Here is a 107,133-nt window from a genome sequence, read left to right on the forward strand (position 1 = left end):
TGCACAACCGAGCACCAGCACCAGCAACAACGCCAGAACAGATTGCAGAACCTTCATCGGACCCCCAGAAGACAGTTCACGTTAAGGGGAGTCATCAGACGACGTCCCCTCAGATGAGGGAGACATCGTTTTGGATCACCACTCCACAACCCCTCAAGTGGGTGATGTGTGGCCCTCAGGTTTTGCCGATGCTGATGGAACACGAGGCGAGGAGCACCGAGAACCATGACCAACACGACCGCCAAAGCTCAATTGCTCGATCTACTGATCGAACCGCTGAAGGGATGCAAAGGGCTTTATGCCCATCGGCAGAACCTGATGCAACGGGTGATGCGCATGCCCGATCTGGAGGTACGCGATCACCTCGATCGGCTCAGGGCCAGCCATTTCCCAGGCACCTGAACCATCAAGAACAAAGGGCTCAATTCTTAAGGAATGCTGAGAGACGCAAAGAAAGCCAAACCCGTATCGGTTGTCGCAGCCCAGTCCAAACCCGAATCCGTAGAACGGCTGCAGTTTCAAACGTGATCCCATGGCCGAGACCCTGCATCTGCCCTACTCCGTTCAAGGCAATGGAACCGTGGAATCGATCGGCAATCACCTGTATCGGGTCTGCGGACCAGCCGGATGCACCGTTGTGATGGGGCTCAGCAACGCCCTTTATCTGAGCCGCAATGTGCCTGAAGTGGAACACAACCACCGCTCATGTCAGTGAAAAAAAATTCGCCCCAGCCAATGGAGCGAATCATCAAGCCGGAGCAATCCCCATCACCCGGCCCATAGCACCAGATCTAGATGCGTTGGCTGGATGATACTCATCAGGCTCCAGATCTAGGCGGAGCACGATCACTTATGCAGGGCTCCTTGATCACACATCAACGCTGCATGTGGTGGCCATCGGGGTTATGTTGTGAGACCCCATCACCCGGCCCGCCCCCTCGGCGGTTTTTTTTGTGGCAACACCCCAGATGTAGCGCCGGGGCAAACACTGCAAAGGGAGTCCATAAAAAAGGAAGGGTTCCCTAGTCCCTCCCCTGTTCGACGCAGTTTCCCCCTGTTCTGAGCTGGGGGTTACCTTTTCATTCTGTATCCCAAGGAACCAAACGGCATCGGTGATTGCACCTAGCGAACGGTCAGATCAGCAATCAAGCAGGCCAGCATCGATCTTGGCGTCGGGATTGAGCTTGATCAGCATCCAAAGCAACATGGCCGAGCAATCGCGATCACTCACGCCGTAGTCATATTTCCAGTCAGCCACTATCCCCTTGAGCTCTACTTGAGCCTGGGTGATGAACTCATCGTTCCATTCCTGCACCAATCGATTCAGTCCTCTTCGAGATCCTCTTCTGTGACATAAAAGGGCTCATCAGAACCGGGCTGATCGTTCTCCAGCACGAGCACCTTGAGCGAATCATCGCTCTCAAACACGAAGAGGCCATCCTCATCGGGGTGCACCCCCTTCATTTCAGGATGCTGGTTGACGAGGCGCTTGAGACGGCGCTTCTCCTTCCAGAACTTGGTCCCCTTTTCAACCAGATAAACCGTCAGAGCCAAGTTCACCAGCACAAGGGCGAGGAACTCCAAGGCCTGCATAGATCAAAACCGGACTCCGATGACCCTAGCGAGAGAAGCAGGGAGCGCCATAGCAAGCGATACCAAGGCCCGCCAAGCTGGGACCAATCAATCGCGACGCATGGTCGACCACAACCAACAAAAGCTCACGGCTCGCGAGATGGTGCGAGCCCACGCCTACCCCGTGCTGGCGGCCGTCAGCAGTCTCAGCCTGCTCAGCATCGCGGTTCTGCTGATCCCGCAAGCGGTCAAATCCCATCGCTACAACCGCTGCATTGATGCACAGATCGCCATGCGGGCCAGCATCAATCCCAAGGGAGGAACAGCTCCCGGCAAGATGAACCATCTCAAAGCCGTTGAACACTGCGAAGGCTTCTGAACCGATGCGCGCCAGCAAACCGTTATCGGCTCTCAGCTTCGGCGTTTTGGCCCTGTTGGTGAACCAACCACCAGGAATGGCCCACAGCAAAGGGCTTTACGCCACCGAAGCCGAAGCCCGGCAGCGGGCAGCTGAAATCGGTTGCAGCAGCATTCACAAGAACAACGGACGCTGGATGCCTTGCACGGATGAACGGGAACTCCACCAACAGCTGCGCAAGCGATGAAAGCCTCCAGAACAACCAGCCGGAAAGCGCGGCGCGTCCATCGCTGGCTGGTGCCGATCGCCGCAGCACCACTGCTGATCACCGCAGGAACCGGCTCCCTCTACAGCCTGCTGCTGGAGCAGAACATTGATGCCTTCTGGCTGCTCAAGCTGCACACAGGACAGTTCGGCTGGGTCAACCTTCAGCCCGTGTACCCAATCCTGCTGGGAGCTCTCACCATTGTTGTGACCGCGTCTGGGCTGACGATGCTGCTCAGGCCAGCCCGCACGACAGGGGGTTAATCACCCCAATGGCCTCACTCCGCGCAAGTGCAGCCGCAGGAGCCACTGCCATGGCAGGGCTCGTGGTCGGGGTGACCGGTGGCACAGGCCTCTGAACAAAAACTCTGGCCATCGCGAACAACAGCCTGGGACGCCTGCACCTCACAGGTGCAACGCGGACAGGCACAGGGAGCAGCGGGAGTCATCACAGCCAATCAACTCGTTGTTGTATAGGCCGAAAAAGATAACCCCCATAACAAACACACCATTTCCGCACACAATTCACGCGAAAATATTGATAACGATTCTCATCCCAGACAAAACGGCGGACCAGGTACGTGAAAACCTAAGCAACCAAAAACCTGGAAAATTAAAGTGATAAAGCAAGAAATCAAATACCGACGAAAGTAAATCGATCAAAGCTACACGTTTCATCTACAAGATCAATTCACATCCCTCCAGACAAAGCATCAAGGCCCAAAGGGACCAAGCACACTCCCAAAACAGGTATCAAAAGATACGCGCCATCAGCTCATAGAAAAAACAACTGACCCAGCAGGTTGTCAAAGTAAGCGAGCCCTAACGGGCATTCCTGTGTGAGGAACCCCCATGAAGCTTTTCCAGCAACTGCTGGTGGCTCCTGCTGCCCTTGGCCTGATAGCCCCTTTGGCTGTGGTCAACAGCCCAGCCGCCCATGCCACCGAGCTGAACATCAACGGCGTTTCTGATTACGCGGCTACTGCCAGTGGCAACAGCCTTGATCAGGTCACCAGCGTCACCCAGTTCTCTGACGTCTACCCCACCGACTGGGCCTATCAGGCTCTGGCCAACCTGGTGGAGACCTACGGCTGCGTCGCCGGTTACCCCAACGGCACCTTCCGTGGCAACCGTGCCATGACCCGCTACGAAGCGGCCGCCCTGCTGAACGCTTGCCTCGACCGGATCACTGAAGTGACCGACGAGCTGCGTCGTCTGCTCAAGGAATTCGAAACCGAGCTGGCCATCCTCAAGGGTCGCGTTGACGGCCTCGAGGCCCGCGTTGGAGAACTGGAAGCAACCCAGTTCTCCACCACCACCAAGCTGAAAGGTAAGGCTGACTTCTTCACGGGCGCCGTGAAGTATGCGAATCGCGATGCGTGCAACAAGAAGGGAGGCGCCTGCGAAGACGATGGCTTTAATTTCTCCTATCGCACCACCCTGAACCTCAACACATCCTTTACCGGGAAGGATCGTCTGTACACCCGTCTAAGGTCGGGCAACATGAACAACGTCTGGACGCAAACAGACTCTTATCTGTCTGATGCCAAAAGTGGTGATAACACCTTGAAGGTGGACAAGCTCTGGTACAGCTTCCCCATCGGCAATGAGTTCAAGGTCACCGTTGGTGCACTGATCGAGAACTACTACATGATCGAGACGCCCACCCGCTACAAGCCGATCCTCAAGGCGTTCAAACTGGGCGGGTACGGTGCCGTTCTTGGTGCGAGCACCGGCCAGGGCTTTGGTGTGCAATGGCGTCAGGATGTTGATCCTGGCGATGCAGCCTTCAACATCGCAGTGAACTACGTCGCCGATGGTGGTGACGGTGCCCTGAGCGATTCAGAGAAAGGCATGTTCGGTGAAAACACCGATGCCTATCTGCTGAGCCAGCTTGGCTATGGCAACCGCAAGTGGTTCATCTCAGCGCTCTATGCGCTGAAGAACGCGCAACAAGATGATGGCGTTACGGAGGCCAAGGCGGCAATGGGGTATTCAACCCCAACTGCCAAGAATTTGGCTCACCCCTTTCATGCCGTCGGTCTGCGCGGTTACTGGTCACCAGACGACAGCGGCTTCATTCCCACCATCAGTGCGGGTCTGGACTTCGGCTGGGCAGATAGTGAGTATTACGGCAATGCCGAGGCAGTGAAAGGCTGGATGGTCGGCTTGAACTGGAAGGATGCGTTTGTCGAAGGCAACAAACTGGGGCTGGGCTTCGGGTCCTACTCCAGCTACGCCACCGAGATTCGTGATCAGCCCAATGGTGGCGACCAAAACTTCGCCATCGAGGCGTACTACGACTTCGCCGTAACCGACAATATCACCATTACACCTGCGGTGTTCTGGGTTGATGATGCCAACGGCAAAGATCAAGTTGATGGTGCCAACAAATTTGGCGGTCTGGTCAAGACCACGTTCAAATTCTGATCACCAACAACAATCAAACAAAATGGCGCCCTTTGGGGTGCTTTTTTTGCAAAAAAATAGAGGGGCCAGCGCCCCTCAATCGATCTGAATCACGGATTCACCAACAGTTCTCACCCTCACCAATGGGAACACAAACATCTTCTTGTTCAGCTTTTTTGAGAAGAGCCTCAGCCTCTTCATTCATCACACTGTCGTCATCGACAGCTTGATCCGTCGACCATTCCTTCAAGCCGCCGGCCTCCTGGGCCTGCACCACCGGTAAATCAGCTGAAGCCAGCAGCAGGGACGAAACGGCTAAAAACACAGTGACTGCAGAGGGTTTGGCCATGCTCCAACGCCAAAAAATCATTGTGATCAACGCTAGCGCCCAAGCCGCCACGAATGAGCCAGGTCAACGCATCATTTGAAACACCATCAATCTGAGAGCCGCCGGACAGCATTGGAATAGGCCTGAAAAACGAGATCAAGCTCATCCGAACGTCCATGCTTGGCCAGCAATCCGCGCGCTCCAGCATCCAGGTTGAACAACAAAAAACGATCCTCAGCGGATTTCACATAGCTTTCGATCCAGCCGACACAGGCGTAGCGCGTCCCCTGCGTTACTGGCGCAACGCAATGCAATAAGGAGCTGGGATACACAACAACCTCTCCAGCGCAACAACGAAATTCCTCACCATGCTGACCCGTCTGCAACTGCAAAACTCCGCCTTGATAGGAGGACGGCTCACTTAAAAACACGGTGAAGGACAAATCGCGCCGGCCATAACGAGAAAACGGATTATCCACATGCCATCCATATCCATCGCCAGGCGCACAGCGGGAAATCAAGACACTGTGCACCTTGCGGATCAAAGTGAAACTCTTGATCAAAGGATCTGCTTTCAATGCCTGCGACACCGAGTTCGCCACCTGAGTTGCTAAAGGAGATTCAGGATCAAGTTGATGATTCTTTTTAACAGAGGCCGCTTGCTCTCCCGCCGTGAGTCGTCCATCGAGCCAAGGCAGGTCGGCAGCACTCAGTTGCTGATGAATGGAATCAACATCAGCCGGCGAAAGCAGTGGACGCACAAGATGATCCATCCGCAATGAGTGCGAAACCTTTGCACCACCCTAGACAGTCGACCAAATGATACGAAAACATCGCACAAACTGGCTCAGTGAGATGACATCAAACACCTATGATGGTGAGATGAAGAGTAAAGCCATGTTGAAGGTTCTCGCTGGACTCTGCCTCGTTGCTCCACTGGTTGGATGCGCCGCTGTTGGTGCGCAAGAAGTGCGTGTTTATTCAGGTCGCCACTACAACACTGACCGACAGGTTTTCAAACGTTTCAGCGAGAAAACAGGGATCAAAGTTCGACTGATTGAAGCCACCGGCATCTCGCTGGTGGAACGGCTCAAACGGGAGGGAAGCAACTCCAAGGCAGACGTCATCCTCTTGGTGGATGCTGCGCGCATCAATGATGCAGCCAATGCAGGATTGCTGCAGCCGGTTCAGAGCAACACACTGAAAGCGAACATCCCGGCGCGCTATCGGGACCCATCCAACCGCTGGTTTGGCTTAACAAGACGCGTGCGCTCGATCATTGTCAACCCCAAGCTTGTTAATCCCTCCACGATCAACAACTACGACGATCTCGGCAAGCCGGAATTAAAAGGAAAGCTTTGCCTGCGCAAGCGAAAGAATGTCTACAACCAATCCCTTGTTGCTGACCAAATTGTTCTAAAGGGTCAAGCCGGAGCAACAGCCTGGGTCCGGTCAATGGTGGACAATGTCAAGCAGCCCTTCTTCTCCGGAGATACATCCCTCATTCGTGCCGTTGGCCAGGGCAAATGTGGGGTTGGCGTTGTGAATCACTACTACCTGGCACGCATGCAAGCCGGAGACAAAGGCAAGGGTGATCAGGAGCTTGCAAAGAATGTGAGATTAATCATGCCCAATCCAGCTCACGTGAACATCAGCGCAGCTGGCATTGCCACTTCAGCCCAAAACAAACGGGAAGCGGTGAAGTTGATTGAATTCCTCTCATCTCCGCAGGGAAGCCAGGCGCTTGCTGGGCCAACCCACGAATACCCACTGAAAAGTCAGGGCTCCTCAAATGTGCTGAAACAGTACGGACGGTTTACCGCCGACAACGTGCCCATCAGCGCGATCGGTGCCAACCAGAAAAAGGCGATTCAAGTGATGGCTCAGGCTGGCTGGCGCTGAGGCCAGCGAGCCATATCGTCAAAACTGAAGCGGTGAAGTTGCGATCAACTCTGGTGAGAGCTGCATCGTGACGTCACCGGACGCCATGGCCACCAGTTCCGCCTGACGCCATTTCGACATCAGGCGAGTGGTAGTCACCCGGGTTGCACCGATGAGTTCACCGAAGCGGTCGTGGGTGAGGCGAAACGGAAGTTGGAACGCATCGCGGCAACGAAACCCGAGTCGGTTCACCAGCAGCGCCATCAGGGCATGCAGCCGTTGCTCAGCCTGACCCAGATGACGAATGCGCAGGAGCTGGAGCGTCCATTCATTCACCGCATCAAGACCCAGCTCATCCGTTGAGACAGCGTCACGCCGAAATTTCAGGGCGGTGAGGGCCTCGATGCAAACGCCATCACTGCAGAGACGATCGGTGCGCAGGCGATCGCCCGACTGCAGAAACGCCAGGGTCATTCCCTCCGTTTCTTCACAGGGGCAGTACACGCGGCACACCCCTTCAATCACCTCAAGAACCGTGGCCTGATCACGCCCGGCTGGATCAATCAGCACCGTCTGCGAGCGGGGCATGCTCAACGGAGCAATCGGATTGTCCGGCAGGAAGCGGTAGGCGGACGCGGTCACGGATTATCGCGATTGAGAATTCCTCGCAACAGTACAGATCTCTTGTCGATATTGCAAGTCATTCTCAATAAGCCCACTGATTTGAGACCTTTTCTCAACTGCGGCCGACACCTGCTCGTTGGCATGCAACAGCAGGGCACGGAGCAACTGGGCATCCCCTTGAATCCGAAGCATTGGCGTGGTGACGGGCTGCCACCACGTTCAACGAGGCCTTCAACAGGGGGTTGATCCATTGCAACCGCGCGGGGTCGCTATTGATTCACGGCTCAGAACACAAATGTCGTTTTGATCAGCCCGCCCAGTTGCTGGAAGGTTGAACCATCCGGTGTGAGCTCACCCATGGGTCGCGACAGATAGAACAGCGCCGGGGTGACGCTGATGTTGTCGGTCACTTGGAACTGATACCACCACTCCCAGATGAACTGGCCATCAGCAGGGGTGTCGCCACCTCGCAGATCCGTCGCAAAAACAGGCTGGCCCACAGCCATTCCGGCATTATTCCCCGCCATCAACACATCGTTCCATTCCAGCCCAGCCCTCCAGGACTGACTGGTGCTCACCTGGCCCTTGCGCTGGGTGTCGGATTGATTGATGCCCCAACCGAGCGACAGCGAAGGAAGCCAGCCGCTCTCCAACGGCTGCCAGAAACCACCGAGGGCATAGGCGTGGGTCACGCCCTGATCACTGAAGCGATCCCTGACGAAGGGGGAGACATACACGATCAGGTCTTGACCGTTCTGAACCTTGGAATAGAGGGCAGCTACGCCCCAGTTGTCACCCTCCCAACCCAGCTGCAGGGTGCCGGTGCCCCCAGCCTCGTCGGTGGCGAAACCACCGGAACGTGTGTCGCTTGATGCACCATTGGCCGCCACATAGTTGGCCGACGCGCGGGCTCCGCTTTCCGCGGCCCAGCTGATGCCCACGCCCGCACCTTTGTTTTTGTTGTAGGCCCCCGGAGCTCCATTCACCGTGAGCACATCGAGAATCGGATCACTGGGATAGACGCTCGGCCAGATCGCGAGCATGTCTTCCTGGCCAACAATCGGGCCGGTGGTGATGGTGATCTCATCCCCCAAGGGGAAGGAATAGAAGAGTTTGTCGATCGCCACCAGATTGGGGCGATCACCCTCCTGAAACGCAGTTTCCAGGGTGGCGAGGCCCGACGGCCCTCCACTGCCGAAGACGTTGCCGTCTCCGTCGAAATTGCCGCCACGCAACACCGTGATCAATTGATCCTTGCCGGTGAAGGAGGTGGCCAACCCCAGCTGAAGGTCGTAATTGAATACGGTTCCGCCGAACTCGGCATTGCTCTCCGCACGCAGCCGGGACGCGGATCCCTTGAAGCGACTGGCTCCGAACACCCAGGTGGCCTGGCCCTTGAGTTTGGTGGTGGTGGAGAACTGGGTTGCTTCCAGTTCGCCCACGCGGGCCTCGAGGCCGTCAACGCGACCCTTGAGGATGGCCAGCTCGGTTTCGAATTCCTTGAGCAGACGACGCAGCTCGTCGGTCACTTCAGTGATCCGGTCGAGGCAAGCGTTCAGCAGGGCGGCCGCTTCATAGCGGGTCATGGCCCGGTTGCCACGGAAGCTGCCGTTGGGGTAACCGGCGACGCAGCCGTAGGTCTCCACCAGGTTGGCCAGAGCCTGATAGGCCCAGTCGGTGGGGACAACGTCGGCGAACTGGGTGACGCTGGTGACCTGATCAAGGCTGTTGCCACTGGCAGTAGCCGCGTAATCAGAAACGCCGTTGATGTTCAGCTCGGTGGCATGGGCGGCTGGGCTGTTGACCACAGCCAAAGGGGCTATCAGGCCAAGGGCAGCAGGAGCCACCAGCAGTTGCTGGAGAAACGTCATGACTGGGAAGAGATAAAAAACCCCAGAGGTGATCCCTGGGGTCAGACGCTGTGAAACGGCGTGCTCGTGATCAGTCGATCAGGGCAACCCAGGCAAAGGCCATGCCGATACCCATCCAGATGCCGGCGCCAAGCCGTTGCCCCTGGGAGCCGAGGCGCTCAACCAGAGACATGGACCAGTTGCTTACCACCAGCAGCAGCGCGCCTTGGCCAATCAGCAGGCCCAGGAAATAGGTGAACAGCGGGGTAGGTTCCGCACCAACGATGGTGCTGCCGAGCAGAAAACCGTGCAGGGCCACCAGCGGCAGCAACCAACGGGTGGAGGCCACCGTGAGGGCCATCAAACCCTCCACCACCAGGCTGAGGGAGACCATGGCCTCCGCCCAGGGAGCCACGGCATCCGGCAGGGGGATGAACTGCGACAGAACACTGCCGCCCAGGCCTGCAGCCAGCAGAGGAATCACCCAGGCGCGGGGACGTTGCAGGCCGATGAAGGCGATGGCCAGCAGAAACAGGAGATGGTCAGGACCCAGCAGCGGATGACCAACGCCACTGAGCAATCCCTGCAGGGGGGTGAGGGCAGCGCTGTCGCCCATGCCAAAGGGGTGGTGGGCGAACGCCGGACTGGCCAGGAGAAGAACCGCCAGAAGCGAAGGGCCGGCGATCTGCAGCGGCCTGCGCAGGGCCAGTGGCAAAGAATTCAAAAGTCGATCCTCGTCGGTTTGATCTGGCGGGCGTTCTGACTGACGTGGGCGGAGAGCCGACGTTTCACAGCTGCGGGACAGCGGCAGATTTTCACTGCTCTTTCCCCGTTTCCTTCAGCGGCTGTTCCCCGCTGAAACCAGCACCCCACCCTACCGGCGCCACCACAGAGCGTCAGTTCCACATCAAAAAGCCCCTGACCGGTGCACCAGCCAGGGGACGGTTGGAGAGCGTTGGGCTCAGATTTGCGATGTGGTCAAGTCAGTTGAATCAAGACCAGCCTTTGACCGATTGGGATTCGACGTAAGCAGCAACATCAGCAATATCTGCATCGCTCAGTTTTGGGCCGAAAGCAGGCATGCCGTTCTTGCCATTGGTCACCTGATACGCAATGGCTTCTTCATGGCCGTCGTTGTAGTTGGCGAGATACGCCTTGAGATCGTCCTGTTGGAGCGTGCGCTGACCGTTCACAACGTTGCCGCCTCCGATGTGGCAAGCCGCGCAAATCAACGAAAACACCTGCTCACCATGGGCCACATCTGCAGCAGAAACCATGGAAGGCGCAAACAACGCGATCAAAGCGGCAAGCGCGAGAGAAAGAAGGTAACGCGTGAAGAGGTGTTTTGACTCACGAAGCTTGGTCTTGAAGCCCCAGCAATCGATTCAAAGCACATGATTCTTAAGTTGTCTTTAGGAAAAGAAAAAGACAGGCTCTGCAGAATGGGCACAACGCATCACGGGGCATAACCAACAGTGAGATCACTCCTGATTGCCCTGATGGCAGTGGTTGTGGTGTTCCTTCATGGGACCCCAGCTTCAGCCTGTGTGGAAGGTTTGGCTTGGGGAATGCCGCTGGATCAGGTGCATGCCCATCTGGGGCCCGTTCAATCGACCGGAGATCGGGCTCAGGAGCGATTTGAAGCCCACGACGTGCTCTTGGACCGATTGCCGGTCTCCCGGGTCACCTTTGAATTGAGCCAGACCCAGGGCCTGCAATCGCTGGCCTATGAGTTCGCCATCGACGACATGACAGAGGTGCTGGCCGGATTGCGAGCCCGCCACGGCTCACCGCTCAGCACAAGCATTGAAGAGGCAGACAGCAGCGATCAGATCTGGGTCTGGAACACCGGGGAAGACCTGATCACGGCCGTGAAACGCAGGGCCAACGACGAGCAGAAATTCCTGCTCTCCTATCGCCCCAGTCGCCTGCATCCGCAGACGCTGTAGCAGGTTGGCTCACTCGGCCAGATCGGCTGCATGGAAGTTCCAGGAGTCGCCGTCCTCCAGCCAGAGCTCCCAGGTCAGACGGCGGCCGCTGCGTTTCAGTCGCAGCTGGCCACCAAAACCAGCAGGGGAGGGCTGGAAGAGCTCGGTGATGTCGTCAACAGAGGCTCCATCACGGGTGAACACCTGCTCCACCTGCTCACCCAGCCGGGCCGTCAGGTCGCTGCGCAGCTCATCAACCGTCATGCCGGCTGGCTCGAGAAATCGAGGACAAGATCGCCGACGTCATCCCGGCTGATCTGAAACCCGAAGCCTTCAACGGTGCCGGTCCACAGGCCCGCATCGAGATCCGCCTCGATCCCCTCCTGCTGCTCCACCTTGTGATCGAAGAGCAGGCCGAAGCAATGGGCGGCGACCTGCGCGGCCTGGGACGCATCCATTTCATCGAGTTCGTGAGCTTCCACCGGGCACCCATCGAGCAGTTCGGCATCGATGACGTTTCCGGACCCGACGTCCTCCACAAGAGCTTGCAAGCCAGCCAGATCGTTCATTGCCGTCGCCGTTGAAGCAACACACGCATCACCATCATCCCTGGGCCAGCGCGGTGGTGAGGGCCGTGTCCACGCTCAAGGTGCGCGATCCCAGATGCACAGGCTGCGCGATCACCGCCTGGGCCAACTCCAGTTCAAAAGGAACAAAACCGCCCTCCGGTCCCACCATCACCACAGCTTCCCCAGAAGGGGTGTCGCGCAAGGGAAGGGAGGCCCCCATCTGGGCCATCCAGCAGGGCCGTCCGGCACAAAGATCCTTGAGCTGGTCTTCGACAAAGGGTCGAAATCGCCTGTGCTGATGCACCCGGGGCGCCACCGTGTCGCTGGCGCGCTCCATCCCAGCAAGCAGCGCGTCGTGCACCTTCTCGGGTGCGAGCAAAGGCGACTGCCAATAGCTCTTTTCCACCCGGGCGCAGTTGATCAAGTGAAGGTTGGCCACGCCGTATTCGGCCACAGTGCGCAACAGACGGCGCAGCACCTTGGGCCTCGGCAAGGCCAGAACAATGTCGAACCGATGGCGGGGCGGCGGTGGCTGGTTGAGGTCAACCTCCAGCATCACGGCATCTGCATCCAGGGCACAGATGCGGCCCTGGCCCAGATCGCCATTCAGCGCACCAACCCGGATGCTGTCGCCCACCGCAGCCCGAAGCACCGAACGGATGTGATCCGCCCGGCGATCCACAAGACGAACCTTCCGTTCATCCAGCCAATCCGAACGGTTGAGAACAACGATGTTCATGGCTGGATCTCTGGGATCAACAGCACGTAGTCACCAACAGATCCGTCAGTTCAGCAGAACCATCCCCGCGGCCCAAAATTCTCAGCAGTGTTCGAACACCCCGGGGATCAACTCCCGTTGGCGGCGCGCCTGAAACTCAGCGTCGGCAGCACGCAGCGCCGCAGGATCATCTTGGAACCAGCAGCCATAGAGAAGATTCAGGATCCGATCAACATCGAGATCACGATCAGCCACGTCCTGCCAGAGGCGTTGGCTTAATTCGGCATCAGCCAGCTGAAATTGAGCCTGGGCCAGACGTCGGGCTGCGTCGAAATGGGCCTGTTGCAACTGCCGCGACGGGGAGTCGTACTGAAGCAACCGTCCCTGGATCGTTTGAAGCAAACCCATGCCATCAGCTTTGCTGCATTCAGATTGAATCCGCAGAAGCCGATCGACAATGGGTCGTCATGCTGGTTTTCAAAAAACGGGCTTAGGGTCGACAGTCTTTCCTCGCTTGTATGTCCCCCGTACGCCAGAGGCAACTTGCGGCAATCTTGCTGATCCTGGGTGCCATCGCTGCGATCCTTCTGCCCTTCATTTCAGCCACGCTGCTCACGCTCGCCCTCGGTGGAATCGCCTTTTCAGCAGGAGTGAGTCAACTGCTGAGATTGGGGCAAGACAATGCACCAGGAAAGCTTTTCCGTGTGCTCTCGGCACTGCTCTACATCGGAGGAGCAATCTTCATCCTGGTTGACCCAGTCGAAGGAGAGATCAGCCTGACCCTATTCGCCGGATTGGTGGTCTTGGTGGAAGGAATCATGGAGCTTGCAGCAGGAGCAACATCGCAGGGACCAATGGCTGGATTGGGGCTGCTCGATGGATTGCTTTCTGCAGGCATTGGCCTGCTTTTGTTACTCGAGTGGCCCAGTGACAGCGTTTGGGCATTGGGGACATTGTTCGGCATCACCCTGTTCTCATCAGCAATCAAGCTTCTGCAGAAGCCCAGCGAAGAACCGGCATGAATCGAGCATCACTGCTTCATCGGGAAAACGTCAATCTTGGCCCAGATTGATTCACACCAACAACTGATAGAGGGGCTTCAACACTGATCAAACCCCAACAGGATCCTGTCTTGCAAGGCAGCGTGATTGAGGCCTGGACGGTGCAATTGCAGGGCCGGAAGAATATCGAGCACAAGATTGTTGGCCCGGCGGGATTCAACGCAAACCCCAACGTGATCACCAACAGAACGGGCCAGACGGATCTGATCCATCACCAGCTGCAACTGGAACATCTGCTGGTCGAGGCTTCTGGCATGGGCAGCCCCGTTGAGGCTGCAGCCCAGCAGCACGCTCAACCACCAACCCTGTGATCGCATCGGCATCACACCACCAGAAGGCATCCCCTCCTCAACGTCCCATGCCGCCTCCCCCTGGGGTGAGTATGCGAATGGCCTCGCCCGCCTGGAGCTCCAGCTGCACGGCACCGGGCAGGGGATGGGCCACCCCCTCACGGTCCAGCCGCAGGTTCTCGCCACAGGCACCACTGGCCCCACCGTTGAGACCGAACGGGGCCACCTTCCGCGAGCCACTGATCAGCGACACACTCATCGGCTCGAGGAAGCGGATCGTGCGCTCCAAGCCGTCGCCCCCGGGCCACAAGCCCTGGCCGCCACTGCCGGAGCGCACCGCGAAGGATTCCAAGCGCACCGGATAACGGCTCTCCAGCACCTCGGGGTCCGTCAGCCGCGAGTTGGTCATGTGCGACTGCAGCCCCACCGATCCGGCAAAGCCCTCACCGGCGCCGCCACCACCGGCCACCGTTTCGTAGTACTGGCAGCGGCCATTGCCGAAGCTGACGTTGTTCATCGTTCCCTGGCCGGCCGCCTGGGCGCCGAAAGCCGCGAACAGCAGATTGCAGAGGGCCTGAGACACCTCCACGTTGCCGGCCACCACAGCGGCGGGGGTCCGCGGATTCAACAGACAGCCCTCCGGCACCACCAGATCGAGTGGCGCGAAACAGCCCTCGTTCAAGGGGATATCGCTGTCGAGGAGACAACGGATCACGTACAGCACAGCCGCCCGGGTCACCGCCAGGGGGGCGTTGAAATTGCCCGGCCGTTGGGGCGATGTTCCGCTGAAATCCAAACGCAACCGTTGGCGGTTGGGATCAAGGTTCACCTGCACCACCAGACAGGAACCGTCATCCAGGGCCAGCTGATGCCGGGCGTCCGTCAGGCGCAACAGCAGCCGCTGAACACTGCGGGCTGCGTCCTGCTGCAGCAGGGTCATCTGCCGTTGCACCAGGGTCTGCCCCTCCCGCTCCACGAGGGATTGCAGCGCCAAAATCCCCGCCTGATTGGCCGCCACCTGCGCCTGCAGATCGGCCAGCAGTTCCGGAGGGTTGCGGGGCGGTGTCGCCATGCCGCTCCACACCGCTTTCAGATCAGCGGCGAGAACCCTGCCCTGGCGCACGAACAGCTGGTTGCGCAGCAGCAGGCCCTCATCGGCAATGGTGCGACTGAAGGACGGCATCGATCCGGGAGCGATGCCACCCACATCGGCGTGATGGCCCCGGCTGGCCACAAAGAAGCTGGGCTGATCCCCGTTGCAGAAGACCGGCGAAATAGCGGTGATGTCGGGCAGGTGGGTGCCGCCATGGAAAGGGTCGTTGCTGAGCAGCGTGTCGCCGGGCTGCAGCGGTGCGACATCACCAATCGCCACCTGGGCCAGCAGGTCGCGGACGCTGTCGCCCATCGATCCGAGGTGCACCGGAATGTGGGGGGCATTGGCCACCAGGGCCCCCGTGGCATCGAACAACGCGCAGGAGAAATCCAGGCGCTCGCGGATGTTCACGGAGCGACTGCTCTGCCGCAGCTGTTCCCCCATCTGTTCAGCGATCGCCATGAAGCGGTGGCGAAACAGTTCCGCCTGCAACGGGTCGTGGGCACCGGCCTGGGCCAGCAGCGGTGATGCGTCTGCGGGATGCGAGCGCTCCAGCAACAACGTGCCCCCCTCCGCCACCCGGGCCTGCCAGCCCGGCTCCAGCACCGTGCAGCCCGTGGCTTCGGCGATCAGGGCCGGCCCTGCAAGCCGCTGATTCAGCCGCAGGGCACTGCGGTTGAGCAACGGCACCTGCGTCCAGCCGGTCGACTCCAGGTGCATCGACACCTGCGGCGATGGCTGCACCTCTGGCGTTGGTTCGGCCTTCTCAGCTGCGGCTGTTGCTGTAGCTGTGGCTGTGGCTGTGGCGTCGAACTGTTGGGGAGCTGTGACCTCAACATTGAGCTGTTCGACGATCAAGGCCTGATCGGCATCAATGCAGTAGCCGTAGCGTTGCTGATGGCTCGCCTGGAAGGACGAGATCACGGCATCAACGCCTTGCTCAGCGGACCAAGGGAGCACCAGGGTCTGCTCGGCAGAGGGATAACGCAGGGCGAGGCTGACCCAGACCTCCGGCTCCCCCGCCTCGGCATCAGCACCATCCCCCTGGCGATGCAAGGTCTCCTGCGCTTCTGCCATCAGCCGCCCCACCTGATCCGGCAGGGCCGCCAACAACTCGGGCGAGAGGGCAGTGCCGAGATGCACCTGCCGCCGGCAGCGCTGGCGGGCCTGACCCATGCCGAAGGCGGAGAGAACGCCGGCCATGGGATGCAACAGCACTGTGTTCAGCCCCAGTTCATCCGCCAGGCGACAGGCGTGCTGACCACCAGCCCCTCCATAGGCCACCAACATCCCGCCGCGAATGTCCTCACCGCGATGCAGCGACACCCGGCGGATCGCAGCAGCCATGGTTTCCACCGCCAGTTGCAACGCCCCGGATGCCACCCGCTCCGGGGTCTGCCCCAGCGCTGCCGCGAGCTCGGCGAAGCGATGCCGCACCACCTCCACATCCGGTGGCAGATCCCCGGACGGGCCGAACACCGCTGGGAAGCGGTCCACCTGCAGACGCCCCAGCAGCAGGTTGGCGTCGGTGATGGTGAGCGGTCCGCCGGCGCGATAACAAGCCGGGCCCGGTTGTGCTCCGGCGGAGTGGGGCCCCACCCGCAACCGCTCCCCCTGGAGCTCCAGCACCGATCCGCCACCGGCCGCAACGGTTTCAATCGGCAGACGTGGGGCCAGCAACTGCAGGCCGGCGATCTCGGTCTGCTCCTTCACTTGCCGCAGGGCCTGCGCATCGGCGCAAGCCACGCAGAACACATCCGTCGACGTGCCCCCCATGTCGAAGCCGAGCACCGTCACCCCGTCAAAGCCGGCCATCCGCGCCGCGGCGATCGCCCCAACCATCCCCGCCGCCGGCCCAGAAAGGATGGTGTCTTTGGCCTGCAGCCTGTCTGGAGCCTGCAACGCTCCACTGGAGGTCATCACCCGCAGGGGCGTGGCGGCACCGAGCGCCCCTTGCACCTGTTGCAGGTAGCCATCCAGCACCGGATGCACGGCCCCCTCCACCAAGGCCGTCTGCCCCCGCGGCACCAGGCGGGGCATCACACTCACCTGGTGGGAGCAGACCACGGTGCGAAAGCCAAGTTCCCGCAGCAATGCAGCACAGCGCTGCTCATGGGCTGGGTTGCGCTGGGCATGCAACAACGCCACCACGGCGACGTCCAGGCCGGAACGGCGCAGCTCCTCAAGCCGCCGCCGCAGCGGCTGATCCAGCACCAGGGGCTCCACCTCCTCACCCCGAGCATCGAGCCGACCGGTCAGCTCCAGCACCATTTGCGCCAGGAAGGGGCGCTGGGGCTGCTCAAGCGCGAACAGATCGTCGCGATGTTGATCGCCGATCCACAGCTGATCCCTCAGCCCGGCGTTGGTGAGCAACAACAAAGGAGCGCCAGCCCCCTCCAGCAGCGCATTGGTGGCCACGGTGGTGCCGAGACGCACGTCGTCGACGTCCCCCAGATCCACGGGCGGTGAAGCCGACGCCAACATCGCTTCCATGGCCGACACCGCAGGGTCTCCAACACCAGCCTGCTCCGAGAGCACCTTGCGCACGTGCAGCTGGCCTTCTGGATCGCGACCGATCAGATCGGTGAAGGTGCCACCGCGATCAATCCAGAAGCACCACCCCATCTCAGGCCCTGGCCTACGTCGTCCCAGCCTGCCGCGCAGGCCGATCAACAAACCATGTCGACGCCCCCCGATGGGCGAGCTGAACTGAGAACGTTGAGAAGCAACTGCCGCCCGAACGCTTGGACAAGCTCGCCACGGCCTGGGCGATCTTTCAGGGGTTACTGCTGGAAGCCGTTCCGTTTCTGCTGCTCGGCGTTGCCATCGCAGGGCTGGCCCGATGGGCCGTGCCACCGGGTGCCTGGATCGAACGGCTCCCCAAGAACCCCGTGCTGGCACCGATCATCGGGGCCCTGATGGGTTTTGCCCTTCCGGCCTGCGAATGCGGCAACGTCCCCGTCGCTCGCCGTCTGCTGGCCAGCGGTGCACCGATGGGCACGGCCTTCGGCTTTCTGTTTGCAGCTCCGGTGCTGAATCCCATCGTGCTGGCCAGCACCTGGGCCGCGTTTCCCGATCAGCCCTGGCTGCTGGTGGCCCGGCCATTGGGGGCCTTTCTGCTGTCGATCCTGCTGAGTTTGTTGCTGGTGCAACTGCCCGAGACGCAGCTTCTTGCAACGGCGCTGCTGGAGGAACGCCGCATGAGCCAGCCCCTCAGCAACCTGGGGCTGCTGCAGCGCAGCAGTGGTGTGATCGGCGGATCACCCAGCCCGCCCCGATCCATGAACGGCAGGCGCCTCAAGGCCTGGCAGGTGCTGGACCAGAGCTGCCGCGAATTTCTCGATCTGCTGGCTCTGCTGGTGCTGGGGTGCGTGATTGCGGCCCTGGTGCAGACCTGGCTGCCGCGCAGTTGGCTGTTGGCCGTGGGGGGCGCGCCGACGGCATCAATCCTGGCCTTGATGCTGCTGGCCGTGGTGGTGTCGGTCTGCTCCAGCGTGGATGCCTTTCTTGCCCTGGGGTTTGCCGCTCAGATCACTCCAGGAGCCCTGCTGGCCTTCCTCTTGCTGGGGCCCGTTGTGGACCTAAAACTCGCGGGCCTGTTCACCGTGCTGATGCGGCCAAGGGCAATCCTGATCACGGCGATCGGTGCCAGTCTTGGCGTGCTGCTGATCGGTCAGTGGATCAACCTGTGGCTGCTGTGAGGGGCCGGTTGTGCTGAAGCGCGGAACCCTGCTGCTGCTCTGGGGCCTGACGCTGTTGTGGAGCTTCCACAGCGGACGCCTCGATCTGCTGCTTCGCGGGGTCTTCCATGGCCTGGTGGGAGTCACCGGCCTGGTCTTGCTGATGCTGGGCGTGGCCGTTCTGCTGAAAAAAGAGAAGCAAAACGAACGCTGGCGCTGGCCCTGGCTGCTCAGCGGCGTGATGGCTGCGCTGGTGCTGGTTCTTCCGCCGAGTCCCTCCTTCAGCGATCTGGCCAGCAACCGCCCCCAGGGCCTGCCCGATCCACCGGAGTTGGCCTTTGTTCTGCCCCCCGAACAACGCAGCCTCACGGAATGGGTGCGCTTGCTGCGCAGCCAGCCCGATCCCGACCTTGTGGCCGGCAATCCTGTACGCATCAGCGGTTTTGTCTGGAGGCAACCCCAGGGCCCACCGCTGATCGCCCGGCTCACGGTGCGCTGTTGCCTGGCCGATGCCACACCCGCTGGCCTGGCCGTGGAGTGGCCGGAGTCGTTCATCCCTCAAACCAACCAGTGGTTGGCCATCGAGGGAACGATGAGCGTGCAGACGCGGAAGGAACGGCGCATCCCCGTCGTGATTCCCCAAAACATCACGCCGATTGCCAGGCCCGAACGGCCCCTGGAACCATGACGCGGCGGCCCTTGCTGCTGATGCTGATGGCCTGCGCCGCTGTTCTGGCGCAGCAACAGCTGCTATTGCGACAGCCTCCGCGGCTGCTGCGCCTGGTGCCCCAGCAGGTGCAAAGCGGCAGCGCAGCCCTGGATCTGCAGTTCAGTCGCCCGATGAATCGGCCCCGGGTCAGCGAGGCCACCCGAATCACTCCGGCCGTGCCCCAGCAATGGCTGGGGGAGACGACAGCACTGCGGATGGTGATCGATGCGGATGTCGTGCTCAAGGCTCCGCTCGAGCTATCGGTCGCAGGGGACGACCAACGCGGGCTGCGGCTGGAACAGCAGCAATGGTGGTGGGACCCGAGACCCTGGCTGATCGCAACACGTCCCGTGCAGGGGGGTGAGCAGGTTCAACTGCAGACGCGATCAGGAGCATGGATACCGATCAGTCGGGTCTGGCCCGCCATCCCGAGCGTCGTCCCCCTCGGAAATGGCCGGGGTATCGCCCTGGTGGGACGCGATCAGAGCGGCACCGAACAGGTGTGGTGGGATCAACTGACGCCCCGCAGCACCGCCAACCGCCGGGCGGCCTTGGGGCCACCAACGCTGAGCCGTACGGAACCCCTGCTGAAAGGGGAGGTGCTCTTCGCTCATCTCAGCAGCAATCTCAATGGGGATCTGCTGGTGCAGAGCGGTGGGTTCCAGCCGGGCAGTGACCAAGCCCTGTTGCTGCAGGCCGATGGCAAACGCAAGGATCTAGCCCTGAAACCCTCCGGGCCGATGCAGTTGCTTCCGGCTGGAGGGGGGGTGGTGATGCCCACCAGCAACGGCCTAAGCCTCCGCCCCCTGCAGGCAACCGAGCAAAAGCCGCAGATGCTTCCGGGCAGCCGGGAACTGGGGGCCTTCTGCGGTGCCTCAGGACGGGCCGTGCTGATCCGGCACTGGCCGGATTACAGGCGCTCGATCGAGCTGGTGGTTCCAGGGCAGGCACCGAAGCAACTGCACCTCGGTGATCAGGCGGTACTGGGGGTGGCCTGCGACAACCGCGGCAAACGAATCTGGGCTGTGCTGGGGCGCTGGGAGCAGCAACGGGGCAATCACGAACTGGTGCTGATCAGCGACGCGGGAGAGGTGACACAACGCAGGGTCCTGGAGCCATGGACGCTCAAGGCGGGCAGCCCCATCCAGTGGAACCCGGTGACCAACCAGCTTTTGATGACGCTGACGCGAGCGAAGCAAACCCATGCCCGTGCCGGCCTGATCGATGGCGACAGCTTGAAGATCATCAAGGTGATCAACACACCCATCAGCGAAGCCCAGTGGCTGAATGCGGGCTGAACGACAAAAGCTGAGCAACAAAAAAGGAGGGCAAAGCTGCCCTCCTGATCAAACAAAGTTCAATCGATTGTTGAGGCTTAGAAGGTGAACGTCACGCCAGTGCCGACATGGTGCTGCCAACCTTCACCCCAGCCCGATGCATCTTCCCAGCTGTAAACATGCTGCCAGTGCAGAAACAGCGTGGCATCACCAACCGGCACCGAAAGTTCGATTTCACCGGCGTAATCTGTACGCGAATCCAATCCTGCATAGCTGCCTGGAACATAAAAGCGAGGACCAGCCTCAATCATCAAGGAGATTTCATCACCACCGAATGTGAAACCCAGACCCACACGAGGATCGGTGTAGTTGCCCACATACATCCCATCGGATTCCCAACCCTGACGGTGATCCACGGACAGATAAACACCATTCACCAGATCCTCGATACCATCGCCAAGGGCGAAATTCACATCTCCATCACCCAAAGCCCAGATCGCCTTCGCTCCGAGCTCATTCTTCAAGCCCTGAATGTCCTCACCCTGGTCTTTGGTGACGTAATAGGGGTTCCAGGACAGCTCAAAACTTAAGCGGTCATTCGGTGCATAACGGGCCTGAAGGAAGCCCTTGATATCGGTGCGCTTGAAGTCTGTGTCGTGACTGTGGTCATGACCGTGATCATGTCCTTCGTGATCATCATGATCGTCTTCGTGATCATCATGATCGTCTTCGCGATCATCATGATCGTCTTCGTGATCATGATCGCCATGATCTTCTTCATGATCATGATCGTCATGTTCTTCTTCATGGTCATCGTCGTGATCATCAACGTGAACCTTGCCGTAAAAGTGTTCTGCTTCTCCCCAAACCAAAGCAGGCCCAATTGCAGCTTCGATCGCAAAAGAACCGCCATTTGCGAGGCCCCACTCAAAGACGCCACCAAACATGCCATCGATGGCGTAGTGCTTGGGATCACCCTCAAGGTTGGTGTCAAATCCACCATGGCCTTCGATGGTGATGATGGGCGTGAAATCGAATTCACCGGCCTCGAGAGACTCTCCACCACCATGGGAGCCATGGGCCTCGGCAGGCGAAATGGAGGCGAACGGGCTCAACAGAAGAGCCAGCAGGGCAAGGCGTGAACGGGACATGAGACGAGACGGAAGAAAAAAGAAGACGGAAGAGGAAAAGGGCGTTACGTCACCGGATCGATGACCACTGCGTGTTCAAGGCATTAGCCCCAGCGGTGTCGCAGGAGCCTCCCTGGCCCTTGACGATCGTGCAGACGTTGAGGGTCGCTGTTGAAACGGCATTACGACCGGCAGCAATGCCCTCTCCATAAAGCGGTGTGGACGCGATCGGCAATCCCGTGGACTTGCTGATGCGCCTCAGGGTTTTGTTCGGAGAAGCAGTGGGGGAAAAGATGGTTTTGGCACCGGATGCTTTCACCTCTTGGGTGATTGTTTTGAGGCTGGAGGGTCGCAAAACGCCACCGGTGGTGTGACTGTCCAACATCGCAATCTCGACAAGTCCGAAGCGATCTGCGAGATGGCTGTAGGTCCTGTGATCGGTCACCAGGACCCGCTGGGCCGGGGGCAAAGAACTGAACTGCTTGGCTTCCCAGCTCTGCAAAGCCTGTAAAACAGCAACGGCACGAGCCGTGCGTTGCTGCAATGCCGCACGATCACTTGCTGGCAGAACGGGAGCCAGAGAACTTGAGATCACCCGCACCATTGCTGCGGAATTGGCCGGGTCGTGCCAGACATGGGGGTCGCTGCCGCCATAGGACGGCAGAGCGACTTCACCGACGGCCACCACCGTTCCTGGTGACTTGAGCTTTTTGGCCGACGGGGTCAGCCCGAAACCGATGTGCAAAACCAGATCACTCTTGGCGATCTGGCTGCGATCACTGGGCTTCAAGCGATAGGAATGGGGATCACCACCAGGAGGGATCAGGCACGTGACCGACGCGGCACCGGCAGCCAGGGTCTTGGCGAGATCACAGAGCGTGCCGTCGACGGCCACCACCACAGGTTGAGCCGCATAGGCCGGAACTACGGCAGCTCCAATGGCCAAAGCAAGGCTGACCCCCGCCGATCGAGCCAAAACAGGACGCATGGACGTCTTGGTGAGAATGATTATCATTTTGCTGAGCACTTGATCCCTCGCCAACATGGGATGTGCAAAACATCAAGAGGCCCAAGTCCGGCCACCCAAGAGTTGATGAGCCATTCGTCGTGTGTGCTGAGCACAACAGAGCTGTGCTTCAGCTACGGAGGTCGCAACACCGTCGACCGCGTCAACCTGCAACTCCAAGCGGGAACACTGACGGCGCTGGTGGGGCCCAACGGAGCCGGCAAGTCAACGCTGTTGCATCTGATCGAAGGACGACTGAAACCCAGCCAAGGAACAATCAACACCAGCAAGCCAATCGGCCTAATGCCCCAGCGGGCAGCCATTGATTGGTCGTTTCCGATCACCGCCCGCGACATGGTGCAGCTGGGGACGCCCAAAAAGGGCAAAGCCACAGCAGCGCACCACTGCGAACAGCTGCTGGAACGCGTCGGCATGGGAGCCATGGGTTCACGACGCCTCAACCAGCTCTCGGGCGGCCAGCAACAACGCGTCCTGCTGGCAAGAGGATTGATGCAGCAGACCGACATCCTGCTGCTGGATGAACCCTGCAGCGCCATCGATCCACCGACGCGCGAGCACCTGCTCAAGGTGATGCGGGATCAGGCGGAAGCCGGCCAGACGCTGCTGGTGAGCAGCCACGATTGGGGCAGCGCCCTCGACAGCTACGACCAGGTGGTCGTGATGGACGGCCAAATCCTGGCCAACGGATCACCCAACACGGTTCGAGAAAAACTGAGCGACCTGACTTGCATGATGGGGAGCCACTGCTGTGGTTGAGCCCGACGTCTGGTGGCTTCTGCCTCTGACGATCTCGCTGTTGATCGGGGCCATTTGTCCGGCCTCTGGAGCATTGCTGATCACCCAACGCCGGGTGCTGCTGGCCAACCTGATGGCCCATTCCGTTCTTCCCGGTTTGGTGATCGCCCTGGCCATCGGCATCGACCCAAGCATCGGCGGCCTGATCAGTGGACTGCTGGGAGCATTGGTGGCTGAACGCTTGAACCGACGCTTCAAAGGCCGGGAAGAGGGCGCCATGAACACTGTGCTGGCAGGCTTCACCGCCCTGGGCGTGCTGTTGGTGCCTCTGCTAGAGGCACGGGTGGACCTGGAGACAATTCTGTTCGGCGATCTGCTGGCTGCCACCACAACAGATCTGCTGCGAACAACCATCTCAGCCAGTGCCCTGTTGGCGATGTTGGTGTGGGGCTACCGCGACCTGGTGTTTGTTGGCATTGACCCCGAGGGAGCAGCCATCGCCAAGCGACCGGTGCTCTTAATTCGGCTGATCTGCAGCCTGATCACGGCCCTGGTTGTGATCAGTGCCATCACAGCCGTGGGGGTGATTCTGGTGATCGGCCTGCTGTGCGCTCCGGTGCTGATGCACGTGGAGCGCAGCCGAAGCCTGAAGGAACTCATGCTGCGCAGCGCGAGCACGGGGCTGCTTCTGTGTGGCGGCGGGATGATGCTGGCGATTGCTGTTGACCTGCCCCCGGGTCCACTGATTGGAACACTGTGCTTGGCACTTCTGTTCACCTACAGGGTCAACACCGCAGAGCAAAAGTGATTGAGAGGCCTGTTTTATGGCTTTTGCTTTAAGAACATCCGATCAAGGCGGCGCCGCATTCTCCTCATCAATGTGCGTTCTTGCTCCTGGCGGAAGGTGCGCCGAAAGGCCAGGAACAACACAGTCAACGTTGAGGCCATCCCCACGCTGAACAGGGCAATCAAGCTTGCATCGTTCATGACGCATTCACTCCGCTACTGAACAACGGCGAACCAACCACCAGCCAGGGCTGCAATCAAACCACAGGCAAGGGCTTGAAGCACAAATTGGCCTGAATCTTTCTTCTCCCAACGATCAATGGCCTTCGATGCCGTCACAAACGGCTCTTTATTCCTGATCAGCTTTTCGAGATACCGCTCGATGAACTGATCATCGAGATCGAGCCGACGAAGCTTGGAACGGATCTGATTAAGTTCAAACTGATTCATCACTCAAAAATCTCACAACTTCTCAGCCACGAACAAACATTGAATTACCGTTCCGAATATATCAATGTTGAAAACACCAATCATACGTCAGCAGAGTTGATACAGAAACTGCAGATTCATTATATTAGCGAGAGCGAACTCTTGACGTGGGCCTTTCAGATAAGGAAGCTCACTGCTGTTAGCTCAGGTGATCCAAAACTCGATTGATCACGATCAAGTTCATCAAAATCTCTAAAAGCCTTTGGCACTGCCGCGTCGCTTCGGTTGCATCACTTCAATCGTCTTTGGCCTTGTCTTACTGGAATACCAAACACGTTGCGCTTCGTCGTAGCTCTCCACATCCTTGAACGATCCATCACACAACCAAACGCGGTAGTGATGACGGTCATAGGGGTCGGAACTGGTTTCGGTGAACTGTTTCATGCAACTCAATAACGATCGTGTCGAGCAAGGTCAGCTGATCAATCAGATCCAAGCCTGGTGAATGCTGCCCGACGAGGATCTCGATACCGCTCCGCCACATGCTTGCCCCATAACCCTTCCCAGTAGAAAAAGATCACACCATGACCGCGCTGGCGGGCCAGTCGGACTTTTTGCTCCAGAACGGCCATCGAGGTGGTGCGCTTGCCGAATCCCGCCAACACACCAATCTGCGAAGGGATGCCCCAGCTGCGGGCTTTGCGCAGCGCCGGCTGATCCAGGTCTTTGGCGAATCCACGAACCGAATAGGCATAGTTCTGCACCACCAACTCTTCAATTAGCCCGCCCATAGCCCAGAGCTCCCAGTCCTGCAGCCAGAGGTTGTAGGCCGAACGGAAGGGACCTGGAGACAGGCTGATTCGGGTGGAAAGGCGCTCCTGCTTGAGACGTTGCCGCAACTCACGCAAGAGAGAGGTGAGTTGATTGCGCCGCCATTTCATCCACTGCCGATTGCTGTGATCCCGAGGAGGTGCCAGTCCCGTCTCCTGCCGATACAACGCCACGGTGGTGGGATCATAACCGAACTGAACCGGCCAGGCGAAGTGATCATCCAGTTGCAGGCCATCCATCGGACAGCGCTTCAGGGTTTCCACCACCAAGCCGATGAAGCGGGCACGAACCTCCGGATGGGCAGGATTGAGCCAAGCCATCCGATGGTTGCCATGCATCGCCATCCAACGCTGGCCATTGGCTTTGGCCAACACCCAGCTGGGGTTGTTGCGCACAACGGATGAATCGGCCGGCTCCATCAGGCCGTACTCAAACCAGGGCATCACCTTGATGCCACGGCGCCGACCTTCCGCCGCCAGGGTGCAGATGGGATCAAGACTGACCCCAGCCTTTTGCAGCGGCGGCTCCACTGGAGCGAAGCGGCTGCGATGAAACGTGGTGCCACGGCTCCAGACATTCGGCACCACACGATTGAAGCCCGCATCCTGCAGCTGTTGCATTGCAGCGCTGATGCGCGTCCGGTCGTAATAAAGCTGGCTGGGGCTGTTGGTCAGCCACACCCCCATCGTGCTGCGGTTTCGGAGCAACCGGTCCAATCGGGACTCAGCCATCAGAGGTGCGGGAAGCCCCGCCATCAGGCTGGCCAGAGCAACACCAAACAGAGGCTTCCACCGCTGAGCCAACGCCGTTGAAGCACCGGGCCTCAAGGATGGCGCGGATCAACCGTGATCAAGCCGAACCAAGCCCGCTCGTTCAACAGTCCATTGGGCCGCGGCCAACGATCAGCGGAACATCGAGCTCACAGAGCTCTCTTCATGGATGCGCCAGATCGCTTCCCCAAGCATGTTGGCCACGGAGAGCACCTTCAGCTGAGGGAAGACCCGGTCCTGCGGGATCGGGATGCTGTTGGTCACCACCACCTGCTCAAACAGGCCCTCGACGGACAGGCGTTCGCTTGCGGGGGGAGAGAAGACGGCGTGGGTGGCGCAGGCCAGCACCCGCTTGGCCCCTTGCTCCCTCAACAAGCGAGCGCCGGCGCAGATCGTGCCGCCGGTGTCGATCATGTCGTCGATCAGGATCGCTGTCCGCCCCGCCACATCACCAATCACCGTGAGGCTTTCGGCCATGTTGTGGCCGGTGCGGCGCTTGTCGATGATCGCCAGCGGGGCATCGTTCATCTGCTTGGCGAAGGCCCGGGCCCGCGCAACACCGCCCACATCCGGAGACACCACGACGACATCCCCCAGATCCTGGGTGGAGAGGTAGTCCACCAGCACGGGAGAACCGTAGATGTGATCGCAGGGAATATCGAAATAACCCTGAATCTGGGCGGAGTGCAGGTCCATTGCCAGCACGCGGTCAACGCCCGACGTCACCAACAGGTTGGCCGTGAGCTTGGCGGTGATCGATTCACGACCAGCGGTCTTGCGGTCGGCACGGGCGTAGCCGTAGTAGGGCACCACAGCGGTGATCTGCCGTGCAGAAGCCCGTCTGCAGGCATCCACCATGATCAGCAGCTCCATCAGGTGATCGTTCACCGGTGCGCAGGTGGGCTGGATCAGGAACACGTCGCAGCCACGGATCGACTCCTGGATCTGCACGTAGAGCTCACCGTCAGCAAAACGCTTGCAGACGCGGGGACCATCAGGCACCCCGAGATACGCGGAAATCTCCTTGGCCAGAGCAGGGTTCGAAGTGCCGCTGAACAGGCGCAGACGGCGACTGTCCGGGGTCATCTGCTCCTGTTCGGCACGGGCTGCTGTCAGGAAACTTGTCACGGCGCCCGCGGAACGAATTCTGCTGTAATCCGATGGTAGAGGTGAGCAGTGCCCCCATGTCCACAGGTTTCCCACTGTTGGTGGGTGCGGGCCCCCTGCCTGAACTCAAAATGCGTCAGGCCTGTGAAGCCCTGGCAAGGGCTTGCCGATGCCCTCTCACCACGGTGGCCAGTGGTGCATCACCGGCTGAGGTTCTGCAGACCAACCCGGCGGCAAAAGGGCTGGTGCGGCTCAGCGGCGACGCAGCCCGGCCGACCCCGCAGGGTGATGCCAGCTGGCTGCAGGCCCTGGCCGACTGGCGTCAGCCGGTGCTGCTGCTGACCACTGCTGAACAGGACGGTTCAATCTCTGGCGCAGCCGCGGCCTACGCCGCCCTCTGCCGGGAACTGCAGGTGCCGCTGCTCGGCCTGGTGCAGCTCCAGGGCCCCTGGAATGGCCCAGCGCGACGCCGGGACGGCCTTAGCTGGCTGGGCTGGATTCCCGATGAACAGCATCCGGAACAGACCGAATGCGTTGACGCCCTCGCCCGGAGGCTGCAACTCCGCAGCCCGGCTTAACGCTGGGGCCAGAGTGGAAGGGTGGCGCCGGCGTCGATCTGGCGCAAGGTCTGTTCACCGGCCCGCTCGGCCAGGGGCAGGCGGCTGATCCGTGCGGGTTCAGGGCTGGCGACGATCGCCGCAGCCAGGCTCAGCTGCTCCGAACGACTGAGGTTGGTCTCCACCTCAGTGTTCAGTTGGTTCACCAAACCAGGGATCACTTCGATTCCACTGGGGGCCTTGACCTGTTCGATCAGACCCTCAACAAGGATGTTTTGGCGCTGGCGACGCTGGGAGACAGCCTTGGGATCGGGCAGATGGCGCACCAGCTGTTCCGCCTGGGCACCATTGAGGCGCTGTCGTCCGGCCTGGAGCATGACGGTGTAGTCCTGCGTCTTGTCCTGGCGTTTGTAGGAGTCGCTCAACACCACCTCCACCTCGCCCAGACCATCCACCAGGCGGCGCAGGGCCGCACGGGGCATCACCACATAGCGCTTGGGATCACCCTGCTGAAGACCAACAATGTCGCGGATGGCATCGCTGAGAAGACTGACGCCACCCCGTCGCCACAAGTGAGCCAAGCGTCCCGGATTCTCTTCACCAGGGAGCTGAACACCGAGCTCCGTGGGGATCTGGAGCACCTGAAGCGGCTCCTGGGCAGCAATGCGAAGCAGCAGCAGTGCATCGGCATTGGGGGGACCCTTGGGCGCGGCCTGATTGGAGGCGGCACCCAGCCGATCAGCATCAACACCGATCACCAACACAGTCACCGGAACCTCCGGGAAGGGGGCCAGAGTTTCAGGCTGATCCGCACTCAGCGGAGCGCCCGCGGCAACGCGATCGGGTTTTGGCCAGAGGGTCGCCATCAACCACCCGGTCACACCAATCCCCAGCACGGCAGCACCGACACACAGCGCACCGCGAACTCGGGGTGGCGACAACCAGTTCATTTCGCTGGACGAACCGCAATGGCGCTTAGTTTCGCCCAGATCTCCAGTTCCTAGCCTGGGCCCCGTGAAGCCGTCATCGATGTCCCTCCGCCACGACTACCGCAGCCGACCACCCGAACAGGTGCGCGTGGTGGTGTTCGGAGCCACGGGCTACATCGGCCGCTTTGTGGTGAAAGAACTGGTGGACCGGGGCTACCAGGTGATCGCCTTCGCCCGCGAGCGCAGCGGCATCGGTGGTCGTCAGAGCAGGGACGAGGTGATCGCCGAATTCCCGGGAGCTGAGGTGCGCTTCGGGGATGTCACCGATCCAGCCTCAATCGCCGCCGAGGCCTTCGATCAACCCACGGATGTGGTGGTGAGTTGCCTGGCGTCCCGCACCGGCGGCCGCAAGGATTCCTGGGCGATTGACCACGCAGCCACCCTCAACACCTACGAGCAGGGACGGGCGGCCGGGGTGGCCCACTACGTGCTGCTCTCGGCCATCTGTGTGCAGAAGCCGCTGCTGGAATTTCAGAAGGCGAAGCTGGCCTTCGAAGCCGTGTTGCAGGCGGATGAGGAGATGAGCCACTCCATCGTTCGCCCCACCGCCTTTTTCAAAAGTCTGGGCGGACAGGTGGAAAGCTGCCGCAAGGGCGGCCCCTACGTGATGTTCGGAGGCGGAACCCTGGCCAGCTGCAAGCCGATCAGCGAAGCCGATCTGGCCAGGTTCATGGCCGACTGCATCCATGACGCGTCCAAACGCAACCAGGTGCTGCCGATTGGGGGGCCGGGTCCGGCGCTGAGCGCCCGGGAGCAGGGAGAGATGCTCTTCCGCGCTCTCAACAAGCCCGAACGGATGCTGTCGGTGCCGATTGCCCTGATGGATGCACCGATCGCCGTGCTGGGCGCCCTGGCTCGCGTGTTCCCAGGCATCAACGACACGGCGGAATTTGGTCGGATCGGCCGCTACTACGCCAGCGAATCGATGCTCGTCTGGGATGAGCAGAAGCAGTGCTACGACGCGGATGCCACGCCGTCCTATGGAACCGACACGCTGGAGCAGTTCTTTGAGCGCGTGGCCCGGGAGGGCATGGCCGGGCAGGACCTGGGGGATGCGGCGCTGTTCTGAAGCCGCCATCCTTGGGTGACCAAGGCCCCCCCATGGATCACTCCACCGTTGACCCGGCCAAGGCCGGAAGGGGGCGCAGCACCGGGGTGCTGCTGCATCCCACCGCGCTGCCAGGCAGCCCCGTCTGCGGCAGCTTTGGTGAGCCCTGCCGCCGTTGGCTCCAGCTGCTGGCCGACCATGGCATCGGCGTCTGGCAGATGCTGCCCCTGTCCCCGCCGGATCCCACCGGCTCGCCCTACAGCTCTCCCTCCTGCAATGCCCTGAACCCCTGGTTCCTTGACGGCCAGGACCTGGCCAACGAGGGGTTCATCGGCGAAGAAGCACTCAAGGCCGCTCCAGGGGCTGATGCACCGCAGGAGGGTGCAGAGCGTGTGGAGTTCAGCCTGGCCCAGCAACGGGCCACTGCCCTGGGGGATGCCCTGCTTGCCGCCTGGCCTGAGCAGGATCCATCGCGACATGCCGCCTTCGAGCGCTGGGCGCAACGACAGCGCAGCTGGCTGCAGGACCATGCCCGTTTCCAGGTTCTGCACGATCAACACAACACCGCTTGGTGGGAGTGGCCGCTGCCGCTGGCCCGGCATGACAACAAAGCCCTCAAGGCCTGGGCGCAGCAACACGATGACGCGTTGCTGCGGGAACAGCTGATCCAATGGCAGCTCGACCGGCAGTGGCAGGCGATCCGCCGCCAGGCGACCAACCTGGGCATCCAGCTGTTTGGCGATCTGCCCTTCTATGTGAGCAGTGACAGCGCCGATGTCTGGAGCAACCGTTCGCTCTTCACCGTCAAGGAGAACGGCCAGCTCACCACCCAGAGCGGTGTTCCACCCGATTACTTCTCGGCAACCGGACAGCTGTGGGGCTCACCGGTGTACCGCTGGGGACAGCATCGAATCACGCGCTTCCGCTGGTGGCGGCAAAGAATTGCGCGCCAGCGGGAGATGGTGGATCTGCTGCGCCTGGATCACTTCCGGGCTCTTGCGGCCTTCTGGGCCGTCCCCGGTGGAGACAGCACCGCAGAGAACGGACAGTGGCAGCCCTCGCCGGGTCACGCCCTGCTGCGCAAGCTGCGCAGGGATGCCGGTGGCTCTCTCCCCTTGATTGCCGAGGATCTCGGCGTGATCACACCGGATGTGGAACAACTCCGCGATGCCTTCCGGTTGCCGGGCATGAAAGTGCTGCAGTTCGCATTCGACGGCGCATCCGACAACCCGTATCTGCCGGAAAACACCGATGGGCATCGCTGGGTCGTCTACACCGGCACCCACGACAACCCCACAACGCTGGGCTGGTGGAACGGGCTGGATGCCGACAGCAGGGGCCGCATTGCCACGCGGGTGAATGGTGAGATCAGTGCTCCGGCCTGGCATCTGCTCGACATGGCCTTTGCCACAACCGCAGGCCTGGTGATCGCCCCATTGCAGGACCTGATGCACCTCGATGACCGGGCCAGGTTCAACACCCCCGGCACCTGCGAAGGCAACTGGAGCTGGAGGCTGGGCAGCTTTGATGCCGCGCTGGGGAATGCCCTGGGCGGCTACGGGAGCAGGGGAGCGGTCTGGGGGAGGTCGCTCTCCGGAGCCGGCAATTTGTTGACCCGGTAGATCCCCGGCCGCTCTTGATCCACAGGCAGAGGCTCTCCATTCCAGAGCACCTGATCCTCAGCACCAGCCGGGGGGTCCAGACGCACCTCGATCGGGGCCATCAACTGCAGGGTCAGCGTGCCAGCGCTCGTTGCGAATTGAACCCGATCTCCCCCACCGCTGGAGAGCTGCAGCTCTCTTGGCTCAGCCACAACAACCTCCAGCACTCCCTGGGACTGCGGCAGGGCACCCCGCACCAGATCAAGCCACTGCTGAGGCGTGCGTTTCTGAACCTGTTCCAGGGGGCGCAGGGCCGCGATGCCTTCGTCTGAACCCACCGGGTTCGGGCCACGGCTGATCGCCTCCACATCAGCACGCACGGGCTCGAGGCTGAGGCTGTTGCGCAGGGCCAGGTCCTGTTGTTGACGGTTGATGGCCAGCAGGCTGAAGGCGATCACCGCCGCATAAACGACCGTTCCCTGCCAGGTGGTGAACACATCGATGTTGCCCAGGGTGAAGCGACCCAGCCCCGCTTTGGCGGGTCCGCGGCGGAGCAACACCGGCGGGGGAAGCAGGGGGTCGAGGCATCCGCCGGGCAGGGCCAGGCGACGCTCGATCTGAGGAAGCATCGAGGCGAGATAGGCCCGCTCGGGCAGGCGATCACGCCAGCCCCGCTCCAGGGCCTCGATCACGGGGGTGGTGATCCGGGTCTCATTGGCCAGATCACGCAGCGAGAGGCCCAGCTCCTCGCGGCGCCGCCGCAGCAGCAGCCCCAGATCCTGACGCTGCTGCTCCTGGGCCTCAACCGTGCCGGCATCAGGGCTGGAACCCTTGCGCGGACGTCGCCACCAAAGTCCTGGACGCTTCAGTCGCATGGGCTGTTGGGCCACTCCATCGGGTCAGCCCGTTTGAGCAAGGGCTTCCATTCTCCCTCGCTCAACCAGATCCAGCACCCCTCGGCCAGATCACCGAGCGGCAACCCAGCAATGGCCGTGCGCTGCAGGTCCAGCACCGGATGGCCCAGGGCTTCCGCCATCCGGCGGATCTGTCTGTTGCGCCCTTCCCGCAGCTCAATTTCCAGAAGCGAGCGGTCACCCCAGGCCCGCAACCGGCGCACCCGAGCGGGGCGGGTCAAGCGACCATCCAGAGGCAGACCCCGACGCCAGCGATCGAGAACCGGCTCCGGTGGCACACCCTTCACCCACACCCGGTAGGTCTTGGCGTGGCTGTAACGCGGGTGGGTGAGTTTCAAGGTGAGCTCACCCAGATCGGTGAGCAGAAGCGCACCATGGCTGTCGGCATCCAGACGGCCAACGGGGTGAAGACCAGCCCGATGCTCCGGGGGCAGCAGGTCCAGCACCGTGCGGCGACCCTGCGGGTCATCGCAGCTGCAGATCACCCCCACCGGCTTGTTGATCAGCAGCACCCGCGCCACACCACGGGACGGCAACGGCTGACCATCCACCTGAATCGTCTGCTGCTGCGGATCGGCCTGGTCGCCAACGCGGGCGACCTGACCATCCACCGTCACGCGGCCGGCCTGCAGCCATTCCTCAGCCCGGCGCCTGGAGCAGAGGCCGGCAGCAGCGATCAGTTTCTGCAGGCGCTGGCGCGTCATTGCAGGGGTTCCCGGGGCAGGAGCAGATCCATGCAGGCTCCACCGGCGGGATGATTGCGGGCTTCGATGCGACCGCCATGGTTGACGGCGATCTGCTGCACGATCGCCAGTCCCAGGCCACTGCCGCTGCGGTTGGAGCGAGTGCGGGAGGGATCCCCCCGGTAGAAGCGTTGAAACATGCGCGTGAGATCGGCCTCACTCAAGCCAGGGCCATGGTCACGAATGCTGAGCAACCACCAGCCGCCGCTCTGGCGGACGGACACGTCGATGCTGCTCTCATCAGGGGAGTAGCGCAGGGCATTGTCGAGAAGGTTGAGCACCGCACGGTGCAACCGGCGCTGATCACCACGCAGGGGGCCGCATTCGCTGCGGTCCAGCTGCAGCGTCACCCGCCGTTCCTCCGCGATCGGGCCAATGGATCCCCAGGCGCTGTCCACCAGATCCTCCAGGGTGAGGGGCACATGCTCGCTGTCGTCCTGCGGCAGGCTGTTTTCCAACCGCGACAGCTCCAGCAGGTCTTCCACCAGCAGCTGAAGACGCCGGAGTTCCTTCTGCAGCCGTTGCACCAGAGCCGTGTCGTCTTCCTTGACGGCCAGTTCCAGCCGATCGCTCACCAGCATCAGGGCGGTGAGGGGGGTCTTGAGCTCATGGGCCACATCACTCACCCAGCGTTCCTGCTGCTTTTGCTGGGCTTCGAGGGACTGACGGCTCTGGATCAGCACCAGCCAGCATTCGTCACTGCCCGGCAGAACAACCGCCTCCAGCGGGGTCCCCTGTTGATCCCATTCACAACGCTGGGAACGCAGCTGATAGCGGCTGCTGAAGATCAACTCCTCCAAGACAGGAATGTCGAGGACATCCCGGAGCTTCATGCCACGAACCAGGCGATTGGAGGGGATATGAAGAAGGCGTTCGGCCCGGTCGTTGATGTAGGCGATGGAGTGGTCCGGGGCCAGGATCATCCAGCCCTGGGTGGCCGAATCAATCCAGGCCAGCAGCTGGGGAGCGTTCAAGACGATGGAGCGATCCTTGGACGTTCGCTTCGACGTTCCCTTGGACGCCAGAACGCGGCGTCGACGCTGCAGCAGAAGCGTGATCCCAATGCCAGCTGCAAAGCCGAGTGCGGCGGAGATCACCACAGCACCCTCAGCCGAAGCGATACCCGAAGCCGCGAACCGTACGGATCAACTGAGGCGATGAGGGCTCCTGCTCAACCTTTTCCCGCAGCCAGCGGATGTGAACATCCACGGTTTTGGTGTCACCGATGAAGTCGACACCCCAGATTTTCTCCAGCAGCTGATCGCGACTCCAGACGCGCTTGGGGTTCTGGATGAACAGCTCGAGGATCTTGTATTCCTTGGGAGAGAGTGTGAGGTCCGTTCCATCCCGGGTGACCCTGCATTCACTGGGATACAGGCACAGGTTGGCGTGAGTGAAGGAATGCTGTTGGGAGGGCGACGTCTCCGATTGACTTGACCGCCGCAGTAAGGCCCTGCAACGGGCCACCAGTTCGCGCAGCCCAAAGGGTTTGACCAGGTAATCGTCGGCGCCCACCTCAAGCCCCAGCACCCGATCGGTCTCACTGTCACGGGCGCTGATCACCAGGATCGGGGTGGTGTTGTTGATGCGACGGAGCTCGCGGCAAAGGTCAAGCCCCCCCAAGCCGGGGAGCATCAGATCGAGCACGATCAGATCCACCGGATCTGAGGTTTCAGCGATGATCAGATTGAGGGCTGAGGTGCCATCGCCGCAGGTTTGGACCTCAAAACCTTCCGCGCGCAGGGCCTCTCCGACTGTTTCCCGGATGCTGTCATCGTCTTCTACCACGAGGAGACGACGGGTGGAGACAGCCGCAGACAGGGTTGTCACGTCCATGAGGCAGGAGCGAATCCATTCTGACCGAGGACGAAACCCGACAAAGCAGAACAGCGGCTTCGCTTAAGGGCTTAGAAGAATTCGTCGAAGTTGTCGAAATCAACCGCTTTGAACTTGCCCGCTTCCACCTGCTGCATCAGGCGCTCCAGCTGAGAGAACAAGGCACCACCGGTGAGCAGCGAGAGCAGCAGGGCCACCAACAGGGCAGCGCCAGAGGCAAACCCGAAGATCTGAAGGCAGCAACCGATGAACAGGGTGACCCCGATGAGGGTGCCGGCATAGCTGAGGTTGATCTCGGCAGTCCCCAGGGGCATCAGAGGGAGTCGGTCCTGCTTCCAGCCATCCAGTTTGTTCTGCACCTGACGGCCGAAGGTGAGGCCGCAGAGCACACCCATCAACAGACCGATGCCCGCCAGCAGGTAGGGGGGTTGGGGCAGGGTCATCATCAGGAGCAGCTGCTCAAGCTCCTGGGCGCTGATCTCCTCAGGCATCTACGCCGATCTCAAAGAGCTGAGACCATAGCGGTGAGTTCCACAATCTCGCTGGAATCGTGATCTCGGGATCACGCTGCCGCCAACGGGTTGAAGCGCTGCAACAGGCCGCCGGCCAGACGCCCTGGGCCGAAGGTGCGACCCAGCAGGCCGACCAGAGCACGGACATCGTCGGTGTGAAGACGATCGTCACGGATCAGCGTCATCAGCAGACGTTTGCGCAGGTCGGCACCATCTCGGCTGAGCAGCAGCCGCAGACCTGCCCCAGCCACAGGGATCAATTCCTTCCCAGGAGCGGGAGCGTCCTGACCTACCACATCCAGCAAGCTTTCCAGCCGATCCAGGCGCAGGCGGCCTGATTCATCAAAGATCACCTCCAGCAGCTTCTCGCGCATCTCGCTGGTGTCACCCGCCAACAGTCGACGGGCCACGTACGGATAGGCCACAGCAATGATTCGGAAGTTCGGATCCAGCCGCAAGGCAAGGCCTTCCTGGCTGACGACGGCCCGGATGATCAAGGCGAAGCGCGCCGGAACCCGGAAGGGGTAATCGAACATCAGCTCCGAGAAACGGTCGGTGATCGCCTTGAAGTTGAACGATCCAACCGAGTCGCCGAGGCTGCCGCCGAGCACCTCTTCAAGGGCAGGAATAATCGGCGTGAGATCGGCCGTGGGACTGAGAAACCCGAGGGATTGGAAGTCCTTGGCCAACCCGGAGAAGTCACGGTTGATCAGGTGCACCACAGCACCGGTGAGGGTGAGCCGGTCGCTGTCGCTGATGGAATCCATCATCCCGAAATCGACGTACCCCACATGGCCGAGATCGCCGGTGCGACCCGGCAGGGCGAAGAGGTTGCCGGGGTGGGGGTCGGCATGGAAATAGCCGAACTCCAGGAGTTGCTGCAGGCCGCAGATCACGCCGGTGCGGATCAACGCCGTTGGGTCAAGACGCTGGGAACGCAGCTCCTCGCTGTCGCGCATCTTGGCGCCATCGATCCAGGTGGTGGTCAGCACCCGGGTGGAGCTGAGCATCCGCTCCACCTTCGGGATGTAGACCGCATCGTTATCTGCGAAAAGCGCCGAAAACCGCTCGGCATTGGCCGCTTCCAGGCCGTAATCGATCTCCTCGAAGAGGCTGCGGCCGAACTCATCAATGATTCCGCCCAGCCCGAAACCAAGGTTGAGCGGCAGCAGCGGCGCCGTCATCACCCCCAAAGCCCGGATCAACACCAGATCCCGCCGCAGGATGAAGGTGAGATTGGGCCGCTGCACCTTCACCGCAACCCAGTGCTGGCCCTGCAGACGGGCCTTGTACACCTGGCCCAGGCTGGCGGCGGCGATCGGCGTGTCGGGAAACTCCTCAAACAATTCCTCTGCCGGCGCACCGAGTTCCTCGCGGATGCAAGCCAGGGCGGTGGCATGGGGAAAGGCCGGCAGATCGTCCTGCAGGCGAGTCAGTTCCTCCAGCCAGTCCCGACGCACCAGATCAGGTCGGGTGGAGAGGGCCTGTCCCAGCTTGATGAAGCAGGGCCCCAGACCCGTCAGGGTGTTGAGAATGCGACGCGCAAGCCCCTGCTGAACGGCGGGGTCATTGCTGCCTCCACGCAGCAGCAGCACCAGCACCAGCCCCGCCAGGGACCACAGCACCTGAACAAGGCGCGGAATGGCGACCCAGGGACGCAGCAGCAGCCAGCCGAGATCCCGCCCGGGGTCGTAACGCATCGCATCGCGCTGAGTACAGAGAGAGACTTTAAGGAGATCAGGGGGATTTGATGGCGCTTCTGCCCCAGCTCACCCGTCGCCTCGGTCAGCCCCTGTTTCTGCCGGCCCACGGACGCGGGGCTGCCCTTCCGGATGGACTGCGTCAATTGCTGCGACGCCGCGCCGGCGTCTGGGACCTGCCGGAACTCCCGGCCCTTGGCGGTCCGCTGGAGGCGGACGGCGCCATCGCAGACAGCCAACGCTCCGCCGCGGCAGCGATGGGGGTGGCGCGCTGCTGGTATGGGGTGAACGGAGCCACGGGGTTGCTGCAGGCCGCACTGCTGGCCATGGTCCGGCCCGGAGAGCGGGTGCTGCTGCCCCGCAACGTGCATCGCAGCCTGATTCAGGCCTGCGTTCTTGGGGACCTGCGGCCGGTGCTGTTCGATCTCCCCTTTCAAAGCGACCGGGGCCAGCCGGCACCGGCGTATTCGGACTGGATCGAACGGGTGCTTCAGGCCCTACCCCGCGATGGAGCCCCCATCCGTGCTGCAGTTCTGGTGCATCCCACCTACCAGGGCTATGCCAATGACCCAACGGCAGTAATTCAGCGGCTGCAGCAACAGGGCTGTTGCGTGCTGGTGGATGAAGCCCACGGCTGTCATTTCGCCGCTGGGGTGGACCATCCCCTCCCCCCCAGCTCTCTGCACTGCGGCGCTGATCTGGTGGTGCATTCCCTGCAGAAGTCGGCTGCAGCACTGGCGCAAACAGCGGTGCTCTGGCTGCAGGGGGAGCGTCTGGATCCCGTGCGCGTGGAGCGCAGCCTGGGCCTGCTGCAAACCACCAGCCCCAGTGCGCTGCTGCTGGCCTCCTGCGAAGAAGCCCTTCAACACTGGCAGCGGCCCAAGGGACGCCGTCAGTTGCTGCAGCGGCTGCAGGAGGCTGAAGCGCTCGCCAATGGACTACGCCACAGCGGCGTGCCTCTGCTGAGCAACCAGGATCCGCTGCGCCTGATCCTGCACACGGGGCAGGCGGGCATCACCGGCCTGGATGCCGACGATTGGTTCCTGCCCCGCGGTTTGGTGGGCGAATTGCCGGAGCCAGCCAGCCTCACCCTCTGCCTGGGGCTGGCACGCCACCGAGGGCTGGGACGGCAGATGCGTCACCACTGGCAGAACCTGCTGCGGAGCTTCCCCGATCGCACTCCCTTGCCAGCCTTCGAAGCCCCACCGCTTCCGCTGGTCACCTCCCCAGCCCAGTCACCGACCCAAGCCTGGACGGCGGAGCATCAACAGGTGGCATTGAAGGATGCGGAGGGGTGCATCGCGGCTGAATTGCTGTGCCCTTACCCACCGGGCATCCCCCTACTGATTCCCGGCGAACGCCTCGATCGACAGCGGCAGCGCTGGCTTGAACGCCAGCAACTGTTCTGGGGAGACCAGATCCCAGACGCACTGTCTGTGGTGAGCGGGGGGTGAAATCCAGCCCCACAAACGCTTCAATCCATGCATTCGGCTGCGGGGGATGAAACATCGGATCTGGCTCGTTATGGCGCTTCTGGCTTTCCCCTCCGTTGCGGCCAGCCCAAGCAGCGAAGAGTTCGTGATCGAAGACCTAGAAGACGGCGAAATCATGCGAACGTTCACACAACGAATGGAGGGATATGAAGTCAGCCAACCAACAGCTCCCAGTGTTCCAGCACTCCACCCGTCGGCCACTTCGACGCCCCAACCAAGCAAATTAATTCGGGTGGTTCAAGGTGCCGCAAGCTGGTACGGGCCTGGGTTTTACGGCCGCAAAACTGCCAGTGGTGAGCGCTTCCGCAAGGGCACGATGACGGCGGCCCATCGAACACTCCCTTTCGGATCCAAGGTGCGCGTCACCAATCTGAGCAATGGTCGCAGCGTCGTGGTGCGAATCAATGATCGTGGGCCTTTCAAGTACCACCGGGTGATCGATCTCGCCCATGGCGCGGCATCACAGCTCAAAATGATGAAGGCGGGAGAAGTGCCGGTAAAGCTCGAGATCCTTTCCAACAGCGATTGATAGTGTGAATCCAGGACGCCTCCAATTAGCGTGATCCGTGAGGTTGTCCTCGATCAGAACCAAGCACCAGCGGCCCGAGCAGCCCTGCGCAAGCGGTTGATCAGTGGCCTCGGTGTGGGGGGCTTTGGCTTGCTTGTCGTGAGCCTGGGGGGCTGGTGGTTCACCGCCGCGCTGGGGGGAATGGTGCACCTTGGCCTGCTGGAGTTCTTCCGGATGGCGCAATTCAAGGGAATTCGCCCCGCCACCAAAACCACCCTTGTGGCCTGCCAACTGCTGCTGTTCACCACCCAGTGGGCGATCCAGGGCGGGCTGCCGGCTGATGTGGCCCACGCTGTTCTGCCCCTCTCTGGAGCCGCCATCTGCGGTTGGCTGCTGCTGCAACCGGTGACAGGTTCCATCGCGGACATCGCGGCATCGATCTTCGGGCTGTTCTACCTGGGGTTTTTGCCCAGCCACTGGCTGAGTCTGCGCGGTTTGGACAACGGTCTGGAGATCACCCTGTCGGCCTGCCTGATGATCGTGGCCACCGACATCGGCTCCTGGGCCGTGGGACGGCGTTACGGGCGACGGCCCCTCTCACCGATCTCCCCAGGGAAAACCATCGAGGGGGCGATCGGGGGATTCATCTCGGCCATGCTGATCGGCCTGATCTGCGGTCAGCTGATGGGCTGGGCGCTGCATGGCCTGCCGGGCCTGCTGCTGGGGGCGCTGATCGCTCTGTTCGCCCTGGTGGGAGACCTGACGGAATCGATGATGAAACGCGATGCAGGCGTGAAGGACTCCGGTGATGTGCTGCCCGGCCATGGCGGGATCCTGGACCGGATCGACAGCTATCTGTTCACCCCAGCTGTGGTCTTTTACGCGATCGCTTTATGCCAACCACTGTTGGCCCCATAAGCAGCGCTATGGGGTGACGCTGGCCTGACCTTTGAGGGCCAGCTGGCCACCCGCTAGCTGCACCTGCTCGATTCGAATGGCGGGGTCCATCGGCAGCAAGGTGCGCGGTTCATCGGCGGTCTCCGGCCGGAAGCACAACGTTCCCTGCTCCGCATTGAGGCGGAAGCGACGGCGAACAGGGTCTTGATGGGCCGCAACGGGCACCTGCAACTCGAGCAGATCCACGTCAATGCGCAGCGCCCCCAACGGGCTGAGCCCCATCAGCTGTTCAGCCATCCAGTCCCCGAGCCAGCGCCAGGGTTCGGCCAGCAACGCGCTGTTGAGCTGACGGCCGTTGAAACTCACCTCGCCCGCCACCTGGAACGGCTGCTTCAGGGCCAGCATCTGACCGGGACTGAGCAGCTTCATGTCCACCGCAATCGAACCGCTGCGCAACTCAACATGCTGCAAGGGCAGCCCCTGGAAACAGGCATCCCTCGCCGTGAGGGTCACACCATCCAGACGCCCCCGCAGCAATGACCAGCTGGAGCCGTTCAGGGCCAGTTCGAGGCTGCCGATGCTGTCGCATTGGCTGCGAATCCACAGGCGCAGGGCCCCTGCCAGCACATTGAGAACAGGATCAGCCATGGTTCAACAGCGCCTGACACCGCTCAGCCACCTTGCAGGGCTGATCGATATGGGGGAGATGGCCGCAGGAGGGGAAGGTCTCCACCGGCTGATCCAACAAGGCCTGAAGCGCCTGCTTCTGCGGTGCACGCAGAATCCGATCGTTGTCACCCCAGATCACGTGCAGTGATTGGGAGGGCAGGGGATCCCCACATCCGGCGAAACCACCGCTGCGGGCGAAGGCCGCCAAGGCCTCCGCCCAGCCGGGGCATTGCAGGTGCAACGAGGCGATTTGCTCTTCCGGAGCACCCACATCCGCATCGGGATCAGCGAAAGCCTGGCGACACAGCCCCCGCCGCACACCAGGACGCCCCAGAAACCAGGCACCAAAACGATCCAACAGGGGCGGAACAGGCATCGGACGCCCCGTGAGACCGGCAGGAGCCAGCAGCAGCAGAGAAGCCACACGCTCGGGATGACGCCGGGCCAGCTCCACGGCTACTGACCCTCCCATGGAGGCCCCGATCAGGCTCAGGGGAGCGTCTGTGGGAAGCCGCTCAAGCAGTGCATCGAGATGGCGCAGCACCGGCTCCGGACCGTAGTCAAGCCCGAGGGGACGGGGGGAGAAGCCGAAGCCGAACAGGTCGGGGATGAACAGCTGAAAGCGATCCGCCAGCAAGGGAGCCAGACGCCGATATTCGAGAAAACTGCTGTCAAATCCATGCAGCAGCAGCAACGGAGTGCCCTGACCCAACATGGCTACCGGGAAGGGGTGATCAAGGCCCAGGCCAGGGAGGTCCCACCACTGCACTTGGGCGGCCAGGGACTTGGCCTGCGGGTCAAGCAGAGCCGGCCGCAGTTGATCCAGAAGCGTCTTCAACGGCTGACGGGGCTGAGTTCAGCGGCACCCCCAAGGGCCTCCAACAAGGCACCAGGCGTCACGGGGAAGGGCAGATGATGCAGGTCGGAGCCCTCGCGACAGGCAAAGCGGCACACCTCCTGCAACTGACTGAGGCTGGCCTGAGCCAAGCCGAGATCATCAAGGCTGACCGGCAGGCCCAGCTGCCGCAGCAGCGGTAACAGTTGACGGTGCGCCTGGCCGGCAAGCCGGTTACCACCCAAAAGTTCCTCCAGGCGAAGCTGCACAAGGATTCCAAACCCCACCTTCTCGCCATGCAGAAAGTGGTGACAGGCCTCCAGCTGGGTGAGGCCGTTGTGAACGGCATGGGCCGCAACCGTGCGGCAACGGGCACCGCCCAGTCCCCCCATCACGCCAGCAGTGAGAGCACAGGCTTCGGCGGTGCGCACCCAGGCTTCACTGTCTGGATCCTTCAGCGCCGTAAGGCTGTCGATCAGCAATTGATCCCGCAGCACCCGTGCCATCTGCACGGCCTGCTGCACCAGACCATCGCTGCTGTCGCCGCTGCTCACCGAGGCCTCATACCACTTGGCCAGGGCATCAGCGACACCACTGGCCAGCGTGCGGGGTGGGGCCTGGCGCACCAGGCCGTGATCGAAGACAAGAAGATCAGGACAGCGATCAAGGGCCACATCCCCTTCGAAAGCACCCTGAGGGGAATAGATGTTGGAGAGAGCCGTCCAGCCGGCACAGGTGGAGGCGCTCAGTGGAACGGTGATGCAGGGCAGGGAAAGGCGATGGGCCAGCAACTTGCCGGCGTCCAGAACTTTTCCGCCCCCGGCAGCCAAAACGGCGTCACAGCGCTGGGCTTCAGCAGCCACCCTCCGGAGATCCTGCTCACAGCAGTCGAACTGAAGCTGAGCTTGGAGGGGTTTGAGCCCCTGAGCCAAGAGATCCGACACCAAACGCTGACGCTGATCGGCAGTAGACGAACTGCGACCCAGCACTAGCGGACGTGAGCAGAGATATTTGATCTGAGGCAAGGCCTCATCCCAGGCTCCATCCCCCCGCAAAACGCTGGCGGGGGCAATGGAGTGGGACGAGATGGATCGACCCATCAGATGCTGGCACCGGCGAGTTGCGGTGCCATGTCCACCTGACCTTTGTGACGGACCACCACCTTCTTGTTCTCATCGACATCAACTTCGGCGTGGTCGCCGTCCTTGATCCGACCCGACAGCACCTCTTCGGCGAGGGAATCCTCGAGAAGACGCATGACGGCCCGACGCAGCGGACGTGCGCCATAGGCAGGGTTGTAGCCCTCCTCCACCAGGCGCTCCTTGAAGGCATCGGACACGGTGAGGGTGATGCCCTTCTCGCCCATGCGGCCAAAGACCTCCTTGAGCATGATCTCGGCGATCTCCTTGACCTCGTCGCGGTTGAGCTGGCGGAAGACGATGATTTCGTCGAGACGGTTGAGGAATTCAGGCCGGAAGTACTGCTTGAGCTCCTCATTCACCAGGGAACGGATCCGGGTGTACTGAGACTCCTCAGCGCTTTCACCGGAGAACTCGAAGCCGAGGCCGCCGCCACCCTTCTCGATCACCTTCGAACCGATGTTCGAGGTCATGATGATCAGGGTGTTCTTGAAATCGACCGTACGGCCCTTGGAATCGGTCAAACGGCCGTCTTCCAGAAGCTGCAGCAGCAGGTTGAACACATCAGGGTGCGCCTTTTCGATTTCGTCGAAGAGCACCACGGTGTAAGGACGGCGACGCACCGCCTCGGTGAGCTGACCGCCTTCGTTGAAGCCCACGTAGCCCGGAGGCGAGCCGATCAGCTTGCTGACCGTGTGGCGCTCCATGAATTCCGACATGTCGAGGCGGATCATCGCCTCTTCGCTGCCGAAGAAGTATGTGGCCAGAGCTTTGGTGAGCTCGGTTTTACCCACACCGGTAGGGCCCGAGAAAATGAAGCTGGCGATCGGGCGGTTGGGGTTCTTCAAACCGACCCGAGCACGGCGGATGGCCTTGGACACCGCCTTGACGGCTTCGTCCTGACCGATCAGGCGCTTGTGGAGGGTTTCCTCCATGTTCAGCAGCTTGACCGACTCGCTCTCGGTGAGTTTCTGCACCGGAACACCGGTCCAGGAGGCGACGATCTGGGCGATGTCCTCCTCGTTCACCATTGGTGAGCTGTCTGAAGCAGGCGCTTCAGTTGCAGCTGTTTCACCGGATTCAGAGGTTGCGTCAGCCTTGACCTCGTCCTTGTTGGCCTGAAGCAGAGAACGGATCTGCTCCCGCAGTTCCACTTCCTTCTCGCGCAGTTCACCGGCCTTGGTGAAGTCCTGATCGCGGACGGCATCTTCCTTTTCCTTCTGGACGGAACGCAGTTCCTTGTCCACTTCCTTGGCCGCGGGGGGCAGCTTCGAATTGAGCAGACGCACGCGGGAACCGGCTTCATCGATCAGGTCGATGGCCTTGTCGGGCAGGAAGCGATCCGAGATGTAGCGATCGCCGAGGGTTGCAGCCGCCACAAGGGCGTCGTCGGTGATCTTGAGGCGGTGGTGCTGCTCGTAACGCTCGCGCAGGCCACGCAGAATTTCGATGGTGTCGTCGATGGACGGCTCGCCCACGTTCACCGGCTGGAAGCGGCGTTCCAGGGCCGCATCCCGTTCGATGTGCTTGCGGTACTCATCCAAGGTGGTGGCACCAATGCACTGGAGCTCACCGCGGGCAAGGGCCGGTTTGAGGATGTTGGCGGCGTCGATCGCGCCCTCAGCAGCACCGGCTCCGATCAGGGTGTGCACCTCATCGATCACGAGAATCACGTTCCCGGCCGCCTTGATCTCCTCCATGATCTTCTTGAGGCGCTCTTCAAACTCACCCCGGTATTTGGTGCCGGCCACCAGCAGGCCGATATCGAGGGTCAGAACGCGCTTGTCTTCGAGGATGTCAGGAATGTCGCCCTGCTGAATGCGCTGGGCCAGACCTTCAGCGATGGCGGTTTTGCCAACGCCGGGCTCACCGATCAGAACGGGATTGTTCTTGGTGCGGCGCCCCAGGATCTGGATGACGCGGTCAATTTCGTTCTGACGACCCACCACCGGATCGAGCTTCGCTTCTGTGGCGAGCTGGGTGAGATTGTTGCCGAACTCGTCGAGGGTGGGGGTCTTGGTGGACCCCTTGCCACCGCCGCCGCCACCACCGGCGGAGACCTCCGCGGTTTCACCCAACATGCGGATCACCTGGGTGCGCACCTTGGCCAGGTCGACACCGAGGTTCTCCAAAACGCGGGCTGCCACACCTTCGCCTTCGCGGATTAGGCCGAGCAGCAGATGTTCGGTGCCGATGTAGTTGTGACCCAGCTGACGGGCCTCTTCCAGAGAGAGCTCCAACACACGCTTGGCACGGGGAGTGAAGGGAATCTCAACGGCCACAAAGCCCGACCCACGCCCGATGATTTTCTCGACTTCTACTCGGGCGTCCTTGAGGTTGACCCCCATGGATTTGAGGACCTTGGCGGCTACGCCCGTTCCCTCACCGATCAGGCCAAGGAGGATCTGTTCGGTGCCAACGAAGTTGTGACCAAGCCTGCGGGCCTCTTCCTGGGCCAGCATGATCACCTTGATGGCCTTCTCTGTGAAGCGTTCGAACATCGCTGGGCCAATGCAGTGATGTGACCAAGCTATCAGGGTTGAGGGACTGCTGCGAGTGTTCGGTTTGTACGGTCACTTTCCAGTCTGAGACTGGCCTGAAGCGCACAAAAAATAACAATGAATCCCACAAGATTCACCGCTTTTTTTGTCTCCCAGGGACGGGAAACCGAACAACTTCAAACCACCGTCGATGGAGACGACGGTGACGGGATGCGACACCACTGAATGAGGGCATCGCGACCATCGGAGTAGTACCCGGAACGGGTGCCGGCGGCGCGGAAGCCAGCTCTGGCGTATAGCGCCAGAGCGGCAACGTTGTCACTGGCCACTTCGAGGGTGGCGTGCACGGCACCGTGCCGTCGTGCCCGTTGCAACAGTGCTTGCAAAAGCAAACCTCCATGGCCGCTGCGGCGCCGTTCTGGATCCACAGCCACGGCGGTGATGTGCAGTTCATCGGCCACCAGCCAGCCGCAGGCCACACCCAGCAGAGTTTCAGAAGCAACAAGCCCAATGCAGAGCCGCCGGGGATCGTCCAGCTCCCGCCGCCATTGCTCTGCCGTCCACAGTCCATCGAGGGCGCGCTGATCCAGCGCCACACAGGCCTGCAACCAGGACGGATCCAAACGCAGGATCTGCGGGGTTGATCCGACGCCCGCAGCATCGATTCTTAGATTGCCCTTCGATGCCGCCACTCCGTGACCCAAACCATCACCAGTCAACGGCCCTTCGAGGCCAACCGGGATGCGGAGAGCCCCAATCGCAATCTGACCCCGATCACCACCGAACTCGATGGCACCGAGCGGCTGGTGGTGGGCGGCTGCCGTCTTAGCGACCTGGCGGAGCGCTACGGCACACCGTTATATGTGCTCGACGAGGCGACCGTTCGCAGCACCTGCCGGGCCTACCGCCAAGCCCTGGAGAAGCACTACGCCGGGCCCTCGCTGCCGATTTACGCCTCCAAAGCCAACAGCTCCCTGGTGATGAGCAGCCTGGCGGCCTCCGAGGGGCTGGGTCTGGATGCCGTGTCCGCCGGGGAACTGCTGACGGCGTTGCGCGGCGGCATGCCGGGAGAGCGGATGGTGCTGCACGGCAACAACAAATCCGATGAGGAGCTGCTGCTCGCCTATGCCAACAAGGTGACGATCGTGGTGGACAACCAACACGATCTCGATCGCCTGGCCGCACTGGTGCCCGCAGGAGCTGAACCGGCACGCCTGATGCTGCGCTTCACCCCTGGCATCGAGTGCCACACTCACGAATACATCCGCACAGGACACCTCGACAGCAAGTTCGGCTTCGATCCCGACCAGGTGGAGCCCGTGCTGCGCAGCCTTGTGGGACAACCCTGGGCCCAGCTCACCGGTCTGCACGCCCACATCGGATCCCAGATTTTTGAACTGGAGCCTCACCGGGATCTGGCGGCGGTGATGGCCGACAAGCTGAAACTGGCCCGCGACCTGGGCCATCCCGTCAGCGACCTCAACGTGGGGGGCGGCCTGGGCATCCGCTATGTGAAGTCTGACGACCCGCCGAGCATTGAGCAGTGGATCCAGGTGGTGGCCGAGGCCGTGACCAGTGCCTGCCGCGAACGGGGCCTCGAGCTGCCCCGGTTGATGTGCGAGCCGGGCCGGTCCCTGGTGGCAACCGCGGGTGTGACCCTCTACACGGTGGGCTCCCGCAAAACGATCCCCAACGTGCGCACCTATGTGGCCATTGATGGCGGCATGAGCGACAACCCCCGCCCGATCACCTACCAGTCCCTCTACACCTGTTGCCTGGCCGACCGGCCCCTGGCCCAGCCCGACGAACGCGTGAATCTGGTGGGCAAGCACTGCGAATCCGGCGATGTGCTGCTGAAGGACCTCCCCCTGCCCTCCACCAAGAGTGGTGACATCGTCGCCGTGTTTGCCACCGGTGCCTACAACGCCTCGATGAGTTCGAATTACAACCGGATCCCGAGGCCCGCTGCCGTGCTCGTGCATGACGGGTCGGCGGAGTTGGTGCAAAAGCGGGAGCAGCCGGATGACCTGCTGCGCTACGACGTTTTGCCAGAACGATTCAACGCGTTACGTTGAAGCCAGTGGTGCGAAGGGCGAAGTGAACGTGTTGGCGGTGGTGGATCCGCGCCTAGTGCTCGACGTTCTCTTTGCCTCTTCCATCGGCTTTCTGCTGTTCTCGCGCGTCAACGAACAGCGCACTCTTTGGTTGCTGAGGGGCTGGCTGTTCCTGGTGGCCATGGCCTGGTTTGTTCAGCGCTTCGCCAACCTGCCCCTCACCACCAAACTGGTGGACGCGCTCGTCATGGCCTGTTCGCTGTCCCTGGCCATCCTCTGGCAGGGCGAGCTGCGTCGCTTGATGGAGCTGCTGGGGACCGGTCGTCTGGCGGTGCTTCTTGGCAATCCCCAGAAAGAGTTCCGCGCCTCAGCCGGCACCGTGAGCCAGATCACCGAAGCTGCCGGCCGGCTGTCGCAGCTGCGGCGTGGCGCCTTGATCGTGGTTGACCTGGGAAGCGACCTGCGGCCTGAGGATTTTCTCAACCCTGGCGTCCCCATCGGGGCGGTGCTGAGTCGGGAATTGATGCTGAATCTGTTTGCCGCCGACACGCCCCTCCATGACGGCGCCGTATTGGTGCGGGGCAATCGCATCGAGTCGGCAGGGGTGATCCTTCCGCTGTCCCGCCACAGCGTGAGCCGTTTCGGCACCCGCCACCTGGCGGCACTGGGCATCACCGAACGCTTCGACCGCTGCATCTGCATCGTGGTGTCGGAGGAAACAGGAACCCTGTCCCTGGCCAACCAAGGCAAGCTGGAACGACCGATCACCAGCTCTCGTCTTCAGGAGCTGCTTCAGGAGTTGTTCAGCACCGCCGAATCGATGCCGCCGGCACGACGTACGGTGGGTAGTGCCCCGTCCGAATCGCTGTCTTGAGCCGCCCTCCGGCCACCAGCACTGACACGTCCGATCGTTCGCTTCTGCCGGCGGACCTTGACCCCGGCCGGCTCCCCCAGCACTTGGCGTTGATCATGGACGGCAACGGACGCTGGGCCAAGTCCCGCGGCTTGCCCCGCGTGATGGGGCACCGTGCCGGTGTCGAGGCGCTCAAGTCCACCCTGCGGCTCTGCAGCGACTGGGGCATCCCAGCCCTCACGGCCTACGCCTTCTCCACGGAGAACTGGTCGCGGCCAGGAGAGGAGGTGAATTTCCTGATGACCCTGTTTGAACGGGTGCTTCAGGCCGAACTCAAGGCCCTGGAGGCCGAAGAGGTGCGGATTCGCTTTCTTGGTGATCTGGACGCCCTGCCCCCGAAACTGCAGGAGCTGATTGCGGACGCCACGGCCCGAACGGCAGCCAACAACGGTATTCACTTCAACGTGTGCACCAACTACGGGGGGCGCCGGGAGCTGGTGCAGGCCACCCAGCGCCTGGCCCGACGCGCTGCAGCTGGGGAGCTGGATCCCGACAGCATCGACGAGAACAGCATTGCCTCCGAATTGTTCACCGCCGGCGAGCAGGATCCCGACCTGCTGATCCGCACCAGTGGCGAGTACCGGATCAGCAATTTCCTGCTCTGGCAGCTGGCCTATGCCGAAATCCACGTCACCAATGTGCTCTGGCCCGATTTCAATGCCGCTGCCTTGAAAGACGCCCTGCTCGATTTCCAACGCCGCAACCGCCGCTTCGGCGGCCTTGATCCGATCCGCCCATGACCCTCAGCATCCGCCACGACTGGACCACCGCGGAGATCCAGGCTCTGCTGGAACTCCCCTTAATGGAGCTGCTCTGGCAGGCGCAGACCGTGCATCGGGAGGCGAACCCGGGCTATCGTGTGCAGCTGGCCTCCCTGCTGAGCGTGAAAACAGGGGGCTGCGAAGAAGACTGCTCCTACTGCTCCCAGTCGATCCACAACAGCAGTGACGTCACAGCATTTGAGGCCCAGATGCAGGTGGAGCCGGTGCTGCAGCGCGCCCGGGCTGCCAAGGAGGCAGGTGCCGATCGCTTCTGCATGGGCTGGGCCTGGCGGGAAATCCGCAACGGTGCTCCCTTCGAAGCGATGCTGGAGATGGTGCGCGGGGTGCGCGGCATGGGCATGGAGGCCTGCGTGACCGCCGGAATGCTCACCGATCAACAGGCGGAACGTTTGGCCGAAGCCGGGCTGACGGCCTACAACCACAACCTCGACACCAGCCCCGAGCACTACGACCGAATCATTTCCACGCGCAGCTATCAGGACAGGCTGGACACCCTGCAACGGGTGCGCAAGGCCGGGGTCACCCTCTGCTGCGGCGGCATCATCGGCATGGGCGAAAGCCTGCGGGACCGCGCCTCGATGCTTCAGGTGCTGGCCAGCATGAACCCCCATCCCGAAAGCGTGCCGGTGAACGGTCTGGTGGCGGTGGAAGGCACCCCTTTGGAAGAGCAAGACCCCTTTGACCCGCTGGAACTGGTGCGGATGGTGGCGACGGCCAGGATCCTGATGCCCCATGCCCGGGTGCGGTTGAGTGCCGGGCGGGAGTCGATGAGCCGGGAAGCTCAGATTCTCTGCCTGCAGGCCGGCGCCGACTCGATCTTCTACGGCGATGTTCTGCTCACCACAGGCAATCCTGATGTGGAGGCCGACCGCCAGCTCCTCGCTGATGCGGGGGTCACCGCCAACTGGCAGGAGGAAGCGGCGGCTCCTGCCAGCTGTTCTCCCGGCTGATCAGCCGCACCCATGTAACGATCGCCCCACTGGCACACAGTCTGAGCGGATTCAGGGCTAGACCGGAAACAGCCCTTCGATGAGGCGCCGTGATTGATCCCGTCGTCATCCCCTCGCTGTTTGGTCTGTTTGTTCTCTCGGTCATCCTTGAAACCATCAAGGACGACAAGCAGCGCCACCACCATCACCGCTATTGAGATCCGGCCAGACAGGTAATGCGCGGACATTCCCAACTGTCACCAACCGGAAACACTGCACAAAACACTCATTGTGGGTGGCATCCCGGGCGAGCTACACCGAGCTGGTCTGTGGCTCAGCCATGAAGATCGACAGCGCCAACGCTCAACCGATGGGAAGCCTGATCTTTGAAGGAGGGCACAAGCCCTTCCATGCCCTGGCCTGTCCCCTGAAGCCGGCATCGGTGCGCATCAGCAGGAAGGCCTGAGGATGAACCACGGGGAGCATGACCCGGCCTGATGCAGGCTGGAGGACTGTTAAACCCGTAACAGCGTGAACCCGAGCAACCTGGAGCCTGTGCTGGTCAAGGACAGCCGACTCTTGGTGGCGGCGTTTTATGCCTTCACGCCCCTGGATGACGAGCGTCGGGAGACATTGCTGAGCAGCTTGCCGACCCTGGCCCGCAATGGCAGCGTGCTCGGCTCGGTGTTGGTGGCCCATGAAGGGGTGAACGGCACGATCAGTGGACCGGAATCAGCTGTTGATGCGGTGCTGGATCACCTGCGCGCCTCGTTGGATCTGGGCGACGACCACTACGCACGGCTCGAGGTGAAGCGCAGCTGGGCCAACAAACCGGTGTTCCGACGCTTCAAGGCCCGCCGCAAAAAGGAAATCGTGACCATCGGCGTGGCCAGCGTGGATCCCAGCACCAGCGTGGGCACTTACGTGGAACCCGAACACTGGAATGCCCTTGTGGATGATCCCGACACCCTGGTGATCGACACCCGCAACAGCTACGAAACGGCGATTGGCACGTTTGAGGGGGCCATCGACCCCAGCACCGAAAGCTTCCGCGACTTCCCGCAATGGGCAGAGTCCACGCTGCGGCCCCTGATCGAACAGAAGGGCAGCAAACGCATCGCCATGTTCTGCACCGGTGGGATCCGCTGCGAAAAAGCCAGCAGCTATTTGCAGCAACAGGGTTTCGGGGAGGTGCACCACCTGCGCGGCGGCATCCTCAAGTACCTCGAGCAGGTGCCAGAGGCCGAGAGCCGCTGGCAAGGGGAGTGCTTTGTTTTTGATCAACGGGTGGCGCTGAACCACCGGCTGGAACCTGGAGAGCACAGCCTTTGCCACGCCTGCGGCCTGCCGGTGTCAGCCCAGCAACGCGAACTGCCGAGCTACATCAAAGGGGTGCAGTGCCTGCACTGCGTGGATCGCTTCAGCGATGCTGACCGGGAACGCTTCGCCATGCGGCAACGTCAGATCGATCAGCGCCAGATCGATCAACACAACATCGACCGGCAGCAGGCTTGAGCAGTCAGGCCGCATCGGACAATCCCTGCCAGGGACCACCCCGATGCCGTGCTGCCGATCCTTTACAGCTTTCGACGCTGCCCCTACGCCATGCGGGCCCGCTGGGCTCTGCTGGAGGCAGGACTGTTGGTGCAGTGGCGGGAGATCGCACTGAAGGCGAAACCGGCTGAGATGTTGGCGGTCTCCCCCAAGGGCACGGTTCCCGTGTTGGTGCTGCCGGACGGCAGCGTGATCGAAGAAAGCCTATCGGTGATGCACTGGGCCCTGGATCAAGCGGACCCTCGCGAGCTGCGCAACGCCGGCGATGCCTCAGCGCTGATCGAGCAGAACGACGGCGCGTTCAAACATCATCTCGACCGCTTTAAGTACACCGACCGCTACCCCGGCACCAACAAAGACGAGCAACGCGCCGCTGGCCTGGCCATCCTTCAGAGCTGGAACCAGAGGATCGCTGATCAGGGCTGGCTGCTGGGCGAACACTGCTCGCTGGCGGATGCCGCCCTCTGGCCGTTCGTGCGGCAGTGGCGCATCGCCGATCCCGAGGGATTCGACAACGACAACAGCCTGGAGGCCCTGCGCTACTGGCTCCAGCGTTTCCTCGAGGATCCCCGCTTTGAGCGGCTGATGCAGCGGGCCGACCCCTGGAGTGCCGGGGGACAACAACACCACTTCCCTGCCGATGCCGTGGCGGTGCCCCTGGATCAGCCGCTGTTTCACCTGGCTCTCAAAACCGACTGGCAGGCCGCCCAGACCAGCGGCAGCTACCGCATCTCCACCCGGGGGATGACGTTGGAGCAGGTGGGCTTCATCCACTGCTCCTGGCAGGAGCAGGTGCAGGCCACCTTTGAGCGCTTTTATGCCGACGCCGGCGAGGTGCTGCTGCTGGAGATTGATCCCGCGGCCGTGAACGCCCCGCTGCGGGCCGATGCCATCCCCAGCGGCGAACTGTTCCCCCATCTCTACGGGCCGCTGCCCCTTAAGGCAGTGCGCTCGCTCGGCACCATGCCCGCGGCAGCATGACTGGACGACCATGACCGTGGCCAGATCCCGATCGATGCTTGAGCAATTGGAAGCCGAGGCCCGTGAACGGGGACTGCTGCTGAGGTTGCAGGTGGGCCGCCCCCTTGGGCTGTGGAGCCTGCGGCTGGTGGTGGCCCGGCAAGCCGCCAGCGGCAGCCTGCTGCTGCTTGGGGAAATGAAGGGATGGGCCTATCCCGCCGCCACGGGCCTGCAGCTCGACACGATGCGGGTGATGCCCAAGGCGCCTACCGGCGTGGGTGATCTGGTCTGGGCGGCCACCATGGCCTGGGCCCAGGAGGCCACCCCCTGCTCACAGGCCCGGTTGCTGGCCATCCGCGACGACGAGCAGCAGCACCGCCGGCTGGTGCGCTACTTCCGCCAACGCGGCTTCAGCAAAACTCGCGATGTGGAAGCGGCGCTCTGGGATCTGCCCCTGCGCATGGTCTGGGGCGGCGCCGGTGCTCTGATGAGTGGTGATGTGGCCACCGTGCTGGAGCGCAGCCTGCGGAGCTGGCGTCAGTCGGCGGCGTGATAACTGCTGCGCACCAGCGGACCACTGCGCACCTGGGCAAAGCCCAGCTCGCGGGCCACATCCGCCAGCGCATCGAACTCCTGCGGCGTCCAATAGCGGGCCACCGGAATGTGCACAAGCGAGGGGCGCAGGTACTGCCCCAGGGTGATCCGTTGGCAATCCACGCTGCGGAGATCCTTGAGAGTGGCGATCACCTCGTCGCGGCTTTCCCCCAAGCCGAGCATCAGGCCACTCTTGGTGGGGATGTCCGGTGCCAGCTCACGGGCGGCCGCCAATAAACCCAGGGATCGTTCATAGGTGGCACCGCGGCGCACCTCCCCCTGTAGCCGCTGCACCGTTTCCAGGTTGTGGTTGAAGCACACCGGCTGGGCCGCCAGCACCGTGGCCAATCGCTCCCGTTGAGCCACCAACGCCTGATCGTGATCCGACACGCCCCCCCAGAAATCGGGGGTGAGCACTTCAAGGGCGATCAGCGGATTGCGGGCTCGGATCGCCGCCATGGTGCTGGTGAACAGGCTGGCGCCGTGATCGGCGAGATCATCGCGGGCCACCGCCGTGAGCACCACATAACGGAGCTGCATCGCCTCAACGGCATCGGCCACCCGCTCGGCTTCGGCGGCATCCACCGGCATCGGGGCCTGGCCCTTGTCCACCTGGCAGAAGGCACAGCTGCGGGTGCAGATCGAGCCACCCAAGAGAAACGTCGCCGTTCCGGCGGCGTAGCACTCGCCGCGGTTGGGGCAGCGCCCCTCCTCACAGATGGTGTGGAGCCGGTTCTGCTTCACCAGCCCCTGCACCCGCTCCAACTCCGAGGCGTTGCCGATCGGCCGCCGCAGCCAGTCCGGCAGTCGCTCGGCAGGGGGGATGGCGCTGTACTTGCTCATACCGGCCGGCGCCCTTCAAGAGCCCTGCTCAGGGTGACCTCATCGGCGTATTCCAGTTCACTGCCCATCGGCAGGCCGTAGGCGATTCGGCTCACTGAGCAGAAGGGCTTGAGCAACCGCGCCAGATACAAGCTGGTGGTGTCCCCTTCCACGCTGGGGGTGAGGGCCAGAATCACCTCACTGATCTCCTCATTGGTGATGCGCTGCACCAATTCGGTGACGTGCAGCAGCTCCGGACCAATGCCATCCATGGGTGAGATCAGACCACCGAGCACGTGGTACCGCCCCTGGAATTCGCGGGTGCGCTCCAGCGCCAACAGATCGCGGGAATCCGCCACCACACAGATCACGCCATTGCGGCGCTCGGGGTTGCGGCAGATCTCACATTCGGGATCGGCGGAGAGGTGGAAACAGGTTTGGCACTGGCCCACCAGGGTGCGGGCCGCCAGCAAAGCGTCAGCGAACTGATGAATCTGCTCCTGCGGTTGGTTCAGCAGATGCAACGCGAGCCGCTGGGCCGTGCGCGGGCCGATGCCGGGCAGACGCTCGAACTGATCAATCAGTCGAGCCAACGGTTTGGTGAAGCCGCTCAGGGGTCTGCCGCCGATGCGGGAAATGTAGGAGTTGCGGAGATCATCTGCCGGAACAGGGGCCACGACTATCAGGCCACAACGGCAGAATGGCCCGTGGATTGATCGCCCCGATGATGCAGCTCCTCCAGTCTCTGAGTCGCGTGATCGTTTGCGGCGTTCTGGCTCTGGTGCTGGGGGCCTGCGCAGCGGGACCAACGGCAGGGCTGCAGTCGTACCAAAGCCCGGATGGCCGTTTCGCCTTCCTCTATCCCACCGGTTGGACCGAGGTGCAGGTGAGCAACGGACCCCGGGTGGTGTTTCACGACCTCATCCACAGCGATGAAACCGTGAGCCTGATGATCAACAAGGTGAACGAAGACAACGAGCTGAGTGCACTGGGCAGCGCCGTTGCCGTTGGCGAACGCCTGCGCCGTGAAGTGATCGCCACCGCCGGCAGCGGCCGCACCGCTGAGCTGGTGGAAGCGCAGGAACGTGAGGTGAATGGCCACACCTTCTACGACCTGGAATACGCCGTGCACTTGGAAGACCGCGACCGCCACGAGCTTGCAACCGTCGTGGTGGACCGCGGCCGGCTCTACACCCTGGCCACCAGCGTCAACGAAGACCGCTGGGGCAAGGTTGGCGACCTTTGCGGCCGGGTGGTGCGCTCACTGACCCTGCTGATCTGATCAGAACAGGAAGCGGAAGCCCCCCCCACTGGCGTCACGAGCATCGGCGCCACTTCTCGACGTCGCCGGCCACTCCGTGTCCAGATAACTGATGCCATCGGCGTTGAATGGAACAGCCTTCAGGCTGGACGCCTGCAGATCGGTTGTGCCCATGGCGGTGATCAATCCACCCAGTTCCATCGGCCCCAGATCCGTCTCCAAGGCCTGGCCCGCAGCGGTGATCAACGCCGGCAAGCGGATCAGATTCTGCGGTTGTTTCATCTGCTCAAACAGCCCCTTCAGCGCCAGCTGCTGCCGTTCCAGCCGTCCAAAATCGCCGCGGCCATCGTTGCGCCAACGCAGAAAACCCTCCAGATCCTTGCCCTTCAACAGCTGAGGGCCTGGCTGCAGATCAATCACCAGGTTCTGGCTGCGATCGACGTAATACAGGCGCTTGGGAACGTCCACTTCGATGCCCCCCACCAGGTTGGCCAGGGTTTCGATCGCATCCAGGCGCACCACGATGTGGTGGCGGATCGGGCGGTTCATCAGGCGGGACAACTCCCGCTCCACCGCTTCCACACCGCCGTAGGCCATTAAGGCATTGAGCTTGATGCCACCGAAGCCCTCGGCATCGATGTAGCTGTCGCGGGGGATCTGGGTGATCGAGGTGGTGGTGCCATCCACCCGCACCGTGAAGATCACATCGGTGTTGCTACCGGAGCGGTCCCGGCCCAGCACCACCACCTCCCTGGCCCCGAAGCCAGTCCAACCTGCAAAAGGGTTGGCCAGCGGCGCAGGTTGAGGCAACGCGAAGGGTTCATCTGCCGTGCTGGATGGCGCCGTGATCAACCGGCTCAGGGGAACCGAGAGGATCAAACCACCGCTGAGACCCGCCACCACAGCAGCAACCACCGGCCAGTTCATGGCCTCGGAGGACGCCTTAGCAGGGGGGGCTTGTGGCATGGAACACACGCTATGCAGCATTTTGGCGTGCTCGTCCCGTCTCCGGTAGGGGGGCGCAGCCCTCCGTTAAACCAAGGGATCGCTGATCACCATCGAGGCGCAGGGGAGCTGGCGGATCAATTTGCTGGTGCGATCACTGCCGGGAATCGGCAGACCGGCCACCCGCCTGCGCTGGGTGCGCAGGATCACCAGGTCGTGTTCGCGGCTGAGGCGATGAATGGCTCCATCGATGCCGGGCCCCCGAACGATCACGATGTGAAACCGCTCCTCAGGGATGCCCGGCGGGCGCCAGCGGATCAACTGCTGTTCCATCCAATGACGGTCCTGCCCGCTGAAGCGGGGATCGTGCACATGCAGCAGGGTGATCCGAACGCGCTGAGCCTCCGGGGCTGAATTGATGACCCGCAGCGCCAGTTCGAACTGCTCGCGGGCGCTGGCGGAGAGGTCTTTGATCGGAACGAGGATCCGGCCCAGGCCGCTATCGGTCTCACGGCCCAGGTTCACCACCACCACCGGACAGTGGGCCGTGCGACAAACCCCATCGACGATGTCGCCCATCAGCCAGGCCCGGAGTTGATCGCTGCGGGCTGCACCGATCAGCAACAGATCCGCAGCCTGTTCCAAGGCCGTGCGGCTCATGCCACCAGCGATGTCTTCATCCAGCCGCAGCAGGCTGCGGGTGGGCACCGCCAACTGGGCACCGATGCTCTCCGCTGTGCTGAGGCGTCCGCGCGCTGCCGCAACGGCCCGGTTCAAACCACCGCGCATCTCTTCGAGGCTGGGATTCACCATTGCCAGGGGAAGCAGCAACCCTTCAGCCCCCGATGAGCCCTGCACCAGGCGGGCCGCCATGCTCAACAACCCCTTCTCGGTGCTGGGGTTGGCCACCGGCACCACGATGCGCAGGGGACGCTGCACCACTTCATTCACCCCATCCAGCACCGCAGCCTCCTCACCGAAGCTGACAGGAACCGCGTCGGGACTGGGATCCTTGAGCCGTGTCACCGATTGCTCGGTGAGGATCGGCCCGAGGGTGGCCGTCACCACCATCACCGCCAGCACGCTGTTGAGCACGGTCTGATTGAGCAGACCCGCCTGGTAGCCGATGAAGGCCGTGGCCAGGGTCGCCGCCACCTTGGGCATCGTCAGAGACCACATCATCAGGATCTGGGCGCGGCGGTAACCGAACAGTCGTCCGCTGAGCCAGGACGCCAGACCCTTGCCGCCGATGGCCCCCACCAGCATCAGCGCAGTGAACTGAAAGTTGCCCAGGCTGTCGCCAAGGCTGCCCAGATCCAGCAGCAATCCCAGGTCGATGAAGAAGATCGGGATGAACAACACCCCACCCACAAAAATCACCTGTTCCTTCACCCGGCCCTCGGGCAGCACGGAATTCACCGCCAGACCAGCCAGAAAGGCGCCGACAATCTTCTCGACGCCGGCCAGCTCAGCCCCCAGGGACGCCAGGAACAGGGCCACCAGAACTGCGAGCACCATCCGGTTTTCATCGCTGATGCCCCGCAGCACCAGGCGCCGGCCAAGCCAGCGGATGCCAATCACCACCACCAGAGCGAAGCCACCGATCTTGAGCAGCAGCAGGCCCAGGCCCAGCCCGCTGAGGCTGCCCTGACCCAGCCCCAGACCCACCGCCAGCAGCAGCAGAGCCACGATGTCGGTGAAGATCGTGCTGCCCACGCTCACCACCACCGACTCATCCTTCTGGGCGCCATAACTGCGCACGATCGGGTAACCCAAAGGGGTGTGGGTGGCCATCAGGGCGCCGAGCAACAGGCACGACACCGAGGCGAAGCCCGCCATCAGGCCGATCGACACGCCCGTGCCCACGCCGATCAACAGAATCAGCAGGCCATAGATGAACGAGCGGCGCTTGACCCGGTTGAACTCCTCGAGGTCAATCTCAAGACCCATCGTGAACAGCAGGTACACCGCCCCGAGATCGGAGAGGAGCCGCACCGTTTCGCTGCTGCTGTCGACCCAGTTCAAAGCGTGGGGACCCACCACCACGCCCGCCGCCAGCAACCCCACCAGGTCGGGAAGACCCAGCCGCCGGATCAGCGGCGGCACCGCCGCACTGATCGCCACCAACAGTGAGAACACCCCGAGGGGGTGATGCATGACATGGCTGATCGAGGCCTGCATGGCCATGGCTGCACCGCCGGCTTGCGGACCCAGCATGGTCGCCAGATCTCACGGCAACAACAGCTGCTTCAGGAAGCGATAACCCCTTCGCCGGCCTGCACCTGCCAGAGGTTGGTGTAGATCCCGCCCTGGGCCACCAGGCTGTCGTGGCAGCCCTGCTCCGCAATCCGGCCCTGGTCCATCACCACGATCCAGTCGGCATGGCGAACCGTGCTGAGCCGGTGGGCAATCACCACGGTGGTGCGCTGCTGGGTGATCTGCGCCAGGGAGCGCTGAATCGCAGCTTCGGTGTCGTTGTCCACTGCTGCGGTGGCTTCATCGAGCACCAGCACCGGCGCGTCCTTGAGGATGGCGCGGGCCAGGGCGATGCGCTGGCGTTGCCCGCCCGATAGGCGCTGCCCCCGCTCCCCCACCAGGGTGTCGTACCCCTGGGGCAAGGCGTCGATGAATCCAGCGGCTTCCGCCAGGCGAGCGGCCTGCTCAATCGCCACCGGGTCGGGATCCGCGACCCCGTAGGCGATGTTCTCGGCCACGGTGCCGTGGAAGAGGTAGACGTCCTGACTCACCAGGGCGATGCAGCGGCGCAGGTCCTGCAGTTGCAGGGTGTCGATGGGGACCCCATCCAGACAGATGCGTCCGCCATTGCGCTCATAGAGCCGCAACAACAGCTTCACCACGGTGCTCTTGCCAGACCCCGTCGCCCCGACGATGCCCAGGGTCGATCCCGCTGGCACGGTGAGATCGAAACCCTTCAGCAGCGTTGATCGGCCGGCATAGGCGAAATCCACCGCTTCAAAGCGAATCTCACCCCGCAGCCGTTGCGGATCCACCGGCACCGTTCCTCCCTGGATCAACACCGGCGTATCGATCAGATCGAGCACCCGTTGCGTGGAGGCCATCGAGCGCTGGTACTCATCGAGGGTGCGGCCAATGGCGGTTAGCGGCCAGAGCAGCCGCTGGGTAATGAACACCAGAACGCTGTAGGTGGCCACCGGCAGTTCCCCGGCCAGGGCCTTGAACCCACCGATTAACAGGATCGCCAGGAAGGCGAACAGAATCGCGAAGCGAATCAAGGGAATGAAGGCCGCCGAGAGACGAATCGCCCGGGCATTGCTCTGGCGGTAGGCCAGGCTTTCCGCCCGCAGGCGCTCCAGCTCCAGAGCCTCAGCGGTGAAGCTCTTGATCGTGAGCATCCCCCCCAGGTTGTTGGCGAGCCTGGAGGCGAGGTCGCCAGCCCGGGCCCGCACCTCCCGATAACGAGGCTCCAGCCGGCGCTGGAAATGCAGCGACCCCCAGAGAATCACCGGAATCGGCAGATAGGCGAACAGGGCCACCTCCGGCGCCACCATCGCCATGCCGATGCCCACCACCAGCACCGTGGTGATCAACTGCAGGATCTGGTTGGCACCCCGATCAAGAAACCGTTCGAGCTGGTTGATGTCGTCATTGAGCACCGCCATCAGGCGACCGGTGCTGTCCTGCTCGAAAAAGGCCAGCTGCAGCTTCTGCAGATGGTCGTAGGCCTCGAGCCTGAGGCTGTGCTGGGTGGTTTGCGCCAGGTTGCGCCAGAGCACGTCGTAGAGGTATTCGAACAGCGACTCCGCCGCCCAGATCACAAAAGTGAGCAGGGCCAGACCCCACAATTGCTGGCCGGCGGTCCTCAGACCGAAACCCGCCAGCACGGATTGCTCCTTGAGCAACACCACATCCACGGCCAGGCCGATCAAGATCGGCGGGGCAAGATCGAACAGCTTGTTGAGCAGGGAGCAGATCACCGCTGCAACCACCAGGCGGCGCTGCGGCGCCAGATGGCGCAACAACCGCATCAAGGGGGAGCGATTTGCTGAAGCTTTCCTGAGGGTTCGTTCCAACACGGTTTTCACCCCTGAAGACGCACTACAACGGAACCACAACTGAAGGAGGTGCCATGAGCCGATCAAGGTCGTTCAACCGCTTTCACCGCTACCTGGCGCGGCAGAAACGCCGCGGACTGCGGGCTGTCTTGCCCCAGTTCCAGGACGCCCGTGAGCATCAGGAAAGCTCAACCAACTGCAGCGATGGCGTGCTGCGTCGGCTGAGCTTGCGTGAAATGGAATTGGACCTGATGGAGGCCGAGGCCTGAGCCTCAGCCGCGGTAACCGCCACCACCACCACGGGGGCCGCCGGAGCGCTCCCGAGGGGTGGCTTTGCTGACACGGATCATGCGGCCCATCCACTCCACGTCCTGAAGATCGTCGATGGCTTTCTGCTCATCGGCATCGTTGACCATTTCGACGAAGGCGAAACCGCGTTTGCGGCCGGTCTCACGATCCAGGGGCAGGCTGCAGTTCTTGACCTCGCCGTACTCACTGAATAGATCGAAGAGGTGCTCCTGCTCCGCCTGGAACGAAAGATTGCCGATGTAGATGGTCATGGACCGTGGAACCGTTGAACGTGCTCAGTCGCTTGAGCCGGTTCCGAAAGCTCGGAAAGGGCCAGTGCTCAAGCTTGAACCCGATGACGTTACAGGGCAGTCGCACGAATCAACACAAAAAAAAGAAGCAATTGCGAAGACTCGCCCGCAACCGAGCCATCCACTCCATTGTCAGAAGACCCTGACGCAGGAGAGAGATGACATTCGACAGCCTTTGTTTCCAAGCCCTGGCTTGGACCGCCGACGGAGAACTGGATCCGCTGGACAAGCTTGTGCTGCTCAACAACTTGATCCGGCAAGCCACGCCGAGCGAGCAGATCGAGCTGATTCAGGTGGTGGAAAAATTAGCCCTGCTTCAGCCGGAGACCACCGTTCAGGTGAGCCATCTCTGACGGTTTTTGATCCCCGGGGATCAGAGGCCGTAGGTCTCGGCGGCCTTGGCCTTGCAGGTGGTCTGGGCCGTCTGGATCCCCGCCCCGTTCTGCACCTCGGCGAGAAAACAACGGCAGGTGTCATCCACCATTCCCTCCGGAGGAACAGTCCCAGCCCTATGAAGCTCGGCCTTAACGGCCGTTTTGCAGAACTGGGTGATCAGGCTGTTGTCCGAGGCTGAAGCAGCCAGGGGAGCCGACATCAGACCAACGGCCAACAGCACACGCATCAAGAGGCCTTGCTGATTTGCAGTTCGCGGTTCATCACGCGCAGGCGTTGAAGGCTGTTGAACACATCTTCCGGCATGCCCTTGGGAAGATCCACCAGGCTGTGATTGTCAAAAATCTGGATGCGGCCGATCATCCGGCCTTGCAGACCGGTCTCGCCGGCGATGGCACCCACCAGGTTGCCCGGCTTGACCCGATCGCGGTGGCCCACCTCAACGCGGTAGCGCTGCATGTTCTCCTCAGGAGCCCGGGCCGGACGCTCGCGCCGCTCACGGCGATCCCCTGAATGGCGGTCGCGGTCGCGGTCGTTGCGACGGGTGTTCTGAATCCACTCGTCGTCGCCCTTACGCAACAGCGCATCGGGGCCGATGGCCAGGTTAAGTGCCGCCATGGCCAGCTGCTCGGGGCTGAGTTCGAGTTCCGTGGCCACCCGCTGCATCAATTCCTGGAGCAGGGCCGCTTCATCGGCGTCAGGGCGTTGCGATTGGGCCGCATCACTCAAACGCTTGCGCAAGCGGTCCAGCCGTCCCTGGTTAATGGCCGTGTTGCCGGGCACCTCCATCGCTTCGATCGGTTGGCCCGTGGCCCGCTCGAGGTTGCGGATGAAACGGCGTTCCCGTGGAGTCACGAACAGAACCGCTTCGCCGGTACGACCCGCCCGGCCCGTCCGGCCGATGCGGTGCACATAAGCCTCGCTGTCGAACGGCATGTCGTAGTTGATCACCAGGCCGATTCGCTCCACATCGAGACCCCGCGCCGCAACGTCGGTGGCCACAAGGATGTCCACCGATCCACTGCGCAGCCGCTCGACTGTCCGTTCCCGTTGGTTCTGGGGAACATCGCCATTGAGCACCGCCACCTGATGGCCACCCGCCTCAAGGGTTTCGGCCACGGTGAGGGTGATCGCCTTGGTGCGGGCAAAAATGATCACACCCTCACCACCACAGGCGTCGAGAACCCGTTGCAGGGCTTCGAGCTTGTGCGGCATCGGCACCGTGATCGAACGCTGGCGGATCCGCTTGCCTTCCTGATCCTTGGTGCGGATCGTCACCTCAGCCGGGTCCTTGAGATAACGCTTGGACAGTCGCCGGATCTCCGGAGGCATGGTCGCGGAGAACAGCACCACCTGACGCTGCTCAGGCAGCTGATCGAGGATCCACTCCACATCATCGATGAAGCCCATGCGGAGCATTTCGTCCGCTTCATCGAGCACCAGGCTGCGCAGACCGCTGGTGTCGAGCGTGCCCTGACGCATGTGGTCCATCACCCGGCCGGGAGTGCCCACCACCACATCAACCCCGCGCCTGAGGGTACTGATCTGGGAGCGGAAATCCGTGCCGCCGTACACCGCCAGCACCTTCAGATGGGGATGGCCGGCGGAATAAGCCTTGAACGATTCGGCCACCTGCATCGCCAGCTCCCGTGTGGGGGCGAGCACGAGGGCCTGGGGTGTTTTCTGGCCGCTCTCGAGACGCTCGAGCAACGGCAGGGCAAAGGCTGCTGTTTTGCCGGTGCCGGTTTGGGCCTGACCCACCAGATCGCGGCCGAGCATCAGCTCGGGGAAGGCCGCCTTCTGAATGGGGGAAGGTTCGCTGTATCCCTTATCCGCCAGGGTGCGGAGCAGGGCCTCACTGAAACCAAAACCGGCGAAACCTGATTCCGGTTCAGCCGAAGTGATGGTGGTGGTGAACACCTCAGCATTGGTGTTGGATTCAGGCAGGTCTGACGCAGAAAGATCCACTGCGCAGGCGGAATCATCGCGCTGCTGTTGCTGTTCAGTCATGAAAGGTGGCTTCGCCTGATTGATCTCTGAAATCAGGCTCACAACCTCCTTGCAACGTAAGAGTTGCGTTCTGGTTGTGTTGCCTACGCTTCAAAGGTTGGCCATCAAGTTATCACCCGGCCGTAATCATCCTGCAGCCGTTCGATGTCGTCTTCCCGTAGATCATCACCGTGCTGAACTTCCAGAATCAGCAGATCTGAACCGTCTGCACGGGCGCGATGCACAGCGCCGCAGGGGATCGAGAGCATGACGCCCGCGCTGGCGGCGTGCCAGGTCTCTCCGCAGAGCAGAGCCCCTGAACCGGACACCACGGTCCAACTTTCGCTGCGATGACGATGCCGCTGCAGGGATAACTGCTGCCCGGCACGAACCAGCAGCCGTTTGACCAAATAGTTGTCCCCCTGGGTCAGCGATTCGTACCAGCCCCAGGGACGCTCAACCCGCATCAGTCCACCCGCGTCAGATCAGCGTCACCAGATCGAGGCTGGCACGGGCACGGGTGATGGCTGTGTACAGCAATCGGCGTTGATGTTCTGCAGCCGGGCCATCCTCCAGGGGATCTGGCCAGAGCACGATCACCCGATCCGCCTCACTGCCCTGTGCCCGATGGATGGTGAGCGCAACCGCCGGCTCCAGACGCCGCAAACGGGCTGGATGCAAACGGCGCACCTCGAGCCGGCCGCCCGGGTCCATCACCTGGAACAACAGACGTCGTTCAGAGCCTGCCCCGATCACCACCCCGAGGTCACCATTGGCCAACCCCAGTTCGGGTTGATTGCTGCCGCAGATCACCGGCAAGCCAATCGGCCAACGCTCGACTCTGCCGGCGGCATTGGCCCCCAGCAGCGTGCGATGCACATCATCAAGACTCCACGGCCCCCGGCGACGTGGACAGAGCAACAGGTCCTGCTCGAGCAGCGCAAACAAAGGCCGAGACGCCGCCATCAGCTCCTGCTCGGTGCAGCGGTCGAGATCAACCGTCAGCGCCTGAAGCTGCTGGAGGCGCTGAATCCAGCGCTGGCGCACCAAGGCAGGGAAACGACGCAGGGGCCAGGGATGCACCTGAAGATTGGCCTGCTCAGGCAAGGCGTCCAGATCCGCTGCAAAGGCCTGCAGATCCCCCTGGCGCAGCTGTTGCGCCACCTGGGCCAGGGCACCGCGGTTGCGGTAGGTGCGCTCCAGATGCACGGCGCCGGCACCGAAACGGCCGCGCACGTCCGGCTGCTGAAGCCGATGCCAGACCGCTCCACTCCCCACCGGCGGCAGCTGGGCTGGATCCCCCACCAACAGCAGCCGGCACCCACTGGGCAACGCCTCCAGCAAGGCCTGGGTCAAGGCCAGATCCAGCATCGACATCTCGTCGATCACCAGCAGATCCAGCTCCAAAGGACGCTGGCGGTGCCGGCCGAAGCCACGGCTTCCGGCCTCCAACCAGCGGTGGAGGGTGCTGCAGGGCAAGGGAGCCCGCTGAGCCAGCACCGCCTCCCCCAGACGCCGGGCCGCCTTGCCCGTCGGGGCCGCTAAACCGATGCGCAGGCCGGGATGGCGGGCTTCCGCCCGGGCCAGAATCTCCACCACCGTGCTGGTTTTGCCCGTGCCCGGACCACCGCTGAGCAGCACCACCGAGGCCTGATCCAGGGCGCGCACGGCGGCGCACTGTTCAGCGTTGAGACGATCCGAGAGCTCGGGATCGACAGCCTTGACGGACTTGGGAACCGGAGCGTGGGCTCGCTCCACCAGCGCATCCACCACCTGCTCCATGGCCTGCAACCAGCGGCGCCAGCCGAGCCGGTCTCCCTGACGCAGCAGGGGGGAAGCATCCCCCTCCAACCAGCCACTGGCTTGGGCAACGGCCAGCCGTTCCGGCGTCAACGCCACCGTCAACTCCCCCTGCTCCAGGGCCAGCACCAGATCGCGACTGAGCTCCTCCAGGGCGGGGCCATTAGCCCGGGGCGGGATCCGTCGCCGCAGGGCGGCATGGAGTCCGGCCGTGAAGCTGGAGGGCCAGGTGCTGGTTCCCTGGGGCAGCAGCTCCGTCACGCCGGCACCTCCCCCAGGGCTCGATCCAGGGCCGCGATGCGATTGAGCGGCACAGGTTCAACGATGCGCCCCGGCCCAACAGCATCTTCTGGAGAGGCAATCACCGCTCCGGGCATCCCCCGCAGGAAGCAGTAGACGTAGCCCCCCAGATGCTGCTCCGGGTCGTAATCCGGCAGCCGCCAACGCAAATGGCGATGCAGAGCCACCAGGTAGAGGTGGGCCTGCAGGGGGTAGTGGTGGTGCAACATCTGCTCCTCCATCGCCTCCTGGGAGTAGTGATGCGGACCACAAAGCCCCGGCTCAGCACCGGTGCGCCGTTCACCGATCCAGTTGCTCTTCCAGTCGAGAACCCACCAGCGTTGGTGGTGGGGGTCCTGGAACACCAGATCGATGGAACCGGTGAGAAACCCACGGCTGTTGATTGAGAGCGATGCCAGCGCCGGGCTGTAGGTGCGGCCAAAACGGGCCTCGGCATCACAACCGAAGGCGGCCACCAGATCGGCCGTGCGCACGTGCTGCACCGGCAGATCAAAACTGAGTTCGGGCAGGCGCTGGTGCGGCCCCAGCCGATCCAGCGATAACGCACCCAGCGGTCCCCCCAGGGGCGTCTGCAACACCTGCTCCAACCCCGTCAACACATCGTTCTGAAGATCGGGATCAAGCCCTGCCCGGCGCAACTCGGCGGCGATCAGCTCGAGCCGTTGGCGGGGCTCAGAGGCCTCCGCCGCAGAGAAGGGGAACTGTTCGAGGATCCGGTGCAGGCAATCACCAGCCCCGGCCCCACGCGGGAAGGCCGCCAGCGGCCCCGTCTCGGACCATGCCGGTTCTGCCCTCGCCGCCGTCGATTCCACCGCCGATTCCAATGTCGATTCCAACGCCGATTCCACCGTCGATTCCTCAGCGCCGGGATCGCGATCACGACCCTGTTCATGCAGCTGAACGTCGTCGGATGAGGCAATCCAGGCCGAATAACTGGCCCGGCCCCAACTCCGGTCGATCCGCTTGGGGATGGAACCAAGCGCCAACGGCTCGGCCCGCAGCGGAGAACGCCAACGCTTGCCGCTGGGCAGGCTCTCGACCAGGCCATCGATGCTGATCGGAACCTGTCGCTCCGCCAGGGCTTGGCTCAGCCGCTCATCGGTGAGGCTGTCGATCGCATCCCCAGCGGCCTCAGCACCGAACAACCAGGCGGGCAAGGGGGAATCCTCCTGGCCGTTGGCCCTGGCCCAGATCAGAACCAACTGGGATTGGGCTCGGGTCACCGCCACATAGGCCAGCCGCTCGGCCTCGGCCGCAGCCTCCCGCTGCGCCTGTTGCGCCGCCTGCCAGCCCTCCCCCCAGTGGACATCCACCCGCACCAGGCACTCTCCGGAGCGGGGGTCACGCCAAAGCGGACCGGACACAGCTGGGGGGGACTGCCAGAGGTAGGGGCAGATCACCACCGGATATTCCAGACCCTTGCTGCGGTGGACCGTGACCACGGCGATGGCGCTGTCGGCCTGATCGCTGTGGGGCTGGCGAGCCTCAGGCACCGGCTGGCTGGGGTGCAACCGCTCCCTCCGCAACCAATCCGCCGCGGTGGCCACATCAAGCCCCTGGCGGTGCATCGCCTCCTGCACCAGCCGCGCCGCCTGCTGCAGATCCCCCAGCATCCGGCCCCGTTCCGACAGCCCCGCCATCTGTTCACCCTTAAGCAGATCAGCCAGCGCCCCGAGCAGGCCCAACCGCGGCATCGCCTCAGCCAAACCGCGCAACTGCAGCGCCAGCTGATCCAACAGGGCCGGCTCCAGGGCATCGGGCGCGATGGTCATCAGTCCCGAGCAGGCCAGCAGACGCAAGCGAGGGTCATCGCCCGGTTCCGCCAGAGCATCGAGGAACCACTGCAACAGCAAGGCAGCTTCACTGTCGAGCACATCCCCCTGGGTCACCAGGCGGGTGGGGAGTCCGCAGCCCCCAAGGGCGCGGCGCAGGTCTTCCGCCTGTTGATGACGACTCACCAGCACGCAGAGATCTGCAGGGGTGAGGTCCTCCCGTTGCTGCAGTTGCTCCAGCACCATCGCGGCGAGCCGCTGGGGCAGCTCTTCTTCCAGGGCACTGCGGCTGGAGGGCACCTCGGTGGAGAGCAGCAGCAGTTGCAACGCCGGGGCATCCTTCGGTGGGGTGACGGAGCTGCGGGGCTGCACCGCGGGCACAGGCAGTTCAGATCGGGGGAGACCCGGAGCCATCAAGCGGTTCAACCCCTCCATCAGCGGTGCCGTTGTGCGGAAGTTGTCGAGCAGGTGATCGATCCGCTCCACCTGATCCCGCGCTGCCATGTAGGTGGCCAGATCACCACCCCGGAAGCGGTAGATCGCCTGCTTTGGATCCCCGACCATCAGCAGCAGGTGGCGTTCTCCACCACCGAAGGCGCGCTGCAACAGGCGCCACTGCACGGGGTCGGTGTCCTGAAACTCATCCACCATCACCGCCCGATAGCGCTGTTGCAGAGGAGCAAGCCAAACAACGTCGCCATCGCCCGGGTCCATGGCAGCCAACAAGCCGCCAAAGGTGATCACCCCACGGCGGCGACGGCGGCGGTCCAGCTCCTGCAAGCCCCGTTCGAGCAGGTACTGCCAGGTGCGCTCAATCGGTGCATCCCAGAGCGCCGCAACAGCGGCCTGCAAAGCCGGCGTCACCAGGCTGGGGTCGGTCTCACCGCACTTGCGCGCGAGCTTGCACCAACTGCCGGGGTGGAAGTACTCCTTCAGCGGCTTCTCATGGGAGGCAATCTCAAGCAGTGACGGCACTGCGGTCTGCCCATGCAGCCACTGGTTGATCTGGGCGCAGCGATCGCTCTTGGGCTTGGCCGAATAAGGGGTGGTGGTTCCACAGCCCTGGGCTTTCCACTGCTCGGCCGCCTGACGGAACCCTGCATCCAGGGCGGCATGGTCCCGCTGCCAGAGCGGCACGAAGTCGTTCCAGAGCTGCTCCAGCCAGTGCTCCAGCTGTGGGGCGAGGGGCTGGTCGAGATCGATCGCCCCATCAACGGCCCTGAACCGCGGCTGCTGTTCGCCATCGAGTAGCGCCAACCCCCTGCGCAGGGTCTGAGGCGAGAGGCCGCGTTGACGCAACGCCTTGAACTGATCCGGCGGCAGGCTGAGCAGCTCCTGTTGCCACAGGTCCTGAACCACCTCGGCCTGGAGCGCGGTGGCGTCGGTGTCCAGCTGAGGCTCCATGGCCGCGGCGTTGCTGAGGGCCAGACGGCGCAGACTGCGGCGGCAGAAGCCGTGGATGGTGGTGATGTCGGCCCGGTCCAATTGCTCCAGGGCCACCAGCAAGCGCCGAATCCACCGCTGACGTGCCTCCCCTGGCTCGGAACCCGACAGCCACTCCGCCAGGACGGGATCTGGAGCGGAAGCCTCCATCTCCTGCTCCAGCTGTTCGAGACCCTGCAACGCCTGTTGCAGCCGCTGGCCGATGCGGGAACGCAGCTCTTCGGCAGCCGCATCGGTGAAGGTCACCACCAACAACGCCTCGAGGGCATGGTCGGCTTCCGTGATCAGCCGCAGGCAGAGATGCGCCAGAGCAAAGGTTTTGCCGGTGCCAGCGCTGGCCTCAAGCAGGCGGACCCCAGGGCCAAGGGGGTAGGTGTTGGCATCGAAGCGCTGGGCCATGGATGGAGTCTGCTCAACTTCGGCCTCAAAACCAGTGTTAACTTCCATGAAGCAGCCGGCGATAGCTGCGAACTGGACTGGGTGTTGTCACACCCCAGAACAGAAGACGACCTGAGCGGGGGCCTGAAGAACCCTCGCTTTTTTATGGGCTTGTGAACGGATGCAACCCAACCCTTGAGAGAACAGGGGCTTGTGCGGGTGCGGGGCCATCAGGCCAACACGTTGGTGAAAGCCACCGGCCTGTTGTGTCCCCCGAACGTCGTCAGAAATTGGCCCAGCTGCTGGTGCGCAAAGCCGCCGCTGTTGAAAGCATCAACCAGGAACATCGGGCCTACTTCTTCCGCCGTCAGGCCGGCGAGCCCATGCTGATTTCCAACGAACGCATGCGCGAAATGCTCGACGAGCTTTTCGACTAACGCAGCTGGGCCAGAAGCGGGCCGTACAGCAGTTGACACGCCTCCTGGAATCCGGCCTGATCCATCAATTGCTCCGCAGCGATCTCCGTGCCGAAGCAGAGCTGCATCACCGGGGTGACCCCTTCCTCCTGCCAGGTCTTGCGGAAGTCCTGGGGCCCCTCACCCGGTTTGCGCCGGTCTTTGGCCACCATCTGCCAGCCGCTCTTCGGGGGGACCGGCCAGCACCACTCCAGCCCTTGCTGCGCCAGCCGCGCCAGCTGCTGCAGCTGGTCCTCGGCTGCAGCAGCTGGCAACGCCGACCAGCGCAAGTGCACCTCGGCGCCGGCAACCCGGGTGCTTCGGGCCACCACCGCTGAGCCGGCAGCAGGCGCCAATCCCTCAGCGCAGAGCAACAGATGCTGCAACCAGCCGCGCATCACCGCCGCGGCCGTGAGCATGCCGGGCTGCACCACCACCTGGGTGTCGCCGGCGTAGAGCAGGGGCATCGACAGGCCGGCGAGCACAGGCACCTCCCGGCGGCAGGGACCAAGCGATGCCAGCTGCCGTTGCAGGGCCTGCCAACGCTGCTGCAGTTCCTCTTGCTCAAGGGCCGCACCAGCCCCCGCCGGCAGCACACCCTGGCCCGCCAGCGACGTTGTCCAATCCGGAGCCGATCCAAGAATGAACTGCTCCTCAAGCTCGTGGTTGAGCAGCAGATAGCGCTGCAGCCCCTCCAACTCGAGCGCCTCGAGATCCTCCACCGCCTCAATGCCTTCTCCGGGTCGCAACCCCCGTGCCTGCAACCAGGCCTTCTGGGGCTGCTGCATCCAGGCCAGCAACGCTTCAGGGTCCAGGGCCAGGTCGTCTCGGTCACGTCCCTCGGCCTCTACCTCGTCATCGACATCGACATCGGTCAGGTCGTGCTGCCAGAGCGATGCCCAGGCCAACCCCTGGACCTGGGCCGAGGCCGGAGCACGATCAAGGCAGCGCCGGGCCTCCAGCTGGCGGCGATCACAGCTGAGCGGCGCCTCGGGCCGGAAGTTCTCACGGGAGAGGGGGTTCGCCGGCGGCGTGATCAACAACCCCTCCGTGGAGGCACCGGCCCGTTGCAACTGCTCCTGCAGCACCGAAAGCCACTGCTCCACCGGCGCAGCAGGCGGCTGGGGCTCACCGGTGCGCTCCAGCCGCCCGCACCAGCTGATCAGCAGATGACGGCGTGCCGACATCAAGGCCTCCAGCAGCACGTAGCGGTCCTGGTCGCTGCTGCGGGGATCCCCCAGGCGCCGTTGCTGCTCGAGCAGATGAAAACCAGGCCGGCGACTCGGGCGCGGAAAGTCGGCGCTGTCGAGGCCCATCAAGACAACCACCTTGTGGGGAATCGCCCGCATCGGCTCAAGGGCACTGATGGTGAGGGCGCCACTGCGGTGACCGAAGCGACCGCTGTCCACCGACAAGGCCTCCTGCAGCACCTCCAAGGCCACGGCTGCATCGAGGTCCAGGGGGCAGTCATAGGCCCGCAACCGCCACTCCTCAAGGGCCACCGCCCAGCTCTGCGACTCATCGGCCCAGTCCCCACCCTCAGCGAACAGCTCCTGCAACAGGGACTGCAGCAGCTGCACCCAGTCATGGCATGGCCGGGGCTGCCTAAGGCGATCGAGCATCCGCGCCAAACGGTCCAGCAGCGTCCACCAGCGCACCAGGCGATCGGGATCCAGCTCCTGCTGAAACGGTGCCGCCCCTGCTGGAGCCAGGCCCGGCTCCACGGGCAGCACCAGGCCCAGCAGCCAACGGTCAAGACACCAACGCAGGCTGTGCACCTCGTCCCCGCCCCGCTCGCGGGCATCCAAGCCCCAGCGAAAACCGCTGCGTTGCAGCGTCTGGGTGATCAGCACCGACTCCTCCGGCGTGAGTCCCTGCTGGCCCTGCAGGGCCGGATTGGCCAGCAGACGTTCCAGCCCCGTGGCGGTGAGGCGTGTGGCCGCCAGCTCCAGCAGCGTGAACATCGCCATCGACAACCCCGGACTGCTCTGCTGACTGCGGTCGGTGAGGCGCCAGGGCAAATCGACACCGATGGCCGCCGTGTCGTTGAACACGGAGCTGAGCAGCGGTGCATAGCGCTCAATCTGCGGCGTCATCACCAGCACATCGCGGGGCGCGAGATCGGGATCGGCCGCCAGCCACTGCAGGATGCGATCACGCACCAATTGCACCTCCCGCCAAGGTCCCGGCGCCGCTTGAAACAGCAGCGACTGGTCGTCGGAGGAACGCTCCAATGCGGCGACGCTGTCGGCATCCACCAGCTGCTGCTGAAGCTGATCGAGCAGGGTGGGCTGGCGCTCTTCCGCTGCGGCCATCTGCAGAGAACCTGCAAACAGATCCCCTTCGCGTCGCTCCCCCAACTGGGCTTCACCGGAGCCCTCCAGCAACTGCTGAAATTCGGCACCCATCCGCCCAAGCACGGCCTCCAGGCGCGGCGCCTCCGCCAACCAGCCCCCGTCGGGCGGAACCAGCCAGTCATCCCCGAGCGAGGCACGCCGACTGCCGCAGCGCTGCCACAGATCCGGACACGGGGTGAGCAGGTAGATCTCCACCTCCAGCAGACCGGACAAGGCCTGAATCAGATCCACCTGCACCGGTGCCAGGGCACTGATGCCAAACAGCCGCAGCCGCTCCGGCAGCAGGGCTGGATCAACATCTCCTCGCCGGAGACGATCGACGGCCTCACGCACCTGCAGGCCAAAGGGAGCCCGGGGAAGCCGTTGGGCCAGCAGTCGCCAGAGCACGGGCTGCCAGTCGTCATCGGGCCGCGGCCGTTTCCACTGCTCCAGTTGATCGGGGCGGTAGAGGGCGTAATCGTCCATGGCATCGGCGATGGAACGGGCCAACTGCCAACGGTCCCGCGTCAACCCCGAGGCGGTTCCTTCACGCTGGGTAAGCCAGGTCCGTAGCGGCTGGGCGACGGGCTGCTCCAACAGCTCCGGCAGCAGCTCGAGCACAGCCCACACCAGCTGGCCCGCTCTCCAGGGATCGTCCTCCTGCGCGGGGAGATGCAGCACCTGGCGCACCAGCTGCCGCAGGCGACTGCCCGGGAAGGGGAAGCGCACAAGGGAACTGATGCCGTTGGCCGTGGCCAGCTGTTCCCCCAACCATCGGCTGGTGGGCCAGGTGTTGACCATCACCTCCACCGTTTCCAGGGGGCCCGGCTGCTGCTCGATCAACTGACGGGAGAGCAAGCGAGCCAGAAATTCAGCCCTGTTGCTTCGGTAAACCGTCAGCAAGGGCCAACTCCAGCCAGCACGGCATCGGTTGCCGCTCCTTCAACCTGAACGACCGCATCGGTTTGCGGGCAGTAGGCCGATAAACAACCGCCGTAGACCGCACCGGTGTCGATCAGAACGATCTCGCCGAGGCGTTCCACCTGGGGGCGGGGCGTATGGCCCACAACAACCTGGCCAAAACGACCGTCATAGGCCTCCCAGAAGGGATCACGAATGGAGAGATCCGGTTGGCCCGCTGCATCGAACCCGGCATGGGTGGCGCACCAACCGTCACCGCGATAAACGAGCGGAAGCTGTTGCAGGCGCGGCAACCATTGGCGAGCGCTGCTGTCGCCCAACTGGGCATAGGTGGCGTGCTGACTCAAGCCGTCCCTGGAGTCCAGGGCATCAATGAGGTCTTGCTCATGGTTCCCGCGCAGCCATGTGGCACGACCGGCCTGAACCAGATCCCAGACCAGATTCATCGTGGCGGGAATGGCCTCACCACGGTTGATCACATCCCCGCAGAAGACCAGATGGTCGTTCGGCGGCAGGGTGGCGAGCAGATGGCAAAGGGGCCGATGGCAGCCATGCACATCTCCAATCACCCAGTGCCGACGGCTGCGCAGGTTCAAGGCAACAACCTGGAGATGGGTCAATTCTGATGCTCAGCCAGGCAGGGCCAAGAATCCGGCATGCAGATCAGAACAAACCGAGAAAGCGCTTGCGTTCCTTGGGTTGGCTCGGGTCTGGCTTGGGTTTTTCTGGGGTTTCGCGCCGGTAGCGGGGCTTGGCATCACCAACGGTGACCAGGGGATCGTTGTTCTTGAACCAGATCCAGTCGCGAATCGGCGGCGTCTCCGTCAGATCCCGGCGGGTCAACCCCAACCCCAGCTTGGCTGAAGCCCCCAGCAGGATGTCCACCATCGCGTCCCCGTCGGGGCAGGTAGCCAAGGCCTTGTTGGTTTTCTCCGCACCATCGAGGGCCTCCACCAGAAGTGCGATGCGCTGCTGAACAGGGAGGGAACTGGGATTCATCAGACGGCACCGGCAAGGGCATCGGGAATCCCCGCGGACGGTGCTTCAAAGGCACCCACAGCCACGTACTCCAAGCGGAGTTTGAGGAAGGTGATGAAGGTGGGATCGGTGGACACAACAGCGGCAGCGGGCTGGGGAATGGTTGCCTTGAGCTCAGCCAGCTCAGGTGAAGACAGAAATGCCGGTTGCTTCACCAGCCAGAAATCGATGGTCTTGCCGGTTTCGGCGTAATTACGCTGGCGCTCCCGCAGCACTTCCTCCAACGGCTCCTCCACGGTGAGGAAGCGCTCGCTGGCTGCAACGAAGTGATAGGTGGTCATCCGGGCGCCTGTCCGAAAAGGGGATCAAGGCGGGGATTCTGAACCAAGACCTTCATATCCCGCACAGCCTGTTGCAGTCCGACGGCGACAGAGCGGGCCACGATCGTGTGGCCAATGTTGAGTTCTTCCATCCCAGGGATGGCCGCGATGGGCTCAACGTTCTGATACGTGAGGCCATGGCCGGCATTGACCCGCAGACCGAGCTGCCGGGCGATGGCCGTCCCCTCCTGCAAGCGCGCCAGCTCCTGGGGCTGGGTGCTCCAGTCGGCATCGGCATAGCGCCCGGTGTGCAATTCCACCCAGCAGGCCCCCGTGGCTTTGCAGGCCTGGAGTTGGGTGGCCTCCGGATCCACAAACAGGCTCACAGGTATCCCGGCGGCCTGAAGGGTTTGCACCATGGCCCCCAGGGAGGCCTCTTGTCCGGCCACATCCAGGCCCCCCTCCGTGGTGACCTCATCCCGCCGTTCCGGCACCAGGGTGACCATGTCGGGCTTGATCCGCAGCGCAATCGCCACCATCTCCTCGGTGGCGGCCATTTCCAGGTTGAGGCGGGAGCGCACGGTCTGGCGCAGCAACTCCACATCCCGATCCTGGATGTGACGCCGGTCTTCCCTCAGATGCACGGTGATCCCATCGGCCCCACCGAGTTCGGCCAGCAGTGCCATCGACACCGGGTCTGGCTCGACGGTCCGCCGCGCTTCACGGATGTTGGCGATGTGGTCGATATTGACGCCGAGGCTGGCCATGACGGGGCAGTCGTTGGCCGGATCCTATGCAGCTTTGCCTGGGGGATTTAGGTTCTCAGGCATCGAATCCGATCAGCCCGTTGCAAGCGGCCCTGGCGACCCGAGAAAACAGCCTGCATGTCGGCATCGACAGCTTCTGGGCCCCCCTGGCGATGTTCACCACCCAGGATCTGGCGCTGCGCCTTCAATTCCGTGAGCGTCTGGTGCTCAACCCAGAGCATCTCCCCCATCAGGGCCCGGTGCTGCTGGCACCGACGCACCGCGCCCGCTGGGATGCCCTGATGCTGCCGCTGGCCGCTGGCCGTCGGGTCAGTGGCCGCGACTGCCGCTTCATGGTGACCACCACCGAAATGCGGGGGCTGCAGGGCTGGTTTCTGCAACGGCTCGGCTGCTTCCCGGTGGACCAGGGACGGCCTTCGATGACCACCCTGCGTCTGGCCATCGACCTGTTGGCCGACGGACAGCAAGTGGTGATGTTCCCCGAAGGCAGGATTCACCGGCAGGACGCGGCGATTGAGCTGCGGCCCGGCCTGGTGCGTTTGGCCCAACTGGCCCAGAGCCGCGGCGTTTCCGTTCCTGTGGTTCCCGTTGGCTTGGGCTACAGCCAGGCCCCACCACGGCCCTTCAGCCGGGCAGCGCTCTGTTTCGGGGCACCGCTCAGCGTTCCAGCCAAGGGAGATCGCGACGCGACGCGGCAGTTCAACAGCGAACTCGCTGCAGCGATGCATACGGCTGAACAAGCGGCCCGTGCTGCCGTTGGCCGACCGCTTCGGAGCTTCTAAAGTCCGCGCACGTTTTCTTGCTGGTCTCATGGGTTGTCGCGCATTGCTGACGACTGCTGCTCTGGTGGCAACCCTGGGAGTCACCGGCGCTGCTGGGATCGCCCAAACGTCATCCGAGAACCGCGTTCTGGCTCAGAGCCAAGGCGGATTTAACCCGGCGGCCGTGCGTTCGATGCTGGCTGAGGGCGATGCAGCAGCCAGCCGGGGGGACCTGGCCGAGGCGCGGGCTGATTACGACAAAGCCCGCAAAGCCTCCAAGCAACTCCTGGCCTTCTATCGCGACCTGAGTGGTGCCTTCCGGGGGCTTGATGCTCGAATCCCCCGTGAGATGGACACCAAGGGCCGTGAGGCCCTGGAACTGCTGGCGGAAACCAACCTTCGCCTGGCAGCCCTGTTCCGCCGTCAGAACCAGCCCGAAGTGGCTGTTCCAGTGCTGGTCGAGGTGGTCAAGCTGATGACGCCGGCCAAGCCTCAGGGTCAAAAGGCCTATCAGAGCCTGCTGGAACTGGGCTTCGTTGAAACCGAATTCCGGGGTGCATCGGCTGCCGGCCAATGAGCCGGTCTGTCAGCATCTGAGCCAGTCCCCTTTTGCACAACCGCCGCCATGGTGCAGCCGGATGCCGTTGAAGCCGCAATCCAACAGGTCATTCCCGACGCCAACGTCACCGTTGAAGACCTCACCGGTGGCGGTGATCACCTCCAGGTGACGGTGGTGTCGTCTGCTTTTGCTGGCCTTTCACGCATCAGGCAGCATCAAATGGTGTACGGCGCGCTACAGCAGGAATTGGCCAGCGAAGCGATTCACGCCCTCGCCCTCAACACCTCAACCCCTTCGGACGCTGCGTCCGCTTAAAGCCAACTCACGTTCAACGATGGACACCTCCACCAAAGCTCGCATCGAAACTCTGGTCGCATCCAGCCCGATCTTCGTGTTCATGAAGGGCTCCAAGCTGATGCCCCAGTGCGGATTCTCAAACAATGTGGTGCAGATCCTGCACTCCCTTGGTGTGGCATTCGAGACATTCGACGTTCTCTCTGATCCAGAGATTCGTCAGGGAATCAAAGAGTTTTCCAGCTGGCCCACCATCCCCCAGGTGTATGTGAAAGGGGAATTCATCGGAGGCTCCGACATCCTGATCGAGATGTACAACTCCGGCGAACTTCGCGAAAAGCTGGAAATCGCTCTCGCCAGTTAACTCAATAACCCTGGGGTTGGCGCATATACAAGTTGCTCACATCCCCGTCAGGGCCAATAAAGCTGGACGGATCCATGATCCAGCGATCGATCAATTGTTCGAGGCGATGCTGAGAGCGGGGATCAAGCGATCCTGACTTCCGCAATGCATGCAGGTAGCCGTCGGAATACAGCCGTAGCTCCGACGGGGTGTGATATCTCGTCGTCAGCTCCTGACAGGCATCGCAGAGCGATTGGAAATGGCGGATGGCTTCAGGGTCGTCGAGTGATGTCATGAGATACAACAGCAGCCCCTGCTACCAGCCTGCCAGGAATTTCGGCTTAGCGTAGGTGTGCCCGGGCCGATCCAGTGACCTCCACTCCCCACGACCTCACGGCGGAAGCGTCTGCAGCTAGCAGCGATCCGGTGGTGATGCCAAGCGCAAGCACCGGTCAGGAACCTTCGCGAGTGTTGGTGGTCGAACCGCACCCCACCCTGCGCACGGTGCTGGTGCAGCGACTGCGTCAGGACGGTCATCTCACCGCAGCAGTGGCCAGTGCCGCTGAAGCTTTGGAAGTCTGTCAGGAACAGTCACCCGATCTCCTGGTGAGTGCAGAACTGCTGGAGCGCAGCTCCGCCCTGCGCTTGGCGGAGCAGCTGCGTTGCCCGGTGATTGTGCTGACTGCACGGGCCGGAGCCGAACCGGTGGTGGGCCTGCTGGATGACGGTGCCGACGATGTGCTGCGCAAACCCTTTGGCCTCGAGGAACTCGCCGCCCGCTGCCGCACCCTGCTCAAGCGGGGGCACAGCGGCCTGCAGGAGCGGGTCACCGTTGGTCCGCTGGAGGTTCATCTGCTCCTCCGCCAGGTGACGCTGCGGGAGCAGCCGGTGGAGCTCAGCCCCCGCGAATTTGCCCTGCTTTGTGCACTCTTGATGCCGCCTGGGCTGGTGCGCAGCCGGCAGGAACTGCTGCGGATGGCCTGGCCTCCCTTCAGCGGTGGCCCTCGTTCGGTGGACACTCAGGTGTTGACCCTGCGCCGCAAGCTGGAGCAGGCCGGTCTTGGCGAGGGCGGTGGAATCACCACAGTGCGTCAGCGGGGCTATCGCTTCAGCCTCGACAATCTGCCAGCCAGCTGAATCAAGTGAATTCATTCCAGTCAGCGACTGGAATTCTGGGGTCAGGGCCCATCAATGCCACCCCAAAGCAGCCTTGGAGCTCAAGCCCTTTGAAGAGCCCTTAATTCGTCTTGTGATGGCGCAGGGCCTGCTTCAACTGAGCCTCTTTGGTCGGAACCAGATGGTGCGAGGTCACCCAACCCAATTCACAGAGGTGATTCACGCAGACTTTGAGCTGAACCGTTCCGCAGGGGAGGTTGGTGAGTTCAGTTGTCATCCGATCGGAACAACTGCATCGATTTCAGCGTCTGAGCGCCCCATGGCAACGCCAGACATCTGGACAAAATCAAGAGTTGTTTGCAGGAGCGTCTTCATTGCTTGATCAGCGCAGCCGGGTCAACATGGCGCTGTCGACACCCGGGAGCCCCCGCCGTGATCGGATTAACCAGGCTGTATTGCAACCAGGGAGAGAGATTTCTCCTCATCGACGTTGCCTCAGAAGAGGCTCCAACACGAGCCGAAGAGCTGCTCAACGAGGGCTGGGAGATCGAAGCGGCAATACCGGTCTGAAGCGAGACAGCGTTTTACGTCCGGATTGGGAGTGGCTGGTGGGATGACGTCCCTGGAATGGGGGAGCTGCGCTGGTGAACAAATCCCTCAAACGGGGGAGTTGCTCTCAGACAGGAACGGAGATGGTGTGCTCTAAGAGGAGAACAGGATGCTTCCATTGCTCACCATCGCCCACATGCAAGTGGATTGCTGATGCCTGAACGATGGCGTCGGGGAGCCTGATGCCTGCCAAGGGCGTCTCTGAAACAGGCTGAGAGCCATACAAGACCCGTCAAGGGAAAGCAGGAGGCGCGGATTGTCCCCATCCATCTCCCGACCAAACCTCACACACTCCACCCCGTCAGCACTGGCGGGGTTTTCTATTGAAAGAAACAGCTCTGATCAGCCTGGATAACCCGCCGGCAAACTGATCCAGCCCTGGGCCAGCGCCAGAGACGTGACCAGTTCGCCGGCGATCATGAGCACGGCCAATCCAGCCAAGAGCTGATACGTCCAGGGCGGGGTCAGACGCCCGATGCCCTTTGTCGACACAGGGGTGTTGGCGGCCAGCAGCTCCAGGAATCGATCGAAGCGCTCAATGCGTTGCGGCAGGAGCTGGTGGCGCAGATCAACTGCCTTCACGTAATACACCGTTCCCCCCTGACTGGTGCCAACGGGAACCAGGGCCCGAATATCCTGCCAACGCATGGACCAGCCGCGCCGCAGCAACCAGCGGATCCAGGCGGGGTAACGCACCTGAATGCCTTCGGCATCGGTCTCCACCCGTTCACTCAACAGACCGATCAACAACACCAAGCCCAGCAGCAGCCCTGCCACCATCAGCCAGCGCGACTCCGCAGGGGCCAGCAATGGCAAGGGCAGCACCAAGGCCCCATACAGGCTGAGCAGGGTGAAGCGGATCAGGGGCGATAACCCGAAACGTTCGATGCCGTTCATCGGTCGTCTGGAGAACCGGGCAGCGGTTCAATCAGTTCAGACGGTTGGTAGGTGCCACCAAACACCTCCTGTTCACGCCCCTTCCAGAACTGACCGAGCCGCATCAGATCGGCATGGGCCTCCTGCACCTTCTCGAGGTAGAGCTGAGGATCCATCGAGTCCTTGGCTTCCTTGAGCTTCTTGAGCCGCAGCATCTGCAGATTCCAGGGCTTGGTCAGCTCGCCCCTCTGCTCGAGGTAGCGGGCCAGATCGTCCGACGACGGCTGAAACTCAGGCGGCATCCCAACTCCTATGGACGATCACGCTAGGAAGAAGATCAGGCCGGCAGCGCCCAGGGATTGAGGCCCAGGTCGGCCCCAACCCGATGGGCACAGGCAAACCCACTGAAGGCCACAGCGTTGAGGCCCTGGCCGGGGAAACAGGAATCCCCCACGCAATAGAGGTTTTTCAGGCCCGTACGGTTGAACGGCATCGGCAGCAGTCCCGGCAGTTGCATCGCCGGAATCGGGCCATAGCTGCCCTGAAAGCGACCCAGAAAACGCCGGTGACTGCGGGGCGTGCCGATTTCCTTGTGGGTGATGGCATCGGCGAGGCCGGGAAGGATCGCCTCCAGCCGCTGGATCAACCGTGCAGCATCCGCCTCCTTTTTCTCGCGGTACTGGCTGGGGGTCAGTCCCTGCCAGGCCTCCATCGATGAGGGCGTGAAGGTGTGAACAATGTGATGCCCAGCCGGGGCTAGATCCGGATCCAGCAGCGAGGGCATCGACACGAAGATCACCCCCTGCTCGTCCTCCATCCGGTTCCAGTCTTCGAGCAGGAGGTGATGGCAGTGGGTGCCGGCCGGAATCAGGTCAGCCCGAACCCCCAGATGCAGCGACAGAAACGAAGGGGAAGGCACATAACGCTTGCGCCAGAACTGCTCCTTGCCCGGCGTGTGGGCGGCATCCACCAGGGCCTGGCCAGAGCGGCGCTGCTCATCACCCGCATCCGAGAAGGTGTCCCAGCGGGTTGCATTGGAGATCACACGCTTGGCGCAGATGACCTCTCCATCGGCCAGCTTCACGCCAACCGCCTGATCGTTTTCGATCAACACCTCGGTGACTCGGGCTTTATAGCGAATGGCGCCGCCGTGACGTTCCAATCCCTTCACAAGCTTTTCGGCGATCACGCCGACGCCTCCTTTGGGGTAGTTGATCCCGCCCGCATGGCGATCGGAAAACACCATGCCGGCATTGATCATCGGCGTGCGATCCGCCGGCATCACCGACCAGCAGAAGCACTCGATATCGATGAACTTGAGCAGCTGCTCATCCTTGATGTGTTCGCGGGCCACCGCACCGACGTTGAACGGCAGCCAGCGGGCCAGCCCCAGACAGGCCAGTGGTGCCTTGAAGAACACCTTGGTGAGGTAGGCCGGATCCTCCAGCGAGAGAAGCGGCATGGCATCGAGGCAATTGAACACCTGCCAGCAGGTGTCGTAGAAGCGGCGGATCCCCTTCGCCTCATGGGGAAACCGCGCCGTGAGATCGGTGATGAACTGCTCGTAGTCGCGATCCACGGCGATGCGCAGCCCACCGGGCATGTGGTATTTGAGCTGGGCGGGGTCGGGGATGGTGTCGCAGTGCTCCCCCACATCGGCGAGGGCCCGGGTGAGCAGGTTGGTGAAACCCTTCTTGCCAAAGCCGAAGATCATCGAGGCCCCCACATCGAAGGTGTAGCCCTCGCGTTTGAAGGCACCACCACTGCCGCCGGGGATCAGATACCGCTCCAAAACGAGGGTCTTGGCTCCCTTGGCCGCCAACTGACTGGCGGTGACCAAACCACCGATGCCGGAACCGATCACAACGGCATCCCACTGCTGGTTCTCGCTCATGGCATCGCTTCTTTGGGGGTGACGCTAAGGGGCCGTCTGCGGCCTTGGATTCTGGCGATGAATCGGCGGCATCACCGTGAGGATTACCTCAGAGCGCACCGGACGTCCGAGTTCGGCACTGCAGCGGGCATCGATGTGATGGCGCAACCCATCAATCACCCGACTTTCCTGGGGCTGCAGCGGATTGATGTAAACCACGACAAAGGCCGTGCGGCCCAGCTGCTGCACCGTGAAATCCATCATCTGCAGCTGAAGCCCCACCAGCTCCTGCATCAACACCAGTCGCGTGCGCTGAAGCACATCCGGGTCGGCGGCACAGCCCGCGGCCTGAGCCATGGCATCCCGCAGCGCCGCCAGCGGTTCACGCAGCAAGGCCAGGCTCACCGCCAGCACCAGCAGGGCATCGGTGATCGGCGCTAGGGCAGACAAGGGCGTTACCAAGAGCAGCGGCGACGCCAGCAAGGCCAGACCCGTGGCCAGGGTGATCACCGCATCGATCCGAGCATTGCGGGCCTCTGTGAGCAGCAGCAGCGACACCCGATCCGTGCGGCGCCAATCCCGGCGGTGCCGCCAGGCCAGCAGTCCACACAGCGCTGTCATCAAAGCGGTGTAGAGCGCCACCGGCCCCAGATGCAGCGGCGCAATGCTGTTTCCACGCCACCAATCGATCAAGGTGGAGCAGGAGCTGCCGACGCCAAAGCCGATCACCCCGAGCAGCACCAGGGAGCGAAACAGCACATACAGGGCTTCCTGGCCTTCGTAGCCGTAGGGCCAGGCTCGGTCCGGTGGCCGCACCACGTTGCGGCTGATGCGACTGGCAATCAAGGACGAGCCCACCAACACGGCGGAATAAAGGCCGTCCAACAACAGGGCCGAGGATCCGGTGAGCACATGGGCGGAAAAGCCAGCCAGGGCCATCACTGCGTTGGCTCCAACCCCGAAGCGCAGGGAGCGCTGTTCGATCCGGCGAGCCTCCGCAGGGGTTGTCATGCCGTCACGGTCTGGGGTTGGAGGTCCCGCATCGGCTCCAGGTCCTGCAGGGCACGATCGCGGTAGGCGCCATAGCGCGCTCGCTTGTCGCGAATGCGTTCCGGCAGCTCCGGCAACAAACCGAAATTGGGGGGCATCGGCTGGAACTTGGCCGTTGGTGCCTCGCTGACGAAATGGGTGAGGGCTCCACTCATGCAGGTGGCCGGCAGATCAATGGGCTCCAGGCCCAGGGCCAGCCGGGCCGCATTGGTGCCGGCCAACCAGCCACCGGCCACGGCGGCGGCATAGCCCTCGGTGCCGGTGATCTGGCCTGCCGCCAGGAGGTTGGGGCGCTGGCGGAACTGCAGGGTGGGCTGCAGCAGCTGCGGCGACTCCAGGAAGGTGTTGCGGTGCATCACCCCGAAGCGCACGAATTCCGCCTGGCCCAGCCCGGAGATCATCTGCAGAACTCGCTTCTGCTCACCCCATTTGAGATTCGTCTGGAAACCCACCAGATTCCAGAGGCGCCCGTCCTTGTCTTCCTGCCGTAGCTGCACCACCGCGTAGGCGCGCTTGGCCCGGCGCACATCGCGATCGTTGACATCTCCCCAACGGGGATCCCAGAGCCCGATCGGCTTCAGGGGGCCATAACGCATGGTGTCTTCACCACGACGCGCCAACTCCTCAATCGGCAGGCAGCCTTCAAAGAAGGTGGCGTCGTTCTTGTCGAAGTCTTTGAGTTCCGCCTGTTCCGCCTCCAGCAGGGCCTGGCGGAACGCCAGGTACTGCTCCTTGTCCATTGGACAGTTGATGTAGTCGGCATCCCCCTTGTCGTAGCGGCTGGCGCGGAAGGCCACCGACAGATCGATGCTGTCCCCATGCACGATCGGACTGGCCGCATCAAAGAAGTGGCAGTCGGCACGGCCGGTCAACTGGCGCAGATCCTCCGCCAACGGTTCACTCGTGAGCGGCCCCGTCGCCAAAACGGTGATCGCATCCTCCGGCGGTAGAGCCTGCTGCTCACGCCGTTCAATCGTGACCAGGGGATGCTGGTCGAGAGCTTCCGTGAGGGCAGCGCTGTAGCGACCGCGATCAACCGCCAAGGCTCCGCCGGCCGGCACGGCATGGGTGTCGGCCGTGCCGATCACCAAAGAGCCGAGCCTGCGAAGTTCTTCCTGCAGCAAGCCTGCGGCACGGTCGCTGCTCAGAGCGCCAAAGCTATTGCTGCACACCAATTCAGCGAAATCACTGCTGTGGTGCGCAGGCGAGCGTCGAATCGGACGCATCTCCACCAGAGTGACCGCAACACCTGCTCGGGCGATTTGCCAGGCCGCCTCGGTACCGGCCAGGCCGGCACCAAGAACGGTGACATGGGGAGATTGAGACAACCGGCTGCATCAAGCAGCCTTCAGCCTACGAAGCTCGCTTGCCTGGATCAGGCGCGGCTGCGCTTGAGCATCAGCTGCAGTTGACCCACAGCCGCACGGCCGATGTTGAAAGCAGCCCAGCTGACGGCGGCCAGGATCGGTGCAACCACCAGGAACAGGCGGGCATCGATACCCAGAACCTGGCCCGTGGTGATCACGCTGAAGGCCGAGTAACCGACGATCACCAGGATGAGGACCAGACCGATGGCAACTCGGACCATTCTTGAAAACGGAAATCTGTGTCGCCGATCTTACGGACTTCTCCGTTGATCCCACGACCTTCCTTGAAAGCTGATCGAATTCGCAGCAATCAGAGGAGTGCGTTCAAGGCCTGATCTTGGCGTGGGATGCCGCCAATTGCGCGTAACGCCGGGCATGGCAGCGCTGTTCATCAATCGCCTCAGGCGACAACTCCCGCTTCACCGCCGCTGGCGCACCCATCACTAAAGTGCCGGGAGGTACATCCTTGGTGACAACAGAACCAGCCGCCACCAGGGCGCCTGCACCGACGGTGACGCCATTGAGAACGATGGCCCCAATGCCCACCAGGCATCCATCCTCGAGCGTGGCGCCGTGGATGACGGCCCTGTGCCCCACAGTGACGTCAGCACCGAGGCGAACCGGCTGTCCGGGATCGCCATGGAGCACGGCACCGTCTTGAACATTGCTGCCCGCTCCGATGCTGATCTGCTCGAGATCTCCGCGCGCAACGGCCGTGGGCCAGAGGCTGCTGCCCGCTGCCATCTGCACATTGCCAATCACGACGGCGGATTCAGCAACCCAGGCGTTGGCATCGATCTGGGGATCGGGCCAGGACTTGGAGCCAGTCATGACAATGGTTCATCAGCAACCAGTCTCCCCGGCGACCTGAGTGATAACCTCAATTGGTGCCGAAATGGCATGCCCAAGCGGGCACGGGTCGCTAGCTCAGCGGTAGAGCATCCGGCTTTTAACCGGCTGGTCCTGAGTTCGAATCTCAGGCGACCCATATCCACGATTTGATGTCGTCTCGTGACTCAACCGAGCCGACGACCGAGCGGCTGTTATAAAGCCGTGAATCTCTGATCAGGCCAACAGTTCAGATGGCGTATTTCGCATTCTTTGGCGTCACGATTCTTCTGGCATTGCTGGGTGGTTTGTTTTCTCGAGTGGCCGCAGAGCGCTACTGGATGTGATCGGCGGCAGAGGCTTCAGCGAACGTGGCTGAGGTTGATCTCGCCGTTATCGGTGCAGGACTGGCTGGCTGCAGCCTGATTGGCCGGCTCCAGCAGCTGGGATCCGATCTCAACATCGCTTTGATCGAGGCCGGCCGGGGTCCAGGTGGACGCACGGCCACCCGCAGGAGACGCGACCAAAGTGGCTGGCTGCTCAACCATGGAGCACCGGGGTTCAACCTCAGTGAATCCATGCCGGAGGGCATGGATTCACTGCTGAAGCCATTGCGAGCTAAGGGTGTGCTTCAGCAGGACAAGCGAGCTGTGCTTTCGCTCGATGTCGAAGCCGGTTTGTCGCCTGCCACCAGCCCAAACGCCTGGCCAAATGGTGGCTGGTGGCATGGTGTACCCAGCATGGCCAGCATCTGCGAGGCGCTTCTCGATACGGCTGGCACCGCGCAGCTGAGCCGTCAGTTCGAAACCCGTGTGCGCTGGTTGGAGCACCGCAAGGACCATTGGCTGCTGGAGAACGAGGATCGAACCTGGAGCCTCAGGGCCAAGCGCCTTGTCCTCAGTGGAACCCTGCTGGCCCATCCCCGCTCACTGAAGATGCTGGCTTGGGATGACGTCCCCCTGCGCACAGCCATTGCAGAAGGCGTGGATGACGACCTCGACAAGGCATTGAGCCTGCTGCAACACAGCCAAGCCGAAGTGCGCTGGAACCTGATGGTGGATCTGGGCGTGCTCGCGCTCAAGGCGGAGGAGCTGCCCGCTCAGATCTGGTTGGACGACGCCGCCAAGGCGCGCTGGAAGGTGGAACGCCTCGTGCTGCAGCCGCAAAGCGATGGACGCTGGGGGCTTGTGGTGCATGGATTGGATTCCGGGGAAGCAATCACGCCCGAAAGCCAGGGGCACCTGCTGGCTCAGGAGCAACAGCGCCTGGTGGAGCTGTTGCCCGAACTGCTGCAAGCCCTGCCGGTTGTTTCAGCTGCGTTGAACCAGGCGACACCATTGGGTGTGATGCGCTGGGGCGCCTCACGGCCCCTCAACAACCCCTTGCCACAAGAACTGCAGTGGTGCCCCACCAGCGCCGTTGGGTTCTGTGGCGACTGGATCGCAGGGCCTGGCTTCGGCAGAGCGGAGGGAGCGATCAGCAGCGGCGTCAACCTGGCTGAACAGCTGCACGCTGACCGCTAATCTCTATATGCGCCGGGGAGTGGCGCAGTTTGGTAGCGCGCTTGCTTTGGGAGCAAGATGCCGCAGGTTCGAATCCTGTCTCCCCGATGCGACAACAAGTCAGTCCCCAGCTGACATCTCAACCGCTCCGCAAGGGGCGGTTTTTTTATTGCTCTCCTGCTCAAGCAAGCTGCTTGAACGGGCTTCTCACTGCGCGGTGGCTCCAGAGATCCCAAGGTCCCACCCTCGTCCAGGTCGCAGAGGTGGACAACGGCCAGATCAGCTGACTCAACGCTGACTTGGCCACCCACATCGCGCCAAGGGCCTGAATTGAAATTGCGCCTGTTAAGCCATCCAAGGATTTGTAACAAGCTGAACCCTTTGTCTCAATTCGCCTAGTCGGGACTCATCTTGTTGTCTATTTGTTGGATCAGCGGAGATCAAGAACATGAAAGGAACCAAGACCAGACTCACCACCGCTCCAGAGGGCTTCGAGTACTACAGGGTTTGCGACCAGGAAGGTGTCTGCCAAGTCGTCAGAGGCATGTGGGCAGCACAGCACCTCACAGAAGACATCCGTGAACTGAGCGCCACCAAGACAAAGTATTCAGATGATTGGGTTTAGGACTCTGAACGACAACCCGCTTCCCCCCATACAAGGGCGATGGCATACGCCAAAAAGATGAGATTGAACAAATCGAAAGAGCACTGGCAGCTCTGACGACCACCGAGGAAAGGCCCTGAACGAATCGACAGGACTTTGATCTTGGTGGTGAAGAGATTCCTGGTGCCGTAACGCGCCGGAGTTTTTTCTTGCCCCTACCAGCAATGAAACCGGCTTCGTTGGTGGCTCAGATGATCTCTTTACGGCCGGCCTTGATCTTGGCTTTGGCAGATACAAGACCAAAAATCAGCAGGATCAGAAGCCCCGCATTCACGCCAACAAAAAACATTGTGTCCATGACTTCAAGATGGCTTTGCTCGTCATAAGGAAAGCGAACAAAACAGCCCATCGGTCAAAAGACTCATTCAGCTCCGAAGAAAGAAGAAATCTTCGGCTGATCTTGGGAGATCTGGCGAGACCAACTACAACTGCCAATCGCCATCGCCATCAGTGCAGTCCTTCCCTTGCAACTCTTGCAAACGCGCCAAGAGCTCTGGATCACCAACAATCTGTCGGCGGCATCCGTCTTCACCCATGCAGGTCAGATGCCCATCGGCATCGATGACCAGCGCGGTCATGGGGATAACTGGAGACGTCTCGTCGATAGCGATGCGCTCCTTCTTCAGATCCACCCAGTCTGCGTCCTCTCAGCGCACAAGCCCAAAGCCATGAACAAACCAGACAGTGGTGGCAGCCGCCTGGGCAGCGTTCCTCTATGAAGGGTGCGATGGACTGACACCTTTCCAAACGCGTGACTGAACAACAAGGCAAAGACAGGGCCTATTGGATTGATGAGATCGCCTTCCTGGAGGCACGCTTGAACGGCAGTCAGGGTGACATCGACAGCGAAGACCGAGCTGCCTGCGAGGAAGCCCTAAAAGCAGCGAAAGCGAACTTGGCTACCTCTCGGTGAACCCGGGGCTGACGGAGGCCAGAGCCACAACTAGGATTTGAAGGTGAGAGGGAGACCTCTTCGGGCGTGGTTGCTTGATTTGGTGGGTGGTGTCACGACCTACTGCCTCTCTCACACCTCTTGATCAAGGCTGAACCAGGCCCCTCTCCTTGGCATAACTCTTGTAGTGATTGGGAAATTCATCGGCAAGCCGAGCGAGTACATCACTTGAAGAGCCCATTTGCTCGTTCACTTCATCAAAAACCGATGCAAAACAGCTCTCACACCTGATTTCAAGACAAAGCTCATCCCAGCTCGTGCCTTGTTTGTTGAAACTGGCCACAAGCTCTTTAAAGGTCACGAGAAACAGACTGTTCTGCTGTGGACAAGCTTAGAGGCAATGACAACAACCAATTTGATGCCGAATGAAATCAGGATTGGCATAGCCTGATAGCACATGGCTTTGATGAACCAACATTCAAGCGATGAAACGATTGCTGCAGCTGCTTCGGCGATGGACTGGCCAACGGGAGAAACCCCCATTGCATACACCCGAAGAGTTGGAGTGCTTTAAAACAGATGCGATCGACAATCGCGGCAAGCACTACTGATGCAGGGGGCAACTGAACTGGCACTACTGGCCCTGGCATTTGTCGGGATTCAGCTCTGGTGGCTCAGCAAGGTCTTTTTGAATCGACCCCGGCAGCCAAGGCCACTGGGCAACCCCATGAGGGCGAATTCGCTTCAAAACGAGCGAACTGCCCTGCAAAAGATCTTTGATCAATCCTGAGAACCGCCAAACCTTGGGATCGAACTAGGGACAAACACCGATGCCTGATGCGATCTGAACAATCAGAGTGGTGCATCAGCAACAACAGCCATGGCACTGATTTGTTGTGCGCACTGTGGTCACATGCACTCGAGCCTGAGAGGGGACTGCCCCCAGTGCCATCAACAGAGGCGCCTATGGTCTCCCCAGGCGTTGTCAGAACGGATCAAACCAACGCCGATCGACACCAAGGAGTGACCACCATGGCCTTTGAAGCCCCCCCAGCAGAGGGACGTCAGTGCATCAGCTGCGGTGACATCAAACCTCTGAATTTCTTTGGCTTGGATCAACAGGAGTGCCGGAACTGTGAATCAAGTCGACGCCAACAGGGCATCAAACAAAACGCCGATGATTCCGTCGAGGAGGCTTAAATCAAACCGAGCCTCAATGAGCATATGCACCAATGTTCAATTGATATCCATGGGCTATCACATGGGTAGCGTTGCAAAGAGGTGTCATGGGCAAGGTTCTTTCAGCAGCAAAGTGGTCATTCGAACTACTTGGCCAACGCATCACTGCACTTCGTCTTAAAAAGAGCTTTTCAGAATCAAGGATTTACAGCGACTGGGCTTATGACGAATCACAGATGAAAGAGGCCGATTTTGGCAAGCGTGAGCAGAAATCTCATCTCGAATACGATTGCTGAAGCCACAAGCTGATTCATCAGAACCAAAAACAGCGACGTAACAGGCATCCAACCAAAGCCTTGAATGGCGAACTGACCAGCCTGAGAGAAAGGTTGGCAATTTGCGTCCAAGTCTCCTAGAACGCTGTTCAGCATGGTTGTTGCAATGGCCTTGATTCCCCGCTGGCAGTTCATGACTGACAGCAGCAAAGCCATGGTGAAGCGATCTGCGATCACACTTGTGGTCGTCCTGATTGGATTAACACTGCTGCGCGCGATCTTTCCCTGGATCCTGCTTGGCCTTGCCCTTTATGGTGCCTGGTGCCTGTTGAACCGGAAATAACCGATGAGCGATGACTCAACCCAAGCCAGACGCACGCTTTATCTCTGGGCCCTTGGCCTCAACGTTGTCGCTTGGGGCGGATACCTCGTTCTAACCAAAGTGATGGGTATCGATTTTGAATCGATTCGGCAAGCCAGATTGGCTGGTTGAGGTCCCATCCCCCAAGATCGATCTCACTGGTTCGACCACTGCGTTATTCCGAGATACCCGCGTGACCGGATAAGAATCCTGATTCCCCTGGCACAAATCCACGCGATCGCGTCATAACCTCCTCTTAATGAGAAGGTTGCTTCGTGAATCGCCACCTAACGCACGACTTCGAGGCTGATTCGTCCCCGAGGAAGAGGCGATCCGAGAGCTTGACCAGACAGAAAACGGTGCAGCGGATCTGCGGCCAGGCCCTTGTGTGGTTTGGAATCGCTGTTCTCGGAGTCTCTCTTTATAAATTCATCAGCGCTTTTTGGCTTGATGCTTCGCCTTGGCCTGAGTTGCAACTTGGTACAGCTGGCTTGATCTTGGTCGCGGCAGGATGAATTTTTCTCAACTCAGCATTCATAACAACACTGCTGTCAGAAAATAGTCCTTCAGCACACGCAAGACGAGCCTTTTTCATGCTCGCCCTTGCATCATTCATCATCGGCTGCGTTGTTTTACTGAAACTTTCTGTTCAGGACATTTATCGCTACAAACGCCTGCTTGGCGAAGGAGGAATTCTCGAGTATTCACAAGCCCTGATTCTTTTTACATCCGCTTGGATCGGGTGGCTCATCTCCAAAGATTTCCGCCAGCGCTTGTCCATGCGCCTGCATTCAGTGGTTTACGCGATCATTGCTTTCGTGATGCTGTTGGTTGGCCTGGAAGAGATTGCCTGGGGGCAAATCCTGTTCGGCTGGAAAACACCTGAGAACATCGCTGCAGTCAACGCCCAAAACCAGACAACGCTCCACAACCTTGAATTCTTCCAGAATCACCTCGACCTCAATCTTTTCCTGGTTTCGGTCGTGCTTGTGGTGTTGGTGCTGTGGCGGCCTTCAATTCGAAGGATGCACACAACAATCCTTGATGAAGCTCGGATTCCCAACAGCAACTTTTTCATTACGCGATACTTCTAGCCCCTCTTCTTCTGCGCGGCATTTCTGTCTTACTTCGTGGCGACAGAGTCGGGAACGTAACTTGTAATCAATATCGATCAGGAGTGGGCCGAATTTCTCCTCTATCTCGCTGCTGGCCTGAACTTATTGAGAACCTACATCCTTCTTGGCAACGCTCAACCGCAACCAAGCCACTGAACAACTGCTCAATGCGCCCGGCCTCCGCCTTGCCACTCTCCAAGCAAGGGGTTCAGGTGCAGATGCACAGCTGACCTGATCCAGACTCAGCGGACTTGATCCACAGGGCACCAAGGGTATAAATCGTCTGGTGCTGACAAAAAACCGCTCCATCCCTGGAGCGGCTCAATAGCCAAGGCAATCCCCATCACCCGGCGATCTGCACCAATCTTTGATGCAATGAAAAAATAATACCCACCAAACACCAGATGTAGTGGACGTCAACACTCACTTAAGACTCTGGTGAACATGCGTGAAGTAGCCAGATAACGCAACAGCAGCACTGCATCCAGTGCAAGGGAGCCCGCCTTGAGGAGACACTAAATCTGGAGCAGGGGGTCCAAACCCCTCGGAATTGTGATGCTTCATGATGAAGACATCCTTAAAGGAGAAGCCATGATTTCTGGCCCATCCTGCCCATTGCGGTTGGGAGTTCTCGATAGTCCCGACTATTGGACTGATGACGCACTGATGTCTGCAGTGCGTCCATTGAATCCAGAGGAACTTCACCACCTGGCCGTTGGATCCCAACAACGAAGGAATCAACAACGCGGTGTTCGCACCACCCGTTCATTCAATTCCGACGGCTGAACGCAGCCAGGAGTTGATGAATCGGCTCGACAAGCTTGTCGAGCCAGGTGCCTGAGCGCCGACCAGCAGGCCGCTGCAACGCCGAGGCATGCAACAACGGACCGTTGGCGCCATACCCCTCAAAGGCAATCAAGGCGTCTTGGGCTCCCTGCAGCTCCTGATTGATTCGACGGGAAGAGAAGCGGCTGTGGGCTCGGTTTCGCGACGTTGACATGACTGGAGGGAATGCACCTACTTCCGGTCTGGCTACGGACCGAGCTGCTTGGCAGCAGTTGGTGATGCTTCTTAGGGAGCCGAAGCGCCATCCATTTACAAACCGTTACAGAGGTCTTAACATTTCAAGATCCGCACGCGAACAATGGCTTCCTCAACTCCCAACGACGATTGGTTCCAAAGCGCTGCAGCAGCTCAAATCCGCAGTGAGCGTTTCGAGCGGGCAGAACTCCTCAATGGCCGTGTTGCCATGATCGGCTTTGTGGTGGGCGTGCTGACGGAAGCCCTGACGGGGCACGGGATCATCAGCCAGATCACCTTTGGCGTGTTCGGCTGCAACTGATCCCTTAGGCCAATGGGGCAGGCAATGCGATTGAGACCCTGCACTCCTCACCCCATTGGCCGTCGCCAAGCCCTGACAAATCCCCTTACTTGGTTGAAACGCTTGATGTTGCAGGCATTTTGCGATAAAAGGTTATGAATTGGTTATGAAGAGATGAAGACAAGCACCGCCCATTCACGTCTCGAGTCCCTCCAGCTCGCCGCTGAGGAGTGCCTGACCCGCGATGAAGCTCAGAAGATTCTGAGGAAGGCAGACAAGGCTCATACCAAGCTCGAATCGTCCGCAGCCCCCTTCCATCGCCCCAAGAACTGACAGGCACCTCAAAGCAAGCAGCAGACGAAGACATAAATCTGTTTAATCATTTGTCGGAGTGAGTCCACTCACTCCAAAGTCATCAGATCAACTCGGGATGATCGGGATCTCCCTTGAAAGGTCCTTGGATCCATGGACTGATCCAGCCGCCATAAAACTTTCCTGGCTGAGCCAGAACGTCCTCTCCTTCCAACCTGCAGCGATCCACGCGACGGGGATAAACACTGATCCATCCGGCCAGGAGAGAGAAAGACTCTGTTGGCTTGGGGTAACTCCAGCCGGCCCGAACACGGCGGTCGGTTCCATCAGCAGCACTCACATCCCAGTAAGCCGCCACTCCTTTCCATTCACAGAACGAAGGCCGTCCCGTGGAGGGGTGGAGCGTGCCGGGGCTAAACGCTGAAGGGTGCAGATAAATCGTGGGCGGGTGGAAGGTTTCACACACGCGCAAATAACGCTGATCGAGGGCGATCTGGTGCCCTGCAATCCAGATCTCCACAGAACCGGACACCAGCTCAATCAGGGGAGGACGGGGATAGCTCGAAACCGTTTCAACGGGTCGCATGGCCTACCCCATATCGAGCAGATAGTGCATGACGGCAACCCGATGGGACACAGCAATGCCTTCTGGGGAGTCGGGGCCGATCAACGCCTCGGGAACACGATGAATGCGCGTGAGAGGTTTGATCTCGTAGGCCGTACCTTCGGGAGCACCGGAACCGCGACTGCGGTCCCAGATGCCACTGGCGTCACCCTTGTAATGCCCCGCGACCTGCGAGAGGTGCGCATAGAAATTGGGCCCGATGCGGCAGACCACGATGGCCAAACAGGCATCGAAATCGTCGGAGGAAAGCACATTGCCCCCATCACGGACAGCACGTTCGTCAACCCCGAGAACCATGTCCTCAAGAGCTGTTTCACCCGTCAATTGCCAGCAACGGATGGTGACGGCGTCGTGTTGGCTCACTTTCTGCGGGTGAGATCACCGAAATCATCGTCGTTGGGCTGCAGAAATTGCCAAACGACAGGAACGGTGAGGGCGACCGTCAGGCCAATGGTGACCCATATCGCTGTCGTGTAGTCACCCATGCCATGTCTGCCAATCTTGCGGACCTTAACCAGTCCGGGCCGAAGCAGCAGCGCAAACGCCAGTCACACCTGGGCACGCCTCGCCACAACCTGGTCATCCTTCACAAGACCACTGCCATCACACTTCATTCGGGGAACGAGACACCCCTCACACACGAACCAAGACCCCTTCATGAGTCCAGCGCGCCTCATCATGGGATGATTAAGCAATCCTTAAGGGCTGCCCTATGGGTCACTTCGCTAAGCAGCTCAGCGCGCAGGAGATCAAGCAGGGCTACGCCCTGCTCAACCTGATGGAACATCTCGACCGCGAGATGGACCTGCTCAATCAGCAGCGCATCCGCGTTGGGCCAACAACCCAGGAAGGACAGCGACTCACCCAGATCAAGCAGAGCCATCTGCGCAAACTGCAGAGCTGCATCAGCGAACTGAACACCAGTGGCTTCAACGACTGGTTGCTGCACCAACAGCCTGCCTGACCCTTGAATGGGGGTGAGCCATCCCGGGTGAGACAACCCCTTGCCGCTTCCGGTCGTTTACCACCCGCATTACTCCGCGCCGCTGCCGAGCACCCATCGCTTTCCGATGGCGAAATTCCGGCTGCTGCATCAACTCCTGTTGGAGCAGGGGGTCGTTCAGGCCGACGAGGTGCATCGGCCCCTGAGCATCGCCCGCAAAGATCTGGAGAGCGTCCATCCCCGCCAATATCACGAAGCCTTCAGCCGTGATCACCTGACCCGACCGGAGCAACGTCGCATCGGGCTTCCGGCCACGCGGCCTTTGGTGCAGCGCACCTGGCTTGCCGTGGGCGGCACCCTGTTGACGGCACGACTAGCTCTCCAGCGGGGCTTGGCCTCTCATCTGGCGGGCGGCACCCACCACGCCCACCCCGGCTTCGGGAGTGGCTTCTGCATCTTCAACGACTGTGCTGTCGCCGCTCGGGTGTTGCTGGGAACAGGGGAGGTGCGGCGAATTCTGATCGTGGATCTCGATGTGCATCAAGGGGATGGTTCAGCGGCATGCTTTCAAGACGACCCCAGGGTGACCACCCTTTCGGTGCACGCCGCCAGCAATTTCCCCTTGCGCAAAGTGGACGGGGATATCGACATCCCCCTCGCCGACGGCACCAACGACGACGACTATCTCGCTGCCATTGCCGACCGGTTGCCCGATGCCTTGGACAGCATCGCCCCGGACTTGGTGCTCTACAACGCGGGCGTCGACCCCCATCGCGATGATCGGCTCGGCCGCCTCGCTCTCAGCGATGCGGGATTAAACATGCGCGATCGCCTCGTGCTCGATGCCTGTCTGCGCCGCAGGATTCCAACCGCAACGGTGATCGGCGGCGGCTACGACGCCCTCGCTCCCCTGGTGCAGCGCCACGCCATCGTGGTGCGTGCTGCTGCCGAGCAGGCTCGCTTGTTCAACCTTCCATGACTGAGGGAATCTCTGGGGCCATCACTGAGCCCATCACTGGGGCCATCCCCCCTTGGAGACCCCTGCTGCGCGCGGCCGTGCAGCGGGAGGGACGCTCCGTTGCCGCCCGCTGGGTGCAACTGGCCACAACAGGACGCGACGGCGCACCCCGGGTGCGAACCCTGGTGTTCCGCGGCTGGGCCAGTGCAGACCAGCTCGAATTGTTCAGCGATCAGCGCAGCGAGAAGGTGACGGAACTCGCCAACGACGGAGCCGCTGAACTGTGCTGGTTGTTCCCCAAAGCTCGCCAGCAGTACCGCCTGCGGGGACAGGTGACGTTGATCACAGCCACCGAACAACCTGAGCTCTGCCAGCAGCGCTGGCAAAAGCTCTCCAACACAGGACGAGCCGTCTGGGGCTGGCCCACCCCGGCGGATCCGCTGGACTCCACCGCGGCCTTCCCCGATCAACTGGCTGAAACTGCACCGCTGCCAGAGCATTTCGTGGTGCTGAGGCTGCAGGTGATCAGCGTTGAGCGGCTCAACCTCGGCCCCCATCCCCATCAACGCGCGCGTTGGAGCGCGGACACGCTCTGGCAGGAGCAACCGCTGAACCCCTGATCACCACCAGCGCTCAACGCGACCAACCGACGGCCGGCCCGGTTCACTGGGCACCGTCACCACCGACAGCCGCTGCAGATCTCGGCGGTAATCAAAGCGGCAGAAGCCGACGCCCGTGCCGGAACAGGCCGAAAGGCTCTCGAGAGCTACAGAGGCCCAGCGCCGCTCCTCAGGCGTTGGCTTTTTTTCCGGCGCGGGACGCCAGCCATCGGCAATCAGGTGGCGATTCGCCTCAAGGATGGTTTGCCTGGCGCTGAGCTGCGGCTCAGGTCTGGCCAAGGCAGACCCGCCCACCAACCAGGGCAGTACCAGCGACAGGACAACACATCGGGCCATGGAGAGGCTCATCCCTCTCTGACCTAGCCATGGATCTGAGCGCTGACCACTGGGGTCAGCCTGCGGTGAGCTGAGCGAGGGGCTGAATGCTGAGGGCGATCACCACACTCACCACAACGCCTACGGCGGCTTTCCAGAGATCCGTGCCGATGACCTTGGCCAGACTTCCCCCCTCCCGGTTAGTGAACGGCAGATCTGATGTTTGTTGCTTGATCCGCAAGGCCAACTCACGGCCGCCGATCAGCCCCAGAAACACCCAAGTGGTGCTGAGGGGGAAGTTGGAGAGGAAGGCCTTGTAGAGCAGGCAGAGACCGAACAACAGATCAATCAGCGTGGCCGAACGCAAATCGGAGCTGTTGGTCTTGGTGCGAAGCACAGCCTGGATCGGCCCTCCCCCAGTGGCCACCAGAACACAGAGGCCCACGCAGAGCACCAGCGTGCAGAGGAGCATCGGGACGAGGTCCAACTGGCGCGGCAGGAACACAAAAATGTTGGCCAGGTCCTGCACCAGCCACATGCACCAGAGAAAGCCGGTGGAGAACCACTGCAGGCCGTACCAAACCTTGCTGGGGTCTTTGCCGTCCTGGGAACGACAGAACACCCAACGCTCCAGCGACCACAACCCCAGGCCATAGGCCGCCAGACCCACGCCGAAGGCGAGGCCATACCCCGTCAGTGAGCTGCTGAGCAGCGTGCCGATGTTGGCCGGCATGAACGATGACAACACCAGGAACGAGGTGCTCACCGGTGCTCCCCACTGGGTCAAGGCCACAACAGCGAGCGGTGGAATCACGTAGACCCAGGTGAACGGCTCGGGCCAAGGAAACTCCTTACCAGGAACACTGAGGCGGCCCCAGGTGGGATCACCGTTGTTGAGGAACCAGCCCAACAGCAGCACTGCACAGGTGACCGTGCAGATGAACAACATCTGCACGGGCTTCGGCGTGCGCTTCCGGTTGGAGGAGAGATAAGTGCCGAGGGTCTGGAGCGAATCGTTCGCCACCACGGAATAGGCCGCCAGCAGGAATCCGACGAGCATCCAGATGCTGACGTCCATGAATCCGATCAAGCCGATGGTTTGCCTTCCTTGTAGGGAGCTCTAGGAGGAACGTCGGTGCTCCAAGCCACCCAGACGTGTCGTGATCAAGGAATGTTGTGTGGTCGACGGTGATGCACCACCGGAGCGATTCGACCACGAAGGTACGTTGACGGACGGATCGGTGTTTTGGGATACACAACCAAATGTCTTAAGAACGAACGGATTTGACCTCAGCCAAAGCCGAAGCCAAATCGCAGTTCCCGTCGGGCATCGCTCTGCCCGACTTCCAAGGCCCTTAGCGGCTTCACCCACACATCATGAGCCGAAAAGAACGAGATTGCAGGACGATCGGCAACGATTTTTCGACATTCACAAATTCCGTTCGAGACCGAATTTGGGACAGTTGCACGTCAAGGCTGTCGCATCAGTTCACCACCTTCAGGCTGCGAATCCCAGTTGCCTTGACCCAACTGGCGAGCGCATCGATATCAGACCGCTCGGGAATGCAGATGCAACCCGTGCCGGGGTAACAGCGGTGGATGCCCAGTGCACTTCGGGTGGTGTCGAAGCGAGGGGTCAGATCAAACCAGAGATCATTCCCCCATGGTTCCGGACGCCCCAGGCTGTACTCACCAGCGGGCAAAGGGGCTGCATTGCCGGGGCTCCAGCGGCGATCAGCACTCTGGCGCCGGGCCACACCACTGGCTGCTGGCCAGCTGGCCAGCAGACGCGGGCCGCGATGCAGTTCAACCTTCCAGATGCGGTTGCCGTCCGGGAACAGCTCGGCCGTACGACGGGTGCTGAGCTGCAGTGGGCCGCCCTGCAGCAGCGCTGTTGTAGGCCCCTGTTGCCCAGGGAGATCAGCGGCCGTTGCAGCGACGCAGCTCCCCAGCAGCACAGGCACCAGAAGGGCGTGGCGCAGCATCAGGATCGTCATGAACAATGACCACACTTTGATGCTGCAACGATGTTTTGCAGCTGATCAGCCATCGGTGGACATCCTCGATTTGTTCCCGCGCTCCATCCTTCGCGGACAACTGCCCGGCTCTCTGTTGCAAGAGCTGCTGACGCTCGGTGAAACCGTCCTTGCAGATCCAGGCGCTAGTCCGGATGCCTCAGCCAAGTTGGCTGGCCAGCTGCGACAACAGCGCGAACTGCGACCCAACCAACCCGGGGTACAGGAACTGAGCAACACGCACTTGCTCCCCGCATGCGATCGCTGGATTCGCCACGTGATGGACAAGCAACCTCCGCAGGGGCGGGGGCCCTGGGTGCCAGGGCGCTACCGGCTTCAGATGATTGATCTCTGGCTCAACTGCCAGGCCGCCGGGGATTACAACCCCACCCACACCCATGGGGGCAGCTTCTCCGGGGTGATCTTTCTCAAGGTCCCGCCGCAGATCCATGCCGGCAGCTTCGATGGACAGCTCTGCTTCCACGGCCCAGAGGACTGGCACCTGCAATCCTTCCGAACCGGCATGGCGCACTACGTGCTGCCGGTACCGGGTGAGTTCTACGTCTTCCCCGCCTGGCAACCCCATTCGGTGATGCCGTTTCGAGGCGAAGGCGAACGCTGGTCGCTGGCATTCAATGTCGTGGCAGCACCAGGTCCGCCAAATTCTGTGAGCTTCCAAAGCCCAGTGGCAGAGCGGCCTTTGGGAAATGTCTCACTTTCTAGCCAGCGTCCCGAGGCTCGTGGTTTTTAGACGTTAGGTCACGGGATAGGTCACAGGTTAGGTCACACGCACGGCACTGAGCGATGGGGCAATCGACCGCTCTTTAGGCTTGATACGTTCAAGCCACCAGTTCAATAACCTCTCCCGACATCATCTGGATAGAGTGAGAATCATTCTTAGTTCTGTCTATTGCGGTAGTGCTGCTTACCTTTTTCTTCTGTTCATTCCTGTGTGCAGAGCGATTAATGAACAGTTGAGTCGGCGAATGTTTACTTATGTAAACCGCCGACACTTATGACCCATCAAGTTTTGTTGATGTGTGTCATACCAATCGCTTTGCCCGGATGTATCGAAGGTTGGAAACCTTTGATTGACTTGTGCCTTATACCCTAATTATCGCAACGCCAGACTTTAATAGCTTTTGGCGATAGGTAGTAACGCCTTCGCTACACTACATGCGCTACAAAAGCACTCAACATATGTGAAATATCTATCAGAATAATTCGCAGATGTATATCTCTAATAGTTGCTCTAGAGATTCAAACCCAAAAGTACTTTACGTTAGGTCGCTTCGGTGGGTTGAGGTGGTCTTTCCTTAGCCGTTTACCTACGTGTTGCTGTGGTTCTGAGTTGCGTTGGGCGATGTAGTCCTCCATCATCTTCTCCTCAAACTCCTGATCCATCTGCTCAAAGTCAATAGGTTCCCCTGGCTTCTCCGCTGTACCACATTCACCAGGCGCAAGATCCCAAACGGTTTTCTTTTTCTTAGGAGCAGGGCCTCGCCGCTTGCTTCCGTCTGGTCTTCGACCATGGGCAAGGTGCCACTGTTCTGGGCTCATTGTTGGCGACGATGCAATCAGCTTCTCTTGTTCAAGCATTCTTTCATGTAGCTTGGCGTTGATTTCTTTGTTCTCCTTCTCCTCTGTCTCCCATTTATCCAGAACGTATTCGTTGTATAAAAGATCTACCTTCCTGCGTAGCTCATCCATTTCTGCTCGGGTGAACTTATGCTTACCAGTAACAGCCTCAACTTCTTCAACGAAAGTAGGCACGTCTATTTCATTTCTTTTCAGCTGACGTTCAGTACTACGACGTATACCAGCACGTGCTTTCTCTCTCAATTCTGGGCCTGACATCGGCTCAAGCTTTGGCCTACCTACTCCACGCTTCTTCCTCTTCGCACTCATATATTCATAGCCTTTGGTGTTATCTACAATATAGTTGATACACCAATAAGACTATGAAATCGATTAGACAAGGATTTAGGAAAGCAGGAGAAGGGTTAAGTCAAGTGACTGACTACCTTTACGAGCATCCAGGTAAAGCTGCTTTGGTTAGTGGTGGTTCAATACTTGGAACTGTTGGCATCCTCCAAGCACTAGATAAACCTCAGCAAGAAGCAGTTGTTGATGCTGCGATTGCTGCCGAGCAGGATGGAGGTGGTGAAGTGGCAGGTATCTCTGGCAGTACATTGCTTGGTGCTGCAGTAGTCCTCAACATGATGGATGAGGATGATGATCTGGCTAAACGCATTGTGACTACAACACCGGGTAAGGAGGGGCAGTATTCAGAAACATTAGGTACGGCAGAGTACGTAGACCCTATGGGTCAGCGTCGATACGATGCGACTGAACGTGGCATCCAACGAATCAAAGGACCAGTACCTCAGCACATAGTTAGATGTTCAGTCTCAGCAGGTTGTTCAGTAGCCAATGAGGTGTGAGGCCGTTACGGGTTGAGGTGCGACCCACCAACCCAGACCTCACGCCCCATGCATAGCCATCCCAATGCCCGGCTGACACAGAAGAGCCGGCTCAGGCTCGTCAATCAACACCTCCAAGACCGTCGTCCCCTGGCTGAACTGGCTGCAGAAGCAGGGATCAGCCTCCGCTGTGCCTACAAGTGGCTGGCCCGCTACCGCTCAGGCGGTGCACCTTCTCTGGCGGATCGACGCAGTGTTCGCCGCACCCAGCGGCGGACGTTCGATCCGCAGCAACTGCAGCACGCCGTGGAGCTCCGTCATCAACGGCTGCACCTGCGCCACATCGCGAGGCTTCTAGCAGCACCTTTCTCCACCGTGGCCAGGGTGCTCAACCGCCTGGGACTGGGGCGGCTGCGGAATCTCGAGCCCAAACCATCAGTCCAGCGCTACGAGCGGGAGCATCCCGGAGACCTGATCCATATCGACGTCAAAAAGCTCGCCCGCTTTCGAAAGGTCGGCCACCGCATCACCGGCAACCGCCAGCAGTGCCGCTCTACTGGCGTCGGCTACGACCGTGTCCACGTCGCCATTGATGACGCCACACGGCTTGCTTACGTCGAGGTGCTCGCCGACGAGCAGCAGGCAACGGCCATTGGCTTTATGAGCCGAGTTTTGGCTTGGTTCAACAGTCAGGGCGTCGAGTGCAGGCAGGTCATGTCTGACAACGGCCCCGCCTATGTCTCACGCAGCTTTGCCAAGGCCTGCAAAGCCCTTGGCCTCAAGCACATCCGCACCAGGCCCTACACCCCGAGGACCAACGGCAAAGCCGAACGGTTCATCCAGACCTTGTGCCGGGAATGGGCCTACGGGATGCCGTTCCAGAACTCAGAGGAACGCAATCAGTGGCTGCCTCGCTACCTGTCGATCTATAACCGTCTCAGGAAGCACACAGCACTCGGCGACCGATCACCTCAGCAGCGGCTCAACGAGCTGCTCCGCTGATCAACGTGGTGAGACACAACAGCTAGCTGTGTTTTCTCACCATGTCATTCAGTAGCCCGTAACCAGCCGAGCTGCTGAATGGGAGTGCGGCCCGCCAAGGCCATGTGGCACCTGCGGCCGTTCTAGATCGCCAGATAGCGCGGCAACCACTGGTTCCTTTCCCCCTGAGGTCTGGAATGGCATGGAGTAAGCCCATTCAGCCAGCAGGGTCTTGATGAACCGCTCCGCCTTGCCGTTGGTTCTGGGTGTGTAGGGCCGAGTGCGTTTGGGCGTCAGGCTCAGGGCTATGCACGCCTCTCTCCAGGGCTTGGAGCGGTAGGCGCTGCCGTTATCGGAGAGCACACGCTTGCACGTAATCCCTTGGGTATCGAACCAGGCCACAGCCCGCAGGAGGAATCCGACGGTCGTGGCCTGCTTCTCATCCGGCAGCACTTCGGCGTCGGCAAGGCGAGTGGCATCGTCGATGGCCACATGGGCTTTCTCATAGCCCGCGCCACGGCTGGATCCCAGACGCCGATCACCCGTGATCCGGTGCCCGATGCGTTCAAAACGGGCTAGCTGTTTGGTGTCGACATGAATCATGTCGCCGGGCTTGGCCCACTGGTAGCGGCGAACGGGCTCGGCGGGCTGCGGTGACTGCCAGGAAAGATGATGCTCCTGCTGCTGTTCAAGCAGCCATCGTCACCGTAGCTGGACTGGGGTTATGTTCGGTTGGTGGTGGATTGATCCAAACCACTTCCGGTTGACGCCAGCAGCGTGTTGATCGTGTCCACCGGCGTGGGTTTCTCTGGCGAGCCTGCTCGTAGACGACAGAACGGTGACGACAGATCTCGACGGCCTGACCGCTGTGGCGTTGATGGGGCGTCACGAATTTGATGCCGCTATGGCGGTGCCGGTGGTTGTACCAGTCAACAAACGACGCCACCCACTGGCAGGCCTCTTCCTTGCTGGCAAATGGCCTTCTCGGGTAGTCAGGCCGATATTTCGCCGTGCGGAACAACGACTCGGAATAGGGTTTGTCGTTCGACACCCGTGGCCGTGAGAAGGATCTGAGTACGCCCAGTTCCTCCAGCCGGCTTTCGAGCGTTGCGGCACGCAATTCTTCGAGAAGCCTGCGGCTAGGCGTTGCCGTTATCGGCGTGGAGAACCAATGGCTGCCTACGGCCCTTGCTGATCCGCTCTCGCAGACAAGCCCTGCTGACCAGATCCGCTGCGATGGATGGATCCTCTCGCTCAGCAACATCCCAGGCCACCACCTTGCGGCTCCAGACGTCGATCACCAGGTAGAGGTACAGCCAGATTCCCCGCACGGTGGTGGGCAGATAGGTGATGTCCCAACTCCAGAGCTGGTTCGGAGCGACAGCCCTAAGCCGCGGCACGGGTCTTGGTTCCTGTGGTGGCCGTGCACGACCCCGCCGGTGAATCTGGCCGTGAGCATGGAGAACTCGGTAAAAGCTGCGCTCTGAGCCGATATACAACCCGCGATCCGCCAGCACCGGCACGATCTGCCCAGGCGGAAGCGCCGCGAATTCAGGCTCATTGCAGGTCAGCAGGATCCGTTGGCGTTCCTCCTCACTGAGGCGGTGTGCCACGTGGCGGTGGCTGCCCTTGCGCCGGTCGACGCCATCACCGTCACCGACAAACTGACGGCGCCAGCGCTGCAGCGTGGTGAGCCCCACGCCGAGCAGCAAGGCCAGCTCACGGGCTCGGGCACCATTGGCCATGCCCTCATCAAGGATGTCCAGGGCCTTCCGGCGGTCGTCAGGCGACGTCAATCGACCCCGTCCTCTCCCCAGAAGGCCTGAATCTTTTTTGAGGCAATCAGCAGTGCAGCCGCCTCCGCCAGGGCTTTCTCCTTGCGGCGGAGCTCCTGCTTGAGCCGCTTGATCTCCTTCTGATCCTGTGCGCGGAGGCGTTCAAGCTCCTTCTGCTCTTTCAAGGTGAGCACTGGTTTCTCGTTGGCATCCTGGGATGCCTGCCGCCACCGCTCCACCTGCTCCGGGTACAGGCCTCGCTCACGGCAGTAAGCGCTGAGTTCGGTGGCGTTCAAGCCAGCGGTCTCCAGCACCACCGTGAACTTGTCGGTAGCTCCCCAGCCCTCAGGATCCTTCTCGGATGCCGGCACCACCTCTCCTTGCAGCCGCCAGGACTTCCTCCAGTTGTAGAGGGTGACCACGTGAATGCCCAGCTCTGCTGGGATCTGGGCCACGCTCTGCCGCTGCGGCGGACTCATTCGCCTTCTCACATCAGCCTTGACGGCTTCGCTGTAGCGACGCATAGCTCTGCTCCATCAAGCCCCCTTGGTGATCGAAATGGAGAGGCGTCAACTTTGCTGGCAGAGGGGGCGTCAGCAATGGCGGGGTTTTTTATAGCCAGACTCACTTGGGCTTCACTGCCCTTGCGTCCTTGCACTTCTGGTGTTTCTGGAACTTACCTGAGCTGGTCGAGCGGCACAGGTTTCAGCCTACGGTCAGGCTTTCTCTGAGCAAACTGGAATTAAAATAGATGCAGGTATTGTTATAAATACCACTCCAAATGATTCGCAGCTTTTTATAGTAGATGCAGATGAGATGAAGTCTCGCTTTAAGAAGTTCGTAACTCTCACTAATAAATACAACAAGCACCACCACTATGGCTAACCGATACGATCCATCTTCACTTTCATTTGGCGCACGGCTCACTAAAGCTGAGCGTGATGCTGCTCAAGCCAAGTCAGAACTATCAGAGCTCAAGCAGGCACTACCCAATAGTAAGGATCTTCAAGCCGCTGCACTAACTGCTGATGCCATCAAGCAGCAAAGAAAACAAGCAAGACAAACCATTGCCCGTAATGACGTGACCTTGGACGAACTCAACGGTATTGATGCGTCTGTCCTTACACCCACTTACAAGGAACAGCTCCGGCTGGCTAAACAAGACACTGCCTGGCGAGAGCTTGCTCCTCAGCCACAGTCGTTCCAGTTCGACACACCCGAAGCTCAAGCACGTTTCCAGAACTGGGCCACTGCTCTACCTCAACAGGACTTCACCAATAACAACGTCCTTCCTGGTGAGCAGAAGCCACAACGCCCCTTTGACGTTTGGTCCTCCAGGCAGGACAGTCCCGAAGGCAAGTATCAGCGCAACCTCAAGCAGCAGCAAGCACTCAACCGCGACGTCATGCTCCAGCGAGCTGATGTTGAACGCAGGAAACCAAAGGCAAAAGGCATCGAACTTGGAAAGATGCGTCCGCTTGAATAGCCCACGTTGCTGCTTACGCAGAATCAGGGCTATGCAGTCACTGCTTCTGTCAATCTCAAGGATTGAGCTATAAGTGATTCAACGCCGCATTGAATGCTGATGACAAAGCAGGTTTATAAAATTACCTATCCAACTGGGAAGATTTATATTGGTTAAGATAAGGTTGGCAGTTACCGTTACTTCGGTTCGCCAGATATTGATACGGTCAATTCTGAGTTTTTGAATTTGCCGAAAGAGAGAAGGATGGACTACACAGTCCGTAAGCAAATTCTCTGGGAAAGTGACGATGCTACAGAGCAGAAGCTTTCTGAAATCGAGATTATATTCATAAGAGAGTACCGTTCTAATGACCCAGAAATAGGTTATAACCGTTTTCCTCCGTTCAAAGAGGCCTGAATTCGTCTCGCGTGAATAGTAATTAATTAATAAAATAAGGCAAGAGCAATCACTCAACCGTGACCTGATGCTCCGTCGTGCTGAAGCTGGCCGTAATCATCCCAAGGCAAAAGCAAAAGGCATTGACCTCGGCAAGATGCGCCCGCTTGATTAATAGCCCACGTCTCTTATAGCAAGTTTATACAATTGAAGAGACAAGTATATAATCAAATGCCAGCACGTAAAGTAATTACAGCAGAAGATATCAAGCCATTTATTCCTCAACTGCAAAGTCGTGAGCTAACTCGCGCTCAACTTGCAGCGCAACTTGGAGTTTGTCTACCTACCCTGAGACGAGAGATCAAAGCGCTGGGAATTGAAGTGCCAACCAAGAGAAACGAGCGGCCACTTCACGAACGTTTGCTGGAGCTATTTACTCAAGAAGAGCTGCAGACATTAACCCAATATGAAATCTCGCAGCGTCTCAACCTGAAGCAGCCAAATGTCGCAAGGGCGATGACCAAGCTTGGTATTAAACGCAACGATGTTTACGGCAATACTCAACGCGACGAACTGTGCGAACAAGTGGCTAGTTACATTATGGAGCACGGTGGCTATGTTCAGTCAACAATAAAAAAACTGGGGCTTAAGGTTTATAGGAATGCTGTTTATGATTACTGTAAGGCCCGCAACATTGACTTACGTCCTTACCGATTTGCACACCGTCGCTATGGGAGTTGGTTAACATTGCCCTGTATTGCAGAGACTGCTTACAACTGCGACTATAAAGTTAAAGCGGTATGTACTAAATGCGGCACCGTCCATTACCCCCAGCTTGTGAATTTGAAAAGGGGCGTATCAACTCAGTGTCTGGACTGTGCATCGAAGGAACGTAGAAGTGGTAATAGCAGTCGGTCTGTAAGGTGCGTTACCACTGACGAGACTTTCAAGAGTGTGCGCTCCCTTGCTAATTCAATCGGCGTTAGTTATCAGACAATGCTTGCGGTACTCAAACGTGACGGATTGTTTGAGCACGATGGACTTAGATATAGGCTGGATTAATCATCGTCATCACCACCGCCGAACTCAGCGCCTGCCTTTGTAGAGCCGACAGCAGCCACTGCGGTTCATCGCCAGTTGCTTCAAACGGAGTGTCTTCTGCAAAGTTACTGGCGAGGTCATCAATATTATCTAGGATCAACTGCTTATACTTTTCTGCTTCATTGAAGATATTGTCAAAGTCACAGTCATCCATTGCCATAAAAAAGCTATCTTCCAGCCCTCGTTGATCTTTTGGCGTTACTGTGTTTCTTTCTTGATATTCTTTTTTGCCGCTTTCTTTTTAGCGAGCTCCTCAGCACCACGTACTTTTGCAGAGGCAATCTCTTCTACTGTTAATTTATTTGTCATAGTTTCTTGCTCTGGTAACTCAAACCTATTCCAGCGTCCATTACTGAAGATCCGTATTACCAAGAATTCCACATCTTCACCTGCTTTTGCTTCATTCAATTGCCTGCCAACAGGTGATGTGGGGCTTTCAATTCTTTCAAGAATGTATCCAATCAGCTTTTTCTCTGATTGCTCTGGGATTTCAAGTGACTTGATTACATTGAATGCTCCTGTTATATCCTTTTCCCCAGCAGCTGCTGCTTTAAATGCCTCTGCATATTCTTCACGGCTCATCCCCACTTTCGTTGGTGTGTACTGCGCGAGATACTCCTGCCTACGCACTTCTTCTTTGGCTGCAATAAGCTCACCATTTTCAATGATATTCTTTAGTTTGCCGGATAATTCAATATTGTCGTCGCAGCATATAATTTCAGTGTTGGTGTAATCCCAGCAGGGGTACTGAGGACATTCGTCAAGGTCGTACCCTAGTTCCTAGTCTGCTTCTTCGTGATTAACCGACTTTAAATACCCCATTACAGTTGCCATTTCAGGCTTTTTATTAAATGGCGTATTTAAATTTTCAAGTGACCTAATGTGTTCAATTAGTTTCGCAAAGGCATTATCAAATTTTTTTTCTCAATGCTTCTTCATATTCTTCTATCACAGCGTCTGAATCAAAGATCTCTTCGTCTTGCTCGTCATCCCAAGCTGCCCCTTCAATAAACCTCGATCCTCTGTCCCTTTTCTCAGTGAAGTTATACCAAGCGGGTTTATTCACTTCAGATGTATCGCTAAAGTCGTGTAACCTTACATTCTCAGCTAAGACTGCATAGATCGGATCTTGAGGTTCACCTTGACAGCTATCCGACGAATAAACCACGGCCTGTAAAGACGCAGGTAAATCCATTCTTGCTGGATTGATTAAGCCGTAGTAGTCGCTCTCCATTGCAATTGTTTTGCCATTATCGTGTGCTTCGCAGATATATACCGGAACAGATATGTCGTGGTCAGATCTATCCCAGACGCCAGCGCCGTTGACTGAGATGCGGGAGAAGCTACCCGCCTTCCATTTTGATGGAATTTTTAGCTCATCGATAAATGGTTGTGCCCATGCGGTTTCATCGTTTGCGCAGATGAAGGCGACTTTACTGTTGGTTGAAATGCCCATTGCTTTATTGCTCGTAGTGTTGTTTTAGTTGTTGCGGTTGGGTTTGTCAGCAGCGTGGTTTACGTGCTGGATTTTTAAGGCCGATCTGGATCAGCC

The 107,133-nt window shown here is 61.1% G+C and carries 126 protein-coding genes, 2 tRNA genes, 1 pseudogene and 1 riboswitch (1 of these 130 running past the window's edge); of the genes and pseudogenes, 52 read left to right on the plus strand and 77 right to left on the minus strand.

Annotated features, from left to right (window positions below; genetic code table 11):
* A protein-coding gene (locus SynA1544_RS08570) for a hypothetical protein (RefSeq protein ID WP_115009208.1) crosses the window boundary here: on the minus strand, positions 1–57 show its 5' end (the start). Its footprint begins 363 nt before the window's first position; the window shows 57 of its 420 coding nt (coding positions 1–57); the start codon lies at positions 55–57; its stop codon lies off the left edge, out of view.
* Positions 58–225: 168 nt separating this feature from the next.
* Here SynA1544_RS08570 and SynA1544_RS08575 point away from each other — a divergent pair, with 168 nt between their 5' ends.
* Entirely contained in the window at positions 226–402 is a 177-nt protein-coding gene (locus tag SynA1544_RS08575) for a hypothetical protein (RefSeq protein ID WP_186513007.1), read from the plus strand.
* A gap of 130 nt (positions 403–532) precedes the next feature.
* A complete protein-coding gene (locus tag SynA1544_RS08580) occupies positions 533–715 on the plus strand; it encodes a hypothetical protein (RefSeq protein ID WP_186513008.1) in 183 nt (60 codons plus the stop codon).
* Positions 716–1,138: 423 nt separating this feature from the next.
* Here SynA1544_RS08580 and SynA1544_RS08585 read toward each other — a convergent pair whose 3' ends face one another.
* Both SynA1544_RS08585 and SynA1544_RS08590 read right to left on the minus strand, forming a co-directional pair.
* Positions 1,139–1,315 carry a hypothetical protein gene (locus SynA1544_RS08585; RefSeq protein WP_255477538.1) on the minus strand — a complete coding sequence of 59 codons (177 nt, stop codon included), beginning with the start codon at positions 1,313–1,315 and terminating at the stop codon, positions 1,139–1,141.
* An 8-nt stretch (positions 1,316–1,323) separates the two neighbouring features.
* Positions 1,324–1,593: a hypothetical protein gene (locus tag SynA1544_RS08590; protein ID WP_114989357.1), complete on the minus strand. Its 270-nt coding sequence runs from the start codon at positions 1,591–1,593 to the stop codon at positions 1,324–1,326.
* A 100-nt stretch (positions 1,594–1,693) separates the two neighbouring features.
* Between SynA1544_RS08590 and SynA1544_RS08595 the strand changes: the two genes are divergently transcribed.
* The 3 genes from SynA1544_RS08595 to SynA1544_RS08605 are packed head-to-tail and all read left to right on the plus strand — an operon-like array spanning position 1,694 to position 2,458.
* On the plus strand, positions 1,694–1,951 hold the full coding sequence (locus tag SynA1544_RS08595) for a hypothetical protein (protein WP_186513011.1): 258 nt from the start codon (positions 1,694–1,696) through the stop codon (positions 1,949–1,951).
* Between the two features lie 4 nt (positions 1,952–1,955).
* Positions 1,956–2,177: a DUF3721 domain-containing protein gene (locus SynA1544_RS08600; RefSeq protein ID WP_186513012.1), complete on the plus strand. Its 222-nt coding sequence runs from the start codon at positions 1,956–1,958 to the stop codon at positions 2,175–2,177.
* On the plus strand, positions 2,174–2,458 hold the full coding sequence (locus tag SynA1544_RS08605) for a hypothetical protein (protein WP_186513014.1): 285 nt from the start codon (positions 2,174–2,176) through the stop codon (positions 2,456–2,458). Before SynA1544_RS08600 ends, SynA1544_RS08605 begins: the two co-directional genes overlap by 4 nt.
* Positions 2,459–2,472: 14 nt before the next feature.
* On the opposite strand, the gene SynA1544_RS08610 is transcribed toward SynA1544_RS08605, so the two are convergent.
* The gene (locus SynA1544_RS08610) at positions 2,473–2,643 is read right to left on the minus strand and encodes a conjugal transfer protein TrbI (protein WP_186513016.1); all 171 of its coding nucleotides are present in this window, start codon (positions 2,641–2,643) and stop codon (positions 2,473–2,475) included.
* A gap of 403 nt (positions 2,644–3,046) precedes the next feature.
* Between SynA1544_RS08610 and SynA1544_RS08615 the strand changes: the two genes are divergently transcribed.
* Positions 3,047–4,624, plus strand: a complete 1,578-nt coding sequence (locus tag SynA1544_RS08615) for an iron uptake porin (RefSeq protein ID WP_186513018.1) — start codon at positions 3,047–3,049, stop codon at positions 4,622–4,624.
* Positions 4,625–4,721: 97 nt separating this feature from the next.
* Here SynA1544_RS08615 and SynA1544_RS08620 read toward each other — a convergent pair whose 3' ends face one another.
* Positions 4,722–5,003 (minus strand): hypothetical protein, encoded by a 282-nt coding sequence (locus SynA1544_RS08620; RefSeq protein ID WP_370594061.1) that lies wholly within the window; start codon positions 5,001–5,003, stop codon positions 4,722–4,724.
* Between the two features lie 35 nt (positions 5,004–5,038).
* On the minus strand, positions 5,039–5,704 hold the full coding sequence (locus SynA1544_RS08625; protein WP_186513020.1) for a Fe2+-dependent dioxygenase: 666 nt from the start codon (positions 5,702–5,704) through the stop codon (positions 5,039–5,041).
* 82 nt (positions 5,705–5,786) lie between these two features.
* On the opposite strand from SynA1544_RS08625, the gene SynA1544_RS08630 reads away from it, so the two are divergent.
* Positions 5,787–6,833, plus strand: a complete 1,047-nt coding sequence (locus SynA1544_RS08630; RefSeq protein ID WP_255477539.1) for an extracellular solute-binding protein — start codon at positions 5,787–5,789, stop codon at positions 6,831–6,833.
* 18 nt (positions 6,834–6,851) lie between these two features.
* Here the strand turns inward: SynA1544_RS08630 and SynA1544_RS08635 are convergent, their stop codons facing one another.
* The 4 genes from SynA1544_RS08635 to SynA1544_RS08650 form a co-directional block, all read right to left on the minus strand.
* The gene (locus tag SynA1544_RS08635; protein ID WP_186515517.1) at positions 6,852–7,400 is read right to left on the minus strand and encodes a Crp/Fnr family transcriptional regulator; all 549 of its coding nucleotides are present in this window, start codon (positions 7,398–7,400) and stop codon (positions 6,852–6,854) included.
* 320 nt (positions 7,401–7,720) lie between these two features.
* Positions 7,721–9,307 carry an iron uptake porin gene (locus SynA1544_RS08640; protein ID WP_186513022.1) on the minus strand — a complete coding sequence of 529 codons (1,587 nt, stop codon included), beginning with the start codon at positions 9,305–9,307 and terminating at the stop codon, positions 7,721–7,723.
* A gap of 70 nt (positions 9,308–9,377) precedes the next feature.
* Positions 9,378–10,010: a HupE/UreJ family protein gene (locus tag SynA1544_RS08645; RefSeq protein WP_255477540.1), complete on the minus strand. Its 633-nt coding sequence runs from the start codon at positions 10,008–10,010 to the stop codon at positions 9,378–9,380.
* 7 nt (positions 10,011–10,017) lie between these two features.
* Positions 10,018–10,167: riboswitch (cobalamin riboswitch) on the minus strand.
* Between the two features lie 111 nt (positions 10,168–10,278).
* Positions 10,279–10,563: a c-type cytochrome gene (locus SynA1544_RS08650; protein ID WP_186513024.1), complete on the minus strand. Its 285-nt coding sequence runs from the start codon at positions 10,561–10,563 to the stop codon at positions 10,279–10,281.
* A 222-nt stretch (positions 10,564–10,785) separates the two neighbouring features.
* On the opposite strand from SynA1544_RS08650, the gene SynA1544_RS08655 reads away from it, so the two are divergent.
* Positions 10,786–11,235, plus strand: coding sequence for a hypothetical protein (locus tag SynA1544_RS08655; RefSeq protein ID WP_186513025.1), 450 nt, complete (start codon positions 10,786–10,788; stop codon positions 11,233–11,235).
* A 9-nt stretch (positions 11,236–11,244) separates the two neighbouring features.
* Here SynA1544_RS08655 and SynA1544_RS08660 read toward each other — a convergent pair whose 3' ends face one another.
* The 4 genes from SynA1544_RS08660 to SynA1544_RS08675 form a co-directional block, all read right to left on the minus strand.
* A complete protein-coding gene (locus SynA1544_RS08660; RefSeq protein ID WP_186513027.1) occupies positions 11,245–11,478 on the minus strand; it encodes a hypothetical protein in 234 nt (77 codons plus the stop codon).
* Positions 11,475–11,783, minus strand: a complete 309-nt coding sequence (locus SynA1544_RS08665) for a hypothetical protein (RefSeq protein ID WP_186513029.1) — start codon at positions 11,781–11,783, stop codon at positions 11,475–11,477. Before SynA1544_RS08665 ends, SynA1544_RS08660 begins: the two co-directional genes overlap by 4 nt.
* A gap of 34 nt (positions 11,784–11,817) precedes the next feature.
* Positions 11,818–12,522 carry a 16S rRNA (uracil(1498)-N(3))-methyltransferase gene (locus SynA1544_RS08670; protein WP_186513031.1) on the minus strand — a complete coding sequence of 235 codons (705 nt, stop codon included), beginning with the start codon at positions 12,520–12,522 and terminating at the stop codon, positions 11,818–11,820.
* 81 nt (positions 12,523–12,603) lie between these two features.
* Positions 12,604–12,909, minus strand: coding sequence for a hypothetical protein (locus SynA1544_RS08675; RefSeq protein WP_186513033.1), 306 nt, complete (start codon positions 12,907–12,909; stop codon positions 12,604–12,606).
* A 110-nt stretch (positions 12,910–13,019) separates the two neighbouring features.
* On the opposite strand from SynA1544_RS08675, the gene SynA1544_RS08680 reads away from it, so the two are divergent.
* The gene (locus tag SynA1544_RS08680; RefSeq protein ID WP_186513035.1) at positions 13,020–13,523 is read left to right on the plus strand and encodes an HdeD family acid-resistance protein; all 504 of its coding nucleotides are present in this window, start codon (positions 13,020–13,022) and stop codon (positions 13,521–13,523) included.
* Positions 13,524–13,600: 77 nt separating this feature from the next.
* Here SynA1544_RS08680 and SynA1544_RS08685 read toward each other — a convergent pair whose 3' ends face one another.
* Complete coding sequence (locus SynA1544_RS08685) at positions 13,601–13,885, minus strand: hypothetical protein (RefSeq protein ID WP_255477541.1); 285 nt, start codon at positions 13,883–13,885, stop codon at positions 13,601–13,603.
* 25 nt (positions 13,886–13,910) lie between these two features.
* On the minus strand, positions 13,911–17,570 hold the full coding sequence (locus SynA1544_RS08690; protein ID WP_186513039.1) for a hydantoinase B/oxoprolinase family protein: 3,660 nt from the start codon (positions 17,568–17,570) through the stop codon (positions 13,911–13,913).
* A 119-nt stretch (positions 17,571–17,689) separates the two neighbouring features.
* On the opposite strand from SynA1544_RS08690, the gene SynA1544_RS08695 reads away from it, so the two are divergent.
* Genes SynA1544_RS08695 through SynA1544_RS08705 form a run of 3 tightly spaced genes read left to right on the plus strand, consistent with a single transcriptional unit; the run spans position 17,690 to position 20,632 of the window.
* Complete coding sequence (locus tag SynA1544_RS08695; RefSeq protein ID WP_114987790.1) at positions 17,690–18,646, plus strand: permease; 957 nt, start codon at positions 17,690–17,692, stop codon at positions 18,644–18,646.
* Between the two features lie 13 nt (positions 18,647–18,659).
* Positions 18,660–19,313, plus strand: coding sequence for a TIGR03943 family protein (locus SynA1544_RS08700; protein ID WP_186515519.1), 654 nt, complete (start codon positions 18,660–18,662; stop codon positions 19,311–19,313).
* Complete coding sequence (locus SynA1544_RS08705; protein WP_186513041.1) at positions 19,310–20,632, plus strand: hypothetical protein; 1,323 nt, start codon at positions 19,310–19,312, stop codon at positions 20,630–20,632. The genes SynA1544_RS08700 and SynA1544_RS08705 overlap by 4 nt, the downstream gene beginning before the upstream one ends.
* 77 nt (positions 20,633–20,709) lie before the next feature.
* Here the strand turns inward: SynA1544_RS08705 and SynA1544_RS08710 are convergent, their stop codons facing one another.
* Together SynA1544_RS08710 and SynA1544_RS08715 are read right to left on the minus strand one after the other, a co-directional pair.
* Positions 20,710–21,762: a hypothetical protein gene (locus SynA1544_RS08710; RefSeq protein ID WP_186513043.1), complete on the minus strand. Its 1,053-nt coding sequence runs from the start codon at positions 21,760–21,762 to the stop codon at positions 20,710–20,712.
* A gap of 49 nt (positions 21,763–21,811) precedes the next feature.
* Positions 21,812–22,729, minus strand: coding sequence for a metal ABC transporter substrate-binding protein (locus SynA1544_RS08715; RefSeq protein WP_255477542.1), 918 nt, complete (start codon positions 22,727–22,729; stop codon positions 21,812–21,814).
* A 105-nt stretch (positions 22,730–22,834) separates the two neighbouring features.
* Here SynA1544_RS08715 and SynA1544_RS08720 point away from each other — a divergent pair, with 105 nt between their 5' ends.
* Together SynA1544_RS08720 and SynA1544_RS08725 are read left to right on the plus strand one after the other, a co-directional pair.
* On the plus strand, positions 22,835–23,524 hold the full coding sequence (locus tag SynA1544_RS08720; protein ID WP_186513047.1) for a metal ABC transporter ATP-binding protein: 690 nt from the start codon (positions 22,835–22,837) through the stop codon (positions 23,522–23,524).
* Complete coding sequence (locus SynA1544_RS08725) at positions 23,517–24,311, plus strand: metal ABC transporter permease (protein WP_186513049.1); 795 nt, start codon at positions 23,517–23,519, stop codon at positions 24,309–24,311. Before SynA1544_RS08720 ends, SynA1544_RS08725 begins: the two co-directional genes overlap by 8 nt.
* 194 nt (positions 24,312–24,505) lie before the next feature.
* Here SynA1544_RS08725 and SynA1544_RS08730 read toward each other — a convergent pair whose 3' ends face one another.
* The 4 genes from SynA1544_RS08730 to SynA1544_RS08745 all read right to left on the minus strand — a co-directional run bounded on the left by SynA1544_RS08730 (position 24,506) and on the right by SynA1544_RS08745 (position 27,447).
* A complete protein-coding gene (locus tag SynA1544_RS08730) occupies positions 24,506–24,739 on the minus strand; it encodes a hypothetical protein (protein ID WP_186510347.1) in 234 nt (77 codons plus the stop codon).
* Positions 24,740–24,970: 231 nt separating this feature from the next.
* Complete coding sequence (locus SynA1544_RS08735; protein ID WP_186513051.1) at positions 24,971–25,162, minus strand: hypothetical protein; 192 nt, start codon at positions 25,160–25,162, stop codon at positions 24,971–24,973.
* 38 nt (positions 25,163–25,200) lie between these two features.
* On the minus strand, positions 25,201–26,304 hold the full coding sequence (locus SynA1544_RS08740) for a glycoside hydrolase family 10 protein (protein ID WP_370594111.1): 1,104 nt from the start codon (positions 26,302–26,304) through the stop codon (positions 25,201–25,203).
* A gap of 147 nt (positions 26,305–26,451) precedes the next feature.
* On the minus strand, positions 26,452–27,447 hold the full coding sequence (locus tag SynA1544_RS08745) for a ribose-phosphate pyrophosphokinase (RefSeq protein ID WP_186493414.1): 996 nt from the start codon (positions 27,445–27,447) through the stop codon (positions 26,452–26,454).
* A gap of 56 nt (positions 27,448–27,503) precedes the next feature.
* Between SynA1544_RS08745 and SynA1544_RS08750 the strand changes: the two genes are divergently transcribed.
* A complete protein-coding gene (locus SynA1544_RS08750) occupies positions 27,504–28,004 on the plus strand; it encodes a hypothetical protein (protein WP_186513055.1) in 501 nt (166 codons plus the stop codon).
* Here SynA1544_RS08750 and SynA1544_RS08755 read toward each other — a convergent pair.
* Positions 28,001–28,933 (minus strand): LCP family protein, encoded by a 933-nt coding sequence (locus SynA1544_RS08755; protein WP_186513057.1) that lies wholly within the window; start codon positions 28,931–28,933, stop codon positions 28,001–28,003. The genes SynA1544_RS08750 and SynA1544_RS08755 overlap by 4 nt on opposite strands.
* A gap of 79 nt (positions 28,934–29,012) precedes the next feature.
* Here SynA1544_RS08755 and SynA1544_RS08760 point away from each other — a divergent pair, with 79 nt between their 5' ends.
* Both SynA1544_RS08760 and malQ read left to right on the plus strand, forming a co-directional pair.
* Positions 29,013–30,041 (plus strand): NAD(P)-dependent oxidoreductase, encoded by a 1,029-nt coding sequence (locus SynA1544_RS08760; RefSeq protein WP_186513059.1) that lies wholly within the window; start codon positions 29,013–29,015, stop codon positions 30,039–30,041.
* 32 nt (positions 30,042–30,073) lie between these two features.
* Entirely contained in the window at positions 30,074–31,642 is a 1,569-nt protein-coding gene (gene malQ, locus SynA1544_RS08765) for a 4-alpha-glucanotransferase (RefSeq protein ID WP_186513060.1), read from the plus strand.
* On the opposite strand, the gene SynA1544_RS08770 is transcribed toward malQ, so the two are convergent.
* From SynA1544_RS08770 to SynA1544_RS08795, 6 genes are all read right to left on the minus strand, one after another.
* Positions 31,576–32,511: a helix-turn-helix domain-containing protein gene (locus SynA1544_RS08770; RefSeq protein ID WP_255477543.1), complete on the minus strand. Its 936-nt coding sequence runs from the start codon at positions 32,509–32,511 to the stop codon at positions 31,576–31,578. The two genes, malQ and SynA1544_RS08770, sit on opposite strands and share 67 nt — an antisense overlap.
* Complete coding sequence (locus tag SynA1544_RS08775; protein ID WP_186513061.1) at positions 32,487–33,239, minus strand: pseudouridine synthase; 753 nt, start codon at positions 33,237–33,239, stop codon at positions 32,487–32,489. Before SynA1544_RS08775 ends, SynA1544_RS08770 begins: the two co-directional genes overlap by 25 nt.
* Entirely contained in the window at positions 33,236–34,378 is a 1,143-nt protein-coding gene (locus SynA1544_RS08780) for a cell wall metabolism sensor histidine kinase WalK (RefSeq protein WP_186513062.1), read from the minus strand. Before SynA1544_RS08780 ends, SynA1544_RS08775 begins: the two co-directional genes overlap by 4 nt.
* Positions 34,379–34,385: 7 nt before the next feature.
* The gene (locus tag SynA1544_RS08785) at positions 34,386–35,114 is read right to left on the minus strand and encodes a response regulator transcription factor (protein WP_186513063.1); all 729 of its coding nucleotides are present in this window, start codon (positions 35,112–35,114) and stop codon (positions 34,386–34,388) included.
* A gap of 71 nt (positions 35,115–35,185) precedes the next feature.
* On the minus strand, positions 35,186–35,605 hold the full coding sequence (locus SynA1544_RS08790) for a hypothetical protein (RefSeq protein ID WP_186513064.1): 420 nt from the start codon (positions 35,603–35,605) through the stop codon (positions 35,186–35,188).
* A 71-nt stretch (positions 35,606–35,676) separates the two neighbouring features.
* Positions 35,677–37,326 (minus strand): AarF/ABC1/UbiB kinase family protein, encoded by a 1,650-nt coding sequence (locus SynA1544_RS08795; protein WP_186513065.1) that lies wholly within the window; start codon positions 37,324–37,326, stop codon positions 35,677–35,679.
* Positions 37,327–37,376: 50 nt separating this feature from the next.
* On the opposite strand from SynA1544_RS08795, the gene SynA1544_RS08800 reads away from it, so the two are divergent.
* From SynA1544_RS08800 to SynA1544_RS08810, 3 genes are all read left to right on the plus strand, one after another.
* Positions 37,377–38,780 (plus strand): aminotransferase class I/II-fold pyridoxal phosphate-dependent enzyme, encoded by a 1,404-nt coding sequence (locus SynA1544_RS08800; protein ID WP_186513066.1) that lies wholly within the window; start codon positions 37,377–37,379, stop codon positions 38,778–38,780.
* Positions 38,781–38,850: 70 nt separating this feature from the next.
* The gene (locus SynA1544_RS08805; protein WP_255477545.1) at positions 38,851–39,348 is read left to right on the plus strand and encodes a septal ring lytic transglycosylase RlpA family protein; all 498 of its coding nucleotides are present in this window, start codon (positions 38,851–38,853) and stop codon (positions 39,346–39,348) included.
* Between the two features lie 30 nt (positions 39,349–39,378).
* Positions 39,379–40,245, plus strand: a complete 867-nt coding sequence (locus SynA1544_RS08810; RefSeq protein ID WP_115010274.1) for a phosphatidate cytidylyltransferase — start codon at positions 39,379–39,381, stop codon at positions 40,243–40,245.
* 6 nt (positions 40,246–40,251) lie between these two features.
* On the opposite strand, the gene SynA1544_RS08815 is transcribed toward SynA1544_RS08810, so the two are convergent.
* From SynA1544_RS08815 to rimI, 5 genes are all read right to left on the minus strand, one after another.
* Positions 40,252–40,872, minus strand: coding sequence for a DUF2993 domain-containing protein (locus SynA1544_RS08815; protein ID WP_186513069.1), 621 nt, complete (start codon positions 40,870–40,872; stop codon positions 40,252–40,254).
* Positions 40,865–41,731 carry an alpha/beta fold hydrolase gene (locus SynA1544_RS08820; protein ID WP_186513071.1) on the minus strand — a complete coding sequence of 289 codons (867 nt, stop codon included), beginning with the start codon at positions 41,729–41,731 and terminating at the stop codon, positions 40,865–40,867. The genes SynA1544_RS08815 and SynA1544_RS08820 overlap by 8 nt, the downstream gene beginning before the upstream one ends.
* Positions 41,728–42,828 carry an iron-containing alcohol dehydrogenase family protein gene (locus tag SynA1544_RS08825; RefSeq protein ID WP_186513073.1) on the minus strand — a complete coding sequence of 367 codons (1,101 nt, stop codon included), beginning with the start codon at positions 42,826–42,828 and terminating at the stop codon, positions 41,728–41,730. Before SynA1544_RS08825 ends, SynA1544_RS08820 begins: the two co-directional genes overlap by 4 nt.
* Positions 42,828–45,368: an ATP-dependent Clp protease ATP-binding subunit gene (locus SynA1544_RS08830; RefSeq protein ID WP_186513075.1), complete on the minus strand. Its 2,541-nt coding sequence runs from the start codon at positions 45,366–45,368 to the stop codon at positions 42,828–42,830. Before SynA1544_RS08830 ends, SynA1544_RS08825 begins: the two co-directional genes overlap by 1 nt.
* 176 nt (positions 45,369–45,544) lie before the next feature.
* Positions 45,545–46,060 carry a ribosomal protein S18-alanine N-acetyltransferase gene (gene rimI / locus SynA1544_RS08835; RefSeq protein ID WP_186513077.1) on the minus strand — a complete coding sequence of 172 codons (516 nt, stop codon included), beginning with the start codon at positions 46,058–46,060 and terminating at the stop codon, positions 45,545–45,547.
* A 3-nt stretch (positions 46,061–46,063) separates the two neighbouring features.
* Here rimI and lysA point away from each other — a divergent pair, with 3 nt between their 5' ends.
* The 8 genes from lysA (at position 46,064) to SynA1544_RS08875 (ending at position 53,113) form a co-directional block, all read left to right on the plus strand.
* Positions 46,064–47,443 carry a diaminopimelate decarboxylase gene (gene lysA, locus SynA1544_RS08840; protein ID WP_186513079.1) on the plus strand — a complete coding sequence of 460 codons (1,380 nt, stop codon included), beginning with the start codon at positions 46,064–46,066 and terminating at the stop codon, positions 47,441–47,443.
* A gap of 22 nt (positions 47,444–47,465) precedes the next feature.
* The gene (gene cdaA / locus SynA1544_RS08845) at positions 47,466–48,296 is read left to right on the plus strand and encodes a diadenylate cyclase CdaA (protein ID WP_186513081.1); all 831 of its coding nucleotides are present in this window, start codon (positions 47,466–47,468) and stop codon (positions 48,294–48,296) included.
* The gene (locus tag SynA1544_RS08850) at positions 48,293–49,075 is read left to right on the plus strand and encodes an isoprenyl transferase (RefSeq protein WP_186513083.1); all 783 of its coding nucleotides are present in this window, start codon (positions 48,293–48,295) and stop codon (positions 49,073–49,075) included. Before cdaA ends, SynA1544_RS08850 begins: the two co-directional genes overlap by 4 nt.
* Entirely contained in the window at positions 49,072–50,067 is a 996-nt protein-coding gene (gene bioB, locus SynA1544_RS08855) for a biotin synthase BioB (protein ID WP_186513085.1), read from the plus strand. The genes SynA1544_RS08850 and bioB overlap by 4 nt, the downstream gene beginning before the upstream one ends.
* A 274-nt stretch (positions 50,068–50,341) precedes the next feature.
* Positions 50,342–50,512 carry a hypothetical protein gene (locus SynA1544_RS08860; protein WP_186515612.1) on the plus strand — a complete coding sequence of 57 codons (171 nt, stop codon included), beginning with the start codon at positions 50,342–50,344 and terminating at the stop codon, positions 50,510–50,512.
* Between the two features lie 65 nt (positions 50,513–50,577).
* Positions 50,578–51,561: a rhodanese-related sulfurtransferase gene (locus SynA1544_RS08865; protein WP_186513087.1), complete on the plus strand. Its 984-nt coding sequence runs from the start codon at positions 50,578–50,580 to the stop codon at positions 51,559–51,561.
* Positions 51,562–51,609: 48 nt separating this feature from the next.
* Entirely contained in the window at positions 51,610–52,581 is a 972-nt protein-coding gene (locus SynA1544_RS08870; protein ID WP_186513089.1) for a DUF952 domain-containing protein, read from the plus strand.
* A 34-nt stretch (positions 52,582–52,615) separates the two neighbouring features.
* Positions 52,616–53,113, plus strand: coding sequence for a hypothetical protein (locus tag SynA1544_RS08875; protein ID WP_186515521.1), 498 nt, complete (start codon positions 52,616–52,618; stop codon positions 53,111–53,113).
* Here SynA1544_RS08875 and lipA read toward each other — a convergent pair.
* Positions 53,098–53,997 (minus strand): lipoyl synthase, encoded by a 900-nt coding sequence (gene lipA / locus SynA1544_RS08880; protein WP_186513091.1) that lies wholly within the window; start codon positions 53,995–53,997, stop codon positions 53,098–53,100. The two genes, SynA1544_RS08875 and lipA, sit on opposite strands and share 16 nt — an antisense overlap.
* Complete coding sequence (recR, locus tag SynA1544_RS08885; RefSeq protein ID WP_186515522.1) at positions 53,994–54,569, minus strand: recombination mediator RecR; 576 nt, start codon at positions 54,567–54,569, stop codon at positions 53,994–53,996. Before recR ends, lipA begins: the two co-directional genes overlap by 4 nt.
* 131 nt (positions 54,570–54,700) lie before the next feature.
* Between recR and psbP the strand changes: the two genes are divergently transcribed.
* Positions 54,701–55,258, plus strand: a complete 558-nt coding sequence (gene psbP, locus SynA1544_RS08890; protein WP_186515523.1) for a photosystem II reaction center PsbP — start codon at positions 54,701–54,703, stop codon at positions 55,256–55,258.
* Here psbP and SynA1544_RS08895 read toward each other — a convergent pair whose 3' ends face one another.
* The 3 genes from SynA1544_RS08895 to SynA1544_RS08905 form a co-directional block, all read right to left on the minus strand.
* Positions 55,259–56,203, minus strand: a complete 945-nt coding sequence (locus tag SynA1544_RS08895; protein ID WP_186513093.1) for an LCP family protein — start codon at positions 56,201–56,203, stop codon at positions 55,259–55,261. It abuts the gene before it with no gap.
* A 66-nt stretch (positions 56,204–56,269) separates the two neighbouring features.
* Positions 56,270–58,369, minus strand: a complete 2,100-nt coding sequence (locus SynA1544_RS08900; RefSeq protein ID WP_186515524.1) for a cation:proton antiporter — start codon at positions 58,367–58,369, stop codon at positions 56,270–56,272.
* 62 nt (positions 58,370–58,431) lie between these two features.
* On the minus strand, positions 58,432–60,189 hold the full coding sequence (locus SynA1544_RS08905; RefSeq protein WP_186513095.1) for an ABC transporter ATP-binding protein: 1,758 nt from the start codon (positions 60,187–60,189) through the stop codon (positions 58,432–58,434).
* Positions 60,190–60,290: 101 nt separating this feature from the next.
* Between SynA1544_RS08905 and SynA1544_RS08910 the strand changes: the two genes are divergently transcribed.
* Entirely contained in the window at positions 60,291–60,485 is a 195-nt protein-coding gene (locus SynA1544_RS08910) for a hypothetical protein (protein ID WP_186513097.1), read from the plus strand.
* A 3-nt stretch (positions 60,486–60,488) separates the two neighbouring features.
* Here the strand turns inward: SynA1544_RS08910 and SynA1544_RS08915 are convergent, their stop codons facing one another.
* Positions 60,489–60,776, minus strand: coding sequence for an RNA-binding protein (locus SynA1544_RS08915; RefSeq protein ID WP_011364605.1), 288 nt, complete (start codon positions 60,774–60,776; stop codon positions 60,489–60,491).
* Between the two features lie 197 nt (positions 60,777–60,973).
* Between SynA1544_RS08915 and SynA1544_RS08920 the strand changes: the two genes are divergently transcribed.
* Positions 60,974–61,168 carry a hypothetical protein gene (locus SynA1544_RS08920; protein ID WP_186513099.1) on the plus strand — a complete coding sequence of 65 codons (195 nt, stop codon included), beginning with the start codon at positions 60,974–60,976 and terminating at the stop codon, positions 61,166–61,168.
* A gap of 20 nt (positions 61,169–61,188) precedes the next feature.
* On the opposite strand, the gene SynA1544_RS08925 is transcribed toward SynA1544_RS08920, so the two are convergent.
* The 5 genes from SynA1544_RS08925 to SynA1544_RS08945 form a co-directional block, all read right to left on the minus strand.
* Positions 61,189–61,437 (minus strand): hypothetical protein, encoded by a 249-nt coding sequence (locus tag SynA1544_RS08925; protein ID WP_186513101.1) that lies wholly within the window; start codon positions 61,435–61,437, stop codon positions 61,189–61,191.
* Positions 61,437–63,218 carry a DEAD/DEAH box helicase gene (locus SynA1544_RS08930; RefSeq protein WP_186513103.1) on the minus strand — a complete coding sequence of 594 codons (1,782 nt, stop codon included), beginning with the start codon at positions 63,216–63,218 and terminating at the stop codon, positions 61,437–61,439. The genes SynA1544_RS08925 and SynA1544_RS08930 overlap by 1 nt, the downstream gene beginning before the upstream one ends.
* Before the next feature lie 104 nt (positions 63,219–63,322).
* Positions 63,323–63,664: a phosphomannose isomerase type II C-terminal cupin domain gene (locus SynA1544_RS08935; protein WP_186513105.1), complete on the minus strand. Its 342-nt coding sequence runs from the start codon at positions 63,662–63,664 to the stop codon at positions 63,323–63,325.
* A gap of 13 nt (positions 63,665–63,677) precedes the next feature.
* Positions 63,678–65,258, minus strand: coding sequence for an ATP-dependent RecD-like DNA helicase (locus SynA1544_RS08940; RefSeq protein WP_186513106.1), 1,581 nt, complete (start codon positions 65,256–65,258; stop codon positions 63,678–63,680).
* Positions 65,255–68,911, minus strand: coding sequence for a UvrD-helicase domain-containing protein (locus SynA1544_RS08945; protein ID WP_186513107.1), 3,657 nt, complete (start codon positions 68,909–68,911; stop codon positions 65,255–65,257). The genes SynA1544_RS08940 and SynA1544_RS08945 overlap by 4 nt, the downstream gene beginning before the upstream one ends.
* A 269-nt stretch (positions 68,912–69,180) precedes the next feature.
* Here SynA1544_RS08945 and SynA1544_RS08950 point away from each other — a divergent pair, with 269 nt between their 5' ends.
* Positions 69,181–69,327, plus strand: a complete 147-nt coding sequence (locus tag SynA1544_RS08950; RefSeq protein WP_186515613.1) for a hypothetical protein — start codon at positions 69,181–69,183, stop codon at positions 69,325–69,327.
* On the opposite strand, the gene SynA1544_RS08955 is transcribed toward SynA1544_RS08950, so the two are convergent.
* The 5 genes from SynA1544_RS08955 to SynA1544_RS08975 form a co-directional block, all read right to left on the minus strand.
* A complete protein-coding gene (locus SynA1544_RS08955; protein WP_186513108.1) occupies positions 69,324–72,584 on the minus strand; it encodes an exodeoxyribonuclease V subunit gamma in 3,261 nt (1,086 codons plus the stop codon). The genes SynA1544_RS08950 and SynA1544_RS08955 overlap by 4 nt on opposite strands.
* Positions 72,578–73,198, minus strand: coding sequence for a metallophosphoesterase (locus SynA1544_RS08960; protein WP_186515525.1), 621 nt, complete (start codon positions 73,196–73,198; stop codon positions 72,578–72,580). The genes SynA1544_RS08955 and SynA1544_RS08960 overlap by 7 nt, the downstream gene beginning before the upstream one ends.
* Positions 73,199–73,265: 67 nt before the next feature.
* Positions 73,266–73,601, minus strand: coding sequence for a hypothetical protein (locus SynA1544_RS08965; protein WP_186513109.1), 336 nt, complete (start codon positions 73,599–73,601; stop codon positions 73,266–73,268).
* The gene (locus SynA1544_RS08970; RefSeq protein WP_186493451.1) at positions 73,601–73,921 is read right to left on the minus strand and encodes an MgPME-cyclase complex family protein; all 321 of its coding nucleotides are present in this window, start codon (positions 73,919–73,921) and stop codon (positions 73,601–73,603) included. Before SynA1544_RS08970 ends, SynA1544_RS08965 begins: the two co-directional genes overlap by 1 nt.
* A complete protein-coding gene (locus SynA1544_RS08975; RefSeq protein WP_186513110.1) occupies positions 73,918–74,667 on the minus strand; it encodes a pyridoxine 5'-phosphate synthase in 750 nt (249 codons plus the stop codon). Before SynA1544_RS08975 ends, SynA1544_RS08970 begins: the two co-directional genes overlap by 4 nt.
* 26 nt (positions 74,668–74,693) lie before the next feature.
* On the opposite strand from SynA1544_RS08975, the gene SynA1544_RS08980 reads away from it, so the two are divergent.
* Genes SynA1544_RS08980 through grxD form a run of 4 tightly spaced genes read left to right on the plus strand, consistent with a single transcriptional unit; the run spans position 74,694 to position 76,645 of the window.
* Positions 74,694–75,449, plus strand: coding sequence for a 1-acyl-sn-glycerol-3-phosphate acyltransferase (locus SynA1544_RS08980; protein ID WP_186513111.1), 756 nt, complete (start codon positions 74,694–74,696; stop codon positions 75,447–75,449).
* A 28-nt stretch (positions 75,450–75,477) separates the two neighbouring features.
* The gene (locus SynA1544_RS08985; RefSeq protein WP_186513112.1) at positions 75,478–76,005 is read left to right on the plus strand and encodes a hypothetical protein; all 528 of its coding nucleotides are present in this window, start codon (positions 75,478–75,480) and stop codon (positions 76,003–76,005) included.
* 48 nt (positions 76,006–76,053) lie between these two features.
* Positions 76,054–76,302 (plus strand): BolA family protein, encoded by a 249-nt coding sequence (locus SynA1544_RS08990; RefSeq protein WP_114987834.1) that lies wholly within the window; start codon positions 76,054–76,056, stop codon positions 76,300–76,302.
* Between the two features lie 19 nt (positions 76,303–76,321).
* The gene (gene grxD, locus SynA1544_RS08995; RefSeq protein ID WP_115161820.1) at positions 76,322–76,645 is read left to right on the plus strand and encodes a Grx4 family monothiol glutaredoxin; all 324 of its coding nucleotides are present in this window, start codon (positions 76,322–76,324) and stop codon (positions 76,643–76,645) included.
* A gap of 1 nt (position 76,646) precedes the next feature.
* Here the strand turns inward: grxD and SynA1544_RS09000 are convergent, their stop codons facing one another.
* The gene (locus SynA1544_RS09000; RefSeq protein ID WP_186513114.1) at positions 76,647–76,919 is read right to left on the minus strand and encodes a DUF6761 family protein; all 273 of its coding nucleotides are present in this window, start codon (positions 76,917–76,919) and stop codon (positions 76,647–76,649) included.
* A 74-nt stretch (positions 76,920–76,993) separates the two neighbouring features.
* On the opposite strand from SynA1544_RS09000, the gene SynA1544_RS09005 reads away from it, so the two are divergent.
* Positions 76,994–77,761, plus strand: coding sequence for a response regulator transcription factor (locus tag SynA1544_RS09005; protein WP_186513115.1), 768 nt, complete (start codon positions 76,994–76,996; stop codon positions 77,759–77,761).
* Positions 77,762–77,861: 100 nt separating this feature from the next.
* Here the strand turns inward: SynA1544_RS09005 and SynA1544_RS09010 are convergent, their stop codons facing one another.
* From SynA1544_RS09010 to SynA1544_RS09045, 8 genes are all read right to left on the minus strand, one after another.
* Complete coding sequence (locus SynA1544_RS09010) at positions 77,862–78,017, minus strand: hypothetical protein (RefSeq protein ID WP_186513116.1); 156 nt, start codon at positions 78,015–78,017, stop codon at positions 77,862–77,864.
* Between the two features lie 674 nt (positions 78,018–78,691).
* The gene (locus tag SynA1544_RS09015) at positions 78,692–79,246 is read right to left on the minus strand and encodes a hypothetical protein (protein ID WP_186513117.1); all 555 of its coding nucleotides are present in this window, start codon (positions 79,244–79,246) and stop codon (positions 78,692–78,694) included.
* A complete protein-coding gene (locus SynA1544_RS09020) occupies positions 79,243–79,527 on the minus strand; it encodes a hypothetical protein (RefSeq protein WP_115010170.1) in 285 nt (94 codons plus the stop codon). The genes SynA1544_RS09015 and SynA1544_RS09020 overlap by 4 nt, the downstream gene beginning before the upstream one ends.
* Positions 79,528–79,562: 35 nt before the next feature.
* Entirely contained in the window at positions 79,563–81,119 is a 1,557-nt protein-coding gene (gene crtH, locus SynA1544_RS09025; protein WP_186513118.1) for a carotenoid isomerase, read from the minus strand.
* 24 nt (positions 81,120–81,143) lie between these two features.
* Positions 81,144–82,109, minus strand: coding sequence for a cation transporter (locus SynA1544_RS09030; RefSeq protein WP_186513120.1), 966 nt, complete (start codon positions 82,107–82,109; stop codon positions 81,144–81,146).
* Positions 82,106–83,476 (minus strand): FADH(2)-oxidizing methylenetetrahydrofolate--tRNA-(uracil(54)-C(5))-methyltransferase TrmFO, encoded by a 1,371-nt coding sequence (trmFO, locus tag SynA1544_RS09035; RefSeq protein ID WP_186513122.1) that lies wholly within the window; start codon positions 83,474–83,476, stop codon positions 82,106–82,108. Before trmFO ends, SynA1544_RS09030 begins: the two co-directional genes overlap by 4 nt.
* A gap of 47 nt (positions 83,477–83,523) precedes the next feature.
* Positions 83,524–83,646, minus strand: a complete 123-nt coding sequence (locus SynA1544_RS09040; RefSeq protein ID WP_025362202.1) for a photosystem II protein Y — start codon at positions 83,644–83,646, stop codon at positions 83,524–83,526.
* 193 nt (positions 83,647–83,839) lie between these two features.
* Positions 83,840–84,346, minus strand: coding sequence for a gamma carbonic anhydrase family protein (locus tag SynA1544_RS09045; protein WP_186513123.1), 507 nt, complete (start codon positions 84,344–84,346; stop codon positions 83,840–83,842).
* 85 nt (positions 84,347–84,431) lie between these two features.
* On the opposite strand from SynA1544_RS09045, the gene SynA1544_RS09050 reads away from it, so the two are divergent.
* The 3 genes from SynA1544_RS09050 (at position 84,432) to SynA1544_RS09060 (ending at position 85,953) form a co-directional block, all read left to right on the plus strand.
* A tRNA-Lys gene (locus SynA1544_RS09050) sits at positions 84,432–84,503 on the plus strand.
* Positions 84,504–84,714: 211 nt separating this feature from the next.
* Complete coding sequence (locus tag SynA1544_RS09055; RefSeq protein ID WP_186513124.1) at positions 84,715–85,866, plus strand: NAD(P)-binding protein; 1,152 nt, start codon at positions 84,715–84,717, stop codon at positions 85,864–85,866.
* A 13-nt stretch (positions 85,867–85,879) separates the two neighbouring features.
* Positions 85,880–85,953, plus strand: a tRNA-Pro gene (locus SynA1544_RS09060).
* A gap of 743 nt (positions 85,954–86,696) precedes the next feature.
* On the opposite strand, the gene SynA1544_RS09065 is transcribed toward SynA1544_RS09060, so the two are convergent.
* Both SynA1544_RS09065 and SynA1544_RS09070 read right to left on the minus strand, forming a co-directional pair.
* Complete coding sequence (locus SynA1544_RS09065) at positions 86,697–86,858, minus strand: hypothetical protein (protein WP_170950951.1); 162 nt, start codon at positions 86,856–86,858, stop codon at positions 86,697–86,699.
* 73 nt (positions 86,859–86,931) lie between these two features.
* Positions 86,932–87,141: a hypothetical protein gene (locus SynA1544_RS09070; RefSeq protein WP_255477548.1), complete on the minus strand. Its 210-nt coding sequence runs from the start codon at positions 87,139–87,141 to the stop codon at positions 86,932–86,934.
* 119 nt (positions 87,142–87,260) lie between these two features.
* On the opposite strand from SynA1544_RS09070, the gene SynA1544_RS09075 reads away from it, so the two are divergent.
* Entirely contained in the window at positions 87,261–87,422 is a 162-nt protein-coding gene (locus tag SynA1544_RS09075; RefSeq protein ID WP_186513125.1) for a hypothetical protein, read from the plus strand.
* Between the two features lie 124 nt (positions 87,423–87,546).
* Here the strand turns inward: SynA1544_RS09075 and SynA1544_RS09080 are convergent, their stop codons facing one another.
* Positions 87,547–87,762 carry a hypothetical protein gene (locus SynA1544_RS09080; RefSeq protein ID WP_114987852.1) on the minus strand — a complete coding sequence of 72 codons (216 nt, stop codon included), beginning with the start codon at positions 87,760–87,762 and terminating at the stop codon, positions 87,547–87,549.
* Between the two features lie 671 nt (positions 87,763–88,433).
* On the opposite strand from SynA1544_RS09080, the gene SynA1544_RS09085 reads away from it, so the two are divergent.
* Positions 88,434–88,601 (plus strand): hypothetical protein, encoded by a 168-nt coding sequence (locus tag SynA1544_RS09085; RefSeq protein ID WP_186513126.1) that lies wholly within the window; start codon positions 88,434–88,436, stop codon positions 88,599–88,601.
* A gap of 209 nt (positions 88,602–88,810) precedes the next feature.
* Here SynA1544_RS09085 and SynA1544_RS09090 read toward each other — a convergent pair whose 3' ends face one another.
* Both SynA1544_RS09090 and SynA1544_RS09095 read right to left on the minus strand, forming a co-directional pair.
* Positions 88,811–89,071 carry a hypothetical protein gene (locus tag SynA1544_RS09090; RefSeq protein ID WP_186510253.1) on the minus strand — a complete coding sequence of 87 codons (261 nt, stop codon included), beginning with the start codon at positions 89,069–89,071 and terminating at the stop codon, positions 88,811–88,813.
* A gap of 566 nt (positions 89,072–89,637) precedes the next feature.
* Positions 89,638–89,811, minus strand: a complete 174-nt coding sequence (locus SynA1544_RS09095; protein ID WP_186513127.1) for a hypothetical protein — start codon at positions 89,809–89,811, stop codon at positions 89,638–89,640.
* Here SynA1544_RS09095 and SynA1544_RS09100 point away from each other — a divergent pair.
* A complete protein-coding gene (locus SynA1544_RS09100; protein ID WP_186513128.1) occupies positions 89,810–90,310 on the plus strand; it encodes a hypothetical protein in 501 nt (166 codons plus the stop codon). The genes SynA1544_RS09095 and SynA1544_RS09100 overlap by 2 nt on opposite strands.
* Before the next feature lie 790 nt (positions 90,311–91,100).
* On the opposite strand, the gene SynA1544_RS09105 is transcribed toward SynA1544_RS09100, so the two are convergent.
* Positions 91,101–91,331 (minus strand): hypothetical protein, encoded by a 231-nt coding sequence (locus SynA1544_RS09105; RefSeq protein ID WP_186513129.1) that lies wholly within the window; start codon positions 91,329–91,331, stop codon positions 91,101–91,103.
* Positions 91,332–91,475: 144 nt separating this feature from the next.
* On the opposite strand from SynA1544_RS09105, the gene SynA1544_RS09110 reads away from it, so the two are divergent.
* A complete protein-coding gene (locus SynA1544_RS09110; RefSeq protein ID WP_186513130.1) occupies positions 91,476–91,673 on the plus strand; it encodes a chlorophyll a/b-binding protein in 198 nt (65 codons plus the stop codon).
* Positions 91,674–92,067: 394 nt separating this feature from the next.
* Here the strand turns inward: SynA1544_RS09110 and SynA1544_RS09115 are convergent, their stop codons facing one another.
* From SynA1544_RS09115 to SynA1544_RS14780, 3 genes are read right to left on the minus strand one after another with little or no spacing between them, the layout of a single operon-like run.
* Entirely contained in the window at positions 92,068–92,550 is a 483-nt protein-coding gene (locus tag SynA1544_RS09115; protein ID WP_186513132.1) for a DUF427 domain-containing protein, read from the minus strand.
* Between the two features lie 3 nt (positions 92,551–92,553).
* The gene (locus tag SynA1544_RS09120) at positions 92,554–92,952 is read right to left on the minus strand and encodes a hypothetical protein (protein WP_186513134.1); all 399 of its coding nucleotides are present in this window, start codon (positions 92,950–92,952) and stop codon (positions 92,554–92,556) included.
* Complete coding sequence (locus tag SynA1544_RS14780; RefSeq protein ID WP_006850800.1) at positions 92,949–93,074, minus strand: hypothetical protein; 126 nt, start codon at positions 93,072–93,074, stop codon at positions 92,949–92,951. Before SynA1544_RS14780 ends, SynA1544_RS09120 begins: the two co-directional genes overlap by 4 nt.
* Before the next feature lie 227 nt (positions 93,075–93,301).
* Between SynA1544_RS14780 and SynA1544_RS09125 the strand changes: the two genes are divergently transcribed.
* The 3 genes from SynA1544_RS09125 to SynA1544_RS09135 are packed head-to-tail and all read left to right on the plus strand — an operon-like array spanning position 93,302 to position 95,110.
* Complete coding sequence (locus tag SynA1544_RS09125; RefSeq protein WP_115161805.1) at positions 93,302–93,553, plus strand: hypothetical protein; 252 nt, start codon at positions 93,302–93,304, stop codon at positions 93,551–93,553.
* 40 nt (positions 93,554–93,593) lie between these two features.
* Positions 93,594–94,511, plus strand: coding sequence for a histone deacetylase (locus tag SynA1544_RS09130; RefSeq protein WP_186513136.1), 918 nt, complete (start codon positions 93,594–93,596; stop codon positions 94,509–94,511).
* Positions 94,508–95,110 carry a pyridoxamine 5'-phosphate oxidase family protein gene (locus tag SynA1544_RS09135; RefSeq protein ID WP_186513138.1) on the plus strand — a complete coding sequence of 201 codons (603 nt, stop codon included), beginning with the start codon at positions 94,508–94,510 and terminating at the stop codon, positions 95,108–95,110. Before SynA1544_RS09130 ends, SynA1544_RS09135 begins: the two co-directional genes overlap by 4 nt.
* Here SynA1544_RS09135 and SynA1544_RS09140 read toward each other — a convergent pair whose 3' ends face one another.
* The 3 genes from SynA1544_RS09140 to SynA1544_RS09150 all read right to left on the minus strand — a co-directional run bounded on the left by SynA1544_RS09140 (position 95,111) and on the right by SynA1544_RS09150 (position 97,422).
* Positions 95,111–95,446: a hypothetical protein gene (locus SynA1544_RS09140; RefSeq protein WP_186513140.1), complete on the minus strand. Its 336-nt coding sequence runs from the start codon at positions 95,444–95,446 to the stop codon at positions 95,111–95,113. It lies immediately after the preceding gene.
* A gap of 55 nt (positions 95,447–95,501) precedes the next feature.
* The gene (locus SynA1544_RS09145) at positions 95,502–96,503 is read right to left on the minus strand and encodes a hypothetical protein (protein ID WP_255477549.1); all 1,002 of its coding nucleotides are present in this window, start codon (positions 96,501–96,503) and stop codon (positions 95,502–95,504) included.
* 406 nt (positions 96,504–96,909) lie between these two features.
* Positions 96,910–97,422, minus strand: a complete 513-nt coding sequence (locus tag SynA1544_RS09150; RefSeq protein ID WP_255477550.1) for a hypothetical protein — start codon at positions 97,420–97,422, stop codon at positions 96,910–96,912.
* A gap of 19 nt (positions 97,423–97,441) precedes the next feature.
* Here SynA1544_RS09150 and SynA1544_RS09155 point away from each other — a divergent pair, with 19 nt between their 5' ends.
* Positions 97,442–98,191, plus strand: a complete 750-nt coding sequence (locus tag SynA1544_RS09155) for a putative 2OG-Fe(II) oxygenase (protein WP_255477551.1) — start codon at positions 97,442–97,444, stop codon at positions 98,189–98,191.
* 509 nt (positions 98,192–98,700) lie between these two features.
* Here SynA1544_RS09155 and SynA1544_RS09160 read toward each other — a convergent pair.
* Positions 98,701–99,297 carry a hypothetical protein gene (locus SynA1544_RS09160; protein ID WP_186513142.1) on the minus strand — a complete coding sequence of 199 codons (597 nt, stop codon included), beginning with the start codon at positions 99,295–99,297 and terminating at the stop codon, positions 98,701–98,703.
* Positions 99,298–99,452: 155 nt separating this feature from the next.
* On the opposite strand from SynA1544_RS09160, the gene SynA1544_RS09165 reads away from it, so the two are divergent.
* Together SynA1544_RS09165 and SynA1544_RS09170 are read left to right on the plus strand one after the other, a co-directional pair.
* Positions 99,453–99,884 carry a hypothetical protein gene (locus SynA1544_RS09165; RefSeq protein ID WP_186513143.1) on the plus strand — a complete coding sequence of 144 codons (432 nt, stop codon included), beginning with the start codon at positions 99,453–99,455 and terminating at the stop codon, positions 99,882–99,884.
* A gap of 48 nt (positions 99,885–99,932) precedes the next feature.
* Positions 99,933–100,865, plus strand: coding sequence for an IS481 family transposase (locus SynA1544_RS09170; protein WP_186512980.1), 933 nt, complete (start codon positions 99,933–99,935; stop codon positions 100,863–100,865).
* Between the two features lie 48 nt (positions 100,866–100,913).
* On the opposite strand, the gene SynA1544_RS09175 is transcribed toward SynA1544_RS09170, so the two are convergent.
* A complete protein-coding gene (locus SynA1544_RS09175) occupies positions 100,914–101,447 on the minus strand; it encodes a DDE-type integrase/transposase/recombinase (RefSeq protein ID WP_255477552.1) in 534 nt (177 codons plus the stop codon).
* Positions 101,448–101,532: 85 nt separating this feature from the next.
* A pseudogene (locus SynA1544_RS15070) lies at positions 101,533–103,143 on the minus strand (IS3 family transposase).
* 353 nt (positions 103,144–103,496) lie between these two features.
* Between SynA1544_RS15070 and SynA1544_RS09185 the strand changes: the two are divergent.
* Both SynA1544_RS09185 and SynA1544_RS09190 read left to right on the plus strand, forming a co-directional pair.
* Positions 103,497–104,105: a hypothetical protein gene (locus tag SynA1544_RS09185; protein ID WP_186513144.1), complete on the plus strand. Its 609-nt coding sequence runs from the start codon at positions 103,497–103,499 to the stop codon at positions 104,103–104,105.
* Positions 104,106–104,711: 606 nt separating this feature from the next.
* Positions 104,712–105,542 (plus strand): hypothetical protein, encoded by an 831-nt coding sequence (locus SynA1544_RS09190; protein WP_186513145.1) that lies wholly within the window; start codon positions 104,712–104,714, stop codon positions 105,540–105,542.
* Here SynA1544_RS09190 and SynA1544_RS09195 read toward each other — a convergent pair.
* The 3 genes from SynA1544_RS09195 to SynA1544_RS09205 form a co-directional block, all read right to left on the minus strand.
* Positions 105,523–105,735, minus strand: coding sequence for a hypothetical protein (locus tag SynA1544_RS09195; RefSeq protein WP_186513146.1), 213 nt, complete (start codon positions 105,733–105,735; stop codon positions 105,523–105,525). The genes SynA1544_RS09190 and SynA1544_RS09195 overlap by 20 nt on opposite strands.
* Positions 105,736–105,779: 44 nt before the next feature.
* On the minus strand, positions 105,780–106,163 hold the full coding sequence (locus SynA1544_RS09200) for a hypothetical protein (RefSeq protein ID WP_186513147.1): 384 nt from the start codon (positions 106,161–106,163) through the stop codon (positions 105,780–105,782).
* Positions 106,164–106,491: 328 nt separating this feature from the next.
* Positions 106,492–107,037, minus strand: a complete 546-nt coding sequence (locus SynA1544_RS09205; RefSeq protein WP_186513149.1) for a hypothetical protein — start codon at positions 107,035–107,037, stop codon at positions 106,492–106,494.
* Positions 107,038–107,133 lie beyond the last annotated feature (96 nt).

Source organism: Synechococcus sp. A15-44, from assembly GCF_014280115.1.
GTDB lineage: Bacteria > Cyanobacteriota > Cyanobacteriia > PCC-6307 > Cyanobiaceae > Parasynechococcus.

What these genes read in the sequence shown, in the direction of transcription:
- SynA1544_RS09020 (WP_115010170.1), bottom strand. Translation starts at nt 79,527, where the DNA reads ATGCCGCCTGAGTTTCAGCCGTCGTCGGACGATCTGGCCCGCTACCTC.
- SynA1544_RS08760 (WP_186513059.1), top strand. Translation starts at nt 29,013, where the DNA reads ATGTCCCTCCGCCACGACTACCGCAGCCGACCACCCGAACAGGTGCGC.
- SynA1544_RS08985 (WP_186513112.1), top strand. Translation starts at nt 75,478, where the DNA reads ATGGGTTGTCGCGCATTGCTGACGACTGCTGCTCTGGTGGCAACCCTG.
- SynA1544_RS09085 (WP_186513126.1), top strand. Translation starts at nt 88,434, where the DNA reads ATGGCCTTTGAAGCCCCCCCAGCAGAGGGACGTCAGTGCATCAGCTGC.
- lipA (WP_186513091.1), bottom strand. Translation starts at nt 53,997, where the DNA reads ATGAGCAAGTACAGCGCCATCCCCCCTGCCGAGCGACTGCCGGACTGG.
- SynA1544_RS08910 (WP_186513097.1), top strand. Translation starts at nt 60,291, where the DNA reads ATGAGCCGATCAAGGTCGTTCAACCGCTTTCACCGCTACCTGGCGCGG.
- SynA1544_RS08685 (WP_255477541.1), bottom strand. Translation starts at nt 13,885, where the DNA reads ATGCCGATGCGATCACAGGGTTGGTGGTTGAGCGTGCTGCTGGGCTGC.
- SynA1544_RS09015 (WP_186513117.1), bottom strand. Translation starts at nt 79,246, where the DNA reads ATGAACGGCATCGAACGTTTCGGGTTATCGCCCCTGATCCGCTTCACC.
- SynA1544_RS09140 (WP_186513140.1), bottom strand. Translation starts at nt 95,446, where the DNA reads ATGGCCCGATGTGTTGTCCTGTCGCTGGTACTGCCCTGGTTGGTGGGC.
- SynA1544_RS09125 (WP_115161805.1), top strand. Translation starts at nt 93,302, where the DNA reads ATGGGTCACTTCGCTAAGCAGCTCAGCGCGCAGGAGATCAAGCAGGGC.
- SynA1544_RS08790 (WP_186513064.1), bottom strand. Translation starts at nt 35,605, where the DNA reads ATGCCTGAGGAGATCAGCGCCCAGGAGCTTGAGCAGCTGCTCCTGATG.
- SynA1544_RS14780 (WP_006850800.1), bottom strand. Translation starts at nt 93,074, where the DNA reads ATGGGTGACTACACGACAGCGATATGGGTCACCATTGGCCTGACGGTC.
- bioB (WP_186513085.1), top strand. Translation starts at nt 49,072, where the DNA reads ATGACCCTCAGCATCCGCCACGACTGGACCACCGCGGAGATCCAGGCT.
- SynA1544_RS09185 (WP_186513144.1), top strand. Translation starts at nt 103,497, where the DNA reads ATGGCTAACCGATACGATCCATCTTCACTTTCATTTGGCGCACGGCTC.
- SynA1544_RS08665 (WP_186513029.1), bottom strand. Translation starts at nt 11,783, where the DNA reads ATGAACGATCTGGCTGGCTTGCAAGCTCTTGTGGAGGACGTCGGGTCC.
- SynA1544_RS08680 (WP_186513035.1), top strand. Translation starts at nt 13,020, where the DNA reads ATGTCCCCCGTACGCCAGAGGCAACTTGCGGCAATCTTGCTGATCCTG.
- SynA1544_RS08825 (WP_186513073.1), bottom strand. Translation starts at nt 42,828, where the DNA reads ATGGGTCGATCCATCTCGTCCCACTCCATTGCCCCCGCCAGCGTTTTG.
- SynA1544_RS08705 (WP_186513041.1), top strand. Translation starts at nt 19,310, where the DNA reads ATGACGCGGCGGCCCTTGCTGCTGATGCTGATGGCCTGCGCCGCTGTT.
- SynA1544_RS08710 (WP_186513043.1), bottom strand. Translation starts at nt 21,762, where the DNA reads ATGTCCCGTTCACGCCTTGCCCTGCTGGCTCTTCTGTTGAGCCCGTTC.
- SynA1544_RS08895 (WP_186513093.1), bottom strand. Translation starts at nt 56,203, where the DNA reads ATGCCACAAGCCCCCCCTGCTAAGGCGTCCTCCGAGGCCATGAACTGG.
- SynA1544_RS08625 (WP_186513020.1), bottom strand. Translation starts at nt 5,704, where the DNA reads ATGGATCATCTTGTGCGTCCACTGCTTTCGCCGGCTGATGTTGATTCC.
- SynA1544_RS08610 (WP_186513016.1), bottom strand. Translation starts at nt 2,643, where the DNA reads ATGACTCCCGCTGCTCCCTGTGCCTGTCCGCGTTGCACCTGTGAGGTG.
- SynA1544_RS08830 (WP_186513075.1), bottom strand. Translation starts at nt 45,368, where the DNA reads ATGTTCGAACGCTTCACAGAGAAGGCCATCAAGGTGATCATGCTGGCC.
- SynA1544_RS09150 (WP_255477550.1), bottom strand. Translation starts at nt 97,422, where the DNA reads ATGACGATCCTGATGCTGCGCCACGCCCTTCTGGTGCCTGTGCTGCTG.
- SynA1544_RS08975 (WP_186513110.1), bottom strand. Translation starts at nt 74,667, where the DNA reads ATGGCCAGCCTCGGCGTCAATATCGACCACATCGCCAACATCCGTGAA.
- SynA1544_RS08670 (WP_186513031.1), bottom strand. Translation starts at nt 12,522, where the DNA reads ATGAACATCGTTGTTCTCAACCGTTCGGATTGGCTGGATGAACGGAAG.
- SynA1544_RS08970 (WP_186493451.1), bottom strand. Translation starts at nt 73,921, where the DNA reads ATGACCACCTATCACTTCGTTGCAGCCAGCGAGCGCTTCCTCACCGTG.
- SynA1544_RS08990 (WP_114987834.1), top strand. Translation starts at nt 76,054, where the DNA reads ATGGTGCAGCCGGATGCCGTTGAAGCCGCAATCCAACAGGTCATTCCC.
- SynA1544_RS08735 (WP_186513051.1), bottom strand. Translation starts at nt 25,162, where the DNA reads ATGAAACAGTTCACCGAAACCAGTTCCGACCCCTATGACCGTCATCAC.
- SynA1544_RS08900 (WP_186515524.1), bottom strand. Translation starts at nt 58,369, where the DNA reads ATGGCCATGCAGGCCTCGATCAGCCATGTCATGCATCACCCCCTCGGG.
- SynA1544_RS09090 (WP_186510253.1), bottom strand. Translation starts at nt 89,071, where the DNA reads ATGGCTTTGCTGCTGTCAGTCATGAACTGCCAGCGGGGAATCAAGGCC.
- SynA1544_RS08660 (WP_186513027.1), bottom strand. Translation starts at nt 11,478, where the DNA reads ATGACGGTTGATGAGCTGCGCAGCGACCTGACGGCCCGGCTGGGTGAG.
- SynA1544_RS09205 (WP_186513149.1), bottom strand. Translation starts at nt 107,037, where the DNA reads ATGGGCATTTCAACCAACAGTAAAGTCGCCTTCATCTGCGCAAACGAT.
- SynA1544_RS08605 (WP_186513014.1), top strand. Translation starts at nt 2,174, where the DNA reads ATGAAAGCCTCCAGAACAACCAGCCGGAAAGCGCGGCGCGTCCATCGC.
- SynA1544_RS09175 (WP_255477552.1), bottom strand. Translation starts at nt 101,447, where the DNA reads ATGATTCATGTCGACACCAAACAGCTAGCCCGTTTTGAACGCATCGGG.
- SynA1544_RS08755 (WP_186513057.1), bottom strand. Translation starts at nt 28,933, where the DNA reads ATGAACTGGTTGTCGCCACCCCGAGTTCGCGGTGCGCTGTGTGTCGGT.
- SynA1544_RS08875 (WP_186515521.1), top strand. Translation starts at nt 52,616, where the DNA reads ATGCTTGAGCAATTGGAAGCCGAGGCCCGTGAACGGGGACTGCTGCTG.
- malQ (WP_186513060.1), top strand. Translation starts at nt 30,074, where the DNA reads ATGGATCACTCCACCGTTGACCCGGCCAAGGCCGGAAGGGGGCGCAGC.
- SynA1544_RS09010 (WP_186513116.1), bottom strand. Translation starts at nt 78,017, where the DNA reads ATGACAACTGAACTCACCAACCTCCCCTGCGGAACGGTTCAGCTCAAA.
- SynA1544_RS08675 (WP_186513033.1), bottom strand. Translation starts at nt 12,909, where the DNA reads ATGGGTTTGCTTCAAACGATCCAGGGACGGTTGCTTCAGTACGACTCC.
- SynA1544_RS08730 (WP_186510347.1), bottom strand. Translation starts at nt 24,739, where the DNA reads ATGAATCAGTTTGAACTTAATCAGATCCGTTCCAAGCTTCGTCGGCTC.
- SynA1544_RS08595 (WP_186513011.1), top strand. Translation starts at nt 1,694, where the DNA reads ATGGTCGACCACAACCAACAAAAGCTCACGGCTCGCGAGATGGTGCGA.
- SynA1544_RS08945 (WP_186513107.1), bottom strand. Translation starts at nt 68,911, where the DNA reads ATGGCCCAGCGCTTCGATGCCAACACCTACCCCCTTGGCCCTGGGGTC.
- SynA1544_RS08740 (WP_370594111.1), bottom strand. Translation starts at nt 26,304, where the DNA reads ATGGCGGGGCTTCCCGCACCTCTGATGGCTGAGTCCCGATTGGACCGG.
- SynA1544_RS08575 (WP_186513007.1), top strand. Translation starts at nt 226, where the DNA reads ATGACCAACACGACCGCCAAAGCTCAATTGCTCGATCTACTGATCGAA.
- SynA1544_RS08750 (WP_186513055.1), top strand. Translation starts at nt 27,504, where the DNA reads ATGTCCACAGGTTTCCCACTGTTGGTGGGTGCGGGCCCCCTGCCTGAA.
- SynA1544_RS08580 (WP_186513008.1), top strand. Translation starts at nt 533, where the DNA reads ATGGCCGAGACCCTGCATCTGCCCTACTCCGTTCAAGGCAATGGAACC.
- SynA1544_RS09155 (WP_255477551.1), top strand. Translation starts at nt 97,442, where the DNA reads ATGCTGCAACGATGTTTTGCAGCTGATCAGCCATCGGTGGACATCCTC.
- SynA1544_RS09195 (WP_186513146.1), bottom strand. Translation starts at nt 105,735, where the DNA reads ATGGATGACTGTGACTTTGACAATATCTTCAATGAAGCAGAAAAGTAT.
- SynA1544_RS09065 (WP_170950951.1), bottom strand. Translation starts at nt 86,858, where the DNA reads ATGGGCTGTTTTGTTCGCTTTCCTTATGACGAGCAAAGCCATCTTGAA.
- SynA1544_RS08795 (WP_186513065.1), bottom strand. Translation starts at nt 37,326, where the DNA reads ATGCGTTACGACCCCGGGCGGGATCTCGGCTGGCTGCTGCTGCGTCCC.
- SynA1544_RS08635 (WP_186515517.1), bottom strand. Translation starts at nt 7,400, where the DNA reads ATGCCCCGCTCGCAGACGGTGCTGATTGATCCAGCCGGGCGTGATCAG.
- crtH (WP_186513118.1), bottom strand. Translation starts at nt 81,119, where the DNA reads ATGAGCGAGAACCAGCAGTGGGATGCCGTTGTGATCGGTTCCGGCATC.
- grxD (WP_115161820.1), top strand. Translation starts at nt 76,322, where the DNA reads ATGGACACCTCCACCAAAGCTCGCATCGAAACTCTGGTCGCATCCAGC.
- SynA1544_RS08600 (WP_186513012.1), top strand. Translation starts at nt 1,956, where the DNA reads ATGCGCGCCAGCAAACCGTTATCGGCTCTCAGCTTCGGCGTTTTGGCC.
- SynA1544_RS08640 (WP_186513022.1), bottom strand. Translation starts at nt 9,307, where the DNA reads ATGACGTTTCTCCAGCAACTGCTGGTGGCTCCTGCTGCCCTTGGCCTG.
- SynA1544_RS08690 (WP_186513039.1), bottom strand. Translation starts at nt 17,570, where the DNA reads ATGGGGTGGTGCTTCTGGATTGATCGCGGTGGCACCTTCACCGATCTG.
- SynA1544_RS08800 (WP_186513066.1), top strand. Translation starts at nt 37,377, where the DNA reads ATGGCGCTTCTGCCCCAGCTCACCCGTCGCCTCGGTCAGCCCCTGTTT.
- SynA1544_RS09170 (WP_186512980.1), top strand. Translation starts at nt 99,933, where the DNA reads ATGCATAGCCATCCCAATGCCCGGCTGACACAGAAGAGCCGGCTCAGG.
- SynA1544_RS08775 (WP_186513061.1), bottom strand. Translation starts at nt 33,239, where the DNA reads ATGACGCGCCAGCGCCTGCAGAAACTGATCGCTGCTGCCGGCCTCTGC.
- SynA1544_RS09095 (WP_186513127.1), bottom strand. Translation starts at nt 89,811, where the DNA reads ATGAAAAAGGCTCGTCTTGCGTGTGCTGAAGGACTATTTTCTGACAGC.
- SynA1544_RS08815 (WP_186513069.1), bottom strand. Translation starts at nt 40,872, where the DNA reads ATGGCTGATCCTGTTCTCAATGTGCTGGCAGGGGCCCTGCGCCTGTGG.
- SynA1544_RS09045 (WP_186513123.1), bottom strand. Translation starts at nt 84,346, where the DNA reads ATGACTGGCTCCAAGTCCTGGCCCGATCCCCAGATCGATGCCAACGCC.
- psbP (WP_186515523.1), top strand. Translation starts at nt 54,701, where the DNA reads ATGATGCAGCTCCTCCAGTCTCTGAGTCGCGTGATCGTTTGCGGCGTT.
- SynA1544_RS09115 (WP_186513132.1), bottom strand. Translation starts at nt 92,550, where the DNA reads ATGCGACCCGTTGAAACGGTTTCGAGCTATCCCCGTCCTCCCCTGATT.
- SynA1544_RS08915 (WP_011364605.1), bottom strand. Translation starts at nt 60,776, where the DNA reads ATGACCATCTACATCGGCAATCTTTCGTTCCAGGCGGAGCAGGAGCAC.
- SynA1544_RS09030 (WP_186513120.1), bottom strand. Translation starts at nt 82,109, where the DNA reads ATGACAACCCCTGCGGAGGCTCGCCGGATCGAACAGCGCTCCCTGCGC.
- SynA1544_RS08905 (WP_186513095.1), bottom strand. Translation starts at nt 60,189, where the DNA reads ATGCGGTTGTTGCGCCATCTGGCGCCGCAGCGCCGCCTGGTGGTTGCA.
- SynA1544_RS08630 (WP_255477539.1), top strand. Translation starts at nt 5,787, where the DNA reads ATGACATCAAACACCTATGATGGTGAGATGAAGAGTAAAGCCATGTTG.
- SynA1544_RS08655 (WP_186513025.1), top strand. Translation starts at nt 10,786, where the DNA reads ATGGCAGTGGTTGTGGTGTTCCTTCATGGGACCCCAGCTTCAGCCTGT.
- SynA1544_RS08935 (WP_186513105.1), bottom strand. Translation starts at nt 63,664, where the DNA reads ATGCGGGTTGAGCGTCCCTGGGGCTGGTACGAATCGCTGACCCAGGGG.
- SynA1544_RS08590 (WP_114989357.1), bottom strand. Translation starts at nt 1,593, where the DNA reads ATGCAGGCCTTGGAGTTCCTCGCCCTTGTGCTGGTGAACTTGGCTCTG.
- SynA1544_RS09000 (WP_186513114.1), bottom strand. Translation starts at nt 76,919, where the DNA reads ATGACATCACTCGACGACCCTGAAGCCATCCGCCATTTCCAATCGCTC.
- SynA1544_RS08930 (WP_186513103.1), bottom strand. Translation starts at nt 63,218, where the DNA reads ATGACTGAACAGCAACAGCAGCGCGATGATTCCGCCTGCGCAGTGGAT.
- SynA1544_RS09160 (WP_186513142.1), bottom strand. Translation starts at nt 99,297, where the DNA reads ATGTCAGGCCCAGAATTGAGAGAGAAAGCACGTGCTGGTATACGTCGT.
- SynA1544_RS09100 (WP_186513128.1), top strand. Translation starts at nt 89,810, where the DNA reads ATGCTCGCCCTTGCATCATTCATCATCGGCTGCGTTGTTTTACTGAAA.
- SynA1544_RS09110 (WP_186513130.1), top strand. Translation starts at nt 91,476, where the DNA reads ATGGCTTCCTCAACTCCCAACGACGATTGGTTCCAAAGCGCTGCAGCA.
- SynA1544_RS08785 (WP_186513063.1), bottom strand. Translation starts at nt 35,114, where the DNA reads ATGGACGTGACAACCCTGTCTGCGGCTGTCTCCACCCGTCGTCTCCTC.
- SynA1544_RS08720 (WP_186513047.1), top strand. Translation starts at nt 22,835, where the DNA reads ATGAGCCATTCGTCGTGTGTGCTGAGCACAACAGAGCTGTGCTTCAGC.
- SynA1544_RS09135 (WP_186513138.1), top strand. Translation starts at nt 94,508, where the DNA reads ATGACTGAGGGAATCTCTGGGGCCATCACTGAGCCCATCACTGGGGCC.
- SynA1544_RS08925 (WP_186513101.1), bottom strand. Translation starts at nt 61,437, where the DNA reads ATGCGTGTGCTGTTGGCCGTTGGTCTGATGTCGGCTCCCCTGGCTGCT.
- SynA1544_RS08965 (WP_186513109.1), bottom strand. Translation starts at nt 73,601, where the DNA reads ATGAATCCCAGTTCCCTCCCTGTTCAGCAGCGCATCGCACTTCTGGTG.
- SynA1544_RS08980 (WP_186513111.1), top strand. Translation starts at nt 74,694, where the DNA reads ATGCAGCTTTGCCTGGGGGATTTAGGTTCTCAGGCATCGAATCCGATC.
- SynA1544_RS08650 (WP_186513024.1), bottom strand. Translation starts at nt 10,563, where the DNA reads ATGGTTTCTGCTGCAGATGTGGCCCATGGTGAGCAGGTGTTTTCGTTG.
- SynA1544_RS08920 (WP_186513099.1), top strand. Translation starts at nt 60,974, where the DNA reads ATGACATTCGACAGCCTTTGTTTCCAAGCCCTGGCTTGGACCGCCGAC.
- SynA1544_RS08805 (WP_255477545.1), top strand. Translation starts at nt 38,851, where the DNA reads ATGGCGCTTCTGGCTTTCCCCTCCGTTGCGGCCAGCCCAAGCAGCGAA.
- SynA1544_RS09190 (WP_186513145.1), top strand. Translation starts at nt 104,712, where the DNA reads ATGCCAGCACGTAAAGTAATTACAGCAGAAGATATCAAGCCATTTATT.
- SynA1544_RS09200 (WP_186513147.1), bottom strand. Translation starts at nt 106,163, where the DNA reads ATGAGCCGTGAAGAATATGCAGAGGCATTTAAAGCAGCAGCTGCTGGG.
- SynA1544_RS09145 (WP_255477549.1), bottom strand. Translation starts at nt 96,503, where the DNA reads ATGGACGTCAGCATCTGGATGCTCGTCGGATTCCTGCTGGCGGCCTAT.
- SynA1544_RS08715 (WP_255477542.1), bottom strand. Translation starts at nt 22,729, where the DNA reads ATGCGTCCTGTTTTGGCTCGATCGGCGGGGGTCAGCCTTGCTTTGGCC.
- SynA1544_RS08615 (WP_186513018.1), top strand. Translation starts at nt 3,047, where the DNA reads ATGAAGCTTTTCCAGCAACTGCTGGTGGCTCCTGCTGCCCTTGGCCTG.
- SynA1544_RS09105 (WP_186513129.1), bottom strand. Translation starts at nt 91,331, where the DNA reads ATGTCAACGTCGCGAAACCGAGCCCACAGCCGCTTCTCTTCCCGTCGA.